The sequence below is a fragment of the Citrobacter sp. Cpo126 genome, assembly GCF_030332445.1.
GTDB classification, from domain to species: domain Bacteria; phylum Pseudomonadota; class Gammaproteobacteria; order Enterobacterales; family Enterobacteriaceae; genus Citrobacter; species Citrobacter portucalensis.
The window spans coordinates 81,137-196,479 of sequence record NZ_JAOWHT010000042.1 but is presented as its reverse complement, the minus strand read 5'-3'; the positions used below and the strand labels follow the sequence as shown (position 1 = coordinate 196,479).

Annotated in this window: 103 protein-coding genes (1 of these 103 cut by a window edge); 47 read left to right on the top strand and 56 right to left on the bottom strand. The window is 50.5% G+C overall.

The genetic code is table 11. The annotated features are described in order from the left end of the window. The 12 genes from OGY17_RS20220 to OGY17_RS20165 form a co-directional block, all read right to left on the bottom strand. Positions 1-19, bottom strand: partial view of a phage holin gene (locus OGY17_RS20220; protein ID WP_001568784.1) — the 5' end (the start) only. The gene continues 260 nt to the left of window position 1, outside the view; only the first 19 of its 279 coding nucleotides appear in the window; its start codon is at positions 17-19; the stop codon falls past the left edge of the window. Between the two features lie 146 nt (positions 20-165). After that, on the bottom strand, positions 166-1,218 hold the full coding sequence (locus OGY17_RS20215; RefSeq protein WP_286608180.1) for a DNA-methyltransferase: 1,053 nt from the start codon (positions 1,216-1,218) through the stop codon (positions 166-168). Between the two features lie 174 nt (positions 1,219-1,392). Beyond that, entirely contained in the window at positions 1,393-1,998 is a 606-nt protein-coding gene (locus OGY17_RS20210) for a hypothetical protein (protein WP_191225932.1), read from the bottom strand. Positions 1,999-2,145: 147 nt separating this feature from the next. Then, on the bottom strand, positions 2,146-2,835 hold the full coding sequence (locus tag OGY17_RS20205) for a bacteriophage antitermination protein Q (RefSeq protein ID WP_286608178.1): 690 nt from the start codon (positions 2,833-2,835) through the stop codon (positions 2,146-2,148). Positions 2,836-2,856: 21 nt separating this feature from the next. Then, entirely contained in the window at positions 2,857-3,852 is a 996-nt protein-coding gene (locus OGY17_RS20200; RefSeq protein ID WP_286608174.1) for a DUF968 domain-containing protein, read from the bottom strand. After that, positions 3,849-4,535, bottom strand: a complete 687-nt coding sequence (locus tag OGY17_RS20195) for a phage antirepressor KilAC domain-containing protein (protein WP_286608172.1) — start codon at positions 4,533-4,535, stop codon at positions 3,849-3,851. The genes OGY17_RS20200 and OGY17_RS20195 overlap by 4 nt, the downstream gene beginning before the upstream one ends. Positions 4,536-4,548: 13 nt before the next feature. Next, entirely contained in the window at positions 4,549-4,935 is a 387-nt protein-coding gene (locus OGY17_RS20190; RefSeq protein ID WP_286608170.1) for a RusA family crossover junction endodeoxyribonuclease, read from the bottom strand. Beyond that, the gene (locus OGY17_RS20185) at positions 4,932-6,143 is read right to left on the bottom strand and encodes a phage N-6-adenine-methyltransferase (RefSeq protein ID WP_286608168.1); all 1,212 of its coding nucleotides are present in this window, start codon (positions 6,141-6,143) and stop codon (positions 4,932-4,934) included. The genes OGY17_RS20190 and OGY17_RS20185 overlap by 4 nt, the downstream gene beginning before the upstream one ends. Next, positions 6,140-7,162: a phage replication protein O gene (locus OGY17_RS20180; protein WP_286608165.1), complete on the bottom strand. Its 1,023-nt coding sequence runs from the start codon at positions 7,160-7,162 to the stop codon at positions 6,140-6,142. Before OGY17_RS20180 ends, OGY17_RS20185 begins: the two co-directional genes overlap by 4 nt. Next, positions 7,146-7,331, bottom strand: a complete 186-nt coding sequence (locus tag OGY17_RS20175; protein WP_071828988.1) for a DUF4222 domain-containing protein — start codon at positions 7,329-7,331, stop codon at positions 7,146-7,148. Before OGY17_RS20175 ends, OGY17_RS20180 begins: the two co-directional genes overlap by 17 nt. Before the next feature lie 172 nt (positions 7,332-7,503). Continuing rightward, positions 7,504-8,055, bottom strand: a complete 552-nt coding sequence (locus tag OGY17_RS20170; RefSeq protein ID WP_286608163.1) for a YmfL family putative regulatory protein — start codon at positions 8,053-8,055, stop codon at positions 7,504-7,506. Positions 8,056-8,083: 28 nt separating this feature from the next. Continuing rightward, positions 8,084-8,335 carry a hypothetical protein gene (locus OGY17_RS20165; protein WP_045445265.1) on the bottom strand — a complete coding sequence of 84 codons (252 nt, stop codon included), beginning with the start codon at positions 8,333-8,335 and terminating at the stop codon, positions 8,084-8,086. Positions 8,336-8,402: 67 nt separating this feature from the next. Between OGY17_RS20165 and OGY17_RS20160 the strand changes: the two genes are divergently transcribed. The 6 genes from OGY17_RS20160 to OGY17_RS20135 all read left to right on the top strand — a co-directional run bounded on the left by OGY17_RS20160 (position 8,403) and on the right by OGY17_RS20135 (position 17,141). Then, entirely contained in the window at positions 8,403-9,125 is a 723-nt protein-coding gene (locus OGY17_RS20160; protein ID WP_286608161.1) for an XRE family transcriptional regulator, read from the top strand. Between the two features lie 801 nt (positions 9,126-9,926). Further along, positions 9,927-10,889, top strand: a complete 963-nt coding sequence (locus tag OGY17_RS20155; RefSeq protein WP_286608159.1) for a hypothetical protein — start codon at positions 9,927-9,929, stop codon at positions 10,887-10,889. Between the two features lie 36 nt (positions 10,890-10,925). Beyond that, positions 10,926-11,132, top strand: coding sequence for a hypothetical protein (locus OGY17_RS20150; protein ID WP_024135505.1), 207 nt, complete (start codon positions 10,926-10,928; stop codon positions 11,130-11,132). Then, on the top strand, positions 11,093-12,265 hold the full coding sequence (locus OGY17_RS20145) for a site-specific integrase (RefSeq protein ID WP_286608157.1): 1,173 nt from the start codon (positions 11,093-11,095) through the stop codon (positions 12,263-12,265). Before OGY17_RS20150 ends, OGY17_RS20145 begins: the two co-directional genes overlap by 40 nt. A 42-nt stretch (positions 12,266-12,307) precedes the next feature. Then, a complete protein-coding gene (locus tag OGY17_RS20140; RefSeq protein WP_286608155.1) occupies positions 12,308-13,144 on the top strand; it encodes a hypothetical protein in 837 nt (278 codons plus the stop codon). A gap of 454 nt (positions 13,145-13,598) precedes the next feature. After that, on the top strand, positions 13,599-17,141 hold the full coding sequence (locus OGY17_RS20135; RefSeq protein ID WP_286608153.1) for an inverse autotransporter beta domain-containing protein: 3,543 nt from the start codon (positions 13,599-13,601) through the stop codon (positions 17,139-17,141). 217 nt (positions 17,142-17,358) lie between these two features. On the opposite strand, the gene iolB is transcribed toward OGY17_RS20135, so the two are convergent. The 10 genes from iolB to OGY17_RS20085 all read right to left on the bottom strand — a co-directional run bounded on the left by iolB (position 17,359) and on the right by OGY17_RS20085 (position 30,532). Beyond that, positions 17,359-18,177 carry a 5-deoxy-glucuronate isomerase gene (gene iolB / locus OGY17_RS20130; RefSeq protein WP_286608150.1) on the bottom strand — a complete coding sequence of 273 codons (819 nt, stop codon included), beginning with the start codon at positions 18,175-18,177 and terminating at the stop codon, positions 17,359-17,361. 9 nt (positions 18,178-18,186) lie between these two features. Next, a complete protein-coding gene (gene iolE, locus OGY17_RS20125; protein ID WP_286608254.1) occupies positions 18,187-19,077 on the bottom strand; it encodes a myo-inosose-2 dehydratase in 891 nt (296 codons plus the stop codon). Positions 19,078-19,091: 14 nt separating this feature from the next. After that, positions 19,092-20,996 (bottom strand): bifunctional 5-dehydro-2-deoxygluconokinase/5-dehydro-2-deoxyphosphogluconate aldolase, encoded by a 1,905-nt coding sequence (locus OGY17_RS20120; RefSeq protein WP_286608147.1) that lies wholly within the window; start codon positions 20,994-20,996, stop codon positions 19,092-19,094. A gap of 12 nt (positions 20,997-21,008) precedes the next feature. Further along, on the bottom strand, positions 21,009-22,142 hold the full coding sequence (locus OGY17_RS20115; RefSeq protein ID WP_032944642.1) for a Gfo/Idh/MocA family protein: 1,134 nt from the start codon (positions 22,140-22,142) through the stop codon (positions 21,009-21,011). A gap of 8 nt (positions 22,143-22,150) precedes the next feature. Then, on the bottom strand, positions 22,151-23,179 hold the full coding sequence (locus OGY17_RS20110) for an ABC transporter permease (protein ID WP_003826102.1): 1,029 nt from the start codon (positions 23,177-23,179) through the stop codon (positions 22,151-22,153). An 11-nt stretch (positions 23,180-23,190) separates the two neighbouring features. After that, positions 23,191-24,738 (bottom strand): sugar ABC transporter ATP-binding protein, encoded by a 1,548-nt coding sequence (locus OGY17_RS20105; RefSeq protein WP_286608145.1) that lies wholly within the window; start codon positions 24,736-24,738, stop codon positions 23,191-23,193. Positions 24,739-24,791: 53 nt separating this feature from the next. Then, entirely contained in the window at positions 24,792-25,721 is a 930-nt protein-coding gene (locus tag OGY17_RS20100; RefSeq protein WP_003839787.1) for a sugar ABC transporter substrate-binding protein, read from the bottom strand. Between the two features lie 38 nt (positions 25,722-25,759). Next, the gene (iolG, locus tag OGY17_RS20095; protein WP_284884430.1) at positions 25,760-26,746 is read right to left on the bottom strand and encodes an inositol 2-dehydrogenase; all 987 of its coding nucleotides are present in this window, start codon (positions 26,744-26,746) and stop codon (positions 25,760-25,762) included. A 343-nt stretch (positions 26,747-27,089) separates the two neighbouring features. Next, on the bottom strand, positions 27,090-29,015 hold the full coding sequence (iolD, locus tag OGY17_RS20090; RefSeq protein WP_286608143.1) for a 3D-(3,5/4)-trihydroxycyclohexane-1,2-dione acylhydrolase (decyclizing): 1,926 nt from the start codon (positions 29,013-29,015) through the stop codon (positions 27,090-27,092). 11 nt (positions 29,016-29,026) lie between these two features. Next, the gene (locus OGY17_RS20085; protein ID WP_071444945.1) at positions 29,027-30,532 is read right to left on the bottom strand and encodes a CoA-acylating methylmalonate-semialdehyde dehydrogenase; all 1,506 of its coding nucleotides are present in this window, start codon (positions 30,530-30,532) and stop codon (positions 29,027-29,029) included. Positions 30,533-30,825: 293 nt separating this feature from the next. Here OGY17_RS20085 and OGY17_RS20080 point away from each other — a divergent pair, with 293 nt between their 5' ends. From OGY17_RS20080 to OGY17_RS20065, 4 genes are all read left to right on the top strand, one after another. Next, positions 30,826-31,680, top strand: a complete 855-nt coding sequence (locus OGY17_RS20080) for a MurR/RpiR family transcriptional regulator (RefSeq protein WP_137377542.1) — start codon at positions 30,826-30,828, stop codon at positions 31,678-31,680. A 244-nt stretch (positions 31,681-31,924) separates the two neighbouring features. Continuing rightward, on the top strand, positions 31,925-32,491 hold the full coding sequence (locus OGY17_RS20075) for a Slp family lipoprotein (RefSeq protein ID WP_003826090.1): 567 nt from the start codon (positions 31,925-31,927) through the stop codon (positions 32,489-32,491). A gap of 280 nt (positions 32,492-32,771) precedes the next feature. Beyond that, a complete protein-coding gene (locus OGY17_RS20070; RefSeq protein ID WP_032944652.1) occupies positions 32,772-33,926 on the top strand; it encodes an efflux RND transporter periplasmic adaptor subunit in 1,155 nt (384 codons plus the stop codon). Positions 33,927-33,954: 28 nt separating this feature from the next. Continuing rightward, positions 33,955-37,071 carry an efflux RND transporter permease subunit gene (locus OGY17_RS20065; protein WP_048236596.1) on the top strand — a complete coding sequence of 1,039 codons (3,117 nt, stop codon included), beginning with the start codon at positions 33,955-33,957 and terminating at the stop codon, positions 37,069-37,071. 206 nt (positions 37,072-37,277) lie between these two features. On the opposite strand, the gene OGY17_RS20060 is transcribed toward OGY17_RS20065, so the two are convergent. Beyond that, positions 37,278-37,625 carry an HdeA/HdeB family chaperone gene (locus tag OGY17_RS20060; protein ID WP_048236597.1) on the bottom strand — a complete coding sequence of 116 codons (348 nt, stop codon included), beginning with the start codon at positions 37,623-37,625 and terminating at the stop codon, positions 37,278-37,280. Next, positions 37,625-38,221: a DUF308 domain-containing protein gene (locus OGY17_RS20055; protein ID WP_003826082.1), complete on the bottom strand. Its 597-nt coding sequence runs from the start codon at positions 38,219-38,221 to the stop codon at positions 37,625-37,627. Before OGY17_RS20055 ends, OGY17_RS20060 begins: the two co-directional genes overlap by 1 nt. Before the next feature lie 281 nt (positions 38,222-38,502). Here OGY17_RS20055 and OGY17_RS20050 point away from each other — a divergent pair, with 281 nt between their 5' ends. Next, positions 38,503-39,135, top strand: a complete 633-nt coding sequence (locus OGY17_RS20050; protein ID WP_003826081.1) for a YfdX family protein — start codon at positions 38,503-38,505, stop codon at positions 39,133-39,135. Positions 39,136-39,209: 74 nt separating this feature from the next. Here the strand turns inward: OGY17_RS20050 and OGY17_RS20045 are convergent, their stop codons facing one another. Both OGY17_RS20045 and evgA read right to left on the bottom strand, forming a co-directional pair. After that, a complete protein-coding gene (locus OGY17_RS20045) occupies positions 39,210-42,452 on the bottom strand; it encodes an ATP-binding protein (protein ID WP_286608139.1) in 3,243 nt (1,080 codons plus the stop codon). 4 nt (positions 42,453-42,456) lie between these two features. Continuing rightward, positions 42,457-43,071, bottom strand: a complete 615-nt coding sequence (gene evgA, locus OGY17_RS20040; protein WP_208743818.1) for an acid-sensing system DNA-binding response regulator EvgA — start codon at positions 43,069-43,071, stop codon at positions 42,457-42,459. 840 nt (positions 43,072-43,911) lie between these two features. Here evgA and OGY17_RS20035 point away from each other — a divergent pair. Continuing rightward, positions 43,912-45,084 (top strand): hypothetical protein, encoded by a 1,173-nt coding sequence (locus tag OGY17_RS20035; protein ID WP_208743817.1) that lies wholly within the window; start codon positions 43,912-43,914, stop codon positions 45,082-45,084. Positions 45,085-45,172: 88 nt separating this feature from the next. Here the strand turns inward: OGY17_RS20035 and OGY17_RS20030 are convergent, their stop codons facing one another. The 4 genes from OGY17_RS20030 to dpaL form a co-directional block, all read right to left on the bottom strand. Beyond that, on the bottom strand, positions 45,173-46,459 hold the full coding sequence (locus OGY17_RS20030) for an MFS transporter (protein ID WP_003826074.1): 1,287 nt from the start codon (positions 46,457-46,459) through the stop codon (positions 45,173-45,175). Between the two features lie 78 nt (positions 46,460-46,537). Further along, positions 46,538-48,130, bottom strand: a complete 1,593-nt coding sequence (locus tag OGY17_RS20025; RefSeq protein WP_286608136.1) for an N-acyl-D-amino-acid deacylase family protein — start codon at positions 48,128-48,130, stop codon at positions 46,538-46,540. A 67-nt stretch (positions 48,131-48,197) separates the two neighbouring features. Then, entirely contained in the window at positions 48,198-49,382 is a 1,185-nt protein-coding gene (locus OGY17_RS20020) for a YgeY family selenium metabolism-linked hydrolase (RefSeq protein WP_008785574.1), read from the bottom strand. 32 nt (positions 49,383-49,414) lie between these two features. Continuing rightward, on the bottom strand, positions 49,415-50,629 hold the full coding sequence (dpaL, locus tag OGY17_RS20015; RefSeq protein ID WP_020996285.1) for a diaminopropionate ammonia-lyase: 1,215 nt from the start codon (positions 50,627-50,629) through the stop codon (positions 49,415-49,417). A 381-nt stretch (positions 50,630-51,010) separates the two neighbouring features. Between dpaL and OGY17_RS20010 the strand changes: the two genes are divergently transcribed. Then, positions 51,011-52,759 (top strand): sigma-54 interaction domain-containing protein, encoded by a 1,749-nt coding sequence (locus OGY17_RS20010; protein ID WP_213752831.1) that lies wholly within the window; start codon positions 51,011-51,013, stop codon positions 52,757-52,759. A gap of 56 nt (positions 52,760-52,815) precedes the next feature. On the opposite strand, the gene OGY17_RS20005 is transcribed toward OGY17_RS20010, so the two are convergent. Both OGY17_RS20005 and OGY17_RS20000 read right to left on the bottom strand, forming a co-directional pair. Then, positions 52,816-54,228, bottom strand: a complete 1,413-nt coding sequence (locus OGY17_RS20005) for a tetratricopeptide repeat protein (RefSeq protein ID WP_286608134.1) — start codon at positions 54,226-54,228, stop codon at positions 52,816-52,818. Between the two features lie 220 nt (positions 54,229-54,448). Continuing rightward, a complete protein-coding gene (locus OGY17_RS20000) occupies positions 54,449-54,949 on the bottom strand; it encodes an anti-virulence regulator CigR family protein (RefSeq protein ID WP_048215725.1) in 501 nt (166 codons plus the stop codon). A 309-nt stretch (positions 54,950-55,258) separates the two neighbouring features. Here OGY17_RS20000 and melR point away from each other — a divergent pair, with 309 nt between their 5' ends. From melR to galE, 6 genes are all read left to right on the top strand, one after another. Next, on the top strand, positions 55,259-56,197 hold the full coding sequence (gene melR, locus OGY17_RS19995; protein WP_079934245.1) for a transcriptional regulator MelR: 939 nt from the start codon (positions 55,259-55,261) through the stop codon (positions 56,195-56,197). 193 nt (positions 56,198-56,390) lie between these two features. Continuing rightward, positions 56,391-57,851: a Na+/H+ antiporter NhaC gene (nhaC, locus tag OGY17_RS19990; RefSeq protein ID WP_149608158.1), complete on the top strand. Its 1,461-nt coding sequence runs from the start codon at positions 56,391-56,393 to the stop codon at positions 57,849-57,851. 123 nt (positions 57,852-57,974) lie between these two features. Continuing rightward, on the top strand, positions 57,975-59,147 hold the full coding sequence (locus tag OGY17_RS19985) for a MalY/PatB family protein (RefSeq protein WP_286608130.1): 1,173 nt from the start codon (positions 57,975-57,977) through the stop codon (positions 59,145-59,147). A gap of 154 nt (positions 59,148-59,301) precedes the next feature. Then, complete coding sequence (locus OGY17_RS19980; protein ID WP_003826059.1) at positions 59,302-59,937, top strand: carbonic anhydrase; 636 nt, start codon at positions 59,302-59,304, stop codon at positions 59,935-59,937. Between the two features lie 207 nt (positions 59,938-60,144). Continuing rightward, the gene (locus OGY17_RS19975) at positions 60,145-61,083 is read left to right on the top strand and encodes a glucosamine inositolphosphorylceramide transferase family protein (protein ID WP_234103149.1); all 939 of its coding nucleotides are present in this window, start codon (positions 60,145-60,147) and stop codon (positions 61,081-61,083) included. A gap of 67 nt (positions 61,084-61,150) precedes the next feature. Then, positions 61,151-62,167 carry a UDP-glucose 4-epimerase GalE gene (gene galE / locus OGY17_RS19970; RefSeq protein ID WP_003826055.1) on the top strand — a complete coding sequence of 339 codons (1,017 nt, stop codon included), beginning with the start codon at positions 61,151-61,153 and terminating at the stop codon, positions 62,165-62,167. Positions 62,168-62,213: 46 nt separating this feature from the next. Here galE and OGY17_RS19965 read toward each other — a convergent pair whose 3' ends face one another. The 13 genes from OGY17_RS19965 to tctD all read right to left on the bottom strand — a co-directional run bounded on the left by OGY17_RS19965 (position 62,214) and on the right by tctD (position 77,866). Next, entirely contained in the window at positions 62,214-63,605 is a 1,392-nt protein-coding gene (locus OGY17_RS19965) for a DUF4832 domain-containing protein (protein WP_118262792.1), read from the bottom strand. Between the two features lie 31 nt (positions 63,606-63,636). Continuing rightward, positions 63,637-64,044 carry a hypothetical protein gene (locus tag OGY17_RS19960; RefSeq protein WP_003826052.1) on the bottom strand — a complete coding sequence of 136 codons (408 nt, stop codon included), beginning with the start codon at positions 64,042-64,044 and terminating at the stop codon, positions 63,637-63,639. A gap of 2 nt (positions 64,045-64,046) precedes the next feature. Further along, positions 64,047-65,159 (bottom strand): glycosyltransferase family 4 protein, encoded by a 1,113-nt coding sequence (locus tag OGY17_RS19955; protein WP_286608128.1) that lies wholly within the window; start codon positions 65,157-65,159, stop codon positions 64,047-64,049. A gap of 1 nt (position 65,160) precedes the next feature. Continuing rightward, positions 65,161-66,372 carry a glycosyltransferase family 4 protein gene (locus OGY17_RS19950; protein WP_286608126.1) on the bottom strand — a complete coding sequence of 404 codons (1,212 nt, stop codon included), beginning with the start codon at positions 66,370-66,372 and terminating at the stop codon, positions 65,161-65,163. Between the two features lie 14 nt (positions 66,373-66,386). Then, on the bottom strand, positions 66,387-67,376 hold the full coding sequence (locus tag OGY17_RS19945) for a glycosyltransferase family 2 protein (RefSeq protein ID WP_286608123.1): 990 nt from the start codon (positions 67,374-67,376) through the stop codon (positions 66,387-66,389). Between the two features lie 4 nt (positions 67,377-67,380). Then, a complete protein-coding gene (locus OGY17_RS19940) occupies positions 67,381-68,751 on the bottom strand; it encodes a hypothetical protein (protein ID WP_060683350.1) in 1,371 nt (456 codons plus the stop codon). Further along, a complete protein-coding gene (locus OGY17_RS19935; RefSeq protein ID WP_100271991.1) occupies positions 68,748-69,959 on the bottom strand; it encodes a lipopolysaccharide biosynthesis protein in 1,212 nt (403 codons plus the stop codon). The genes OGY17_RS19940 and OGY17_RS19935 overlap by 4 nt, the downstream gene beginning before the upstream one ends. Then, on the bottom strand, positions 69,956-72,085 hold the full coding sequence (locus tag OGY17_RS19930; RefSeq protein ID WP_234103158.1) for a GumC family protein: 2,130 nt from the start codon (positions 72,083-72,085) through the stop codon (positions 69,956-69,958). Before OGY17_RS19930 ends, OGY17_RS19935 begins: the two co-directional genes overlap by 4 nt. A gap of 2 nt (positions 72,086-72,087) precedes the next feature. After that, positions 72,088-72,645 (bottom strand): polysaccharide biosynthesis/export family protein, encoded by a 558-nt coding sequence (locus tag OGY17_RS19925; RefSeq protein ID WP_003826038.1) that lies wholly within the window; start codon positions 72,643-72,645, stop codon positions 72,088-72,090. A 1-nt stretch (position 72,646) separates the two neighbouring features. Next, complete coding sequence (locus tag OGY17_RS19920) at positions 72,647-73,933, bottom strand: outer membrane beta-barrel protein (protein ID WP_008785589.1); 1,287 nt, start codon at positions 73,931-73,933, stop codon at positions 72,647-72,649. Beyond that, the gene (locus OGY17_RS19915; RefSeq protein WP_008785590.1) at positions 73,923-75,338 is read right to left on the bottom strand and encodes an undecaprenyl-phosphate glucose phosphotransferase; all 1,416 of its coding nucleotides are present in this window, start codon (positions 75,336-75,338) and stop codon (positions 73,923-73,925) included. Before OGY17_RS19915 ends, OGY17_RS19920 begins: the two co-directional genes overlap by 11 nt. A 454-nt stretch (positions 75,339-75,792) precedes the next feature. Then, positions 75,793-77,205: a sensor histidine kinase gene (locus OGY17_RS19910; protein WP_167820592.1), complete on the bottom strand. Its 1,413-nt coding sequence runs from the start codon at positions 77,203-77,205 to the stop codon at positions 75,793-75,795. After that, the gene (gene tctD / locus OGY17_RS19905; protein WP_003826032.1) at positions 77,192-77,866 is read right to left on the bottom strand and encodes a transcriptional regulator TctD; all 675 of its coding nucleotides are present in this window, start codon (positions 77,864-77,866) and stop codon (positions 77,192-77,194) included. The genes OGY17_RS19910 and tctD overlap by 14 nt, the downstream gene beginning before the upstream one ends. Before the next feature lie 153 nt (positions 77,867-78,019). Here tctD and OGY17_RS19900 point away from each other — a divergent pair, with 153 nt between their 5' ends. Genes OGY17_RS19900 through OGY17_RS19890 form a run of 3 tightly spaced genes read left to right on the top strand, consistent with a single transcriptional unit; the run spans position 78,020 to position 80,971 of the window. Then, positions 78,020-78,997, top strand: coding sequence for a Bug family tripartite tricarboxylate transporter substrate binding protein (locus OGY17_RS19900; protein WP_008785593.1), 978 nt, complete (start codon positions 78,020-78,022; stop codon positions 78,995-78,997). A 14-nt stretch (positions 78,998-79,011) separates the two neighbouring features. Then, positions 79,012-79,446 carry a tripartite tricarboxylate transporter TctB family protein gene (locus OGY17_RS19895; RefSeq protein WP_095533105.1) on the top strand — a complete coding sequence of 145 codons (435 nt, stop codon included), beginning with the start codon at positions 79,012-79,014 and terminating at the stop codon, positions 79,444-79,446. A gap of 10 nt (positions 79,447-79,456) precedes the next feature. Next, a complete protein-coding gene (locus OGY17_RS19890; protein WP_003826025.1) occupies positions 79,457-80,971 on the top strand; it encodes a tripartite tricarboxylate transporter permease in 1,515 nt (504 codons plus the stop codon). 91 nt (positions 80,972-81,062) lie between these two features. Here OGY17_RS19890 and OGY17_RS19885 read toward each other — a convergent pair whose 3' ends face one another. After that, on the bottom strand, positions 81,063-81,959 hold the full coding sequence (locus OGY17_RS19885; RefSeq protein WP_032944682.1) for a LysR substrate-binding domain-containing protein: 897 nt from the start codon (positions 81,957-81,959) through the stop codon (positions 81,063-81,065). Between the two features lie 98 nt (positions 81,960-82,057). Here OGY17_RS19885 and OGY17_RS19880 point away from each other — a divergent pair, with 98 nt between their 5' ends. The 7 genes from OGY17_RS19880 to csiR all read left to right on the top strand — a co-directional run bounded on the left by OGY17_RS19880 (position 82,058) and on the right by csiR (position 90,233). Then, entirely contained in the window at positions 82,058-82,660 is a 603-nt protein-coding gene (locus tag OGY17_RS19880) for a short chain dehydrogenase (protein WP_008785596.1), read from the top strand. 248 nt (positions 82,661-82,908) lie between these two features. Then, positions 82,909-83,886, top strand: a complete 978-nt coding sequence (gene glaH, locus OGY17_RS19875; RefSeq protein WP_003037221.1) for a glutarate dioxygenase GlaH — start codon at positions 82,909-82,911, stop codon at positions 83,884-83,886. Between the two features lie 17 nt (positions 83,887-83,903). Further along, positions 83,904-85,172, top strand: coding sequence for an L-2-hydroxyglutarate dehydrogenase (gene lhgD / locus OGY17_RS19870; protein ID WP_204558447.1), 1,269 nt, complete (start codon positions 83,904-83,906; stop codon positions 85,170-85,172). 23 nt (positions 85,173-85,195) lie between these two features. After that, positions 85,196-86,644 carry an NADP-dependent succinate-semialdehyde dehydrogenase gene (gene gabD / locus OGY17_RS19865; protein ID WP_032944689.1) on the top strand — a complete coding sequence of 483 codons (1,449 nt, stop codon included), beginning with the start codon at positions 85,196-85,198 and terminating at the stop codon, positions 86,642-86,644. 25 nt (positions 86,645-86,669) lie between these two features. Next, positions 86,670-87,953: a 4-aminobutyrate--2-oxoglutarate transaminase gene (gabT, locus tag OGY17_RS19860; RefSeq protein ID WP_008785600.1), complete on the top strand. Its 1,284-nt coding sequence runs from the start codon at positions 86,670-86,672 to the stop codon at positions 87,951-87,953. Between the two features lie 147 nt (positions 87,954-88,100). Continuing rightward, positions 88,101-89,501: a GABA permease gene (gene gabP, locus OGY17_RS19855; RefSeq protein WP_003839698.1), complete on the top strand. Its 1,401-nt coding sequence runs from the start codon at positions 88,101-88,103 to the stop codon at positions 89,499-89,501. 45 nt (positions 89,502-89,546) lie between these two features. Continuing rightward, complete coding sequence (gene csiR / locus OGY17_RS19850) at positions 89,547-90,233, top strand: DNA-binding transcriptional regulator CsiR (RefSeq protein WP_032944692.1); 687 nt, start codon at positions 89,547-89,549, stop codon at positions 90,231-90,233. Positions 90,234-90,245: 12 nt separating this feature from the next. On the opposite strand, the gene lysM is transcribed toward csiR, so the two are convergent. Both lysM and OGY17_RS19840 read right to left on the bottom strand, forming a co-directional pair. After that, positions 90,246-90,695: a peptidoglycan-binding protein LysM gene (gene lysM / locus OGY17_RS19845; protein ID WP_003037241.1), complete on the bottom strand. Its 450-nt coding sequence runs from the start codon at positions 90,693-90,695 to the stop codon at positions 90,246-90,248. A gap of 95 nt (positions 90,696-90,790) precedes the next feature. Next, positions 90,791-90,949 carry a YqaE/Pmp3 family membrane protein gene (locus OGY17_RS19840; protein ID WP_003037242.1) on the bottom strand — a complete coding sequence of 53 codons (159 nt, stop codon included), beginning with the start codon at positions 90,947-90,949 and terminating at the stop codon, positions 90,791-90,793. A 183-nt stretch (positions 90,950-91,132) separates the two neighbouring features. On the opposite strand from OGY17_RS19840, the gene OGY17_RS19835 reads away from it, so the two are divergent. The 3 genes from OGY17_RS19835 (at position 91,133) to OGY17_RS19825 (ending at position 92,239) form a co-directional block, all read left to right on the top strand. Then, positions 91,133-91,432 (top strand): ArsR/SmtB family transcription factor, encoded by a 300-nt coding sequence (locus OGY17_RS19835; RefSeq protein WP_003037247.1) that lies wholly within the window; start codon positions 91,133-91,135, stop codon positions 91,430-91,432. Positions 91,433-91,441: 9 nt separating this feature from the next. Beyond that, positions 91,442-91,969, top strand: a complete 528-nt coding sequence (locus tag OGY17_RS19830; RefSeq protein ID WP_032944694.1) for a rhodanese family protein — start codon at positions 91,442-91,444, stop codon at positions 91,967-91,969. A gap of 90 nt (positions 91,970-92,059) precedes the next feature. Then, entirely contained in the window at positions 92,060-92,239 is a 180-nt protein-coding gene (locus OGY17_RS19825) for a GDFGVC terminal motif YodC-like protein (protein ID WP_003825999.1), read from the top strand. Positions 92,240-92,275: 36 nt separating this feature from the next. On the opposite strand, the gene stpA is transcribed toward OGY17_RS19825, so the two are convergent. Beyond that, positions 92,276-92,677, bottom strand: a complete 402-nt coding sequence (gene stpA / locus OGY17_RS19820; protein WP_008785604.1) for a DNA-binding protein StpA — start codon at positions 92,675-92,677, stop codon at positions 92,276-92,278. Between the two features lie 557 nt (positions 92,678-93,234). On the opposite strand from stpA, the gene alaE reads away from it, so the two are divergent. Further along, positions 93,235-93,684 carry an L-alanine exporter AlaE gene (alaE, locus tag OGY17_RS19815; RefSeq protein ID WP_003037259.1) on the top strand — a complete coding sequence of 150 codons (450 nt, stop codon included), beginning with the start codon at positions 93,235-93,237 and terminating at the stop codon, positions 93,682-93,684. A gap of 36 nt (positions 93,685-93,720) precedes the next feature. On the opposite strand, the gene OGY17_RS19810 is transcribed toward alaE, so the two are convergent. After that, positions 93,721-94,071: a DUF2002 family protein gene (locus tag OGY17_RS19810; protein WP_003037262.1), complete on the bottom strand. Its 351-nt coding sequence runs from the start codon at positions 94,069-94,071 to the stop codon at positions 93,721-93,723. 123 nt (positions 94,072-94,194) lie between these two features. Next, entirely contained in the window at positions 94,195-95,529 is a 1,335-nt protein-coding gene (gene pdxR, locus OGY17_RS19805; protein ID WP_286608113.1) for a MocR-like pyridoxine biosynthesis transcription factor PdxR, read from the bottom strand. 90 nt (positions 95,530-95,619) lie between these two features. Between pdxR and OGY17_RS19800 the strand changes: the two genes are divergently transcribed. From OGY17_RS19800 to emrB, 14 genes are all read left to right on the top strand, one after another. Beyond that, positions 95,620-96,051 (top strand): carboxymuconolactone decarboxylase family protein, encoded by a 432-nt coding sequence (locus OGY17_RS19800; RefSeq protein ID WP_149608172.1) that lies wholly within the window; start codon positions 95,620-95,622, stop codon positions 96,049-96,051. A gap of 281 nt (positions 96,052-96,332) precedes the next feature. Next, positions 96,333-96,578 (top strand): glutaredoxin-like protein NrdH, encoded by a 246-nt coding sequence (gene nrdH / locus OGY17_RS19795; protein ID WP_071445448.1) that lies wholly within the window; start codon positions 96,333-96,335, stop codon positions 96,576-96,578. Next, positions 96,575-96,985, top strand: a complete 411-nt coding sequence (nrdI, locus tag OGY17_RS19790; protein WP_003825987.1) for a class Ib ribonucleoside-diphosphate reductase assembly flavoprotein NrdI — start codon at positions 96,575-96,577, stop codon at positions 96,983-96,985. Before nrdH ends, nrdI begins: the two co-directional genes overlap by 4 nt. Further along, positions 96,958-99,102: a class 1b ribonucleoside-diphosphate reductase subunit alpha gene (gene nrdE / locus OGY17_RS19785; protein WP_286608110.1), complete on the top strand. Its 2,145-nt coding sequence runs from the start codon at positions 96,958-96,960 to the stop codon at positions 99,100-99,102. Before nrdI ends, nrdE begins: the two co-directional genes overlap by 28 nt. Before the next feature lie 10 nt (positions 99,103-99,112). Further along, a complete protein-coding gene (gene nrdF / locus OGY17_RS19780; protein WP_286608108.1) occupies positions 99,113-100,072 on the top strand; it encodes a class 1b ribonucleoside-diphosphate reductase subunit beta in 960 nt (319 codons plus the stop codon). Positions 100,073-100,426: 354 nt separating this feature from the next. Further along, positions 100,427-101,629, top strand: coding sequence for a glycine betaine/L-proline ABC transporter ATP-binding protein ProV (proV, locus tag OGY17_RS19775; protein ID WP_003825980.1), 1,203 nt, complete (start codon positions 100,427-100,429; stop codon positions 101,627-101,629). Then, positions 101,622-102,686 carry a glycine betaine/L-proline ABC transporter permease ProW gene (proW, locus tag OGY17_RS19770; RefSeq protein ID WP_008785611.1) on the top strand — a complete coding sequence of 355 codons (1,065 nt, stop codon included), beginning with the start codon at positions 101,622-101,624 and terminating at the stop codon, positions 102,684-102,686. The genes proV and proW overlap by 8 nt, the downstream gene beginning before the upstream one ends. Before the next feature lie 189 nt (positions 102,687-102,875). Then, positions 102,876-103,871 (top strand): glycine betaine/L-proline ABC transporter substrate-binding protein ProX, encoded by a 996-nt coding sequence (proX, locus tag OGY17_RS19765; RefSeq protein ID WP_003825976.1) that lies wholly within the window; start codon positions 102,876-102,878, stop codon positions 103,869-103,871. A 190-nt stretch (positions 103,872-104,061) separates the two neighbouring features. Then, positions 104,062-105,246 (top strand): MFS transporter, encoded by a 1,185-nt coding sequence (locus OGY17_RS19760; RefSeq protein ID WP_008785612.1) that lies wholly within the window; start codon positions 104,062-104,064, stop codon positions 105,244-105,246. Between the two features lie 122 nt (positions 105,247-105,368). Beyond that, positions 105,369-106,106 carry an AzlC family ABC transporter permease gene (locus tag OGY17_RS19755; protein WP_003825971.1) on the top strand — a complete coding sequence of 246 codons (738 nt, stop codon included), beginning with the start codon at positions 105,369-105,371 and terminating at the stop codon, positions 106,104-106,106. Next, positions 106,096-106,431: an L-valine transporter subunit YgaH gene (ygaH, locus tag OGY17_RS19750; protein ID WP_003825969.1), complete on the top strand. Its 336-nt coding sequence runs from the start codon at positions 106,096-106,098 to the stop codon at positions 106,429-106,431. The genes OGY17_RS19755 and ygaH overlap by 11 nt, the downstream gene beginning before the upstream one ends. Positions 106,432-106,521: 90 nt before the next feature. Beyond that, entirely contained in the window at positions 106,522-107,052 is a 531-nt protein-coding gene (gene emrR, locus OGY17_RS19745) for a multidrug efflux transporter EmrAB transcriptional repressor EmrR (protein ID WP_003037300.1), read from the top strand. Between the two features lie 129 nt (positions 107,053-107,181). After that, positions 107,182-108,354, top strand: coding sequence for a multidrug efflux MFS transporter periplasmic adaptor subunit EmrA (gene emrA / locus OGY17_RS19740; protein WP_003825968.1), 1,173 nt, complete (start codon positions 107,182-107,184; stop codon positions 108,352-108,354). 16 nt (positions 108,355-108,370) lie between these two features. Next, positions 108,371-109,909, top strand: coding sequence for a multidrug efflux MFS transporter permease subunit EmrB (gene emrB / locus OGY17_RS19735; RefSeq protein ID WP_003825966.1), 1,539 nt, complete (start codon positions 108,371-108,373; stop codon positions 109,907-109,909). A 48-nt stretch (positions 109,910-109,957) separates the two neighbouring features. Here the strand turns inward: emrB and OGY17_RS19730 are convergent, their stop codons facing one another. From OGY17_RS19730 to yqaB, 5 genes are all read right to left on the bottom strand, one after another. After that, entirely contained in the window at positions 109,958-111,328 is a 1,371-nt protein-coding gene (locus OGY17_RS19730; RefSeq protein ID WP_008785614.1) for a carbohydrate porin, read from the bottom strand. Between the two features lie 345 nt (positions 111,329-111,673). Further along, the gene (luxS, locus tag OGY17_RS19725; RefSeq protein WP_003037312.1) at positions 111,674-112,189 is read right to left on the bottom strand and encodes an S-ribosylhomocysteine lyase; all 516 of its coding nucleotides are present in this window, start codon (positions 112,187-112,189) and stop codon (positions 111,674-111,676) included. 149 nt (positions 112,190-112,338) lie between these two features. Next, entirely contained in the window at positions 112,339-113,895 is a 1,557-nt protein-coding gene (gene gshA, locus OGY17_RS19720; protein WP_267458443.1) for a glutamate--cysteine ligase, read from the bottom strand. A gap of 77 nt (positions 113,896-113,972) precedes the next feature. Further along, positions 113,973-114,401, bottom strand: a complete 429-nt coding sequence (locus OGY17_RS19715; RefSeq protein ID WP_003825961.1) for a YqaA family protein — start codon at positions 114,399-114,401, stop codon at positions 113,973-113,975. Next, positions 114,398-114,964, bottom strand: coding sequence for a fructose-1-phosphate/6-phosphogluconate phosphatase (gene yqaB, locus OGY17_RS19710; RefSeq protein ID WP_204558455.1), 567 nt, complete (start codon positions 114,962-114,964; stop codon positions 114,398-114,400). Before yqaB ends, OGY17_RS19715 begins: the two co-directional genes overlap by 4 nt. Between the last annotated feature and the right edge of the window lie 379 nt (positions 114,965-115,343).

Sequence of the window (115,343 nt, the reverse complement as noted above, 5' to 3'; positions counted from 1 at the left end):
TGGTGCTCATTCTGGTCATAGCCCTACCTCCGATTTATTCGGATGGCGCTGTGTGTGATTGAAGGGAATCAGGCAACCGGGCTCTTATGTTCAAGTAAAAATTAAGGATGATTCCCGGTGCCTGAAGATGGTGATCACCACAGCAACGGGGAAGCGTGGTGATCGTTATGATTTTTTCAGTTTTTCCACCTCTTCGGTGGTCTGTATAAACCTGTCTTCCTCCAGTTCTACGCCGATCGCCCGACGGCCAAGTTCTATTGCTGCTTTCACAGTTGAACCAGAGCCCATAAAGAAATCGGCAACGATATCCCCTGGTCTGCTGCTGGCGCTAATGATCTGCTTCAGCATGTCGGCAGGTTTTTCGCATGGATGTTTGCCCGGATAAAACTGAACAGGCTTATGCGTCCATACGTCGGTATACGGAACAAAAGCGGAAACAGAGAAGCAGCGCCGGAGGGTTTTGTATTCCTCCAGCAATTCTGAATACTTGCGGTTTAATGACTGATAGGTAGCCACCAGCTGGTGGTGAGGATGTTCAAGCTTCTGCTGAATGTGCTTATCGATAGCGATCCGCGTGAACAGTTCCTGCAATTTTCTATAGTCCACTTCATTTGGTAGTTGCCATTGGCTTGCACCAAACCAGTGTGACGCCATGTTTTTCTTTCCGGTTGCCTCAGCTATTTCTTTCGAGCTGACACCCAGTGATTCACGGGCATTACGGAAGTAGTCAATCAGCGGCGTCATAATGTGCTGCTTTAGCTCTGTGCTTTTCCTTTCGTAAACATCCTCTTTACCTGTGTACGGCCCAAGATAGTGCTCAGCAAACAAAATCCGTTCCGTAGATGGAAAGTACGCACGCAGGCTTTCTTTGTTACATCCATTCCAGCGGCCCGATGGTTTTGCCCAAATTATGTGATTCAAAACGTTGAACCGGGCACGCATCATAATCTCTATGTCTGAGGCCAGTCGGTGACCGCAAAACAGGTAGATGCTGCCAGCAGGTTTAAGAACGCGAGCATACTCAGCCAGACAGCTATCAAGCCAGCGTAAGTAGTCCTCGTCCCCCTTCCATTGGTTGTCCCAGCCGTTGGGCTTCACTTTGAAGTACGGCGGATCCGTAACTATCAGATCAATAGAGTTATTCGGGAGGGTGGCAACGTAATGCAGACTATCAGCGTTGATTAACTCAGCACTGTTTATTTTTACAGTATTTTTCATAGATCGGTAAGCGTAACTCTGATAGGCTCACGTTGCTTTTGCGCTAAAGCAGTGGGCCTTGGTTAGCTTGTGACCTGAAAGCATGAGCTGATGGCTGGCTGGGTGCGCTAACACCCACCAGCCGCCCATTTCCACAGCAGGAAAGCCCCCACTGATGGAGACTGTTCGAAGAAGTTAACTCAAAGTGTTAATAACTGATTCCCACTCTTCATCAATACATTTAACTGTCTCTTGCTTCAGCAGGCTCGCGTGATAATCAATCTTATATCGCATTTTTTTATCCAATAATCCTGCTGCACCTGAGGCTATGGCATTTATTAATTCTATGATTTTCTTAAACCGTGGATTATTAGCAACCATAAGCTCAATGTAATTTGAAGACATATCCAACCTATGGGACAGCGCAAGCAAAATTTCCTGTTGCTCCCTGGGTATAAGCAAAAAACTCTTATTTGTAGATGTAATTTCCCTATTGATTACCACAATCATGTTTTCTGCATCAGCAAGGAAAGTGGAAATTCTAAGGCGCAACTCATCAATGAATGCCTGCCTGTTTATTATCATCTGCTGGTGAAGCATTTGTTCTTTATTTGCACGAATAGCTTTTATTGCAACGTAAGCAGGTATGGCTCCTCCAAACATTGCGCCTAAAACCGAAAGAACAGGACCAAGCCAGTCAGGTGAAGTATCAACTACTATGTGAGGAATTTTACTAATAACAACATTGGTAGAGTCTAAAAGGTCATTACTCAACCATTTAAACGGTATGCCTTGCCACATATACCCTCCTTTTCAGGCGGATATAGTAGCAAAAAACCCGCTCAAAGGCGGGTTTATAAAATCTTGACAACATATCAAATTAGCTTCAAATATCGCTTATTTTGTTGCATTTTGCAAGCTCGTTTGAAGGAGATAGTGAAATTTACTTCACATTTCTACCACTTTGATGGTTTCTTCGTCCTCGTAGTACTCCAGAGCCATAGCCAACGCACGCTCGTCCAGATCCGAAAATGCGGCCTTTAACCCGGCCCAGTGCCCTGAATAGACACGCAACCATGTCGAACGGTCAACGCTAACCATACGGGCCAGCGCCGCGCCAGCATAATCTTTATAGGTTTCATTATTTCTGGTTGCGGCAATTTCCTGCCCTGCAAGCCATACCAGTCCTATCAGTTTCTTTACTACGCGCTCCTGAAGCGAGTTTTCACCCAGGCATTTCTGATAAGTCTTCCAGACGTATTCACACATCATCACCTGGTGCTTATAGCTAAGGTCAAAACCGTAGCAGTACCGCAACCAGGCCTGCTGGTATCCACTAAGCGCAGACACTGCCCTACGCCACGGCGCGGACTCAAATTCCGCATCTTTTATCGGCGGCATTGGCCTGCGGCGGCTGCGTGTTTCCAGCACATACAGTGGCGCGGAAAGCGAGTTAACAAAGCGTGGCCCCTTCTCTCCTTCGAGTTCTACGAGATGAATTCCACGGCGCGGGGTGGAATTTTTGTCTGCTGGTGGGTGTTCACTGAAAGCCTCAAGCTGCCCTTTTGTTCCCCCAGAGAGGTCAGGTAGCGCGCGGCGTAATTCTATTCTTACAAAATTCAGGTCTTGTTCATTCATGCTTCTTTGCGCTCCATACACTTAAGCTTTCGCAATTACGCCGATCGCCAGCGCCCGATCCATAAAACGCAATAGCAGCTCAAGCTGCGTACCATGCTTTTGCTCGAATGCCGGTACATCGGCGTGTAACTCGTCGTGGCACTCTCTGCACAGAGGGATCACGAAGAGGTCATGGGCTTTTGTTGCTGTACCACCCATACCGTGCCCTACGATATGGTGCGGATCATCTGCTGGCCTTCGGCAACACTCACAGGGTTGTGTTTTAACCCAGCGGGTGTACGTCTCATTTATCCAGCGGCGACGTTTTGGCCTGAGCATGAAAGATTCTGGAGACTCCGGATCTACAGAGAGCGTGAGGATCTTCTTCGCCTTCTCCTGCACGAGGCTGGTTGCAGACGCTGAAGGCACAATGTCGCTTTCCCTCATGACAGAGCGGATGTTCTCATCCGGAAGGCGCAGCCCTTTGTGCGCAACGCTTTCCGGAATAACATCAGCCAGGTCGTTTCTGACCATCCACCAGCACAGTTCCGGAAGCGTCAGGATATGCGACTCGGGAAAACCAGAATCACGCCGAATGACTTCCAGAATCCAGGATACCAGGTTTCCTGCCGCTATACCTGCAAGCTGTTCGGTATGCTGCCCCGACAAAGTGTGATCGCAATGCCAGCACAGGCGAATGCTTCCTGGTGGGTGCCACATTGTTGTGAAGTTCTTGTCGTGCCATGATGAATGTGGCCACTGGCATTCAAAACGATTACTCAACCATTGCTCAAGGGAAGGAAGCCCACCGGCACGCTGAATAACCCGCTCATTCCCGAAGACCTGCCGCATTACCGGATCATCAGCCAGCGGCTGAATGGCTGCGGGAACAGCCCCTGTACTGAATGACGCCATTTCTTCTGGTTCAGGTTCGATAAGAACGCGACCACGCATGAAGAGGGGCATTAATTCCGCGCCGGGACGAAACAACACAATCCCCATGCGATGGGCGACTTCAGGAGTTAACAAAGCCCTCACGCCGCCTGCCCCCCTGCAATATGTTCAGCCCACAAACCACCAATCCAGCGTACTCCCTTGGCAGTGAAACGCGTCTGGCTAAATGCGTGATTGGATGTGCTCGATGTACCCGTCTTAACTTCAAATCTTCCCGCGGAAATGTGCTGTGCCATAGGGGTAAGTGTGCCGCCGAGGCGATACAGGATATTGCGTTCAATAAGGAACAGACGAAACTCAGCTTCTTTTGCGTTAAGCAATTTGGCTACCTGCCGGAATGACATGGAGCCTTTTGCAGAGCAATAACGATCAACAAACTCCACTTTTGGCGCCGCGGCTGCCAGTTGGATGGTCAGTTGCTCTTTCTGCTCGGCTAAATCAGCAGCCAGGCGAAGCGCTTCCGGCAATGAGCGTGGAACACTGACACTCTGCCCTTCTTCCAGTTCCTGCCAGCGATCGACAACCGCGGCGGTAAATTCAGGTGACAGTCTGGCAACAATCACCAGAGAGTCGCGTTTGTTAAAACGATACTCCTGGTAAACATTACCGTTATGCTCAAAATCGAACTGCGCCAACGGCGCGGTTAAAATTCCCGCAGCAACAAGACGCTCAGCCGAGCGTTTCACGTCACTGTGTTTACTCTGAACCAGATCCGCAATATCACGGCTGGACATTGTTACTACACCATTCACGATTAACTGGCTCATACTTTTCTCCATATCAGGCGGCTGCACCCGCCGGTTCATATCTGCTGATCGTTATCTCTACCCGACCTTTCGGCACAACGGGTCCCCATTCCACCAGCATGCGCTTAATCTGGCTGTCGTCTTCCCAGACACCCGCATGCGTCAGCGCGTCAAACAGGGCTTTGTTGTAGTTATCCAGATCCCGACGGCGCGCATCCGGCGGGTACAGGGTGATTTCGACCGCAGCTGGCGCCGAAGATGGTTTAGGCAGTCTGCGTAACTGCTCAATGATCGCGGCGCAGGCAGCACTCTGATATTTGCGACCATCGGCGCTGATGAGGTGGCGACCGACCAGCGGCCCTTTGTTAGGGGCTCGCCAGTAGGTGTTCACGCTTGGCGGGAAAGGCAGGGTCAGTTTCACGCAGCCACCTCCCCGTTAGCCTTTTTCTCTTCAGCCAGGATGCGGAACCGCGCCCGTAAGGAACGAATGTTATGCCAGCAGGCAGGGGGAATTATTTCCATGGTGGCCAGCACGTCATCAACGCTGAAGCCATGATCGGCGAGCATTTCCGGCGCCAGAGTGAACAGGCGTGACTGCATGTCAGCGCGAATGCCGTCGTGGTCGAAATGTTGTTGTGCCAACCAGTCAGTGATTTTCTGCTGATAGGTATGCTGTGCGATCAGGGTAACCGCTTTAGCAATGGTTTCTGGTGGAACGACGATGATCTCCGGGCACTCCACCGAGTCAGATGCCCAGGTGTGCGCAAACCGGGATTCGCTGAATGTGTACTCGTCTTTGTCGCCGAACGCGGCGCAGGCACATGCCCAGAACCGGAATCCACTTTTCTCAATGATGCTGGATTTGGTCAGTGGGAGCTCTGACTCCACGGTGGGTTGCGGTTTCGCTTCCGCCAGCGCTTCGGGCTTTGCTTCCTGTGCAACTGTTTCAGTTGTCTGAGGCAAATCCGGAATAGTTTGCTGTGGCAGCTGCTGCACCAACCGAGCCGCCTCCCTGCGGATCTGCGCCAGAAATGAATCGCCATGCGCTTCCAGATCCTTACGGCTGATATAACTCATCGCAGGGCCACGCCAGTTTTTGTCGAACACCGCAATAGCACCGGCAAAGAATGCGCCGGAAGGGATCTGTTTTTCATCGGCTGGCACGAACCAAGACGGCAGATCAAAGCCAATGCGCCCACGAATGAAAGCAACGTGATCAGCATCCTCCGGCCACCACACTTCACTAGTTGCCGCTTTAATAAGGAAGACGTAGCGTCCACCCTTTTCACGCATGGCACTGGCATGCTGCATGATGTAGCGCATCCCGGTGATGTACTTATCTTCATGCTGCGTAGCGCGACTGTAGGGCGGGTTGGCAAACGCGGCCCCGTTCAGCCCGGTAAGGCGAGCTGACCAGTCTTGCGCTAATGCGTTATCTTTTGCCGTGTAATAGTCGGCACATTTTGAGTTTTCACCGTCTGAAAACAGATCCAGCACCAGCGGACCGAACATGGCGTTAATACCCCAGAAGATGTTGTCCGGCGTACACCACTGATCACCGACTTCATTCAGTTTGTGGGCTGATTTACTGCGCAGCTCTGCCAGCGCCTGGCAATATTGACTGGTCATGAGCGAAACCCCTCTGGTACCTGAGAGTAATCAGTGTTCTGGTAGCTGGTTTTGAAGCCGTGGTCATCACCACGCGATGTGCGTCCACCAGCCGGTGAAAGTTTCAAGGACAGCTCATCCCATTTTTCACGCAGTTTTGCCGGACTGAGGATATTGCGGCACCAGAACGGATCACGACTCACCCGGTCGAACATGGTGCAAATCTGGTTGTGGGTACGACCATCCTGAGTGCGCATCAACCGGACCTCGTTAGCCCAGGCGGTCCAGTTCGGGGCTTTCGGTAAAACCACTTCCCCGTCGGATTCAGCCGCGGTCTCATAAAGTTTGCGGATACGCTTGTGAATCCACTCGGCGCAGGTCAGGTCTTCCTGAGTACCCCACTGACGCTTCGGTACATTCCAGGTCACTGCTTCAGGATGTTTAGCAAGAAACTGTTCAACAGGAGATGAATTTTCAGCGTCCGGTTGCGAAGCTTCCGGACAAGAAGGGTTACTAATCTGTTTGTGGTGATCTGAGTAATGATCTGTATAGAGAATAGGTTCCGCGACTTCGCGGTTAGGGTTCCGCGGTTCTACGTTTTCGGTTCCGTGATTCTGCGGAATGGGTTCCGCGACTTCACGTTTCCCGTTCCGCGATTCTGCGGAATCCAGCGTTGCCGGGAATAAAACGTTGATTAGCGCTTCTCCATTGATACGGTAATGCGTCTTTTTAGTGCCGTTTACCTGTCGCTGGGCCTTCTCAACAACCCCTGGTAACCATCGGGTACAAATCTTGTTTACCAGACGCTGCACCTGATCTTCACTCACGCCGCGAATCTCTGCCGCCAGCTCACTGTGTTCTTTGTAAAACCACCCATCATTCAGGTCTGATTTACCGGACCAGAACACAAGCTGGTTTAGCACAGCACCCAAAGCATGCGCCTGCTGATCGCCGGAGAAATAATCTAGGTACGGGACCGGAATAGTGATGCAATTCCTTTGCCCCGACAGCGATTGAACGATTTCAAATATCTGGCTCATGGTCGTCCGTTATCTCCCTGAACTTTTGCCTGAAATGCTCAAGTGGGCTGAAGCATTCATGTGGATAGCCATCGCGCAGGTAGATAACGCGCTGTGTTTCTGGCTCCCAGCGGATAACACGGACTGGCACTCCGCGGTGGTCTTTGAACCTTCGGTTAAGTTCGCGCACAGGCGTTTTGCCCTCCGGTTGTAGACCCCCACAATTGAAACCGCCCTACTGTGGTTACACGGAACCCAGCGGTTTGATAATCTGCGTTCATACCGAAACAACGGAGTACCCGAAACCGGGATCATCCTGAGTTGCGGTAGACGGTTAAAAGCCGTTAAACTGCTCATGCGGATTATTTCTCCATACTCGAAGAGTTGTTCGCCAAGGCGCCCGGAGCTGCACACTCGCGGGCGTCACTCTTTTCTGGAAGGCAATAAACTCGTGAAATCAGATTCAGAAACGTCATAAGCGTTACTCGGAACTGGTACGCTATTTCGTTCAGGCTGTCCCATTCCCCTTTATCAACTACACCATCATCGATGTATCGACGATATGCGTTAACCAGGTCACCAAGCCTGCCCACCAGCTCAGCCAGCTTTAAGCCAATCTCTTCGTTCTCTGTTTCTGGTGCCGCGCCTGGAATGTGGATTCCGTTATCTGTTTGCCGAGAAAACGCGTCAGCTATGTAGCTAACACCAGCGGCCTTCTGTAGCACCATCGCCCAACCCATAGGGAAGATCTGATCCCCACCAACACGGAGGCGGTTAAACAGCGCGTTCTCTGTTACTCCCAACCATTCCGCCGCTTCGGCGTAGCCACCAGGCAGGTCGGTAATCGTTTTTTTAATTGCGACCACCAGCCAAGCTGGCTGACGTTCGACTTTCCAATTCGGTTCGTTGCCCACGGCTTGCCCCTTATTTCTGTGGTTTTCGTTAAGCAGCAGACTGGTTAATCTTTTGCGGACGGCTAATTTTTTTAATCAGCTCCGCTGAATATTTCCCGGAAGAAGCGACAGCGATCTGCTCTGCGTAATGGGTTTCTCCGGTGAAATCAGTGCGCGGGAGACAACCTTTTTCAATCCACTTATAGATCGCCCGTGGGCTGCATCCACATGCGGTTGATATAGATTGCACCCCTATTGCTTTGATTACTTCAGAGAGGCTGGGTAGCTTTTCTGTTTGCATAAACACCTCATTAAGTGAACTTAAAGTACATAATATGACGGAACTGATAGTTCATGCAAGTATGTCTATGATTGAACCTATGGTTCAAGAAGAAGAAGCGCGTAAACAGTTCTCCAAAAGGCTTGCGCAAGCCTGCGATAAAGCGGGGTTTCACTCTCATGGTCGTCAAGCTGAGATCGCGAAAAGAATGGGCCTCACACCAAAAGCCATAAGCAAATGGTTTAATGGAGAATCGATTCCCCGCAGGGGGCGACTGCAAGAGCTAGCTGCTCTTGTAGGGACTAGTTCCGCCTATTTACTTGGCGACACACAGGAAGACGGGATCAAGGAAGGATGCTTGAAGAACCGTAGCGACGTTTTTCGAATCGACGTTCTTGATATTTGTGTCAGCGCTGGGCCAGGTATTATTAATAGTGAATTTGTTGAGGTTTTGCGCTCAGTCGAGTACTCAATGGACGATGCACGCCGCATGTTTAATGGCAGAAATCCAGAGCAAATTAGAATTATCAACGTTCGAGGAGATAGCATGTCTGGAACGATTGAGCCTGGAGATCTTCTCTTCGTTGACATTAGTGTTCAACACTTCGACGGTGACGGAATCTATGCCTTCATTTACGACGATACCTCCCACGTTAAGCGTCTGCAAAAAATGAAAGATAAGCTGCTTGTCATATCCGATAACAAGACTTACCGCCCTTGGGAGCCGATCGAGAAAGACGAAATGAATAAAATTTTTGTTTTCGGAAAGATCATCGGCAGCATGCCCCAGACCTATCGAAAACACGGATAACCCCCAACTCCGTCAAATCCCTCCAAACAGCCATTGGTTTGAACATAAATCCCAATGGCTAAAATTAAATTACCTTTAAGTTCATAACGTTGCTTCAGCGTGAACTTTTCACATAAAGACAATGAACTAAAAGTACTTTACTAAATTGAACTCATGGTACATATTAGTCCCATAAACAGCGAACAGGCAGGACGCCCACGAAGTAGCCGCCGGTGGCATATGAATAACCGGATGATTCGCTCAATAAAGTTAGGTAGGGGAATTTCACGATGAATGCAGCACAACGCCGCAAGGCTTATCGCAAACACCCGAAAGCTGGGGACACTGTAATTTTACGAGGCATCCCTCGCCTAGTATTGGGTCCGTGTACGTTCAACAGCCTTACTGGCGAAGAGCGCAGTAAACCTTCGGTAAGCCGTGTCAGGGTTCAAATGACTGGCGGCTCAACAGCTGCACCACTCGTACGTAATTTAAAGTTTTAGCGATAAACAGGTGTCTTCGGGAGGGGTTACGGGCTGGAGTGACTACCAGCATCGACAGCTCTATCCGACGAAACGGAACCGTCTAACCCGCGGTTGTCGGTGAAAAGTACCGTAGGGATGCCAGCTAGCCACTGGCCCCCTACCTACCACCGCGCCTGATGTGGATAAAAACAGACCAACGCAATAACAAGTGTATCCCAGATCTGGTGGTCCTCCGTTTTTACGTTTGTCCAGTCACCGCCAGTTTTTCAAGGCCACAAATTGTAATTGCATGATGTATAATGCTTGCAATAATTATCTTATAAAGGAAAATCTTCACATGGAATATATATTGATTGACACTATAAAATCTATTCTTCCTTTTGCGCTAATAATATTATTTGCCATAACTCCCCTTGGGCGAAAAATAACATCTTCATTCATAAATACCTTTCTAGACAAGGGAATAAAAGAACCAGAAAAAAATACGATTAATGACGATGTAACTGCACCACCAAAAAACAGCGAGATTATTGAATTAATTAGAGAGGAAATAGTTAAGATCAGCGAAGATCAAAACGAGAATATAAAAATAGCAAAAGAAAAAATAAATCACGAAGTAAACAACCAAATATCATCTTATCTTGATGATAAAAATGAAAACATTAATTGCATTGTATCAGAGAGAATCAAAAGAGAAGTATCTGCCATTGCAGATAAATACCTAGAAAACTCAGAAACATTTGCTAAAATCAATGACCAATATAGGCTAAATCAAAAGAAACGTAATAATGAAAATTTAATGCGGCATCTTGACTCTGAATACTACTCATCTCAACGTACTAAACAACTGATGAGTAACTTATTTATCATGATAAATTTCATTTATTTCACTGGGCTTCTATTCTTTTTTATGAAAACAATGATTCTGACCTCTACGGAAATTACTGATAGTCAGATCCCAACGAAATTAGCAATATCAATTTCACTGGCCTATCTTGGATTTGGAGCATTTATTATTTACATGATAAAATTTTGCAATGCAAGAACATTAACAATTCTTAGTCTTAAAGAAGACATGTCAAAGAAAGATGATGTAATTGATATAGTAAAAGACATGATTTCCAAAGATATATCTGAGAATCATGTGGCAATTTTAAAACTAACAAATTCAAATTATTCTATGAGGGAACAAGCTACAAAACATCCATATGAATTGTTGCTTAATGGTATAAAGGATTCAAATATTGTACTGAAAAATGGTAAATTTGAACTATCAAAAAACAGTTCAAAGAATAATTAACCTCCCGAGTGCAGTCGGGATTGTATGGAGAAATATATGCTGAGCCTCGATTGTGTTCCCATCTCAACTTATTGCAAAGAGACTGGCGAAACCCCGGATGCCATCAACAAACGAGTGCAACGTGGAGTATGGCGTGAAGGGGTTCAGGTGCTAAAGGTCGACGGCGTTAAGGAAAGATGGATTGATCTTAGTGAGGTTGCAAAATGGGCACGACAGAATCGCCTAAGCTCCCGCGCGGCGTAACCATCAGGAAACACCGCAACGGCGAAACCATCAATATTACATTCACTTATAAAGGGGTTAAATGCCGTGAGCCCCTTTCTAATCTGGACGTAACCCCTAAAAACATCAAATATGCCGAGCGCACCCTCGGCGAAATTCATAACAAGATCGAAAGGGGAACTTTTGTTTATGCGGAATACTTTCCCCGTTCGACCCGGTTAAAAATTTTCGGTAACGCTGCCGCAGGCAAAACTGTGAAGATGTACCTGGACGAGTATCTGGTGATATGCGAAACGAGGAAACTATCCCCTTCAACAATTGGTGGATATAAGAAATGTCGAAACGCGCTGTCATCACTTCATATTTTTCCCGCAAGTGAGTTGACGCCGGCCGCATTGAAGACATGGATCCAGAGCCAGAAAACAACATTGAAGACTATCCGAAACCAACTTTCCTTCCTACGTTCAGCTTTGGATGAGGCGGTGACAGATGGTGTACTTCAGATTAACCCTGTATCACTGGTAACAGCCTCACGATACCAAAGTGATAAATCAGAGGCGGAAAGTAGTTATGTGGTTGATCCGCTATCACCAGCAGAAGTAGACGCTTTGCTCTCTGCTGCTGGCAATAAGCAGTGGGAGAATCTTTTCCGGTTCGCGATACAAACCGGGCTGCGTAGTTCTGAACTGTGTGCTCTTCGTTGGCATGATATCGACTTTGTAGGGAAAACTGCCCACGTCCAGAGCGCGAGTGTTGTCGGTGTGATCAAAGGGACCAAGACAAAAGCAGGTACCCGGAAAGTTGAACTGACAGATGAAGCAATGTCAGCTCTGATAAATCAGAAAACGTTCACGTTCATGAAAGACGCTACTGTCTTTGAAGATCCAAAAACCAATAAACCCTGGGCAGGTGCTGATGCGATCAGGAAAAAAGCATGGGCGCCAACTCTACGAAAAGCAGGCATCAGGTATCGTAACCCTTACCAGACAAGACACACATTCGCCACCAGCCATATTAGCCGTGGAGCCAACCTGTTTTGGCTGGCAACTCAGATGGGCCACAAGGGTCCTGAAATGCTCTTTAGACACTATGGTAGGTATTTGAAAGAATACGATAACAATACATCGCTGAATCCATTGAAAAAAACACCTTAATGACAAATAATCTCTACTCAATTAATAAGTAGGGATATTGAAGTGGCTGAACCTAGTTGGATAAGCGTAGGAGGTCTGGTAGCCAGTGTTTTTTCTGCTCTGGCCGCCTACCTTGCAATCCGTCAAACAATCATACAAAGAAAAATAGCTAACAAAGTTCAAATAATGACATCTACCTCACATGTCATTATTCGTCAAAAAGAGGGATTAAAAAAAATCGCCCTTAGTAAGCTACTCACAACTCAAAATACTAAATTGGAAATTCTCAATGTGGGACTTGGGCCTGCACTAAAATTCAATTACCAATGGGTTTTTGATTTTGATAAATATTTTTCATTATATGGAATTAAAAAGCTTAATAGTCAATTTAATTATGCAACTGAAGAATACAAATCAGCAAAAACCGCTGACGAATACAGCTATCTATACCATACTCACGAAAATGAAATAACAGCAGTTTCTATACTTGGCCACCATGAAGTTTCAATCTATGGCTACACAGAAAAAAACGATGAAATAAAATATATATTACCATGGAGTGTAAAAAAAGAAGGGGAGTACATAACTATTCCATCCTTGATGGTTAGCTTACTATCTAGTTACATGCTTTCTCAAGCACGCTCAGACCATAACAGCCCTCTTTTTGTTGAAGGTCCACGCCTTATAATTAGTTACGAAGATTTAAACGGAATAAAAAACAAAACAGAATATGAGTCAACGTATCGAATCAACTCTTTGAGTTTCAAAGATGCAGATATTGAAGCCGCTTTCACTTTATCGCTCTCACAAGGTCCAAGCCGGACTGCATCAGCACTCCAAAAGATACGCAAAAGCTACGCAGATTTTATGAATGAACATGATTTCAATAAAAACAGATAGTTAGAATATTTCGGACGCGGATTCAACTCCCGCCAGCCCACCAAACACCGATGAAAGCCCTCAGCGCAAGCTGAGGGCTTTTTTGTGTCTATTGACCCGTCCTGAAAGTGTTGACACGTTCCAGACTTAGATCCGGAGAACGTGATGATAGCTGAATACGAACAGGCAGATTAATTTCCTGATAACTCTTTTTATTTAACAGTGAACGACCATGGTTAAATAATATCCCTACAAGCTTAAAATCGTCACGATAAAAATAAACGTATTTTTTAAATACATTCGTCATTTAAACGTTCGACATCGTTAGCCAGCCCACAATGCCGCATAGTGTAAAAATATCCAGTTAACTTCTCCATGAACAACTCTTGAATTTTCCTACTAAATACATATATTACGCATCCCGTTCAGTACATGGAATAACCTTTGATTTTTTTAATTGATATTGGAGTTACAAATGTCAAATAAGAAAATTTCGCGGAGCAATGGGGCAACAGGCCCCGTTAATAAGGTTGTCGCATGGTCAACAATCGCTTTGCAGGCTCTGTATCCTGCCCTTCTTAGCTTCACGCCAACCATCAGCCATGCGTCAGCCGTTAAGGCATCGCAGGCCGCCGCAGAACAGCAAGAACTGCGCGGCCTGTCTTCTCTCGCCGCGCAGGCTGGCAGAAGTATTGAAAACGGCCATGCGGGCAGTTTTGCTGCCAATACCGTCTCAGCACAGGCAACGAAGGAGGTGGTAGAGTGGCTACAGAAGTACGGTAATGCGCGTATTCAACTCAACGTCGATGACGCTTTCTCGTTGAAAGATTCGGCGTTCGATTTCCTTTATCCGTGGATTGATACAAAGCAGCATGTTTTATTTAGCCAGACATCGCTTCACCGTACCGATGACAGAACCCAAACTAATATCGGTATGGGTTATCGCTACTTCACGGCGGATAATTCAATGCTGGGCGCAAACTTATTTTATGACTACGATTTAAGTCGTCATCACGCACGTATGGGTGCAGGCGTTGAGTATTGGCGAGATTATTTAAGCGCAGGCGCAAATGCTTATTTAAGATTATCAAAATGGAAGGATTCTCACGATCTGGATGATTATCAGGAACGTCCGGCGGATGGCTGGGATATCTATACCCAAGGTTGGTTGCCATCGTATCCGCAACTGGGCGCATCGCTTAAATATGAAAAGTATTACGGCAAGAATGTCGGCCTCTTTGGCAGCGATCATCTTCAGGAAAATCCGTACGCCTTTACAGGCGGGATCAGCTATACGCCGGTTCCGCTAGTTACGCTTTCCGCTGAACACAAGCAGGGGCAGAGCAATACTCATGATTCACGCTTCGGCATAGAGATTAACTATCGCCCCGGCATCCCGCTGGCGAAGCAGTTGGACAGCGACAATGTTGCGTTAATGCGCGAAGTTCAGCACGGACGCTACGATTTTGTCGAACGAAATAACAATATTGTTCTGGAATACCGCAAAAAATCGGTTCTGAAAATCCGCCTGCCTGAAAGCGTACAGGGGGAAGGTGGCGCCGTTATTCCGGTGACTATTTCGCTGGATAAATCCCACTGGGGCATTCAGTCGGTAGAGTGGAACGATAGCGCATTTACCGCCGCTGGCGGACGCATTTCCGGTAGCGGCACATCATGGCAACTGACGTTACCCGCTTATACACCAGGCGGCACTAATCATTGGCAAATCGGTGCAACGGCGCGAGATGTTAAAGGAAATGTCTCTAACTATGCGGTGATGAACGTGACGGTGACGGGGAGTTCAGCCTCTGTCGGCACAATGGATTTTACATTGAACGGCGAGCAGCAACCGATCATCGCGGCTGACGGGAAGTCACAGCATCCGGTTACGTTGGTGCTTAAAGATACCAATGGTAATCCGTTAACAGGGCTTGCACATGACATTGAGTTGTCTTTAGCGTTTACGCCTGACGCACAGAGAAATCGTGAGCGTTCAGCACAGGCTCCAAAACTTGGTGAAGTGCAGGAAACCCGCTCCGGGGTGTATACCGCCACGCTGACGCCGGGTTTAACGGCGGGGACGGCACGCATCACCGCTAAAGTCCTGGGTAAAACAGAAACCCTGACGGTGAAACTAAAAGCGGTTTCCGCAGAGGCGGCAAAATCGACATTCACAGTAATGCCCATGGAGCAGGTCGTTGGACACCCGATTAGCCTGGCGTTAGAAGCAAAAGATAAAGACGGGAATGCCATCACCGGCGACGACAGCTTACGTTTTTATGCAGTTTCAGCCAGCGGCGAGGTCCGTTTTACTGCAGTAGAAGAGAAAGACGGCGTGTACAGCGCTAAGGCAACGTCTGAACTGGCTCAGGCGACACGCATTGGTGTGAAGTCACAAAAACATGATTTCTCTGGGCTGGAAAAACAAGCCAACTGGATTGCCGACAAAACGCAACCGGTGGTGCAGGCTTTTAACCTGACCAAGGACAATGCACTGGCGGATGGCAAACAGAGTAATATCGCGGTCGTTACCCTGACCGACCGTTATGGGAACCCGCTGTCCGGATACACGGTCACTCTGGCGTTACCGCCACAGGTTAAGATCGCGAATGGGGAGAACGTTGTGAAGACCGATGCCAAAGGTGAAGCAAGATTCTCACTGACCAGTTCAACGCCGGGAACTTATGATATTACGCTAAGCGTGGGGAACATCAGCTCATCGCTAAGCGTAACATTTGCCTCTGCAATGGAGGGGGCAACATTGTCTCTGACGGCCAAAGACAATGGCGCAATCACCAATATTGCAGCAAACGGTCGCGATGGTGCCACGCTTGAGATCATGCTCAACAATACCGCCGCGTCGGTTGAAGGACAGAAAGTGGAGCTTATCGTAACGCCACAAGGGCTCGTGTACCCGGAGAAAATCACCACCAATAAAGACGGTTACGCGACGGTAACGTTAACTACGGTTAAGGCAGGTCATTACACCGTTAATGCCAGGGTTACAGATGGGCAGCACAGCGTTGAGTCCTCAAGCGTTGACCTGGAATTCGTACCTGATATTAACAGCGCAGTGCTGAATTTGACCGCACCGTCTGAGAGCATTGTGGCAAACGCATCAGCGGCACATGAAATTCAGGTACAGGTTGTCGACGGTGAAAACAACCCATTTAGTGGTGACGTGCACCTGACCAGTTCCCCTGCCAGTGGATTAAAACTGGGCCAGTCCGAACTCACATTGGATGAGAAAGGAATGGCATCAACAACCTTTATTGCCGCAGAAGCTGGGCACTATCAATTGCAGGCAACCTTCATCAAAGAGGGTAAACGCGTTACGGCGAGTAAGGCGATTGAGGTGGTATCGGATCTGCAAAATGCCGCGTTGACGATCGAACCGTCAACTACATCCGCCGTAGTCAGTGATGTGGATAACGTGGCGTTTACCCTGCATCTGACCGATACATCAGGGAACGGCGTCAGCAACCGTAAGCTGAAAATTACGGCTACAGGCCCATCGCCACGCGATCCTCTGGTGATTGACAATACGCTTGTCACCACCAATGGTTCCGGTACTGCGACTGTAAATGTCCACGGTAATAAGGCGGGTCGTTACACGCTGACCGCCACATTGGCTGAACACGGTAGCAATGTCTCGGCAAATGCTTCGATAATGCTGAATGCCGATGCCCAGAATCCAGTACTCACTCTGGAGCAGGATCCTGGCTATGCCGTTGCCAACCTTGAGCCGGTAGGCTTTATGGCCCGGTTGCAGGATAAATTCGGTAACCCGTTAAACGGCAGTGTCGAATTTAGCGCAGGCAGCAAAGCCAAACCCGGCAGCGGAACCTTTACGATGACGCCGGATAAAACCAACTTTAAGTTAGGGAATGCTTACTCTGAACTGAGAACGGATACGGCCGGTGTAAGTTGGGTAAGAGCGAAGGCAACGATGGGAGATAAAACATTGGAAAAAGTACTCACCGTCTGGGTAGTTGAGAACCATCAACCAAATTCCTGATCGGGATATAAACAAAAGATAGCCGGGGTGTTTTCGAGAGCACCCCGGCTACTGCCATAACCTCAAATATATCGACGCTTGGATTATTCTCATGGCCAGGCGAGCTATGAGAATAATGAGCACTTAAATAGCGCCAACCGTCATCCCATTCTTCCCCCTTTTACTCATCAAAAGGAGGGAAAAAAACGACTCGCAGTTAAAAAAGCCATTCATGACCTTACTTATCAACCGGATAATCCCTGTTAATCCACACATGTTCATCTTCCCAGGTAAACATCCATTTGCGAACCGGGCCGGCCATCACGTTAAGGTAGTAACTGTCATATCCCGCCAGGGTTGCCACCGGGTGATACCCTTTCGGCACCATCACCACGTCGCGGTTATAGACTGCCATACACTCGTCAAGCGACCGGTCATCGGTGTAGACCCGTTGCATACAGAATCCCTGCGGCGGGTTGAGGCGATGGTAGTAAGTCTCCTCCAGATAGGTTTCCTGCGGGGGATTATCGGTGTCATGCTTATGGCTTGGGTAAGAACTGGTACAACCTTCGTTGGTCCACACCTCCACCACCAGCAGGCTATCAGCGGGTTTATCTTCCGGTAAGATGTTGTGCACGTAGCGCTGGTTGTGACCTTTGCCGCGGGCTTCCCCGTCGATATCCTTAGGTGCGATCAGCCGTGTTGGGTGCGTGCCTTTCCCCGGCGCAGCGCAGACTGCCAGCTCCAGTCTGGTCACCGCCTGAACCTGTATGGTTTCACCAGCAGTGACATAAACCGCCCACGGTTTGATGCGTTCGAACGGGCTCATCCGCTCACCGATATCCGTAAAAGTTGCGCCCGGCGTGGTAATGGTCGCGCGTCCGGCGACCAGTACCAGGCAGCGTTCTTCGCTGACGGCGGGCAGCGTAAGCTGCTGCCCTTCCTCCAGTTCATACGCTCTAAAGCCAACATATCCCCAACCGGCGCTTTCCGGTGTCACTGACTGCGTACACCCTTGCGCGTCCGGCTGCTGCCAGCGTGATAATAAACGTGACATATCACCTCCTCAGATAAGCCCGGCATCCCGCGCCAGACGGCTAAGGTTGTTATAGCCCAGACGCGCATACGTCAGCGGATGCGCGATGGCTGGATCCTGCTCCGCCTCCACCACCAGCCACCCCTGATACTGGTTCGCCTTCAGCAATGCCATGATTGGCGGATAGTCAACGCAGCCATCTCCCGGCACGGTAAAGACGCCGCTCAGCACCGCATCAAGGAAGCTGGTTTTGCGGTTTTTGACATCCGCCAGCACGTCGGCACGTACGTCTTTGCAGTGAACATGGTTGATACGTGATGCCCAGCGCTGCGCCACAGCCAACGGATCGGCACCCGCAAAGGTCAAATGCCCGGTGTCGAGCAACAAGCCGACTTCATCACCGGTATTCGTCATCAGATTATCCACATCTTCAGCAGATTCAATCACCGTTCCCATGTGGTGGTGATAGGCAATCTGTACTCCCTGCTGCTGGGTGTAGCGCGCAAACTCGGTGAGCTTTTCACCGTACTCTTGCCAGCGCTCTTGCGGGAAGCGCGGACGCAGATGTACCGGCGTCTGCTGCTCGCCGTGAATGCAGCCACTGACTTCGGCAAAGACCAGCACCTTCGCTCCCAGTTCGCGCAGTAACGTCAGGTGCGATTGCACAGCGGCAATCTCCTCCTCCACGCTGCGTTCCAGCAGACGTCCGGAGTACCAGCCGGAAACCAGTAGCAGGTCGTAGCGCTGCAAAATGGGGCCGAGCAGTCGCGCCTCGCGCGGGAATTTATTACCCAGTTCGAAACCAGCAAATCCAGCCTCTTTGCCCTCGCTCAGACACGTATCAAGCGACGTCTCAGCGCCCAGTGAAGGAAGATCGTCATTCGTCCATGTCAGTGGATTAATACCTAATTGTACCGTCATCATCTTCTCCTGAATTATGCTTGTCCGCGCTCGCGCCACCAGGCGATAAGCTGCAGGTAGTTATCTTTAATGCGCGCCACCAGCTGCGCATCGTCAATATCGTGTTTCAACCACGCGCGGGAAGCGTCGCCGAACAGCGTGCGTCCCACGGCAAATCCTTTCACCACCCCATGACCCGCAGCCGCTTTAAAATCAGCACGCAGTTGCTCTGCCGGAGCGTCCAGGCCCAGGATCACCACGCCACGGCAGTGCGGATCGCGCCGTTCGATAATGTCACTCAACGCTGTCCAACCAGCAGAAGCCAGCGGTGGGAGTTTCCACCAGTCGGGGTAGATCCCTAAGTTGTAGAAACGGGAAATGGCGCGCAAATACAGTTCATCACTGCGCGGCATACTGGCCGGTAAAATCACCTCCAGCAGCAGCTCATGACCGGACTGGCAACAGGCGCGGTACACCTCAGCGATTTTCTGTTCTTGTTCCAGACGCAACGCGTGGGCATCTTCCGGATGGAAAAAGACCAGACACTTCACCACATGTTCCTGCGGCCAACTAATGAGCTGCGAGCCTATATTGCCGTGTTCCATCTCCAGCGGGCGCGACCCCGGCAGTTCGATAGGGCGACCTATCCACCAGCCCTCTCCGGTTATCGCATTCAGCGCATCCTGACCAAACGTACCATCGCACAGCAGCCCGGCCTTGCCCTCCAGCCCGGCGCTGTTGGCCGCTTCACGGCTGGCCTGCAAAATAAGCTGTTTCAATGCAGGAATACGCTTCAAAGACGCGCCGCACTGCAACGCCATCTCTTCCAGTTGGCTACGGTGATCGAAGGCCATCACGCACAGTTCCGGCCATGTGCGGCGGCGAGTCGTCACGCGATGTAAATGGTTGAGATGCGGATCGAGATCCGGACGCGGAACCTCTGCAGCGCGGGAAAGATAATCATCAAGCTCAACTTTGCTCGGCATCGCCGGCGCACAGCCGTGACGTGATACCACCAGTGCGCCGCAGGCATTTGCATAGCGGCACGCCTGCTCCCACCCCTCATCGTTAAGATAGCCGCGCAGCAGGCCAGACATAAACGCATCCCCCGCCCCCAGCACGTTCAGCACCTCTACGCGCACGCCGGTGACCGTCAGACCATCGTCCAGCCGGGCCGGGATCGCGTCGGTATACACCGAACTGCCAAGCGCACCGCGCTTGCAGACCAGCGTCGCGTTACTCACGCCGCGAACCTGCGACAGCGCCTGCAGCGTATCGGTACTGCCGCCCGCAATATGAAACTCCTCCTCGGTGCCGACAATTACATCAAAAAGATGCAGCACCTCCTGCAACTGGCGGGTGACCTGATCGGCGGCGATAAAGCGTGTTTCGCCGTCGCCTAAGGAAGTAAGTCCCCACAGCACCGGGCGATAATCGATATCCAGCGCCGTACGCACGCCGTGACGCCGGGCGTAAGCGAGCGCCGTCAACACCGCCTCGCGGGTTTGCGGATGAGAAAGATGCGTCCCGGTGATGGCAAGACAACGAGCAGAAGCGATGTACTGTTCATCAACATCGCTGGCGGTAATCGCCATATCCGCGCAGTTATCACGGTAAAAAATCAGTGGGAAGGTGTCCCGGTCTTTAATGCCGAGTAGCACCAGCGCCGTCAGGCGGTCTTTATCAGTGATCAGATGGCTGGTATCGCAGCCTACCTGGTTTAATTCTTCACGCAGGAAACGCCCCATATGTTCGTCGCCAACCCGCGCCAGCATTGAAGAACGCAGTCCCTGGCGTGCCGTGCCGTAAGCCACGTTTCCAGACGAACCACCAAGATATTTGGCAAAGCTCGACACATCTTCCAGGCGCGCGCCAATTTGCTGACTGTAGAGGTCAACCGCCACGCGGCCCATGCATATCACATCAAACTGCTTTTCCACGTTGATACCTCTTCAGACAATGTCGTTCACGTTCAGCCAGCGGCCTTCCTGGTGCGAGAGTGCGATAGCGTCAAGCACGCGCGACACCTTCCAGCCCTCTTCAAAGTCCGGCCACATCGGTGCATCAGCGGCAATGCCGTCCACCAGGTCGCGTACTTCCACAGTTTTCTGGTCGTTAAAGCCGATACCATGCCCGGCTCCCATGCAAAACGCGCCGTAGTCCGGGTGCGCCGGGCCAACCAGTAAAGTGCGAAACCCCTGGCGGTTGACCGGATCGTCATGCAGATAGAGCTTCAGCTCAGCCATACGCTCCTGAGTAAAACTGATGGTTCCTTTGGTCCCGGTAATCACATACGACAACCCCATCTTGCGGCCACAGGCAACGCGCGAGGTTTCAATCACCCCTTGCGCACCGCCTGCAAAGCGCACCATCGCGTGGGCCTGATCTTCGTTCTCTACCGTCACCATTTGCGAGGAACCGACTTTCGCCGGACGCTGTGGCACCACGATCTTCAGGTCGCCGCAGACCTGCTGAATATCCCCAACCAGGTACTGCGCCATATTGACGATATGCGCCGCCAGATCGCCAAGCGCACCAAGTCCGGCGGTCTCTTTAAAACAATGCCAGTGGATCGGCGCAAGCGGATCGGCCATGTAGTCTTCGTTGTGGGTGCCGTAGAAATGGATCACCTCACCAATTTCTCCGCGCTCAATGATCTCTTTCGCAAGCTGCGCCGTTGGGTTCTTCATATAGTTGAACCCCACCAGCGTTTTCACTCCTGCCCGCTGTGCAGCCTCAACCATTTCACGCGCGTCGTGGGCGTTCAGCGCCAACGGCTTTTCCGAGTACACATGCTTGCCATGGCGAATCGCTTCCAGCGCCATCTCTTTGTGTAGATGATTAGGAGAACAGATATCCACGACATCAATGGCCGGGTCAGCCACCAGCGCACGCCAGTCTCCGGTTGAGCGATTGAAGCCAAACGCCTGCGCCCGCTCGGCGGCAAGCTCTGGAGAGACTTCCGCCACCATTTCGCGCACCAGCTTGCCGCGCAGGTTAAACACCGTCGGGGCCTGGGCATAGGCGATGGCATGCGCCTTCCCGATATACCCGGTGCCAATCAATCCAATACGAACTTCTTTCATCATGACCCTCACAATGCGCCGCGACGGCTCTTGGCGTAGGTATCGAACGCCACCGCCAGAACGATAATTAAGCCGGTAATAATTTGTTGGTAGTAAGCCGAGACGTTCATCAGCACCAGACCGTTAATCAGGATGCCCATGATGATCGAGCCGATAATGGTGCCGCCAATACGCCCGTAGCCGCCCATCAGTGAGGTACCGCCAATGACCACCGAGGCGATAACGCGTAGCTCAAACGAGATCCCGGCGACCGCTTCTGCACTGCCCAACCGTGCGCTGAGAATGAAGCCCGCCAGTCCTGCCAGACAGCCAATTAACACGTAGACGCTCACCAGCACGCGCTTCACGTTAACCCCTGCCAGACGCGCCGCCTCCGGGTTGCCGCCGATGGCGTACACGAAGCGCCCCCAGCGGGTTTTATGCAGCGCCAGATAACCGCCTACCGCCACCAGCGCGAATATCCAGATTGGAATGGAGATACCGAGCAGTTCGCCACGTCCCCACCAGCGGTATCCCGCGTCGAAACCGGCAATTGGCGCGCCGTCGTTAATCACCAGCGTCAGGCCGCGCCAGATCGTCATCCCGCCGAGGGTGACGATAAACGGCGGCAGACGCAGGCGGGTCACGCCGAGGCCATGCAGAAAACCAATCGCGGTGCCCATCGCCATACAGATACCAAGGCCAATCAGCCAGCTCATGCCGCCCCAGGCGTTCGGGTCGACGGTGGTGAAGTTGTCCCCTTTAATCACATACGCCGCGGTCATGGCGCACACTGCCAGAATAGAACCTACGGAGAGGTCGATCCCGGCGGTCAGAATGACAAACGTCATACCGACGGCCATGATCCCGTAGATGGAGACTTCGGTCAGAATGTTGAAAATATTGCGTTCAGAAAGAAAATTGCTGTTCTGTAACTGAAAGAAAATCAGCAGCAGGATCATGAAAATCAGTACCCCAAAGCGCTCAAAAAAGGCAATGGGATCAAGACGTCCGCCGCGTTTGGCTGGAACCTGCGTTTTAGAAATAATCTGCGTCATGAATCACTCCGTTATGCCGCATTCAGGGCGTTGTGGTTGATGGCCATCATCGTCATTAGCCGCTCTTCGTTGGCGTCGTCGCCGTGGATCTCGCCGGTCACCCGGCCTTCACTTAGCGTGATGATCCGATCGGAAACTGCCATGACTTCCGGCAGATCGGAGGAGATCACGATCACCGCTACGCCCTTTTTCGCCATATCAAACAGCACCTGATGGACTTCTGATTTGGTGCCAACATCGATGCCGCGCGTTGGTTCATCCACGATCAACACTCGCGGATTAAGCGCCATGCAGCGCGCGAGGATCACTTTTTGCTGGTTCCCACCGGAGAGCTTGCGCACCTCTTGCGCGCTGTTGACCATTTTGATCTGCAGCGCCTGGCGGTATGACTCGATCAGGGCATCCTCTTTGCGGGTATTCACGAACCAGCGCCAGTGCAGTAGTGACGAGAGGCTGGAGAGCGACAGGTTGTCGCGGATCGACAGCCCAAGCACCGCGCCCTCTTTTTTACGATCTTCCGGTACCAGCGCCAGCCCCTGATCCAGCGCAAACAGCGGATCGCGCGGCTGATATGGCACGCCATCAAGTTCAAAGCTGCCGGAAGTAAAACTGTCGGCGCCAAACAGGCAGCGGGCCACTTCGGTGCGCCCGGCACCCACCAGTCCGGCAATGCCTAACACTTCGCCAGCATGCACGTGGAAGTTAATGTCGTGCAGCGCGATACCATGCGGATCCAGCGGCGGTTTTTCGCGGCTAAGCCCCTTCACCGCCAGACGCACAGGTTTATCTTCATGGTGAGTTTCGCTGGCCGGACGGCGATTAAAGGCCACATCGCGCCCCACCATCAGGCGGATCAGCTGTTCTACGGTGGTCTGTGCAACTGCGCCATTCCCGGTGAATCGTCCATCCTGGAAAACAGTGAACTGGTCGCAGAGTTGAAAAACTTCATGCAGGCGATGGGTGACGTAGATAATGCTCACGCCACGCCCTTTAAGTTCCCGCACCACACGGTGTAGGCTTTCTACTTCGCTGTCGCTCAGCGCGGCGGAAGGTTCATCCATAATGATCAGCTTTGCGTTCAGCGTCAGCGCCCGCGCAATTTCCACCATTTGCTGCTGCGCCACGCTCAGTCGGGCCACGGCCGTGGTTGGCGCAACGTTCAGTTGCAGGTAATCCAGAATCACCTGCGCTTCCTGATTTACCGCCTTTTCGTCAACAATCAGATTGCGTTTACGCGGTTCGCGACCGAGGAACATATTCTCGGCGACGGTCATATTGGGCAGCAGATTAAATTCCTGATAAATCGTGATAATGCCCTTGTTCTGCCGCTCAACCGGAGAGTCTTCTACCGGCAATGTTTCGCCGTTGAACCAAATATCCCCGCGTGTTTGCGGCTGCGCGCCCGCCAGCGCTTTCAGCAGGGTCGATTTTCCGGCACCGTTCTCACCTAACAGCGCATGAATTTCGCCTGCTCCGACGGTCAGCTGTGCGCTGCTCAGCGCCCAAACGCCGGAAAAGCTTTTCGCCAGGTCGGTCACTTTCAGTAAGGGTTGCGACATCGGTCTGCTCCTCCTCATAGAGAGCCGCCACTTGCGCGGCGGCTGCGGACATATCAGTTACCGGCCTCACTAATACGCTCGGCCTGCTGCAGGTTCTCTTTGGTGATAAGCGTTGGCGGGTAGTCAGCCCCGGTGATCGCAGTCTTCTCACGGACGTTATTCACCAACTGGCTCATAGCCGTTTTCACCGCAAAGCCAGGACGCTGATCCGCCGTCACTGCCAGCCAGCCATCGCGCACACGCGCCAGTGCTTCCGGCACGGCATCGAAGCCCGTGACCAGAACTTCACCCGGTTTCAGTCCTTGTCCCTGTAACGCTTCAATCGCGCCCAACGCCATATCGTCGTTAGCGGAGAGGATCACCTGTGGACGCTTCGGCAACGAAGGCAGAACGCTTTCGACAATGCGCATCCCTTCAGAACGCATCCAGTTACCGGTCTGATCGGCAACGATCTTGTACTTTTCACCACCCGCCTTCAGGCTGTCGCGAATGCCTTTAGTACGTTCAATGTTGGAGGAGGAGCCTGGCTGGCCGGTCAGCAGAATAATGTCTGCCCCGTCAGGGAATTTGGTTTTGACAAAGTCGCCAATCGCCTGACCGCCCTTGTAGTTGTTCGCGCCGAAGTGCGGCACTTTTTTCTGGCTGTCAACAGAGCGGTCAAGGGTAACAACGGGCAGTTTCGCATCCTGAATTTCATCTACCGCGCTGGACACCGCGTTGACATCGTTCGGTGAAACAATAAAGCCCTGTGCGCCACGAGTTATGGCGTTTTCCAGGTCAGCGACCTGTTTTGGCGAGCTACCCTGCCCGTCCAGGACCTGTAAATTCACGCCCATCTCTTTTGCGGCTTTCACCGCCGTGCGCTGCATGTGAACTTCAAATGGCATCGCCAGGTTTGGCGTACTGAAAACAATTTGCTCATTTTCAGCAATGGCTGCCCCGGATGTCATGGCGATGAGGACAGCTAAGATCAGTTTTTTCATTATTATGTCTCTCTGTGTAGGGTAGGTTGTGGTGACAATCAGAGGAGAACTTCACGTTGGCTATGCAGTGACTCCAGCGCTTTATCCGCCAGATACAGCGCACGCTCGCCATCATCCCCGCTGCAATCAGGGGCCGCTTCGCCGCGCAGTACCGCAACAAAGTGTTCCCATTCCGCGGCATAGGCCGATTTATAACGCTGCAGGAAGAAATGTTCAGGTAACGCGCTGGTGCAGCCGGTCTTCGCGTAGTGCTGCACCTGATTTTCGAGAATGTTGCCCGCGCACAGCAGCCCTTCAGAGCCGTGCAGCTCAAGGCGCTGATCGTATCCGTAAGAAGAACGGCGGCTGTTGACGATGGTCGCCATCGCGCCGGAGGCATATTTCAGTACGATGAACGCGGTATCGATATCGCCCGCTTCGCCAATCGCCGGATCCACCAGATTGCTGCCCTGGGCATACACCGAAACCGGCTCCTCGCCCATGATAAAGCGCGCCATATCAAAATCGTGGATGGTCATATCACGGAACATGCCGCCGGACACACGCACGTATTCCGCAGGTGGCGGCGACGGGTCGCGGGAGATGATCAGCAGCGATTCCGGCTTTCCGATACGCCCGGCCAGTGCGTCAGTTTTCACACGGCGAAACTGTGGATCGAAGCGGCGGTTGAAACCGATAAACAACGGTACGTCGTACTCTTTGACCACTTTCAGGCAGTCGCGTACACGGGCCAGATCCAGGTGGACCGGCTTTTCACAGAAGATGGCTTTGCCGTGGCGGGCGGCCATTTCAATCAAATCCGCATGGGTATCGGTCGCGGAGGCAATCAGCACGGCGTGAACGTTAGGGTCCGTCATCGCCTCATCCAGGCTTTGCAAACGAGCCTGGTACTGTGTGGCAAGACGGGTGGCAAATTCCTGATTCGGGTCGACGACGGACCAGAGGGTAGTTGCACTGTGACTGGCAATGTTAGCTGCATGTACCTGGCCAATTCGGCCAGCGCCCAGTAAAGCAATGTTAAACATAACGGCTCCCGGTGTTGGTGAATGCGATGAACTAACGACCCCTTAAATAAAACATTTATTTCATTTTTATAAATAGTGAAAATTATGTTTTTGGGTGCAAGTTAACACTTTTGAGATGAGTGAGATAAAATCTGTTATCAATATCACAACATAACAACAGGGAAGATGCAGGAATTGGCCCCCTTCCGTTCAGGAAGGAGGCGATGGATGAAGAGAAAGGAAAAATGAAATGAAAATTTCGTTGTCGCAGGTTGCCGGATGACGGCGCTAACGACTTATCCGGACTGGGGGTGGAATCCGCTGCAGGCCGGATAAGCGCAGCGCCATCCGGCATTAATCGCTTTTAGTACTGACGTGCGTTTTTCACCTGCTCAAACGTCTGCTCAGCCGCTTTTCGCACCGACGGAGATTCTGCCACCTGCGCATCGCCAGTGCGCCACCAGGAGGCATAGTCGTGGGTCATGGTTTTCGGCAGGACTTTGATATCCAGCAGCACAGGTCCCGAATGCGCACGCGAGGCTTCCAGCGCCGCCAGCAGGCTTTGCTCGTCATGTACACGCCATGCCCGACAGCCGTAGCTTTCCGCGTTTTTAGCAAAATCGACCTTCACCAACGGCCCATCCAACCGTCCGGTTTGCGGATTACGGTGACGGTTTTCCGTACCGAAGCTCCCCATCCCATGCCCCATCTGCAGGTTGTTAATACACCCGAAGCTGGCGTTATCAAACAGCAGGATAGTGACTTTTATCCCCTCCTGGACGGCGGTTTGTAGTTCGGAATGCAGCATCATGTACGAGCCATCCCCCACCATGGCATATACCGGCTGCTGCGGCTTCGCCAGCCTGGCTCCAATAGCAGCCGCAATCTCATAGCCCATACAGGAGTAACCGTATTCCAGGTGATAGCTGTCCGGGGTTTTGACCTGCCAGATACGCTGTAAATCGCCAGGTAGCGATCCGGCGGCCCCTACGACGATAGCGTTATCTTCAATGTGCTGATTGATAAGCCCCAGCACCTTCGTCTGGGTCAACCGGGTGTTTAGCGTGTTGCCATATTCCGCCAGCTGAGCGTCAAGATGCCCAGCCACTTCGGGTTCGTCGTCGGGACGCCAGTCGCGCTCCCATAAACGTTGGCACTCATCGCGCCAGGCCTCTTGCGCCTTAGCGACCTCCTTCCCCCAATCGCTGCGGTAGTCTTTCAGTGTTTCGGTTAATGCCTTAAGCCCGGTACGGGCGTCGGCGATAAGCGCAGTGGCATCAAGCTTCAGTGCGTCAAACTCCGCCACGTTCAGCAGCAGGAACTCAACCTCCGGATGAGAAAACAGCGCTTTCGAACCGGTGGTAAAGTCTGTGAGGCGCGTACCAATGCCGATCACCAGATCGGCTTGCGGTGCGAGCTGATTCGCTGCCATCCCTCCAGTTACCCCAATGCCTCCGAGGTTAAGTGGGTGGTCACTAACCAGTGCTCCCTTTCCGGCCTGAGTTTCGGCAAACGGCAGTTGCAGCGTTTCAACAAACGTACGAAACGCCTCATGCGCGCCGGAATATCGTACCCCGCCGCCGCATACCACCAGCGGACGGCGTTTGCGGGCAATCAGCGCCCGCGCCATCGCCAGACGCTGCGGGTCGGGTGGTCGACGTTCGATCAAATGAACGCGGCGCGCAAAGAAGCTCTGCGGATAGTCCCAGGCTTCCCCCTGCACATCCTGTGGCAGGCAAATAGTTACGGCACCAGTATCTGCGGGGTCAGTAAGCGTTCGCATCGCGTTTAGCATCGCGCTCATTAACTGCTCCGGGCGGTTAATCCGGTCCCAGTAACGCGAGACCGGGCGGAAGCAGTCGTTGGTACTGATGCCAAGGTCATGGTATTGCTCAATTTGCTGCAATACCGGGTCCGGCTGACGACTGGCGTAGACATCGCCAGGCAACAGCAGCAGCGGAATACGGTTCGCCGTCGCGGTTGCCGCGGCGGTCACCATGTTTGCCGCTCCCGGCCCAACCGATGACGTCACGGCAAAAATACGCTGGCGCCGATGCTGTTTGGCGAATCCGGTCGCCATGTGCGCAATTCCCTGCTCATTACATCCCTGCATCACCTGCAAATGACCGGGTGCCTGCTCCAGCGCCTGGCCAATGCCAAGCACGTTACCGTGACCAAAGATGGTGGCGACGCCCTCGACAAAGGGCGTTTCCGCGCCATCGACACAGATATATTGTTGATTAAGGAATTTGACCAGCGCCTGAGCCATGGTCATACGTTCGGTTTGCATAAACCCTCCTGTCAGCCCAGCGTTGGCATGGAGAACGCGGCACCTGTGTCCTGCAGCATCTCCGGCCAGCGTGCGGTGACGGTTTTCATCCGGGTGTAGAAGCGCACGCCATCGTTACCATGAACGTTCAGCGCACCAAAAATAGACCGCTTCCAGCCGCCAAAACTGTGGAACGCCATCGGCACCGGAATTGGCACGTTTACGCCCACCATGCCCGCCTGCACTTCTTCGCAGAAGCGACGTGCACAGCCGCCGTCACGTGTGAAAATTGCCGTGCCATTACCATATTCATGACGGTTAATCAGTTCCACCGCGCTGCTGTAATCTGCTACGCGCACCACAGAAAGCACCGGTCCAAAAATCTCTTCTTTATAAATGGTCATCTCCGGCGTGACGTTATCAAACAGGGTCGGCCCGACAAAATAACCCTGCTCATGGCCTTTAACGCTAAAACGTCGACCATCCACGCGCAGGCTGGCCCCCTGCGATTCCCCACTGTCGATATAACCGAGCACTTTATTACGGTGTACCGAGGAGATAAGCGGCCCCATTTCATTTTCCGGTGTCTGATCAAGCCCCGGCCCGACACGCAGCGCCGCAATCTGTTTTTCCAGTCTCGAGCACAGCTCATCTGCCGTTTTATTCCCTACCGCCAGCACGACCGAAAGCGCCATGCAGCGTTCACCCGCCGCGCCGTAAGCGGCCCCCATAATGGCGTTGGTTGCCATATCCATGTCGGCATCCGGCATTAAAATGCAGTGATTTTTAGCGCCACCTAACGCCTGGCAACGCTTACCGTGGGCGGATGCCGTCTGATAAATGTATTCCGCAATCGGCGTAGAGCCGACAAAACTCACGGCCTGCACGCGCGGGTCAGTTAACAGCACGTCAACGGACTCTTTGTCCCCCTGCACGACGTTGAACACGCCGTCAGGCAATCCGGCTTCTTGCAGCAGTTTCGCCAGTGCCAGGGCGAGAGAAGGGTCTTTTTCTGAGGGTTTCAGCACGAAAGTATTCCCGGTTGCCAGCGCGATGGGGAACATCCACATCGGTACCATTGCCGGAAAGTTAAACGGCGTGATCCCGACGCAAACCCCGAGCGGTTGCATCAGCGAATGGCTATCGACGCCGGTCCCTACGTTGGCTGAGTGTTCGCCCTTTTGCAGATGTGGGATGCCACAGGCAAACTCCACCACTTCCAGGCCGCGGGTCAGCTCACCAACTGCGTCAGAGAATACCTTGCCATGCTCTTCGCTGATGATGCGAGCCAGCCTCTCCATGTTTTCTTCCAACAGCGCCTTAAAGCGGAACATCACTCGCGCACGTTTTAACGGAGAATGGCGCGCCCACCCGGGGAATGCGTCGTGCGCTGCCGCAATGGCCTGCTCGGTTTCCTGTGTAGTACTCATCACCACCTGGCGGATCTGTTCGCCGGTGGCCGGGTTGAAGATTGCCTGAACGCGCTGGCCTGAACCGGTGACACATTCGCCGTGGATAAAATTCGCTACTGTCTCCATCCTTAACCTCTCGCTGTTGATACGTGACTGTTACCTGAACACTGTTATCTGTGTACTATATATGAAACAAACATTCCATTTTAAGTTGAAATAAAATAAATAATGATTAATGTGATCAAGGATGGGTTTTTATGTTAACAAGCGGAATCGCATGATTAGCGTGCACTGGCATAACGTTTCAGCGGACGACAAGCCTGAAGCTTTTGTTTCGTTTTTACAGCCAGATGAATGAGTGACATTTCAAAGACGCGGTTTTGCGTTTAGAATCATAAAACTATGTACCAGGAGGTAAAATGACAACAGCAACCAGCCTGAACGAGCTGCAGCAGCAAATCCGCGATCGCTACGATAGCCTGAGTAAGAGGCTGCAGCAGGTGTCCCGCTATGTGCTGGATAATACCAATAGCGTGGCCTTTGATACGGTTGCCGTCATTGCTGAACGTGCCGGAGTGCCCCCCTCTACGCTGATCCGCTTCGCCAACGCCTTTGACTTCACCGGCTTCAACGAAATGAAACAGCTGTTTCGTATGAACCTGGTAGAGGAAACCGCCAGCTACAGCGACCGCGCGCGCATGTTCCGTGAGATGGAAAGCGAAGCCGTACCGGAAACCCCGCTCGATATCCTGCAGGAGTTCGCCCGTTCGAATACCCAGGCGCTCCAGCAGCTGGCAGCCCGTGCCGAACCTGAAATGCTGGAACGCGCCGTACAATTGCTGGCAGAAGCCGACACCATTTACATTGCAGGTCTGCGTCGTTCGTTTAGCGTAGCGGCCTATCTCACCTACGCCCTGAGCCATCTTGAGTGTCGTCCTATTTTGCTCGACGGAATGGGCGGAATGCTGCGCGAGCAGATTAACCGCATCAAAGCGCAGGATATCGTGGTGTCGATTAGCTTCTCGCCTTATGCGGAAGAAACGCTGATGGTCAGCGAAACTGCGGCCAATGCCGGCGCGCGCCAGATCGTGATTACCGACAGCCAGATAAGCCCGCTGGCCACGTTCAGCGATCTCTGCTTTGTGGTGAAAGAGGCGCAGGTTGACGCGTTTCGATCCCAGTCTGCGACGCTGTGCCTGGTGCAGTCGCTAGTGGTGGCGCTGGCTTACCGTCTGGGTGACGGGAGTAATGAAAACGGTCATTCTGTCGGGTGATGAGCACCTCAAAAATTGACGATCCGCTTTATTACATTCCCGCCAGCGTTACGTGAAACCGTGATGCCAGCCGTTACTTTTATGGTCGTTGAAAATATCGCCCTCATTCAGCGACCAGATAAAATACAATCCGTTATTACCATAAGCTACAATTATATTAATATTAGATAATCAACAATGCGCATGCTGACAATAATACGCAAAGGTTTACTATAGACCTGTCTTTTTTAAGCAGGAAAGTAAAATGAAAAATACAAAAGGGTTGATGATTATTGCCCTTGCTTTCACCCTGGCATCATGTGCTTCCATTCCTGAGAATATCAAAGGTAATAATCAACCCGATATCCAAAAAAACTTTATCTCCGTGCATAACCAGCCCGGTTTATATACCGGTCAACAGGCTCGCTTTGGTGGTAAAGTCATCAATGTGATTAACACCAAAAATGATACGTTGCTGGAAATCGCCGTTTTGCCACTGAACGACTCTGCTAAGCCACAAATAGACGCGAGCTATCAGGGACGTATTCTTGCCCAGCAGAAAGGTTTCCTCGATCCGGTAAACTACAGAAACCATTTCGTGACCATTTTGGGAACAATTCAAGGAGATGAGTCAGGATTCATCAACAAAGTCCCGTACAACTTTGTTAAAGTTGATTTACAAGGAATCCAGGTTTGGCATTTAACTGAGTCTGTCAACACCACCTATAACATGTGGGATTATGGTTACGGCGCATTCTGGCCTGAGCCGATGTGGGGAGCGCCTTACTACGCCAATACAGTCACTCAGGTAACTCCGGAGCTAGTGAAATAATCCCAGAGGTAAGATGGCGTGACTATATTCCGGAGTCAGGTGTTGGCAAACACCCCTTCTCATCACCCCGCGTTTATCTTATTGCGCCATCCTGCTTCATGAGATCCTTCGCTTAACATGCATTCTTCCTGTTACATATAATTTTTAACCGCTAATTCTTTAGCGAAGAAATGGGCTTTACCCTTCTCATGCCTGACCATCTTTTGTTATTTACCGACAACTCCCCCACCCTGCATGCAATAAAAGAACATTTGTGTTTATACATTATTCAGGGATTACTATGAACAGAAAATGCTTACTGTTGATACCATTATTCTTTAGTAGCGTCATCATCACCGCCTGCGATAATAAACCTGCAGTAAAAACCGCCATGGAGCCCGAGGTCGGCGTTGTTACCTTAGCGCCCTCCTCAGTAAATATTAAAAGTGAACTTCCGGGTCGAGCGCTTGCGTTCGAGATCGCCGAAATCCGCCCTCAGGTTGGTGGGATCATCATAAAACGCAACTTTGTTGAAGGCGATAAAGTCAGCAAAGGAGAATCACTGTATCAAATTGATCCTGCCCCGCTGCAGGCACGACTGGACTCAGCCAAAGGCGCGTTGGCAAAGGCACAAGCTACCGCCAATAATGTTCGTCTGACACTCAATCGGCAGTCAGCGTTAATAAAATCTAATTACGTCAGCCGCCAGGACTATGACACGACGCGTTCACAGCTTAATGAAGCGCAAGCCAATGTTGCCGTCGCTAAAGCGGATCTTGAACAAGCCACCATCAATCTTCGATACGCCAATGTTACCTCGCCCATTGATGGCATTAGCGGCAAATCTTCCGTGACCGTGGGTGCCCTGGTTACTGCCAATCAGGAAAACGCGCTGGTCACCGTTCAGAGATTAGATCCGATTTATGTTGATTTAACCCAATCAGTACAGGACTTCTTACGCCTGAAAGAAGAGAAAGCCAACGGCCAAATCGCCCAGCAACAAGGCAAAATTCCGGTTGAACTGATGCTGGAAAACGGCAAGCCCTATCGCCATACCGGTACGCTTGAGTTTTCCGATCCCGCTGTTGATGAGACCACCGGTTCGGTAACCCTGCGCGCCGTATTTCCCAATCCTGAAGGTGAAATTTTACCCGGTATGTATGTCACGGCGTTGCTGGACGAAGGCAGTCAACAAAACGTGTTGATGGTCCCCCAGCAAGGAATTACGCATAACGAGCAAGGAAAAGCCACCGCGCTGATCCTTGACCAGGAAAACGTAGTGCAACTGCGTGAAATAAACGCAGTGAAGGCCGTTGGTAATCAATGGTTAGTGACCGCGGGATTACATCCTGGCGATCGGGTCATTGTGTCCGGATTACAAAGAATTCATCCGGGAATCAAAGCCCGGGTCCTCCCTTCAAAACTGAACACACCTGACACGGTAGCTGAACAGTAATATTTCAGGCATTAAGGACACTTTCTTCATGGCCAACTTTTTTATTGAGCGCCCGGTTTTCGCCTGGGTGCTCGCTATTATCATGATGTTTACGGGCGGTATCGCGATAATGAACCTGCCTGTCGCCCAATATCCACAAATTGCGCCCCCAACCATTACCATCAGCGCTGCCTACCCAGGGGCTGACGCAAAGACCGTTGAAGACTCCGTCACCCAGGTGATTGAACAGAATATGAATGGTCTTGATGGCCTGATGTATATGTCATCCACCAGCGATGCGGCAGGTAATGCCTCGATTATCCTGACCTTCAAAACGGGTACGTCACCCGATATTGCGCAGGTTCAGGTACAGAATAAACTACAGCTGGCGATGCCTTCCTTGCCACAGGAAGTACAACAGCAAGGGATCAGCGTTGATAAATCCAGCAGCAATATATTAATGGTCGCCGGTTTTATCTCTGATAATAACAGCCTGAGCCAATATGATATTGCCGACTATGTGGCCTCGAACATTAAAGATCCGCTAAGCCGCACTGCCGGGGTGGGGAGCGTGCAGTTATTCGGTTCGCAATACGCCATGCGCATCTGGTTGGATCCACAAAAGCTCGACAAGTATAACCTCACTCCCGAGGACGTCATTACCCAGCTCAAAGTGCAGAATAATCAGATATCTGGCGGGCAGTTGGGGGGCATGCCTCAGTCAGCCGATCAGCAGTTAAATGCGTCGATAATCGTCCAGACGCGTCTGCAAACGACCGATGAATTTGGCAAGATCTTCCTTAAAGTTCAGCAAGATGGTTCTCAGGTTCTGCTGCGCGATGTCGCGCGCATTGAGCTGGGTGCAGAAAATTATGCAACGGTTGCACGTTACAACGGCAAACCCGCCGCCGGGATTGCGATTAAACTTGCCGCTGGTGCCAATGCCCTGGCAACGTCCCAGGCGGTCAAACAAGAGCTGAACAGATTATCGGCCTGGTTTCCGGCCAGTATGAAAACCGTTTATCCCTATGACACCACGCCGTTTATCGAGATTTCGATTCAGGGTGTTTTTCATACTTTGATCGAGGCAATCATTCTGGTATTCCTCGTCATGTATCTGTTTTTGCAGAGTTTCCGTGCGACGCTTATCCCCACTATCGCCGTTCCGGTGGTTATCCTCGGAACCTTTGCAATACTCGACGTCGCCGGTTTTTCGATTAACACGCTCACGATGTTTGGCATGGTGCTGGCGATAGGGCTGTTAGTCGATGATGCCATCGTGGTGGTTGAGAACGTAGAACGTATTATTGCCGAAGAGCACTTGTCACCAAAAGCGGCGACGCATAAAGCGATGGGTCAGCTCCAGAGAGCACTGGTCGGTATTGCCGTCGTCTTATCCGCCGTGTTTATGCCAATGGCATTTATGAGCGGGGCAACGGGTGAAATTTTCCGTCAGTTTTCCATCACCTTGATCTCCTCCATGCTGCTGTCGGTATTTGTGGCAATGAGCCTGACGCCTGCACTTTGCGCTATGTTGTTGAAATCCCACGAAGGAGAAAAGGAAAACACACATTTTCTGTTTACCCGTTTCAATCACTTCATGGAGAAATGCACTCAGCACTACACGGACAGCACCCGTAGACTGCTACGTCGCACAGGCCGTTATATGGTCGTCTATTTAGTCATTGGCGCGGGCATGATTGTGCTGTTTTTACGCACTCCGACCTCGTTTCTGCCTGAAGAAGATCAGGGGGTATTCATGACCACGGCACAATTGCCTTCGGGTTCAACGATGGTGAACACCAGTAAAGTGCTCGGGGAAATAACCGACTACTACCTGACGAAAGAGCAGAAAAACGTTGCTTCCGTTTTCACCGTCGGCGGATTTGGTTTCAGCGGCCAGGGACAAAACAACGGTCTGGCGTTTATCAGCCTGAAGCCCTGGTCAGAACGCGTTGGCGAAGAAAACTCGGTTACCGCCATTATTCGACGGGCCATGATGGCCTTAAGCACCATCAATAATGCCGTCGTTTATCCGTTCAATTTACCGGCGGTCGCAGAATTGGGCACCGCATCAGGGTTTGATATGGAGCTGCTGGATAACGGTAATCTTGGGCATGAAAAAATGATGCAGGCGCGGAACCAGCTTCTGGCTTTGGCCAACCAGTCATCCGGTGAGGTCGACGGGGTGCGTCCGAACGGTCTGGAAGATACACCGATGTTCCGCATTCACGTCAACGCCAAAAAGGCTGAAGCTATGGGCGTTGCGTTATCGGATATTAATCAGACCATCTCCACCGCGTTTGGTAGTCGCTATGTCAATGATTTCCTGAACCAGGGGCGCGTAAAAAAAGTGTATGTCCAGGCCGATACGCCGTTCCGTATGTTGCCGGACAATATCAACCACTGGTACGTACGTAACGCCTCCGGTTCCATGACCCCGCTTTCCGCCTACTCATCCACCGAGTGGACCTACGGTTCTCCTCGCCTTGAACGCTACAACGGTCAACCAGCAATGGAAATTCTGGGCCAGCCGGTTGAAGGGAAAAGCAGCGGTGATGCGATGAAATTTATGGCATCGCTGATTAATAAACTGCCCGCAGGCGTCGGCTATGCCTGGACCGGTCTGTCTTATCAGGAGGCGCTATCCACAAACCAGGCACCAATGCTGTACGGCATTTCGCTGATCGTCGTGTTTCTGGCGCTGGCGGCTCTGTATGAAAGCTGGTCGATCCCGTTCTCGGTGATGCTGGTTGTGCCAATCGGGGTGGTCGGCGCTTTGCTGGCTACCGATCTGCGCGGCCTGAGCAATGATGTTTATTTCCAGGTCGGCCTGCTCACCACCATGGGGCTGTCGGCTAAAAACGCCATTCTGATCGTCGAGTTTGCCGTCGAGATTATGCAGAAAGAAGGGAAAACGCCGCTTGAAGCCGCAGTGGAAGCCGCGCAAATGCGCTTACGTCCAATTCTGATGACCTCACTGGCCTTCATCCTGGGGGTTATTCCACTGGCAATAAGCAACGGCGCGGGCTCTGGTGCGCAAAATGCCGTCGGTACGGGGGTTATCGGTGGGATGCTGGCCGCGACGGTACTGGCAATCTATTTTGTTCCAGTGTTCTTTGTCCTCGTTGAAAATACGTTAGCGCGATTTAAAGCTCGACGCTGATCCCCTGCCCTATCCCTGGGTTTAGATTATTAAATTCCCAGGGATGGGGCTTCGTTTGTCAGGTCTACGGTTATTAGCGGGCACGGCTATCCAGCGAGTTTCTCGTGGATAGCAGGGTAAATTACGCGGATTTTTTATAAGGAACGACTGAGGGTAGGAACAGAGGTTGTCAATTCTAACAAAAGCCAGGCTATCAAAACGGTTAATCAATAGTGCAGACCGGAACCTTTCAGATTTACAGCCAGTTCACCCAGTTTTGTATTCGGATGCTGATGGCACATTTTAACCATTTTCGGTACAGCTTCCGTTTCCACCTCATGCAGGGGAACATAATCATCGCCTTTAAAGTCAGAATTTTTATTAACAATCACAAAGGCAATTGCCGTCTTGTATTGCTGACTCATATCAACAAATTCTTTACAGGTCATATCTTGTGGCGCAGCTTCCGTTGCCTGAGTAGCCAAAGCACGGGTTATTGGCGCCATAACAGAGGTCACAAGAATAGCTGCAGAAACCATCATCTTAATATTCACTATGCGCTCCAGAGTTAGCATTAATTTTTATCGGCGAGCTTATCAGTTTTAACCAGCGTCGCATTTCTACGCAGACTGATAAAAGCTAAAGAACTAAAGATCATCTCGACACCAATAAAAATTGAGGTAAATACATACGATCTGTCGGGATCCATATTCAGCCATACGCCGGCAATAAGCAGGTCAAAAATACCAATAAAAATGTTCCATCCATAACCCGGGCTACGGAACAGTTTGACCCCAGAGGCGATACGAAAAATCCCCCCCAGAATAAACAGGCAGCAAAATACCATTGCCAGTGAATTCATGCCTATCACAGGATTCACGAGGAAACAGTAACCCAGCAGTAACCACGCGATAGCAAAAAAGGCATAGGTAAATTTGGCTTTCAATTGCTTTTTACCTGAGCTAAACAGGCTATAAATAGAATAGAAACCACATACCAGGAACATAAAGCCGGTTGCATAGCTTAAATAAACACCTGCAGCAATCGGATAAATCAAGCAGCAGATGCCACAAATCAACATCAACACCGCCATAATCGTCGCGTGCTTTTTATAATGAACGAGTGTTTTTTCATTAAACGCTCTCAGGCTACGCTGATTAAAAACAAACATACATCCTCCGTTATACATAAACGCAATGTAACCTGTTGACACAAGAATTATTACTCACTCAACATATGTTACTTACAATGGAATGATAAGACTTCCACTAAGGAAGCGTATATAAGAACAAGAGAATGTCGATATGCGTATATTCCTACACATGTCAGACATCTGACACTTGTAGGATTAAACGGTCATTATTCTATCTTGGCTCTGATTCCTCTCTTTAACATTATTTAATATGCTTATTGCGTTTGGTGACATATACCAAATTTATTCAGGAGAAAGTAATGAAAAAGATTATTCTTGCGGGTGTGCTTGCAACCATGATGGGTTCAGCACCAGTGATGGCTGCTACTGCTACCACAACCACTCCGGCGCAAGCTGCTACCGCAAATGTACAAAAAGAAGCTGCCGATGTTATGCAGGTCGCAGTGCAAGGCGCAAATGCGATGCGTGATATTCAGCTTGCTCGTCTGGCCCTGTTTCATGGACAGCCTGACAGCGCTAAAAAATTAACCGATGACGCGGCTTCCCTGCTGGCAGGCGACAGCAAAGATTGGGCGAAATTTGTAAAAGCTGCGCCTAAAGCCAAGATGATTGACGATCAGTACGTGGTTATTAACGCTACGGTCGCGCTGTCAGAAGACTATATTGCGACTCCGGCCAAAGAATCCGCTATCAAAACAGCGAATGGCAAAATGGCCAAAGGCGACTGGAAAGGTGCAGTGGATACTCTGCAACTGGCTGGTATCAGCGTGCTTCAGACCCAATACCTGATGCCTCTGAATCAGACTCGTAAAGCCGTTGCCAGCGCGCAAAAACTGCTGACTTCCGGTAAATACTATGAAGCAAACCTTGTGTTAAAAGGTGCTGAAGATGGCATTGTGGTCGATAGCGAGATGATCGGCGCAGGCCAGTAGTACTCAGCACTACGGAGTGTTGAACCAGGACTTTCTCTCCTGATCGGGCAGCTACAGCTACCCGATCAGGGGGATTAATGGCTAATCAGACTGTCTATCTCAATCTCAATTTCCCGCATAACAGCAATAATCTTCTGCAATGCCTCCTCGCGTTCTGACAGAGAAAGATCGTCATGTCGTCTGGATTCGAAAGGTTCGCACAGGTTCTGTAGCGCAGTGATACCCAGAATTTGCGCCGAGCCATGCAACCGGTGAAGGGCTCGCAAAAACAGCTGAGGTTCATCTTGCAGAACGGCTTTCTCAGCCGCTTGTATATCATTCAGCGTTGCCTCGCGAAATGTCTCGAGAATCTCGTTCATCAGTGCGCGATCGCCGCCGGTATTTTCCGTCAACACATTGAATTTCAAATGCCGGATTGTACAAGGAGACGCATAACCGGTTTCGATTTTACTCAATTCATGGGTCAGTGTCTGAATCGACACAGGCTTGAACAGGCACAAGTTCATACCATTTTGCAGGCATCGATCGCGTGACTGTGGAAGTGCGCTGGCCGTCAGTCCCCATATTTGTAAATTCGGCTGTTGACGACGTAGCGAAGCCGCGAGATCAAACCCGTCTTTTTTCGGCATATTTACATCGGTTATCAGCAGATCGTACGATTTCTTCGCCAGTTTGGCTTCTGCTTCCTCCCCATCACACGCTTCATCCACGCTGTAGCCAATGGCATTCAACTGTCGCTTGAGCAGCAGGCGATTGGTTGGATTATCGTCAGCTATCAAAATAGACAGACACGGAAGCGGTAACAGAGTACCGGGCGCATCGCCATCCGATACAATCGACTGTCGAGCTGTTTCAACCGGCAGCGTTATGGTAAACGTGGTTCCTTGCAACGGGACGCTCATCAACTCCAGCGTCCCACCCATCAACGTCACCAGTTCTTTGCAGATAAATAACCCCAGTCCAGAACCGGTTTGTTGACGCCCGCAGCGTCCCTGGGCGTAACGCTGAAACAGCCCCGCCTGCTCCTCTTCACTAATACCGCAACCGGTGTCGCTAATGGCAATAGTCAGGGTACCGTGATTCTCCCCCTCAGGCGTCAAACGGGCCGTTACATGAATGCTGCCCTGCTCGGTAAACTTCAACGCATTACCCACCAGGTTGGTGAGAATTTGCCGCAAAGCCTGCTGATCGACAAATACCCGCTCGTTCGCCGGCAACTGGCTAACGCAGGCAAGCGTAATGCCTTTCTGTCTGGCTAAGGCATCGAAAGAGTGACACTGCAATTCAATGAGCTGCGAGAGATCCGTCCATTGAGGAACAACCTGGTATTTACCAGACTCAATCTTATCCACATCCAGAATCTTACCGATCAGTCCAAGCAATGACTGGGCCGTCGCCCCGGTAAGGGCAATCGCCTCTTTTCGCTGTGCCGGGCTGAGTTCTGAACTCGACAGTAATTCCACAAAGCCAACAATCGAACTTACCGGAGTACGTAATTCATGGCTCATACTCGCCAGAAAGCGACTTTTGGCCTTGGTTGCTTCAATCGCTTTATTCTTTTCGTTTTCCAGTTCTTGAGATAATGCTTCTTTGAGATGAAGCTGCTCTTCCAGTAGCCGCTGCGATTGTTTCCTTTTATTTACCTCACGGGAGAGTGAGATCCCCCAGATCAGGCTAATTGCTATCAGCAGCAGCGCGAATATCCCCAGTTGATAGAACTGTTTGCTATATCGACTCCAGAAATCGACCTGCGTATTGGAAATTTTCGACCACCTCTCCGTCATCTGCAAAATTTCACGTGGCGGTATGGCCTGTAGCGCTTTATCCATAACAGACTTCAACATCGGCTCGCGGGGAGAGATTGCAAAACTTACCGACGCACCAGGCATATCTGGAAGCCTAAAAAAGTGCATATTTTTCTGGTAGTAATGATCGACCATAAATCTTGCCGACAATTCGGTAGCGATTGCCGCATCAACGCTGCCCTCCTTGACCATGGCCATCGCAACACTGCCAGTATCCGCATTCACCCAGGTGGCCTGCGGATAGCGTTGCTTCAGCTCGCTTTCCAGCACATGCCCGGCAGGCAAAGCAATACGTATCGGCTTCTCCAGTAGCGATTCGGCGGTTTCCTCACGGGAAGTGATCATCACAAATGCCACATTCATCAGCGGATCGCTAAAGGCCGAATTGCTTGGGTTTTGATGAGTTAGCGTGATAGTGGGATACATATCCCACTGTTCGCCGCTTATTTGCTTTGTCTGCTCACTTTTGGAGCTAGCTAAAATGGGTTCAAAATCGAGCCCCGTTTGCAGATGTATAATATTCAGCAAATCACCAATAATACCGCGTAACTCACCACTGCGATCGACCAGCGTATAGGGCGAGTAATCTGGGTTGATTAAAATGCGGATAACATGCTTTTTCTTCAACCACGCTTTTTCCTGATCGGTGAAAGGAATAGGCGCATTCAGATAGGCAAGGTTGCCGCGGTTCAACCAGTTCTGCATGACTTGCATATGAATTTCATTACTGATTGACGTAATGAAACCATCAAGAATATTTCTTAATACAGGCTGATCTTCGTTAACGACAAAATAATTATATTGTTCTTGCTTATCAAAGTAGTGCGTAATAACCAGTGATTGTGAGAAGTATCGAGAGATACAATGACTGCTGGTGATATTGTTACCAATATAATATTGATTATCGCCATTCACTACCGACGCCATAGCCTGATACTCATCGTCATAAAATGAGACTTTAGCCTCAGGAAAAGCCCCCTGGATAACATCGAGAAAAGGGCAATCCCGCACACACGCGACGCTAACCTGATGGTTCGAGGTCAGCGGCAGCATAGTGTTTTTTAGCGATGTTACAAGCGTCGGCCACGTGGTCAGCAATGCCGAAGTACGCAACAAATTCCCGCCAACATCCTGGCGTCGGGACAGTTGGGTTATCAGCGTATCAACATCGTTATTGGCGAGCGCGGCCAGCGCCTCTTGCTCATTATCATACTGCTTTATAATGATTTTTAGATTGAGGTTCTTTTGCATTAACGCAAGGTAATCCGCGTTGACGCCCCGATAATATTCACCGCTATTTTGATAAACAATGGGGGAGACTTCCGGTAACCAGGTGCCAACAACCAAGGTTTTTTTATGCGCTAACCAGTTTGTTTCTTCCCTGTTCAAGCCGATATTTTGCACTGAGGTATTATAGTTACTTTTTAGCTCAACTTGCCGAGCTGAGCTTACACCCGTAGACAACCCGATGGTAAAGATGACCATCAAAAAAATAAAAAAGCGTTCCAGCATTACTCTATCCTATTTTATTTCTCTGCGCATAATCATAAATTTCCATTAATGATGAACAATCTAATTTTTCCATCAACCGGCTTTTATAGGTGCTTACCGTTTTATTACTGATATTCATTTTGCTGGCAATTGTGCTGTAATCCATGCCATTAAGGATATAACGCAATACTCTCATTTCCTGGTTCGACAACGTATCAAGCTTATCCTGCTCGCTGACGGATGAACCAGTAAAGTGCTCAAGGGAAAAGGGAAAATAGCTATATCCATTTTTTGCTGCTTCAATTGCGGCAAGAATATTATTCATACCTTCTTTTTTACTCACAAATCCGTTAGCACCGTATTCGGCGCTACGTTTGCCGTAAAAAAATTCATTTTTGGCTGAAATGATAATGATTACACCAGCATAGTGCCGCTTTCTCAGCTGCTCCAGCACTTCGATGCCACTGATACCCGGAATATCCACATCGATAATCAACAGCTCCGGTTTAGTTTTTTCAACGGTTTGAACCACTTGATCCCCACAGTCGAGTTCGGTGGTCACAGCGATACCATTGGTATCGAGTAAGTTGCGGATGGCAATGCGAGCCAATGGGTGATCGTCAACGATTATCGCGTTCATTGCGTATAAGAATCCCGATAAATAAAGAGAGGCGATGGCTATAGAGCAGATGAGTCTTCAATATTATGTTTTATAAACGCAAGACTTTAAGAGGAAAATTCTAGCATAGCCACGCGTATATTTTATTATTTTTTCATAATTCGAATGAATAAATCATAAAAATAACATTTTGATTTACAAAAATTAAACTTTGAGCCTTTGTAAACATCAAATCATTAACACAACGTAAAGGAAAATTCCTACATATGTAGGACAGGTCTTTCATTTATTAGGGTTCATTCTTAACAAAGTTATTAATATCAATAGCGTAGTAAGCATTAGAACCGTAAAAATACGGAAAATGCCCCTCATCTGACGAACCTCCCGTTAGGATGGCATGGTGGAAAGCCGCCATCAAATAGCCGTTTACGTTGGACATTCCTATGCACATTTCTATGCCAGCAACTTTACATTAAAAACAAATATTATTTTCAATACGTTGCCTACGACAGTTCTTTGTTAATTTTATTTCTATATGAAATTATCCTACACTTGTCTTTATGCTTAAATAAAGCAGAAACAGCGTATTTTCAAATTTCCAGGTTACATCGATGCGCTGATAAAAAATAAGATAGAGCATTTTTTCATACTTTCGGGTGATAACAATTTTACTAACCTGAATTTTGGAGAAACTGTAAATCCAGAAGGATCGTACACTGGCACAACCTGGCGGGAAGAAAAACCGGCCAACGTTAAAAGCACCACTTTCACATTCTAAGGAGAAAAATAGGTTACCAGAACAGCAAGTTACGCTTCTCTTCTGGTAGTAAGCAAAGCAATTGATTGATGGCGTATAGCAAAATGAATCAAATACGAGAATCATTAAACAATGTTGTATTCCCTGACACAATGCCTGACGCATGGCCTTATCAATCCTGGTGTTCACCTGAAAATATTGATACCGATATTACATGGTACTCATTTACTGAGCTGGATTTGATGATCGAAGCCTGGTTGGGTAAAGACTCTCTCATCCCGGTGAACAAAACCGTATGGGGTTTTGTGAACGAAAATGAACCATTAATCCAGATAGTTATCCACGAAGATATTGCATATATTGCAATTAATCACAGATTCTATTCATGGGTAATTATTGTTGCAGGAACATACAACTTAAACATCAGTCTCGATCTTGCCTCCATATTTAAACACACAGCCTTAGCCGATACAGCGCTATGTATTATAGCCAATCGCGTTGACATACATTCAGTAGAGGTATCTCTTAACACCGCCCGCTCTTTTATGAACTTCGTTTTCTTTCATGAATTGGTTCATTTGATGTGTTGCCAGCATCAATACATCAAGATGAATGGCAACCAACTTCCGTATATCAGGACCATGGAGTTTATTGCCGACTTTCTAGCGTACGAACATTCACTCATGCCTGTAACTTACGAATATACCGTACAAAAAGACAGCTGGGATCTGCAGATGAGTACCGCTCGATGCCTTGGCTTTGTCATCGCGTCCTATTTCATCATTAAGACGAAACAGAACAACAATTTAAATCTATATCCATCCATAAATGAAAGAACCACCTTATTGCTGAGTTATATATTATCGCCATCTTTAACGCGGAGTGAACGGGAGGGATTACTGCTAAAATATGAAGCCAGTGGAATAATGGATGCTTATATCCGGCGAGGAAAGCTAGGATTTAACATTGGCAATAATGATTCCCTCATCTCGACTGACTATTCTGCATGTCGTTGTAATTGCAGCAAATGCAGCGCATTCGCCAACGAGATATGTAACAAGGCCAAACCATTGAACAGCGAAGTATTAAACCATATGAGCATTTATACAGAATGCTTCCCTAAAAATAAGGTTTTTTACCCCTTTCCTGTTATAGATAAAAGAGATAACAAAACATCTCATTTTTGTAGTTTACAAAATCCTATACTGTTTTCCTTAGAGAAAACGATTAAAAGATCCTCTGCATTTCTTTCAAACCGATTCCTGAGTTTCCACTAAGAGCCTAATGGGATAGGCTCTTAATCACTTATTTCCGTCATCCTTAATGTGGCTCTGGAACAGCAGAGCCACAAGAGAGAGACATTAATCAGGCTTTACTGGGCAACGCTCCCACTGCGTGCGAGCTTTTGACTGTCAGCGTAACGACAGCTGAGCACAACAGTGCAGCAATCATAAAGATAAAGGCGCTGTTATAGCTTCCGCCACTACTTTGGATAAGCCAGCCGATGATCGGCGCTGATACAACCCCTGCCATCTGGCCGCCAAAGTTAACAATACCGGATGCCCGCCCCATGATGTTGCTCGGGATCGTATCCATCAGAATGCCCCAGAACGTCGCCATGGCAAAGAACATGAACAGGGCTGAGACACACTGATAAACCACCGCCATATCTGCACTGCTCACGCTGAAAGTCAGATACAGGAATCCCGCGGCAATAACAGAGGTTACGACATACAGCGTTTTACGCTGGGGTTTGAATTTGTCTGAGCAATAACCGCCTAATAATGTTCCGCCTGCCCCGAACAGGAAGGGAATGGCCGCCATGACACCGGTCTTTGCCAGAGAAAACTCTCGTACGGTAATCAGGTAGCTTGGTAGCCAGGTTGAAAAACCCCAGAAGGTAATATCAAACAAAAACCAGATACTGGCCATTTGCCAGAGCACTGGCATTTTGAGTACGTCTTTAAACGCGATAGCGCTGGTGTTTTGCAGGCTCCCCTGATCGTCAGCAGCCAGCTCCGCCAGGTCTTGCTGCGTAATGGCAGGGTGATCTTTCGGGTTGTCACGCGTAAATAAGTAGATACCTGCCGCGATAAACAGACCGGGAATACCCAGCACGATAAAAACCATGTGCCAGCCAAATGCCCCGATGATGCTTGCCGCCACAACTACCGCCAGCGCTGGGCCTAAGGTGTTAACCGTTGACTGAATCGCCGTGGCGCGACCACGCTCTTTCGACGGGAAATAGGTTGATATCATCTTCCATGAGGCCGACGGGAAACATCCCTCACCGATACCAAAGAAGAATCGTACTGCTAACATCAGCGGCAGCGTCAGCACAGCGCCGGTTAAGCTGGTGAACACAGACCACCATGCAATACCAATGGCCATGATTTTGCGCGAGCCAAATTTATCCGCCAGTAATCCACCGGGAATTTGAAACGCAGCATAACCAATAAAAAAGGCGCTAATAATTAAACCTTGTTGAGTCGTATCAAGATTTAAATCTTTGCCAATATAAGGGAGCGAAACGCTCATCACCATTCTGTCGAGAAAAGAGAGCAGCCACGCCAGCCAGATCAGGGTCAGGACGGTATATCTTGCTTTCCAGGTCTTGGGTTTACCTGAAGGTAAAGACGTTTGTAGGTTCATTGTGATGTCCTTAGGGTGTAGTGATCTACCGCGGCCATAAATAGTCGCGATAGATCCATGCGTGTTTAGCGTTATTTATTAATATTGTTTTCTAATAACCGTACCGCTACAGGCATAACTTTCCGCGCCATTGATTAAGGCAATGCGCCCATTAACCATGACAATTTCAATCCCTTCCGGGTACTGATTGGGTTCCACAAAAGTGCCTTTATCCGTAATTGTGTTCGGATCGAACATCACAATATCCGCAGCATAACCCACCTTCAGCAGTCCGCGATCCTGCAAACCCAATACTTCAGCAGGTTTCCCCGTCATCTTGCGGATTGCCGCTTCCCAGCTCAGACATCCCTCTTCACGGACATATTTACCGAGTACGCGAGGGAATGCGCCAAACACGCGCGGGTGCGGTTTGCCAGCCCCCATTAAGCCGTCGGTACAGACGTTTTGCTCAGGTCGACAGAGAAACTTAATCACGTGCTCTTCGGTACCGTAGAAGTCGACCATCCCCACGGCGTTTTCCTCTTCAAAGAGCAGATCGAAGGTGGCGTTGTACGGATCTTTTCCGCGCAGCTCGCCCAACTGGACGAGGTTCAAACCGACAGCATCCTGATTTTTTGCCGTTTTCACGCTGGTGACAAAAATCTGGTCCAAGCCGGCAAAATCGATAAAGTTATCCCAGCCAGGAATACCCTGCTGAATATCATCAATCATTTTGGCGCGCAGTTCGGGCGAGGCGAGACGCTCAAGTAATTTGTCCGTACCACCGGAGTGAACCCATGGCGGCAGGATCACGCCAAGCATCGTACTGCCCGCCACATAAGGATACTGGTCGAAAGAGATACGAATTCCCTCTTCCTGCGCCTGTTCCAGCATGCCCAGCATCTGGTCGATCAGCCCCCAGTTTTTCTTGCCGCAAACCTTCATATGCGAAATATGTAGCCAGACGCCAGTGGCTTTGGCGATATCAATCAGTTCCTGGGTTGAGTTGATAATATCGTCAGCTTCACTGCGCTGATGCACCACAAAGATCCCGTCATATTTCGCCGTGACCTTACATAGTTCAATCATTTCGGCAGTATCACCAAAGGCGCAAGGCATATAGATAAGTCCAGTGGAAAGTCCAAATGCCCCAGCCTTTAGCTCCCGCTCAAGGACTTCACACATCTTCGCCACGTCTTCACGGGTTGAAGGACGCCCATCCAGACCCATCGCTTCCATGCGCACGTTGCCATGAGGAACTAAATACGCGAGGTTTGTCGCCGGATGACGCGATGCCAGCAGATTGAGATAACCGTCTGTATTTTTATATTTCCAGTCAATTTTGTCGGTGTCACCGTCCAGCCCGGCGATATTTTTACGCCAGGCTGGAATATATTCTTCAGGTAGCGGTGCTAAGGCGACGCCATCCTGGCCCAACAGTTCGGTGGTGATACCCTGACGAATTTTTGCCGACAGCGCGGGGTTAATAATGGCCGACAGGTCAGAGTGCGTATGGGTATCAATAAAGCCAGGGCAAATAATTTTTCCTGTTGCATCAATTACCTGTTCATTGATGCCAACCTCAATTTGACCGATTTCGACAATACGTCCTTCATCAACCATCACATCGGCAATCCTGCCTTCACTGCCCGTCCCATCGATTACATTTCCGTTTTTGAAAATGGTTTTCATCGTTATTCTCCATGGCGGTGCTGCTGAGCGACACCGCCTGTAAGGTAAGAGGTGGTTATCTTTATTTTTATTGGCGATAGAGTGTCTGGATGATGCTGTAATAGCCGCTGGCTGAGCCGGTTAACTGATCGATCTCGATATACTCATCAATGGTGTGTGCCAGGTTTTCTCGTGAAGGACCGAAGCCGATGGTTTTGATTCCCGCTTCGCCCGCATAGTGGCTACCGTTGGTACAAAATGAGTACTGCGTAATGGTTGGATTAAAGCCAGCCTCACGAATGCCCACTAACGCTGCCTGCACAAATTCGTCGGACTCGTCGTACACCCAGCCTGGGAAGAAACGCTCTCCCTCAATCGTGGCGCCGGTATAGCAAGACTCCTGACCCACCGCGTAGGACACTCGGGCCTTAAACTGCGGATCCTGAGCAATAAGTTCGGCAAGCGCATTTTCCAGCGGAGCAATCACGCTTTCTTTGGTTTCACCCACCAGCAAACGGCGATCGTAGGTTGCGCGACAGTAATCCGGTACCACCGAGGCTCCCGGGTACGGCGAAGATTTAATGTCGGTCAGTTCCAGAATGCCAGGCCCCAGAACCGGATGCGTCGGCGGCGTGATCGTGCGAATTTTGTCGATCAATTGCGCCATTTTGTACACCGCGTTAATCCCCGCCTGTGGGTTAGCGGAGTGCGCGGGCTTACCAAAGGTTTCGACCACAATCTCAGCGCGGCCACGCTGACCAATTTTCAGGTTTAACTCGGAAGCTTCACCGATGATCACGTAGTCTGGCTTATAGCGCTCGCTGACCAGGCGGGCAGCAATACCTTCAAAACACTCTTCATGCACGATGCACGCAACGTAGATTTTCCCGGCAAAATTTCGCTGATTGTCCTGACCGAAAAAGCCCACGGCGGAGATCATCGCCGCCACGGCACCTTTCATGTCAGTTGTGCCGCGACCATAAATTTTGCCATCTTCAATATCGCCGCCGTATGGGTTGCGGGACCACTTCTCTTCATTCACCGGCACGGTATCGATATGTCCATCGAGAACCAGCGTTTTCCCCGGCTGGTTGCCGACAATGCCGCCAACAATGTTGCCGTACTTATCAACGTGAATGTCATCGAATTGGTAATGCTGCATCATTGTTTTTATGGCATTAACCACTTCCCCTTCCTGACCGGAATAACTTTTTTGTTGGATCAGCGCCTGACAGTTTTTAATGACTTCTTCAATGCGGTTTGCAGATAACATGGGTTTCTCCGTTATATCTCTCAATCAGGGAATTATTTGTTGATGCCCGGGTACTGACCGCCCCAGACAATATCCAGATATTGTTGCGGGTCGGTATCCCCTTCGGTGCTGACTAACAGCACACGAGAGTGCGCATCCAGCCCCAGTTGCTCACGCGTTTGCGCCAGTTCAGGCGAGGTCATCAGCAGCGCCAGCAGACCGGTAGTAACCGCACCTGACTCACCCGAAATAATCTGTGGATCGCCTGCCAGCGGGTTGCCCAACATGCGCATGCCCAACGCTGCAACTTCATCAGGACAGGAGGCAAATGCATTGGCATAATCGCGCAGCAGTTTCCAGCCGATACTGTTCGCCTCACCGCAGGCGAGACCGGCCATCACGGTTTGTAAATCACCGCCCACCGCAATGGCATCCCCCTCTTTCGAACGGGCTGAGCGGTAGAGGCAATCGGCAATTAACGCTTCAGCGACGATCACTTTCGGGCGATTCTCCCCCCAGGCTGCCGTCACCATTCCCTGAACCATTCCGGCAAACGAGCCGACGCCTGCCTGCACAAAAATGTGAGTCGGCGCAACCTGATGCAGCTGATCTATCGCCTCCAGCATCAGCGTGCCGTAGCCCTGCATAATCCACTGCGGGATCTTTTCGTATCCTTCCCACGCGGTATCCTGCACCACAATCCAGCCATACTTTTCGGCCTGTTCTGCGGTCATACGAACCGCATCGTCATAGTTCATATCGACGATCTCAGCGGTAGCGCCTTCGTTACGGATAGAGGTCAGACGTTGCTGCGAAGAGCCCTTCGGCATATACACCACGGCGTTTTGCTTCAGTTGGCGCGCCATCCATGCCACGCCGCGACCGTGGTTGCCATCAGTAGTGGTGGCAAATGTGACGGTTTGCAGATCGTGGCGTACCTCTTCGCTGGTCATCACGTCAAACGGCAGTTCGCTGATATCCTTACCAACTAATTCAGCGATATGGCACGCCATCGCATAGGAGCCACCCAGCGCTTTAAAGGCTTTCAGGCCAAAACGCTGAGATTCATCTTTGAGGTAGATATTTTTTACGCCCAGTTTTTGTGAAAGCGCCGGTAGCGTATACAGCGGCGTCGGCGCGTAACCCGGAATAGACCGATGAAAATTCAACGCTTTTACCAGTTCCTGGCGGCTAAACGGTGCCAACGGCGCGTTCGGATGTTCGGTAAACGGTGTCTGGTTAATAAAAAATGATAAGTTTTCCTGCATCATAAAACCTCATTGTCCTGGTATTTCATTCCCTGTAATCGGTGCAATACAGAGATATTTCCGTTATCGGTATTGGTAATAGAGCAAAATGCTTACCAGCTTTTTATTAACCGAGTAAATTCTTATGAATATTTTAATAAAGGCTTTAATTTCAATAAATTAAATAGAAATAAAAATTGACACCAAAAAATATCACTGCGTCAGTTTATCGCCTCATTTTGATAAATTCTCATTATTGATAAATAGTGTGATCGCTGAAGATAAAATAAGAAAAACATCCAAAAACAGCGTGATAGATTGATTTTTCGCAAATCATTTTTGCATTGCTTCGCCTATTTATCATTTTCCTTGAGAAATGCGACACACTGCCGGAGAAGTACCATGATTTCAGTACTCAGCAATATTCAGGATGATATATGCAATTATGCCGACGCTATTTCTGGCATAACGGGCACGGACGTTGAAATCATTGATGAATCTTTAATACGCATCGCGGGTACCGGGAAATACCGGCATATGCTCAATGAGAACGTGGCCAAAAATGGCTACATCTATCGTCACGTATTGCAGGTGCGAGAAACGGTACTGATCAAAAATCCCGGCGAGCATCCGCTGTGTCAGTTATGTGAAAAACACCACTACTGTTCTGAAATGCTGGATTTGAACGCACCCATTTTTCTTAATAATCGCGTGATTGGCGTGATCGGGATTATTTGCTCAACCCAGGCACAGCGTGACACGTTACTGAGCCAGATTGATAAATTTGTCACCTTTATTGAGCAAATCGCCGTAATGATCTCCAGTAAGGTCTTTGAATGCCTGGAGCGTTTACGCGCGCAGGAAACGCTTGGCGCATTTCGGCTTCTGATCGATGCTATGGACCGCGGCGTGGTGGCGATTGATGGCAAGGGTCTTATCTGGCATGCCAATCATTCAGCCGACCGCATCCTCAACCGTGAGGTTCAGGGATTACCACTGACCATTGAAACAACCGGAGACAGCCTGTATGGCGATGAAGAAGCGTGGCTGACACTTGAAGGTCAGAAACATCATGTACTGTGCAAACAAATTTCGCTCTCCTCACAGGATAACGATCGCTTAACCATGGTTATCTTTCGTGATGCACACGACTACCTGAGTAACCTTACTCCATCCCCTTATGAGTCTGACATGCAGGTGCGACTGATTGGTCACTCTCCCTCAATGGAGCAACTCAGAAGCACCATCGGTAAAATCGCCAACAGTTACGCCAGCGTGCTCATCACCGGGGAAAGTGGCTCGGGGAAAGAGGTCGTGGCTTTTGCCATTCACCAAAGCAGTCCACGTAAAGCCGCGCCTTTCGTGACAATCAACTGCGCGGCTATCCCCGAACAACTGCTGGAAAGCGAACTGTTTGGTTATGTTCGTGGCGCATTCAGCGGGGCCGATCCCAAAGGACGAATGGGAAAATTTGAACTGGCCAACGGCGGCAGCCTGTTTCTGGATGAAATTGGCGATATGCCGTTGCATCTGCAGGCTAAGCTGCTCAGGGTCTTGCAGGAAAAGGCGATCACCCGCGTTGGCTCTAATAACACCATCAATATTGATGTGCGCATTATTGCCGCGACCAACAAAAACATTAATGCGATGGTGGAGAATAATCAGTTTCGCGAAGATCTTTTCTATCGCCTGAATGTGGTCCCTCTGGTACTTCCATCCCTGCGTGAACGCCGTGCTGATATTGCGGTCCTCGCACAGTATTTTGCCGATGAGTTCTCGGTCAGTTACCAGCGACCACCGCAAAAACTGCCTGATGACGTTATTAACCGCCTTTATGCCTGGCACTGGCCGGGCAACATTCGTGAATTACGCAACGTGATCGAATACATTTTTGTGATGCGCGGAGAAGCCGCCGGGATCAACGCCAGCCATCTTCCCCCCTACCTGCTCAGCGCCGCTGACGGTAGAAAAACGACGATGACCGCGCAACCCCGTCAGCTTGCCAGCAAAGGAAAACAGGCGGAAAGGGAAGCTATCGAAAACGTCATCCAGCGATTCGGCTCAAGCGTTGAGGGGAAAAAACAAGCCGCGACAGAACTGGGGATCAGCATTGCCACGCTCTATAGAAAAATAAAACTGTACGGTTTGTGAGCCTCCCCCTCTTAACGAAGAGGCTCACGTAAAACCATACTGTGCAACCGAGCGCGTTACAGGGCCGATTGATTTCGATGCTGCTCGAAATAGCGTCTGGCCTTGTCGTCAGCTTCTTTCAGGGCTGTCGGATTCAGGTTCTTCTGCGCGATATCCAGTCCATTTTGTGCATCAGAATTCCCATTAGCAAAGGCCACCGCACTCCAGATATACGCCTGAGCATAATCCTGAGTTACCCCTTTGCCTTCAAGGTACATGGTTCCCAGCATCCCCTGAGCTTCCGCATTTCCCTTTCTTGCGGCCTGTTCAAACCACTCAGCGGCTTTTTTATCATCCTGAGCGACGTCATTACCTTCTAAATACATCAAGCCAAGATCTTTCTGCGAGCCTGCATCTCCCTGGGCCGCGGCTTTCTCCAGCCACTCCACCGCTTTTTTATTGTCCTGGGCCGTTCCCTCTCCTTTTGCGTACATCATGCCAAGCATGCCCTGGGCCAGCATATCCCCTTGAAGAGCTGCCTGATTAAACAGCTCAAACGCTTTTTTGTGGTCCTGAGCCACACCAACCCCCTCGCCAAGGTAATACATCGCGCCGAGCATGCTCTGGCCCAGCGCGTCCCCTTTACTGGCGGACTGTTTAAACAGCGCGAAAGCTTTGTCAGTATCCAGACCGACACCATCACCTTCAAAGTACTTTCTGCCCAGTAATCCCTGCGCTTTGGCATCCCCTCGTTCAGCCGCTTTACTCAATGACTTAACGGTGTTGTAGCCCTCTAATAGCGACGCCTTACTTTCAAGGAAACGCTTTGCGTCAGAATTGCCCTTCTCAACCGCACGATGGAGCCACTCAATGGCATGATAGTTTCCGCGCTCGGCAGCAATGCTTAACCACTCGACGGCCTGCTTATTGCCTTTTCCGACTTCGTTGTCAAACCACTCAATGACCTTACCGTCATACCAGCGCGCGCCCTCACCATCAAAGTAGACTAAGGCGAGCAGATAACGCGCATCGAGATTGCCCTGCTCAGCCGCACGGGTCAGCCATTCAACAGCGTTCTTGTCATTCTGCTGCACGCCCTTACCTTCGAAATACAGCACACCGAGATAGTATTGGGCATCGACATTCCCCTGGGCCGCCGCTTTGCTAAACCATTCGGCCGCTTTCTTGTCATCTTTCAGGCCGCCTTTGCCCTCGTAGTACATCAGTGCAAGCAGATGCTGAGCACTCGCATTACCCTGCTCAGCCGATTTGGTCAGCCACTCGCTGCCTTTACTGAAATTCTGCTCTACCTCTTTCCCTTTTAAGTACACGGTTGCAAGCACAAACTGCGCCTGCGCATCCCCCGCCTCAGCACCCTGCTGTAAAACAGCCACAGGTTCTTTATTCCACTCTTTTGCTTGTCCCTGTGAAGATCCCGCACCCCACAATATTCCGATAAAAGTGAAGGCGAGGAGAGGCCGAATGTTCATAAAACGTAATCCTTGTTAAGAAAAGGCACATAATGGAGATGCTCCAACTGCAAGCCAACTCATTTAACTGCGATTGTGATCCATGTCAGAACTATCAGATATTAACTGGGAAATGTGTAAAATATAATTCTTTGATTATGCAGGTGATCCTTAGTGAATAATGCACAACAAAAAGGCCATGTTAATAACATGGCCTTTCGTCTGGACATGGCGTTGAACCTTAATCAAACACACCATTAATAACAGCAGTGACAATCGCCGTGCTCAGTGCAATCAGCACCAGATTATCGCCAATAACCTGCCATTCATAGCCCGGGTAATACGGAAGTTGATTCAACATTGATGGCGGAACGCTCTTCCTGGCGATCCCCGGAGGAAGCGGTTTTCCTCGCGCCAGATTTTTGGCAATACCTGGAGGCAGTGACTTATAGCCCGTTAGACCGTATCTGACGGCATACTGCCTGGCCACGTTATAGCTGATGTCACTATCAACATGGTCCGGCTTACCATAATTTTTACGCTGTTCTGATTGTGCGTTATTTTTTTGGTCCGCGTGTCCTTTCTGGCTATGACCACTATTCCCCTTGTTCCCGCTATTACCATGATTGCCACTGTTACCATTTCCGTTGCCATTACCGGGGTTAGCCAACACAGGAGTGGCACACATCGTCATCGCAGCAACGGCAACTACCGCCGCGGCCAAAGTTCGAAGCCTGGACATGATGATTCCTTAAGCTGTGGATACAAATAAAAATGTACGGTATTCGCTGAATACTGGCTATCGCTTCAACTCCGATTTATGGGCAAATAAACGATGTTGCTTTGCCATGGGCTCCCCAGATTGAGCGTTTTTAAGATTACAGCTCGCCATTCCCGCTATCTCAGATCGGCAAGCGACAGGCACAGGATCTGAGTTTTTGGGAATAACTTCGCGAAAATGGAGAGAAAACGACGTTTTTTTTCGGTTAAGCTATGTTCATGCTTTGGCGTTACCCCATGGCCGGAATCACTATCCAGGAACCCAACCATAATGGCAAAAAGTACCCCGCAGCTGCCGCTCGACCCCCATATGTGTCGCAGCTATGAGAAAAAGTCGCGAAGTCCGCTGGCGCTCTATTCCGAGTATCAGCGTATGGATGTCGAACTGCGGGCGCCGCTGGCTATGACCTACAGCCACTGGCATGGCCAGGTTGAGGTGAACGTGCCATTTGATGGTGATGTGGAGTATCTTTTTAATGACGAAGTGGTGAAGAGCAAACAGGGTTTTATCACCTTGTTCTGGGCCTGTACTCCCCATCAACTCACGGATGCCGGACACTGTAAACAGATGGCCATCTTCAACTTACCGATGCATCTGTTTTTATCCTGGCCGCTGGACAGGGAGCTGATTAATCACGTAACCCACGGGATGGTGATTACTTCGTTGGCTTCACAGCAGCTGAGCGCGTTTGAAGTACGGCGTTGGCAGAATGAACTCAATAGCGATAACGAACAAATTCGCCAGTTAGCCATTGATGAAATCGCGCTGATGCTCAAGCGCTTTAGCCTCGCTGGCTGGCGGCCGGTACTGGGTAACAAAACGTCGCGCACCCAGAAAAACAGTATTTCACGGCATTCACAGTTTTACGTCAGCCAGATGCTGGAGTTTATTGCCGCCAACTGCGACAAACAGCTTACGGTTGATGCTATTGCCGAACACGTTAAGCTCAATCCCAATTATGCGATGGGTATTTTTCATCGGGTGATGCAACTGACGATGAAACAGTATATTACCGCGATGCGCATCAACCATGTGCGGGCTTTACTCAGTGATACGGATAAAACAATTCTGGATATCGCTACAATTGCAGGTTTTCGCTCCAGCAGTCGATTTTACAGCTCGTTCCATAAATACGTCGGCATGCCGCCACAGCAGTATCGCAAATTGAGTCAACAACGCCGACATCATTCACCTTATGCCGAGGGGTAATTTATTCACCAAACTTTCTCTTACCTTACTACAAAAATATAAGCACCAGAATAGCAGGTCAAAAAAGATAATCTGCAACAGTTAATAAAATAGGGTTCAGCCATGAACTCTGGCAACTATGTTACTCAGACATGAGTGACCTATAGCAGGTATTTATTTGACGTGTTCAACCATTAATGATTGGGATGAAATTATGGAATTAAATAACTGTACCCCCAACAACAGAAAGCCATTGTCTTTCTTTTGGTCAGTTTTACCCATGGTAGTTATGCTGGGCGGGATTAGCATCGGATATTTTATCTTCAATATTCGTGCTGAACCCATGATCCTGATGGGAACGGCAGCCGCCTCGTTTATCGCCATCGCTCACGGCTACACGTGGGATGACATTCTACAATCTATTTGCAATAAAATATCTGAAGCGCTGCCGGTCATATTAATCGTCGCCAGTATCGGTTTCTTAATTGGCGCATGGATGGTGTCAGGTACTATTCCAATGATGATTTATTATGGTCTGAAGTGGATTAACCCTCAATATTTCTATATTTCGGCATTTATGCTGGGAGCACTGATCTCAGTATGCACCGGTACCTCCTGGGGTTCTATCGGGACCGTTGGTATTGCCATGATTGGCGTAGCGATTGGTCTGAATGTCTCGCTGCCCATTGCCGCTGGTGCTATTGTTTCAGGCTGCTGGTTTGGTGATAAGCTCTCACCGGTTTCTGATTCAACCAACATGGCTGCACTGGCTGCCGGGGTAAACCTGTACTCGCATATCGGCCACCTGCTGTGGACTACCGGCCCGGGTTTTATTATTTGCTGCGTCGTTTACAGCTATATGGGTATGGGCATTGATGCCTCGTCCAGCGCGCCAGAAAATATCACCAACTTAATGAATTCTATTGGTCAGATTTATCACTTTAATATTTTGCTGCTACTCCCGCCGATCATCGTTTTATATGGCTCACTGTCAAAAAGACCGCCCATTCCGATGCTCTTTTTATCTACGATAGTCTCAATGATTTTGGCGTTAGTCTTTCAGCAATTCACGGCATCCTCTGTCGGCGAATCCGTGGTCAGTGGCTTTAAGCTCGCAATGCTTACCGGAGATAATCTGCCGACACTGTCTTCCGATGTTTCCCGCTTACTGGAGCGAGGCGGCGCTATTTCAATGTTTAGCAGCTTCGTTACCGTTTTCAGCGCCTTCAGCTTTGCCGGGGCAATGAGTGCGACAGGCTCTCTGCACACCGTGATAAACGCGCTGACAAAAAGCGTTAAATCCACATTCCGCCTGGTGGCTACCACGATTGTGACGACATTTACCATCTGTGCCTGCACGGCAAATGGGACCTTACCGTTGCTGCTGTGCGGTGATGCCTTTAAAGAGGAGTACAAAAAACGAGGTCTTGCGGCAAAAAACCTCTCGCGAACCACTGAAGATGCCGGAACCGTTGTCGAACCGATTATCCCCTGGTCTGCCTCAGGCGTTTATTGCGCCACTATGCTGGGCGTTGCCACGCTTGATTACTTGCCCTGGGCAATCCTCTGTTACAGCGGCGTCATCTTTGCCCTACTGTGGGCGGCAACCGGTATTGGCATTGCTAAATATGAGCCCAATGAAGCCACTGAGAATATGGTTGAGCAAAAATCATAGACTACTAAATAGCTAAATATTAGCTATCACCAGGGTAAATTAAATATATCCATTAGATATACATAAACATTCTTCGCTTTTGCGTTGCTTACACTATTTTCAGAGACTTTCCAGGAGTCAACAATGTCTTTGTTTGATGATATTGTCACAAGGGATGTTAATTGTCGTAAATACGGGCAATTACAACAGATGTACGGTACCACCGATGTATTACCGCTGTGGATTGCAGATATGGATTTTGCGACACCAGAGCCAATCATGAGCACGCTGCGTTCGGTGGTGTCACAGCCTGTGCAAGGCTATAACCTGGATTATCCACAATGGAAAGAATCTGTTATTCATTGGTATGCACAACAGTATGATGCCGATATCAAGGCACACTGGTTACATTTTATTCCCGGTGTTATAAAAACTATCGTACTCTCTTTAATGGCGCTTACCCGTCCAGGCGATAATATTTTAACCTGTACGCCAATCTATGATCCCTATCCTAATCTGGTAAACACCAGCGGTAGGAATTTGATTCAGACGCGCCTCATTGAGAAAAACGGGCACTATGAATTTGACTGGCATGATTTCAGCGAGAAACTCAAGCAGTGCAAAATGTTTTTGTTCCCTTCACCGCATAATCCAGGTGGAATGGTGTGGTCGCGGGAAACGTTGGAAAAAATAAGCCACTATTGCCAGCAGGCAGGCGTCATCATTCTGTCTGATGAAGTGCATAGTGATTTAACCCTGCCAGGAAAGCGCCATTTGCCGTTTTTTACTGTTGATGAAGCGCCAGATAGTCGGTCAATCGTGCTTACTTCCATCAGCAAGACCTTCAATACGGCGGCGATCCAGGGCGGAATCGCCATTATTAAGAATGATGAATTACGCCATCAGTTCTACCACTTTCTGGATAACTGCTACCTTGCCGAGACGCATTCATTACAGCAGGCGGCCATTTATAGCGCTTTTACCCATTGCGCCGACTGGCACCAGAAATTATTGGCCTATCTGGCCGACAATGTAGCGTTTGTGAAAAGTGAAATTGAAAAGTACTGTCCTTTGATCTCAATAGTGTATGGCGGCGCGTCGTATCTGTTATTTCTGAATGCGGAAAAAATGGATCTCAGCGATGAGCAGCTAAGCGCTTTTTTTGTGCATGACGCCAGGCTTGGCCTGTCACCTGGGGCGCAATACGGTCCCGGTGGAGAGGCGCACATGAGACTCAACGTTGGCTGCCCGCGCCCGGTGCTGGTAGACGCGATGAACAGGCTAAAAGCGGCATACCAGAAATGGCAGAACGCATAGCGTACATCACACGATTTGCCCTGCCACGGTGGGGCAAAATTATCCAAAGATGTTGCTGAACTGCTATAAAGTCTTTCCCTTCTGTCGGCTGGTGTTAAACTGGAAAGTGTGATCTTCATCATAACCTGCTTAAACAGAGACAAGAGACACTGCTATGCAACATATCATCGAGGGCTTCCTCAACTTCCAAAAAGAGATTTTCCCTCAACGCAAGGAACTCTTCCGCAGCCTGGCATCCAGCCAGAATCCTAAGGCACTTTTCATCTCCTGTTCCGATAGCCGCCTGGTACCAGAACTCGTTACTCAGCAAGATCCAGGACAGCTTTTCGTTATCCGCAACGCCGGTAATATCGTACCGTCATTTGGTCCGGAACCGGGTGGTGTATCCGCAACCATCGAATACGCGGTTGTCGCACTTGGCGTAACGGATATCGTCATCTGCGGTCACTCTAATTGTGGCGCAATGAAAGCCATTGCCGATAGCCAGCCCCTGGATCCAATGCCCGCTGTCGCTCACTGGCTGCACTATGCCGATGCCGCGAAAGCCGTGGTCGATAAAAAAACCTGGGATAACCCAATCGATAAAGTTAACGCCATGGTGGAAGAAAACGTTATCGCACAGCTTAACAACATTAAAACGCATCCTTGTGTCGCGGTTGGGCTGCGCAATAATGCGCTTCGTCTGCACGGTTGGGTGTATGACATCGAAAGCGGTGAAATCCGTACCCTGGATAAAAACAGCAAAACCTACGTTTCCCTTGCAGATAACCCGCAGGTGCATTTCGAGTAATTCCCCCACTGGAGCAAGGATGCTCTGGACATCTCCTCTCCCTATTTCTGTTAGTGGACAAAAAACGGGCTCGCGACTAGTTTTAAAGTAGCCACTGGTGTTCCACATCGGTTTTCGCACATTTATACAACATTGCGGCAGGCTCATTCACTGAGTCGCAAACAGCTGTTCATACATGGTGCAGGCGATAAAAAGGAGCAGGTGCAGATGCAAAAAAAAATAAAAAGAATAATGGATAAGTTATTTTATCATGAGTCGTGGGACATCATGCTTATTAAGGATAATGGTACACACTCATTCCCCGACAACACTCTGGAGATATTAAGCAAATCCACTGCGCAGCAGTTAAAAAAGAAATATACATTTCAGGCCGATCCTTTTCTGATTGAAAAAGACGATAAACTGTATGTTTTCTATGAAGCTCTTAGCTTTCGCAACTCAAAAGGCACGCTACGATGTCGCGTTCTAGACCGTGAACTGGTTGAACTTGAAGATATTAGGCTTGAAGGCTTTGACGACTTAAAGTGTCATTTGTCATTCCCTTATCTGATACATATCAACGATCAACTCTTCATGATCCCCGAGTCTTCAGAAAGAAAAGAGGTAATACTGTTTCAGTCAATTGAGTTCCCTGCACGCTGGAAGCAAGTTAAAGTTTTAATCTCTGATACCGAATTAACTGACAACGTATTTATCTCAGTTAATGAAACCTGTTATCTGTTGTCCACCACGATGGATAACGAAATAATTATTCATTCCGCAGATCATATTTATGGACAATGGCAGCGGATTACCCCCTCATTGAAGGTGAGCAATCCTCATCATCGAGGTGCAGGTGCCTCCTATCAGGTCGAAAATAAAATGTACTTCCTTACTCAGGAGTGCACACCTGAAACTTATGGAAAATCAATCTATATCAAAGAATTAGTGACACTGAACGGCGCTAATTTTGCTGAAACTCTGATCGAACAAATCAATTCGTCGATCAACCACAGTGACGGCGTCCACACGCTGAACTTCTCAAATAACTATATTGTTTATGATACAAAAGTTAATAAGTTCAGTCTGTTGGCAATCTTTAAAAAAATAGCATATAAATGTATGATAAAATACAGAAACACTTACCTTACCCGGCAAAATAACTGATTCACTGGATCCTCGGGTGGCATTGGTAGAAAATCGTTCGGGTTTATAGCATTTTTCTGGAGTCTGTATGGCAATTCTTGTCACTGGTGGTGCAGGTTATATTGGTTCACATACTGTGTTAACGCTACTGGAAAGAGGCGATGATGTCGTAGTCATCGATAATCTGGCGAACGCCAGCAGAATCTCGCTGGACAGGGTCGCGGAACTCACCGGAAGAGAGCCCATTGTCTATATCGCCGATGTTCTCGACAGGCAGGCATTAAAAAACATTTTCGCCGACCATAACATCACCGATGTCATTCATTTTGCGGGACTCAAATCGGTTTCAGAGTCGATAAAAGAGCCCCTCGCCTACTATGAAAACAACGTTACCGGAACGCTGGTTTTACTGGATGAGATGCTGGCCGCTGGCGTTAATCGTTTCATTTTTAGCTCATCTGCCACGGTATATGGTAATCCAGAAAGCGTACCGCTGAGCGAGCAATCGCGCACGGGTGGTACCACTAATCCGTACGGCACGTCTAAGTTGATGGTCGAACAAATTCTGGCCGATTTCTCACGTGCACAGCCGGATTTTCGCATTACCTGCCTGCGCTATTTCAACCCGGTTGGCGCCCATCCATCGGGTCGGATTGGTGAAGATCCTAACGGTATCCCTAATAACCTGGTTCCGTATATCTCCCAGGTCGCGATTGGTAAGCTGGAAACCGTGTCGGTGTACGGTAATGATTATCCAACCCCTGATGGTACCGGTGTGCGTGATTATATTCACGTCATGGATCTGGCGACCGGTCATTTAGCCGCGCTGGATTGCCAGAACAAAGGCGCGGCTTACAAAGTGATTAATCTCGGTACCGGTGTCGGTTATTCCGTAATTAATCTGATTGAGGCGTTTGAAAAAGCAGCGCAGACAAAAATTAACTATCAGTTTGTCGCCAGAAGACCCGGAGATATTGCCGAATGTTGGTCTGACCCATCGCTGGCATACAAAGAGCTAGGTTGGAAGGCCATCTATAACCTTGATGAAATGATGCGTGACACCTGGAACTGGCAAAAAAATAACCCGAATGGGTATCAAATTTAATGTTCTCAGCAGCGAGCCTGACCGTCAGGCTCGCTGCTGTGTCTGACTAGCGTACCGTTATTGTTGACACCCGGTACCAGCCGCTGCTCTGTTTCCCTTCATTGGCAAAGTTAATTCTCGCCGCACCCGACTTATCCAGCATCGCAACCTCAATCGCGTATTGCCCTTCCGCCAGTCGGCCAGGCATAGATAACGCATAACTGACCTGATACTTACCGGGGAGCCAGCGGCGAATATCCTCCGCGGAATTCCCCTGTGCCACCACCTTATTGGCGCTGTCTACGACCCGGAATGCCAGTATGTAAGGCAGATAAATCGGTGCGACACCCTCATTGTACCAGGTACTGTTTAATGTCAGCGTTTGTCCGCTGTCCCACACGGACTCATGGCTCAGGGACGCAAGGCGAAATCGATAGCCCAATTTGGTCAGCGCATCGTCGACAATCGGTCGATAGTCGCTGGGTATCGTTCTCGATTTCAGGTTAATGGCACTGGCGTGCTGCTTGACCGCCCAGTCAAAAATCCCCTGCACTTCAGCACGTGTATAGTGAAAGGTGTTCTTCCAGTCCTGCATATACGAGCAGATCTCCAGACTCACCGGCGCACGTTTCCAGGCGTCGTTGAACCCTGAATAACTCTGCTGCGCAGCCAGCAATCGCTGCGGGTAATCATCAGCCATATGGTTCCAGGTGTCCGAAAATACGCGCAGGTCCCCCCAACAGTCCGCACGCCACCCTGCCCCACGAGCCACCGCATTCGCCAGACTTTGTCCGCTGCTTATCAACATGATTTTTGGCGTCACCGGAAAAGCAGAAAAGTGCATCGCGACGTAGCGATCCAGTTGCGCCGTGGTGTATCGCTCCAGTAATGGCTTCAGGTTCGGGAAGTTGCTGTTATGCCATTCTCCCCACGATCCCACCATACCAATATCAACAAACGCGAGATTCTCATTACCATCGTAGCGTTTACCAAATGCGTTCAACAGACGCTGACTGTATTGAATAAACAGAGGATCGTCTAAATCCGGGGCAAATGTCTTTTTATCCGGCGTCCAGGTTCCTTTCACGCCTTTTTTAATTAGCCAGTCAGGAATTTGCGAACCGCTTTCCGGCTCTGCCAGAGCCATAAATCGTAGCCCGACATTCATCGCAGGGCGATGTGCCGCCGCGTATTTGAAGGCATCATCCACCAACGCAAAATTGTACTGGCCTTCGACTGGCTCCAGATCCCGCCAGTAAAAACGCTCGTATTCAAATCCGGTATTGGGATAGTCCGCCAGCCCCAGCGTTTCACCGTATCCCTGATGAAAACTTGCCACGCCAATCCCCGGATTGGTTAGCGGGCCCGTCAATGCTTTGGGGGTGACGGTCGTCAATGCGGCCATAACCGTCAGCGGGAAAAACATGCTCAACAACGCACAAACCCATTTACGCTTCATCGCAATGACGTCCTCCACCAATTTGTTAACGCTAGCGGTCTTTCAGGCTTAACCACCAGTCCCAGATACCTACGTGAAAATTTTGGAACACATCAATACCTAACGCGGATTTGATCATATACAGCGTCAGCAATATGCAGCAGGTGACGAATAGCACGGCAATCAGCAGCAAAAAAGTGAGTAACATTCTCGACAGGGTTGATTCCTGGCGATGCTGGCGGCGTAAATCTCTGCCAAACAAAAAAACCAGATAATAACGCTTACTGAAAAAAGGAAAGCTTCTGCGAATATCGATCTGATGCCGCGAAGTCAGGGTTGTAGCAAGGAGCGCTTTTTCCACCCCTTCTTTTTGTTCAGGGGTCAATTCCTCCGCTATCCGCTCATCGAGGTGAGCGTAAAACCGTTCGATGGCAGGAGGACGATTTTGAGGACTGGTCAAAATTAACCTATATCTTTATCAATGGAGTGGTAGACGTTAACCGTCTTTTTGGCGATTTCATGCCAATTGTAGTTTTGCAAATATACACCATAGTCCACGCTATTTGCTGTTGCCCCTTGGCCTAATTTTTCAGCCAGACCGGTTACATCTCCCACCTTAAAATAGGCCTCGGCGGGCAGTTGAACTTCAAGGTTAGCCGGAATATCACTGACGACGGCCGGAAGAGAAAATGACATTGCCTCCAGCAGCGCAATAGGCAATCCTTCATGGTATGAGGGCATCACAAACAATTTAGCCTGCGAAAACACCGCCTGAAGTTCGTCACCACGTAAAAAACCAGTCATCACAACACCTGGCGTGTCGGCGGCAAGCTTTTTGAGGCGCACGCTGTATTCGGTCGGATGATCCGCATCGCCAATTAACACTAACGGTATGGTCAAACCGCTGTGTTGATAAGCGGCGATGGCATCATGCATCCCTTTTTCTTCCACAAACCGCCCAACCACCACGAGGTAGTTTTTCGGCTGCAGCCCAAAGCGGGAGAGCGTATTGTCGATGGTGAGCTGTGATAACAATCGCGGCTCGTTCACGCCATTGTGAATTAAATGCGCATCATAGCGACCGTGTTTTTTCTGAATCAGTTGATTAATAACGTCAGAAATCACAATCACCTCGTTGGCATATCTCACCGCCCAACGCTCACCCAGCAACAATATTTTTTTGGCTACAAATCCCCATTTCTGGCGATCGTAATCGGGCCCGTGGTGGGTAAAAACCACCTTTTTACCCATCACGCGTAAGAGTGGGATCACAAGGCCAGGGCCGATAGCATGGACATGCACAATATCCGAATGGTCGATACGTGTCCTAAACGCCGCTAAAACGGAATGGACAATCGCTTCCAGCGAGCGCTTTTTGGGTGCCCACAGCGCGTAGGTTTCGACTTTTTTATATACCGATCGTTTGTAATTTACATATGGCGAGCGAGCGATCACGCAAATATCCACGTCGAACTGCTGTTTAATGGCAGGAAAAAGATTCTGACAGTGTGTCTCCACACCGCCCAATACATCGGGAATACCACGCGTTCCAAAAACCGTTATTTTTTTACTCATACTATGGCCTGCTCAGCAGTTCTTTATACAGCGCCTGTAGGGTATCCATATGTTTACTCAGCGCATATTTTTCACTCAACCGTGCACGTCCATGTAAACCCATATTCCTCGCCTTCTCAGGCGAGTCGGCCAGAGCGTCCATCGCATTGGCTAACTCCTGCGCATTGCCCGGTTCGAATAAAATCCCTTCGACACCGTCACGAATTTGTTCCGGTATACCGCCGATGCGCGACCCGATAACCGGTTTGCCTAAGGACATCGCCTCTAATATCGCCATAGAACAGTTTTCATAGCATTCTGAAGGCAGGATCACCGCTCGCGCATGCTTAATAAGGTTGTCGAGGGCTTCCCCTTGTTGCACATAACCTAAAAACTCAACATCAGGGTATTTGGCGGCTAATTCATCATGCAACGGACCGTGCCCTACAACTTTCAGCGGCGCTTTGTTCTGCATTTTTTTATGCGCTGCCAACAACGTTGCCACGCCCTTTTCACGGCTCAGACGGCCAAAGTACAGCATATAGCCCTCATCGCTCACTTCAGCCAGGGGACGGCTGTCATCAACGCCATTGACGATGACATCAATGCGCGAATTTGGCAGCGTGCGCAGCAAGACACCGCGTAAAAAAACGCTTGGTGAAACAATCACATCCAGTGCCTGATAGTTTTGTGCAATGTACTGCCAGGTTGCCTCCAGGGAGAGCAGTAAACTTTTTGAGGCTGAACCTTCCTGACAACGATACCTGAAGGCATTGAAAACCGTTCCGGTGATACAGGAATCACACACCTTGCCGTCGCGCAGCATGGAATAGGCGGGACAGACTATCTTATAGTCATGCGCAGTCAGCACCGTTTTGCAGCCAAAATTGCGCGCAACTTTAATCAACGCCGGTGTTAACTGATGGTAGATGTTGTGAAAATGGACGATATCCGGGCGCTCTATTTCTAATAGCGCCAGCATTTTTTTGCAGGCCTGCGAATTATGAATAAAGTTAACCGCCGTTTTGATACCACCCAGCAGATTGCTCGCTTTGTGGTAGTCCACATTACTGACGAAATAATCCGCATAGTCCGAGGGGAAATTATTCTCATGCTGCATAGAGAAATCAATAACCTGCACTCCGGCCTGTTTCAGCATATCGCGCTCTTGAAAATAAACCGTTTCCGCGCCGCCTTTGATGAAAAAAAACTTGTTAACCAATAATACTTTCATGGCGCCTGCCCCGGTTATTCATGAATGATTTTACTGTTAGGCGGGGTCAGCGGATCGCGTACCGGATAAAAAATACCTTTGATCAGCCCCGCTGAGCGTACGATTAAATTAATAACGCTTTGCAGCCCATCTGTTAACGAGCGGTTTTGCACAATCTTCAACAAAGCAAACGCCAGTAATGGTAGAAGCGCAACGGCAAACACATTGATATTTAAACTGAGCATCGCCACAAATAAGAGAATAAGGTAGAGCGCAAATACCGCCTCATTCTTCACGATGTTGAATGACTGGGAAAACCAGGGTTTCCCCCAACTACAACGCAAAAGCTCACCCGGTGCCTGGTAATAACCGCTGGTCCAGCGCCGCACCAGCATCTTAAACGTCGGCAGCGTATGTGATGTATGGCTGAAGTAAGGAATATCCAGACGCCGCAGTTTATAGCCTGCTTCGATTAAACGCAGGCCCAGTTCAGCCTCTTCATACGCGTGCAAATTACGGTTAGTCAGATAACCAATTTTTTCAATTGCCGACCGACGATACAGCCCACCGCCACCCAGATGATCGCTATCCCCGAGTGGATAGATTTTATTAATGCGTTGCTTACGCGATTTAAATTCATAGTTTACGGCATCATCCATTTCAACGGTTCCCGCAACGCCTGCATATTCTGGTTCGGCCTGCAAAAACGCGACGGCCTGATCCACAAAGCCCTCCTCCAGCTCCATATCGCCGTCCATCAACAACAGATATTCCCCTTCACTATACAGATAACCTAACTGGTGCCCGACGCCACAGCAGCGATCGCCAGGGTCAGTTAAGGACACTACGGTCACCCCTTTATCGATCGCAAGCTGTTGGGTGTTATCCGTTGACAGACTATCTGCCACAATAATTTTGTGTGGATAATCAATAAGCTGCTTACGGATACTGTCAATCGTCTTCTCAATACATTTAGATTCATTGAGTGTTTTAATACTCACTGAAATAAACGGTTTTTGGTCCATACAATTACCCTACGCAGCGAAGGACGGTTCGACGAATCACTAAACTTGATCCTAGTGATAAATAGAACAGGAATTGTAACATCGGTGTAATCATCAGTATCTGGCTATAAGGTAAGCTAATTAAGCAACCAATCGCAAAAGCGTTAAACGCCGGTGCAAAGCTCAATAACTGGAGATCCTGCTGGTCCAGTTGTTCAAGCGTCAGTAATGGCTTTGGCTGACAAACTTTCAGGATATAAATGAATAAGCTAATAAAGAGCAACGTACCGATCACCCCCACTTCCCACAGCAACATACTTAGGGAAGTCGAGTCGAGAATTAAGTTGTAGATAATATTCAAAAAGCCCGGCGACACCGTACTACCACTGTTAGTGGCATTGAGTCCGTAGCCAAATAACGTTCCTGAAAGCCCCCACAGATCGTTATTTTTCAACCAGAACAGGAACGTCGTAAAGCGCCCTAACTCACCGGTAGACATAATGTAGTTCGGATCAAAGATATAGCTTAAGGAGTCGATAAAAATACTTAACGAGCTTTTGGACGGATCGCCGCCGAACGCCGTAGAATAATAGTATGCGAGGATCACAATCGACAGGCTAATAAGCAACAGCATTCCCGCCACAATAACCAACAACGTCTTCAGATTGACCTTACTAACGTCTTTGACGTAGCTCGGTGAAAGCCACACCCACGCCAGGAATATAGGCGATAGCAGGATGACAAACTTCACTTCACCAATGATGCATAACCCGATACCGAGAACAATATGCAGCGCCATGGACTTGAACGTGGTGAGCCCATGCTTATATTCGGAGACTTTTAACAACATAATTAACAGGCAAAACAAGCCCATTGCGGCAGTATTCCCGCCCCCCATTGGGTCACCGCCAAACGTGCCAACCACGGAGTCCCATTTCTCATCTTCGCCGCGCACCGCAACGCGCTGGGGAACAACCAGTAAAACCTGATAAATCATTACCGGAATCTGCGCGTAAAACACCCAATACAGATAGCGCGTTGCGCGGTAAATCTGTGATTCCCTGCAAAAGCCCAGCAGCAAACAGATCATCACCAGCGACAGCGCAATTTCGTTTTTAAATGCCACAATCGCGACGGTGATCCCGCCCTGAATCAGCGTCGATGCTCCAGCCAGCACCAGAAACGAAAAGTACAACGCCAGGACAATCGTCTCCTGGGCATCCAGATGTAAGGAGCCATCACGCGTCTGCATCACCAATAATCCCACCATCAATAAGGTGAGGAAAAAAGGTATCCACAGCACTGACTGCATGCCGGTAAAGTATTGCACCAGGCCACACAGGATCAGCGTGACAAAGGTATAAACCTGTAAATAGTATCCGGTATTCAGCGTCATAGTATCACCGGCTTGTCTTTCAGGAGATTGGCCCGCTTATTCATTTTCAGATAAATGAAGGCGTAGCGAATAAATGTCAGTGAAGAAAACAAGATGACCGACGTTGCATAATCTTTATAAAAATAGGGCGTCACAACAAAAGCGAAGAGTACAATCGCCAGCTGTTCCAGTTGGATACGCAGAAAATAGCGATGGGAACCAAAAATAAGCTCTATCACCGTCAGAGGGCTTATCGCCAGCGCCGGGAATAAATAGGGCAACATGTAGCGTGACGTCTCAATGGAGTTTATCCAGTCTTCGCTAAAGCCGAGGCGCATCACAATCGGATAGAAAATAAAAACCCCAAGGGTACAGATAACCCCTAGTACCAGCAATAGCATACGTACCCTGGTATACTCCTGATAGTTGAAGGTATTATTTCTGAAGTCGATAGACCATTTAGAAAAAATAGTATTGCGCACCGCATTCCCGATGATCACCACCGGCGCCAGGCAAAAGCGGCTAACCACGGAAAAATAACCCGCCGTCAGCGCCGAGAACCAAAAGTTAATCAGCATAATAGGCAAATTGCTGCTGGCCATCGCCAGCACTTCCGCGCTGCCCACTTTGGTAATGTGATGAATATTCTGTTTGAAAAAATGCCAATTACTGGCGGGTCGCAGATGTCTGGCCGCCACCGAACGAATATCAAACGAATGCAAAATACAGCTTATGGTCAGCACCATCGTCGTACAGGCCCACGACCAATAAAACAGCTGCACATGATGCGTAACCAGAACCGAAAGTAATACCACCACAGAGACAGAAATACGCTGGAAGATCAGAAAACGAAAGTTGGCCGTGCGTAGCGACAGGTTTTCCGAGATTAAAACCCACGCCGTTGCCAGCGTCAGTAAATAGAGGAACAGAATGTTCTGGTGAAACAGCCACGCGGTCAGCACTGCGTACGGTAAGGCAATGATCGTGCTTTGTATTAAGCAAAACACGACATTCTGCACCAGTTCGTCATCCTGCTGTTTAGGAATTAACAGCTGTGATGCAAAGGTACACACCTGAGCGCCCACCACGGCGATGCTGTAGTTGAGCGCATAAAGCCCCACTTCAGCCATATCGTACTTGTGTGAAATCAACCAAATAGACAGTGCACCAATCAACTGCGAGATGACTGATGAACCGGCTATTGTGGAAGCGCTCTTCAGTAGACTCATACGCGGCCTGGCGTTGCCATCAGTTGATCGGTACTGAAGTTCAGTGAACGCAGACCCTCTTGCGTCTCAAGATCCTTTTCTTCAACAGCATTGAGCACCGCACCAATCACCACGCCGTTATTTTCCTCGATCTTATCCAGCGCGTTGGCGATTTGTCCCGCGGACCCCGCCCCGGCTTTCACAATGAAAACAACGCCATCGACGGCACGTTTGATCAGTTGAACATCCTGGCTCTGGTTCACGGCAGCAACATCAATAATGATGCGCTGATAATGCGATTTCAACTCGCGCATTAAGAGTTCAACATGCTCCGAAGACAGCATCAGTAAAGATGAGATGGTGTTCTTGCCGTGTGGAATAAAGTCGAGATTATCACTGAGTTTGATCCTCGCCTGTTCAAGCTCTGTCTCCCCGCGCAGCAGTTCCGCTAAGCCTGCGGATGTAGCTGACGCCAGCTCGGATGTGAGCCCACCAGTGTTAAAGAAATCTGCATCAATAAGCAGTGTTTTCTGGTCGAAACTAAAAGAGTTCGCTAACAGATTCGCCAACAAAGAACGCCCATCGCCGTGCTCCGTCGACGCCACGGCGAGCGTCTGTAAAGGTCGATTATCCAGCATAATCCGGGTACGGATACCGTGCACAATATCGGCATTAAGCGGGTTCTTCATGATCATGTCCCGCACCTGTGCGCGCCCTGAGGTTCCGCTAAAACGACGAATTTCACCCAGCGGAACAACATTGAGCCGTTTTTTCATGCGACTAAGGGTACCGATTGAGTTATCCATTGCCGCTTTGACAATGAAATACATGATGCTGAACACCACCACCAGCATGACCACCATCAGCAACAATAAAGATTTATTCGGTTTCGCCGGTTTTAACGCGGGTACCGCAGGGTCGTATAACACCGCATCGGCATTCACGCCGGACAGCGACAGCTCCTGAGTACGTTGATAAAGCGATTTATACAGGTCTTCCATTTTATCTAACGACAGCTTTTGACTGTTCCAGGCATCCCGTTTTGACGCCATTTTCTGGAAGATCTTTTTCTGCTCAATCACTTGCTGTTGATAGTTTTTTTCGTCCGCCAGCGCCGCCAGATATTGCTGACGTAAACCGACTTTCAGCTCGCCCAACACTCGTCCGGTCTGGCTTTGGATCGACTGAACATCGGCCTCGGCTTTTAAAATAGCGGGATTTTTTGGCCCATAGACTTTACGCTGTTCGGACAACGTTCGTTGCGCCTGAATCAACGCAATGCGCAAATCCTGGATCTGAGCGTGGTTAGAGACCGAAGGCAGCGAGATAACGCTCTCAAGGGACTTACCTCCCCCGTTCACCTCGTTATAGACGGATTCAGCGGCAACCCGACGCTGGGTCGCATCGGCCAGGCGATTAGTTACGATACTTAACTGCTCGGTTTCAAAACCATCGATACCACGGAAGGTCAGCAGACCGGCATTTTTCAGATAGCTGTCCATCTCGTCTTTTTGCTTAGCTATCGACTTCTGAATCTCTTCCATTTTTTCAAAATTCAGTTCGCGAGCTTTCTCCACCTTCAGACGTTTCTGCTCCACCGTATAGTTGATGAAAGCCTGCGCGACGCCGTTGGCAATGTCAGCCGCTACCTGAGGCGAAGTTGATTCATAGGTAATAGACGCCAGGTTCGTCGTACGAATACCAATGACATTCAGATTTTTCGCCAGCGTTTTCAGCGCTTGCTCCATTCTCAGTTGCCGACTTTCATTGCTATCAGCCCCCTGAGCACCGGCTTTTTCCCCGGTAAACTCCGGGTTTTCATCCAGCTTCATATCACGTACGGCTTGCTCCAGCACAATACGTGAATGCATCAACGCATATTGTGTTTCGTAGTAACCACTGCGTGTTGAATCGAAACCATCAACCTGTGGAAACGGAGAAACGTTATCAGCCTGCGCCTTAATCAGCACCGTCGCCGTTGAAACATACTTTGAAGACATCATGCTGATTAACGGATACGCGACGACCCCGGCAACGATACCGGCCAGCGCGATTTTCCAGGCGTTCTTTTTCAGCTCTTTGGCAAAGCGGGAGAATTCGACACTGCTTTCTCGTTTTTTGCCGTTTTCCACTATTGATAGTTTCATCGTCAGAAGAACCCCATGCCAATAATCACGACATCCCCAGGATGAACAGAGTGCGTTAAATCGACATTCTCAAGCAGCTGATTGCTCCCTGACAGGCGAATGTTGATATCTTTTCGGTCAGCACGATCTGTAAATCCACCCGCCTGCGCAATAGATTTCTCGACGGTAAGCCCTGGCTCATAAGCGAAGCCATTTGGACTTTTTACCTCACCTGAAACATAGTATTTGCGGAACTCGGCAATACTCACCGTCACCATTGGAGATGTAAAATAATCTCCGGTCAGGCGTTGAGTTAATTCTTTAGTCACTTGATCAACGGTTTTATCTTGTAATTTAAGAGCACCAACAAACGGGAAATTAATTTCCCCGCTCTTATCCAAAATAAACCGCATCGTCATATCGGGTTGACCATGAACAGCGATATTGACCGTATCCCCCGCCCCAAGTCGGTAATCCTGCTGAACAGTAGCAGGATCGTCCATTAATCGCGGGCTGGACGCTGTGCATCCGACCAACAGGATACTGAATAGCAAAACCGCGCACAGTTCTATTATTTTCATTTTAGATCTGAACCTTAGCTTTAAGCATAATCATAGAATTATCATAACCCAACGTTCTAATGACTTCCTGATTGTCGTTGGGACCGATATAAAACGAGTCAGTATCCTTATTCGAATTTAATGTATCTATCTGATATTTAATCTCAAAATTAACCGACGGTGTGTAGTCATAGCTCATGGTGACGCTAAACACGCCATCTTTATCATGTCGATCCTTGTTCTGTTTTTTATAGTCTTCCGAAGTGAATGAGTAGTCCAATAAAGTAGAAAAACGAGTGCCTAACCAGAAATGCTGGTAAGAAAGGCCATACTGGGTCACTAAAATATATCCCCCAACTTCCGATGGGTCTTTAATGCTTTGCGCAGAGTGGGCCGTGAAAACAGACTGTTGTAACGGCTTCCACTCCGCTTTTATGTCCCAGTTTAGACCATTAAAATCATGCGAGTTTGCGTTGTTTTCAAATGTTTTATACAACCATGAAATATTCATGTCGACATTGGTTTTCCCCGTCAACTGCGACTTCAGGCCATACAGTAAATAATACTCATTAGTGTCTTTTTCTGAGTTGTTATCATAGCGACGCTGGTTAGTAATAAAGCTATAGCGAAAGCGCGTTCTGGATGAGTATTGGTCAAAAACTTCCGCTATCAGGCTATTTTCATGCCATTCCTGTTCCTGAATATAATTGTAGAAGTCCTCACTGCTGTCCCGAACATCAGAGGTGTTACCGAAAGTCAGTTTTTTGTATAACAACGCCAGTTCCGCTTTGCCGCGACCATCAGGCGCACCGTAGCTGTAGCGCAATTCACTATTGATAAAATTCGTCGTCAGCGGAGATTTAATCCCATACTGCTCAAACTGACTCGGTAGAAACCCCTCGGTGATGTCACGACCGCGGGATTCATGCCCAAGCGAATCCTCCAGATTGAGGGTTAAGCCATGCTTGAGTCCATAACGCCAGGCACCGTTAAAACGGAAAAAATGATCGTTGTAGTTATCAGCAGAATCGCTTGAGTAATTACGATAATCCCCAGAGTACATCAGCAAATACTTATCCTGACCACGCTCTCCAATCATGCTCAGAACGGGCGCCGCACTCTGAAACGATGAACCGATAGCATCGCTGCTATGTGGCTGATAAGACACGTTATCATTATAACCATAGTCCACAGCGACCTTGCCCTGGAAGTCTATCCCCGCAAAGCCAATGTGTGATTTCGGTGTTAAATCAGCCCATGCGGACTGCGATATCACGATTCCGGTAATAACGAGTAATTTAGTATGCATTCTTACCGACAAATCCTTTGAAAATAGTTTTAATAATAATTTTTATATCCAGCCATAACGACCAGTTTTGAATGTACTCAATATCGTACTGAACCCTTTTTTCCATCTTATAAAGCGCATCGATCTCCCCGCGGAACCCGTTGATCTGCGCAAGCCCAGTGATCCCTGGCTTAACTTTATGGCGAATCATGTAATTTTCGACCTGTTTTCGGTACTGCTCATTATGCGTAACCGCATGAGGCCTGGGACCGACAATCGACATACTTCCCTGCAAAACATTAATAAATTGAGGGAGTTCATCCAGCGAAGTGCGGCGCAAAAAGCTCCCGAATTTGGTTACCCGCGGATCGTTTTTAGTGGCCTGAATAACCGTATCGGAATTCTCCATGACGCGCATAGAACGAAATTTCCAGACCTTAATTTTTTGCCCACTCAAGCCATAGCGGTCCTGTTTGAAAAAAACCGGCCCACGGGACGTGAGTTTGATACCAATGGCAATCGCCAGCATCAGGGAGGAAATCATCACCATAATGATGCTGCCAAGAACCAAATCTTCCGCCCGCTTAATAAACGAGCCCGCCCCCTCAAAAGGTGAACTAAAGATACCGATAGTTTGCAGATTGTGGATGGAGCGTAACTTGGACATGTTGTTACTGTAGGTATAAAAGTCAGGGACAATATAGGTATCTACGGTGGTGTCTGACATCATGGCCAAAAAGTGACGAATACGATGTAAAGCAACCATCGGTAAAGCAATATAGATTTCGTCTATGTTTCCCTTCTTGGCTTCCTCGACCAGATTGATCACCGGACCACGAAAGGGGCTTTTAACCTTATCAACGACATCGCCACAGCGAGATAAGGCGCGCTCATCATAAAAGGCCAGATCTAATGTGATATTGGCGTATTCATTCATTAGAGCGGTTTCTGCGGCCAGACCATTGTCGGTCAGACCAATAATCGCCACACGGATACTCTTTTTCGTTGAATACTTAAAAATAAAAAAACGAATGTAGTAAAGAAAAGGTAATGGAATGAAGTACCAGTAAATAATAGCTGAATAAAAAGGGGAAGGCAGTCTGTCTAAGTAGCCCAGTGACTCAGGTTCAGCCACCGTCATACTGACCAGTTCGTTAAAAAAAATCGCCAGCAGCGTACAAAAAACCAAGCGCTTTTGATTACGTAAACCGATCGTCTTAATCTTTTGCTGGTACATTTTAATGTATTCAGCAAACAGCAAGAAAAAGATTGAGAAGAGAAGACTCAAAATGGCAATGGTGTTAAAGGGCACCAAACCCAGCAGATGGGCGCTAAAAATTAACGTCACATTGATAACAATGAAATCGACCAGTTTTAAAAAGACTGGATATCCTTGGCTGCTAATCTTTAGCGATTTTTTAAGCATATCTCAGCCCATTATTTATTGATCTTTAATTGTTTTTTTCTCATTTCATGTTGCTAATTATATCACAAGTCTAAAAAACGCAATGGTACATTGTCAGTAAATGTAAAAAATAATACTCATTACTGTGACAACACTCCCCAGTGAAATCGTATCTATATGATTTTAATGCAGATGACATCAATAGAAGTTTTATCTACCTCAGCAAAAAAGATAACCTTTAACAACATTTTCGCTATTGACAGATAACATCTCATGGTCTATGAAAAAGTGTTTTATGTATGATAAATTGCACAAAAGTATTGTTTCAGTGACGTTGAATCACCTTAGAGTTGCTGTTTAATACCGTAATTAAAATAAAAACAGCTGCCTTACGACAACATTTCAAATGATATTAATAATACAATTAATTACTTTTTATTATAATTAAACAACAAATATCATCATCATGAATACATCATACGGTAACGCTTAAAAAGCGTACCCGAACCCTCAGCCCACCTAATGTCTCACTACGCGTTAGCTGAGGATGCGTGCGATGCAGACGAGCAATATCATTGACCAGCGCCAGACCAATCCCGGCGCCTGGGAGATTGCCTACGTTATCAAGACGATGAAACGGTAGCAGGGCCTGATGAACCATCTGCTCATCTATGCCCGGCCCGCTATCTTCGACCACCAGCACCACGGCCTCTCCTTCTCGTTGCAGCCGGGCGGTCACCATCCCCTGCGACGGCGTGTATTTCAGTGCGTTATCCAGCAGATTCCCACACAGTTCACCGAGCAGCACTTCATCTCCCTCAACCCACACCGCGTCCTGTTCCCCTTCATAACCCAGATCGATCCCTTTACTACGCGACTGCGCCAGTCGGGTAAAACAGCTGGTTTGCACCACCTCATACAGATTAACCGGCGAGAAATGCCTTTCCCCCTGCTCCTTGCGCTTCACCGCAGACAGCTGCAACAGCCTCTCCGTCAGTTGAATGGTATTATCGAGCGTGCTACTCATGGCTTGTAAACTCTCATACCATTGCCGCGGTTCGACGCTGGCGAGAGCCACCGATGCCTGAGTTTTCAGTACCGCCAACGGCGTTTTGAGCTGATGGGAAGCATCCGCGCTGAAGCGCTCCTGGCGAGAGATCAGACCGCGAAGTCGGTCCAGATAACGGTTGAATGCCACAATCAGCAGACGGGTTTCCGACCACGGCAGCAGCTCCGGCAGCGGCGTCAGCAGGCCTGGCTCACGACGCACCATCAGCGATGACAGCTGGCGCATCGGGCGTAGCACCCGGCGCAGCAGCCAGCCAACCAGCACCAGAGTCAGTAGCACCAGCAGCCCTTGCGAAACCCACGAGGAAAACAGCAGCTGTCGCGCCAGATAACGCCGCGATTGCAGCGTTTCGGCAACATAAATCTCCGCCATGCCGACAATGCCGCCTTCGTTGACGGGCTGCAGCAGACGTGCCACGCGGATTGCCTCACCGCGATATTCGGTGTGATAAAACCATGCCAGCGCCGGGTAAAGACGCGTGCGCGAGGTGGCAGGCGGCATCGCCGGTAAATCGTCATAACCCGAGATAACCTTCCCCGCCGGATCAACCACTTTGTAATACAGTCGGTCGTTCATATTCAGTTCAAAGCTGTCCAGCACCACCCATGGCACGTTCACTTCCAGCTGTTTATTGCGCACCACCAGCCGCTCGGAGACGGTCCTGGCGGATGAGAGTAGTGTCCGGTCATACGCCTGGGTCGCCGCCTGTAGCGCACTGACATAGCTGTTAAATGCCGACAGGCCCCACAGCAACATTAGCGGCAGGCCCAGAAACATCAGCAGTTGCAGGTACAACGATTGGGGTTTAACCCACTTCATCGCTACGCTCCAGCACATAGCCCAGACCACGCAGCGTAGCAATACGCACATCGCTTCCCTGTAGCTTTTTACGTAAGCGATGGATATACAGCTCAATGCTTTCGGGACTAACCTCATCACTCAGGCTGAAGACCTGCTCAAACAACTGCTGACGTGAAACCGGCCGCAACCGACGGTACATCAGCACCGTCAACAGCGCCTGTTCACGTGGCGTGAGCGCCAACGGCTGCCCCTGCAACAGAAAATAGCCTTCATCGTGAAACGCCAGCTCCCCCAGTTGCTGTATGCCTTGCACCTGTCCCGCACTGCGACGCAGCAAGGCCCGCAGCCGGGCATCCAGTTCCTCGATTTCAAACGGCTTTGCCAGATAATCATCGGCTCCGACGTTCAACCCTTTCACCCTATCGGCCACCGCGCTACGCGCCGTCAGCAGCAAGACAGGAAGCGTCTGCCCGCGTTTGCGCAGCCGCTGAACGACTTCCAGGCCATCCAGACCGGGCATATTGATGTCCAGCACCGCCAGCGCATACGTTTCGCTATGTAAAAGATGGTCGGCTGCCAGGCCATCAAACACACAGTCAACGGCAAAACCGTTTTGCACCAGCGCTTTCTCCAGCCAGTGAGCTAACTCACGGTTATCTTCCGCTAATAAGAGACGCATATCACATCCTGTAAAGTTTCTGCCGCATTGAAAGGGAATTGAAAGGTTAATGTTTTAACAATCACGCAACCGAACTGCTACACATCGGCTCACATAATCACAAAAATCTTCTTCCGTACCTGAAAATCCGGTTTTCCGGTGTGAGGATAAACAATGAAAAAACAGTTATTTCGTACCCTTACTGCAAGCATTTTACTGATGAGTACCTCTGTACTGGCGGAACAAGCGCCGTCGCGCACTGAATGTATCGCCCCTGCTAAACCCGGCGGTGGTTTCGATCTCACCTGTAAGCTGATTCAGGTGAGTTTGATGGAAACCGGCGCTATCGAAAAACCGATGCGCGTGACCTACATGCCCGGCGGCGTTGGCGCTGTGGCCTATAACGCGATTGTTGCCCAACGCCCGGCTGAAGCAGGCACCGTGGTGGCCTTCTCCGGCGGCTCCTTGCTGAATCTGTCACAGGGCAAGTTTGGTCGCTACGGCGTGGATGATGTCCGCTGGCTGGCCAGTGTGGGTACCGATTACGGCATGATTGCCGTACGTCAGGACGCGCCATGGAAGACGCTGAAAGATCTGCTGACAGCCATGGAAAAAGATCCCAACAGCGTGGTCATTGGTGCTGGCGCCTCTATCGGTAGCCAGGACTGGATGAAGTCGGCGTTGCTGGCGCAAAAAGCCAATGTCGATCCGCACAAGATGCGCTACGTGGCCTTTGAAGGCGGTGGCGAACCGGTTACCGCATTGATGGGAAATCACGTACAGGTGGTTTCCGGCGATCTCAGTGAGATGGTGCCTTACCTCAGCGGCGACAAAATCCGCGTGCTCGCAGTGTTCTCTGATGAACGCCTGCCGGGCCAGTTAGCCAACGTACCAACCGCTAAAGAGCAGGGTTATGACCTCGTGTGGCCTATCATTCGTGGCTTCTACGTTGGGCCAAAAGTCAGCGACGCCGAGTATCAGTGGTGGGTTGATGCCTTTAACAAACTCCAGCAGACCGATGAGTTTAAAAAGCAGCGCGATCTGCGCGGTCTGTTTGAGTTCAACATGAGCGGCAAACAGCTCGACGACTACGTGAAAAAGCAGGTCACGGATTATCGTGAGCAGGCGAAAGCCTTCGGTCTGGCGAAGTAAACGCAGAGGCAAAGATGATGAGCGATCGTATTTTCGCAGGTATCTGGCTGTTGCTCTGCATAGCCGGGCTGTTCGTAGCCTGGCAAATCAGCAGCGAATACAGCTATGAGCCGGTTGGCCCGCGTCCCTTCCCGCTTGGCATTATCAGTCTGATGCTGGTCTGCGCCGTGGCGCTGCTGTTGCGCCATCCGGACACCATCAGTTGGCCCCGTCGCCACGTGCTGCAAAAGCTGCTGACGATGGTCATTGTTCTGTTGATGTACGCCTGGGGTTTTGAGTGGCTCGGTTTTCCCATCGCCACCGCCATTCTCACCGTGGTGATTGGCATGCTGTTCGGCGCAACCATCCCGGCTGCGGGTATTTCCGGCGCGGTGCTCGGCATTCTGCTGTGGTTTGCCTTCGACCGACTGCTTGACGTCACCTTACCACTCGGCGCCTGGCTGGGTTAACGGAGAAACGATGGATACCTGGATTTATCTTTCTCAGGGTTTCGCGGTGGCAATGACGCCGGAAAACCTGGTCATCGCCTTGATAGGCTGTTTTGTCGGCACCATTGTGGGTTTGTTGCCTGGCCTTGGGCCGATCAACGGCGTGGCGATTCTGCTGCCGTTGGCCTTTGCGCTGCATCTGCCCGCAGAATCCGCGCTGATCCTGCTGGCTACAGTCTACATAGGCTGTGAATATGGCGGGCGCATCTCCTCCATTCTGCTGAATGTTCCTGGCGATGCGGCGGCGATTATGACCGCGCTGGATGGTTACCCGATGGCGCAGCAAGGGCGCGGTGGCGTGGCGCTCTCTATCTCGGCGGTCAGCTCTTTCTTTGGTTCGCTTATCGCCATCGGCGGCATCATTCTGTTTGCCCCAGCGCTAGCCCAATGGTCGCTGGCCTTCGGTCCGGCGGAATACTTTGCCTTAATGGTTTTCGCCATTGCCTGTCTCGGCAGCATGATGGCGCAAAATCCGCTGAAATCATTTCTGGCAGCGCTTATCGGTCTCGGACTTGCGACCGTCGGCGTAGACGCCAACACCGGGGTTTATCGCTTTACTTTTGACAGTGTCCATCTCTCCGACGGTGTGCAGTTTATCGTGGTGGTGATTGGGCTGTTCTCTGTCTCTGAAATATTGTTAATGCTGGAACATACCAGCAGTGGCCAGACGCTGGTGCGTAAAACGGGCCGCATGTTGTTCAACGCCAAAGAAGGCGCACAGTGCGTAGGGGCCACCCTGCGTTCATCAGTGATTGGCTTTTTCGTCGGCGTTCTGCCTGGCGCTGGCGCCACCATTGCCAGTGCCATCACCTACATGACCGAGAAAAAGCTCAGCGGCAACAGCGACAGCTTTGGCAAGGGGGATATTCGTGGCGTAGCGGCGCCAGAAGCCGCCAATAACGCCTCGGCCTGCGGCTCTTTTATTCCGATGCTGACGCTCGGCGTTCCAGGTTCCGGCACCACGGCGGTAATGATGGGGGCGCTGACCCTGTACAACATCACCCCCGGTCCGGCGATGTTCACCGAACAGCCGGATATCGTTTGGGGACTGATTGCGGCGCTGCTGATTGCCAACGTGATGCTACTGGTGATGAACATCCCGCTGATCGGTCTGTTTACCCGTATGCTGACTATTCCACTGTGGTTTTTGGTGCCCGCTATCGCCGCAGTCTCAGCGGTAGGCGTGTACGCCGTTCACAGCACCACCTTCGATTTGGTATTGATGGTCGCCCTCGGCGTGCTGGGCTACATCCTGCGTAAAATGCACTTCCCAATGTCGCCATTGATTCTGGGCTTCGTTCTCGGGGAAATGCTGGAGCAGAACCTGCGCCGGGCGTTGTCTATCAGTAACGGCAGTATGGATATTCTGTGGGCCAGCGGCGTGGCGAAAGTGCTGCTGGTGATGGCGGTACTGGTTATCGTGGTCCCGCCGGTGCTGCGCATGATCCGTAAACGCAACAGCAAACCGCAGGTGGATATCGGTTAATAATATGCCGGATGGCGGCGCTATTGCGCCCTATCCGGCCTACAATTTGGCTCGGTTGTAGGCCGGATAAGTGCAACGCCATCCGGCATTTTTATTTTCCGCGCAGCCCCTGCGTTCCTTCCAGCACATGTTCAACAAACCGTGTCAGCTTAGGCAACGGACGCAGATCCTGTCGCCACAGCAAATGAATTGGCCGCGGCTGCGGCGTAAACCCTTCCAGGATCCGAATCAATTTCCCCGTAGCCAGTTCTTGCGCCAGCAGCACCTCAGGTTGCAATAACAGCCCAGCCCCCGCTACTGCCGCCATACGCAGGCCATGACCATCGTTACAGCGCAGGATCGCATCGCGCTTCCATCTGACCTCCCCCGTCACGCCAGGCAGTATCCACTCGTTTCGAGCCGTCCACACGGTATGGGACAGGCACAGATGATCCACCAGATCCGCGGGCGTCCGGGGGGTGCCATGGCGAGCAAGATAATCTGGCGAAGCACAAATTGCCATACGGTAGGGACACAGGTATTTCGCCACCACGTCAGTCTGATGGATATCGCCAATGCGGATCGCCAGATCGACACCTTCATTCACCAGATCAACCATCCGGTTGGTGAGATCCAGTTCAATACGCACCTCTGGCCAGGTCTGTAAAAACGCAGCGGCCAGCGGCGAGATCACGCAAGCGCCAAAAGAAGTGGGCGCGCTAATGCGCAGCGTCCCCGCAGGTGCCAGCCGCAGACGCTCTACCGAACGTTCGGCTATCGATACCTGCTCCAGCACGCGACGGGCTTCTTCAAAATAGACGCGTCCGGCATCGGTCAGACTCTGGCGGCGCGTATTGCGCTCCAGCAAACGCGTGCCGAGCTGCGCTTCCAGTTGGGTGATATATTTTCCCACCATCACCGCAGACATCTCGAGCCTCGTCGCCGCAGAAGTAAAGCTCCCACTCTCCACCACGGCGACAAACGTTTCCATGCCGCGCAGTTTATCCATATTACAAACCCCTGGTTAGTAATCATCTAACTTTTAGCCAGTTTATCTGATTTCATTTTCATTAAAGAATAGCGGCTCACACTATTGCGGAGGTGGTTATGAAAATCGTCATTATTGGTGCCAGTGGTACAGTGGGTCGCGCAGTTACGCAAGCATTGAGCCGTAAACATGAGGTAGTCCGCGTGGGTCGCACTCAGGGTGATTACCAGGTCGATATCACCTCGCAGGAGAGTGTCGAGGCCTTGTTTGAAAAAGTCGGTCGGGTAGATGCGATCGTTTCCGCCACCGGTAATCTGTTCTTTGGGCCGCTGTCGACAATGACCGACCAGGACTTTAATCAGGGGCTTCAGGATAAACTATTAGGCCAGATACGCCTGGCATTAACCGGGCAGCATTTCCTGAATGATGGCGGATCGATAACGTTAATTAGCGGCATTATCGCCCACGAGCCCATCGCCCAGGGGACAAACGCCGCAACGATCAATGCCGGGCTGGAAGGGTTTGTTCGCGCCGCGGCCTGTGAACTAGGCCATGGTCAACGCATTAACCTGATAAGTCCGACCGTGCTGAGTGAGTCCGCCGAAGCTTACGACAGTTTCTTCCCGGGCTTTGAAAGCGTGCCCGCCACCACCGTCGCCAACGCCTACCGCCGCAGTGTGGAAGGCATCCAAACCGGGCGTATTTATAAAGTCGGTTACTGACTTTGCCGCTGCCGTTGACACATCACCAACGGCAGCGTGATTAACCCACTGTTTTAAAATACTTTATCTTTTCCCTCGCATTAACCCACACCCTTCATAATGTTAAATATTTGTTGTTTTTGATCACAAATAATAAACAAACAAGCTCATTCTGTGCGCGTTTTTCAAAAATGTAGATATTTTTAATTTATGGCTACGAAACGAGCTGCGCCATATCTCCCTGACAATCTACTGAGAGGAACGATTTGATGAACGCACTGACTGCCGTAAAACCGAACGCTGAAGATCCAGCCCAGCACTACAGCGGTTTCACGCTGAAACCGTCAGCCCAATCCCCACGCCTGCTGGAGCTGACTTTTTCTGCTGAGACCACTGAGCAATTTCTGCAGGCCGTCGCGCAGTGGCCGGTTCAGGCGCTGGAATACAAATCCTTCTTGCGCTTCAAAGTGGGCAAGATCCTCGACGACCTGTGCGGCAATCAGTTACAGCCCCTGCTGCTGAAAACCCTGCTCGATCGTGCCGAAGGCGCACTGCTAATCAATGCCGTTGGCGTAGACGACGTGGCGCAGGCGGAAGAGATGGTCAAGCTGGCAACGGCGGTAGCGCACCTCATCGGACGCTCTAATTTTGATGCGATGAGCGGTCAATATTACGCACGTTTTGTGGTGAAAAACGTCGATAACTCAGACAGCTATCTGCGCCAGCCTCACCGAGTAATGGAATTGCACAACGACGGAACCTACCTCGAAGAAATCACCGATTACGTGCTGATGATGAAGATCGACGAGCAGAACATGACCGGCGGTAACTCGCTGCTGCTGCACCTCGACGACTGGGAGCATCTGGATCAGTACTTTACCCATCCTCTGGCACGTCGCGCCATGCGCTTTGCCGCACCGCCAAGCAAAAACGTCAGTCAGGAAGTGTTCCATCCGGTATTTGACGTTGACCAGCAGGGCCGCCCGGTAATGCGCTACATCGACCAGTTCGTCCAGCCAAAAGACTATGAAGAAGGCGTCTGGCTGAGCGACCTGTCCGATGCGCTGGAAACCAGCAAGAGCATTATTTCCGTTCCGGTTTCAGTAGGTAAATTCCTGCTGATCAACAACCTGTTCTGGCTGCACGGCCGCGATCGTTTCACTTCGCATCCGGACTTGCGCCGCGAACTGATGCGCCAGCGTGGTTATTTTGCGTACGCGACCAACCACTACCAGACCCATCAGTAAGCGCGAAGGAAAAGCGGATGTATGATTTTGTGATTATTGGCGGCGGCATTATCGGCATGTCGACCGCCATGCAACTGATTGATGTCTATCCGGACGCCAGAATCGCGCTACTGGAAAAAGAGTCCGGCCCGGCCTGCCACCAGACGGGCCACAACAGCGGCGTCATTCATGCCGGGGTCTATTACACCCCCGGCAGCCTGAAGGCACAGTTTTGCCTGGCCGGAAATCGCGCCACAAAAGCCTTTTGCGACCAAAACAGCATCCGCTACGACGTCTGCGGAAAAATGCTGGTTGCCACCTCCGCTCTGGAAATGGAGCGCATGCGCGCGCTTTGGGATCGCACCGCCGCTAACGGTCTGGAGCGCGAATGGCTAAATGCGCAGGAACTTCGCGAGCGTGAACCCAATATCACCGGACTGGGCGGCATTTTTGTCCCGTCGAGCGGGATTGTCAGCTACCGCGAAGTCACCGCCGCGATGGCGAAGATTTTCCAGGCCAAAGGCGGTGAGATTATTTACAACGCCGAGGTCAGCGCGCTGAAAGAGCATGCTGCGGGCGTAATTGTCCGTACCCGTCAGGGCCAGGAATATGAAGGCGCGACGCTGATTAGCTGTTCTGGCCTGATGGCGGACCGACTGGTAAAAATGCTCGGCGTTGAACCTGGCTTTATCATCTGTCCGTTCCGGGGCGAATATTTCCGCCTGGCGCCAGAACATAATCAGATAGTTAACCATTTGATCTACCCCATCCCCGACCCGGCGATGCCGTTTCTCGGCGTTCATCTGACCCGGATGATTGACGGCAGCGTCACCGTCGGCCCCAACGCGGTACTGGCATTTAAACGTGAAGGCTACCGTAAACGTGACTTCTCGCTCAGCGATACGCTGGAGATCCTCGGCTCTTCTGGTATTCGCCGCGTGCTGCAAAACAACCTGCGCTCAGGGCTTGGCGAAATGAAGAATTCGCTGTGCAAAAGCGGTTATCTGCGGCTGGTACAAAAGTACTGCCCGAGCCTGACGCTTAAGGATCTGCAGCCGTGGCCTGCGGGCGTACGGGCACAGGCGGTATCACCTGATGGCAAGCTTATCGACGATTTTCTGTTTGTCACCACGCCACGCTCAATTCACACCTGTAACGCCCCTTCTCCGGCAGCAACGTCGGCAATCCCTATCGGCGCACATATTGTCAGCAAAGTTCATGCGCTGCTGGAGAACCAGAGTAACCCCGGACGCACGCTGCGTGCGGCACGTAGCGTGGAGACATTACACGCCGCATTTACCCGTTAAACCGATTAAGACAGGAAGCAATCATGCAACTTAACGATCCAACCTTATTTCGCCAGCAGGCACTGATCGACGGCAACTGGCGTGACGCCAACAGCGGCGAGACCATCGCGGTGACCAATCCCGCCAACGGTCAGCAATTGGGTAGCGTACCTAAAATGGGGGCAGATGAAACCCGCGAAGCGATTAACGCCGCTAACCGCGCCCTGCCAGCCTGGCGTGCGCTGACCGCCAAAGAGCGAGCCAATATCCTGCGCCGCTGGTTCAACCTGATGATTGAGCATCAGGACGATCTCGCCCGCCTGATGACCCTGGAACAGGGTAAACCGCTGGCGGAGGCCAAAGGCGAAATCACCTATGCAGCCTCATTTATTGAGTGGTTTGCCGAAGAGGGCAAACGCATCTATGGCGATACGATCCCTGGCCATCAGGCTGATAAACGCCTGATCGTCATTAAGCAGCCGATCGGCGTTACCGCCGCGATTACGCCGTGGAACTTCCCCTCAGCGATGATCACCCGTAAAGCCGGTCCGGCGCTGGCAGCAGGCTGTACGATGGTGCTTAAACCCGCCAGTCAAACCCCCTACTCCGCACTGGCGCTGGCAGAACTGGCTAATCGCGCCGGGATCCCGGCTGGCGTTTTCAGCGTGGTGACTGGTTCTGCGAGCGCGGTCGGCAACGAGCTAACAGGCAACCCGCTGGTACGCAAGCTGTCATTTACCGGCTCGACCGAAATCGGCCGTCAGTTAATGCAGCAGTGTGCCAAAGACATCAAAAAGGTATCGCTGGAGCTGGGCGGCAATGCGCCGTTTATCGTCTTTGACGATGCCGATCTCGATAAAGCCGTGGAAGGTGCGCTGGCATCGAAGTTCCGTAACGCCGGGCAAACCTGCGTCTGCGCCAATCGCCTGTACGTGCAGGACGGCGTGTATGAGCGTTTTGCCGAAAAACTCCAGCAGGCGGTGAGCAAGCTGCATCTCGGCGATGGTCTGCAACCTGACGTCACCACCGGACCGCTGATCGACGAGAAAGCGGTTGCCAAAGTGCAGGAACACATCGCCGACGCTCTGGATAAAGGCGCACGCATTATCGCGGGCGGTAAACCTCATGCACTCGGCGGTAACTTCTTCCAGCCCACCATTCTGGTAGATGTGCCTGATAACGCGAAGGTCGCCAAAGAAGAAACCTTCGGCCCGCTGGCTCCGCTGTTTCGTTTTAAAGACGAAGCTGACGTCATCGCTCAGGCCAACGACACCGAGTTTGGTCTGGCCGCCTATTTCTACGCCCGTGATTTAAGCCGCGTCTTCCGCGTTGGCGAAGCGCTGGAGTACGGCATCGTCGGGATTAACACCGGCATTATCTCCAACGAAGTCGCCCCGTTTGGGGGGATAAAAGCCTCCGGTCTTGGCCGTGAAGGATCGAAATACGGCATCGAAGACTACTTAGAAATCAAATACATGTGCATCGGCCTTTAATAAAACAAATACTGGAGAACACCTGATGAGCACCAACAAAGAACTCATGCAACGTCGCAGCAACGCCGTTCCCCGTGGCGTAGGCCAGATCCACCCTATTTTTGCCGAGCGGGCAGAAAACTGTCGGGTCTGGGACGTTGAAGGCCGGGAATTCCTCGACTTTGCTGGCGGTATTGCGGTACTGAACACCGGTCACCTGCATCCGCAGATCGTCTCTGCGGTAGAAGCGCAGTTGAAAAAGCTGTCCCATACCTGTTTCCAGGTGCTGGCCTATGAGCCGTACCTGGAGCTGTGCGAAATCATGAACAAGAAAGTGCCGGGTGATTTCGCCAAGAAAACCCTGCTGGTGACCACCGGTTCTGAAGCGGTAGAAAACGCGGTGAAAATCGCCCGCGCCGCCACCAAGCGTACGGGGACTATCGCATTTAGCGGCGCTTACCACGGTCGTACCCACTACACCCTGTCACTGACCGGGAAAGTCAATCCGTACTCCGCCGGAATGGGGCTGATGCCGGGCCACGTGTATCGCGCGCTTTATCCTTGCCCGCTGCACGGCATCAGTGAAGATGATGCTATCGCCAGCATTCACCGCATTTTCAAAAACGATGCCGCGCCAGAAGACGTCGCCGCCATCGTGATTGAACCCGTTCAGGGTGAAGGCGGCTTTTACGCAGCCTCTCCTTCCTTTATGCAACGGCTGCGCGCCATTTGTGACGAACACGGGATCATGCTGATTGCCGATGAAGTACAGAGCGGTGCGGGCCGTACCGGTACGCTGTTTGCCATGGAGCAGATGGGCGTAGCGCCCGATCTCACCACCTTCGCCAAATCCATCGCCGGAGGCTTCCCGCTGGCGGGCGTGACCGGACGCGCCGAAGTCATGGACGCAATCCCACCGGGCGGTCTGGGCGGTACCTATGCCGGTAACCCAATTGCCTGCGCCGCCGCGCTGGCGGTACTGAACATTTTTGAACAGGAAAATCTGCTGCAAAAAGCCAACGAGCTGGGGCAAACCCTGCGCGAAGGCCTGCTGGCTATCGCGGAAACCCATCGCGAGATTGGCGACGTACGCGGGCTGGGCGCGATGATTGCTATCGAACTGTTCGAAAACGGCGACCACACGAAACCAGACGCCAAACTGACTGCGGAAGTGGTGGCGCGTGCACGCGAGAAAGGACTGATCCTGCTTTCCTGCGGACCTTACTACAACGTGCTGCGCATTCTTGTCCCGCTGACTATTGAAGATGCGCAAATCCGCCAGGGGCTGGACATTATCGCCCAATGTTTTGCCGAGGCAAAGCAAGGTTAAACCCCCGAATAAAAACGGGAAATTGTAGGCCGGATAAAGCGCAAGCGCTGCCATCCGGCAATGTTGTGATGCCCGGTGGCGCTACGCTTACCGGGCCTACGGGTAAGGTGCAGGAAGCGACGTCAATAACAATAACGAGGTTTAAAGATGGGGCAAGTGTCACAATCACATGATTTAGGGGGCGGGCTGAAATCACGCCACGTCACCATGCTGTCTATTGCCGGGGTAATCGGCGCAAGTCTGTTCGTCGGTTCAAGTGTGGCGATTGCAGAAGCCGGTCCCGCAGTATTATTAGCCTATCTGTTCGCCGGATTGCTGGTGGTGATGATTATGCGCATGCTGGCCGAAATGGCCGTTGCCACCCCGGATACCGGTTCTTTTTCCACTTACGCCGATAAGGCCATTGGCCCGTGGGCGGGTTACACCATCGGCTGGTTGTACTGGTGGTTCTGGGTGTTAGTTATCCCTCTGGAAGCGAATATTGCCGCCATCATTCTGCACTCCTGGGTACCGGGCATTCCTATCTGGCTGTTTTCTCTGGTTATCACGCTGGCGTTAACCGGCAGTAACTTACTGAGCGTTAAAAATTACGGTGAATTCGAGTTCTGGCTGGCGCTGTGCAAAGTGATTGCCATTCTGGCGTTTATTACCCTCGGTGCGGCGGCGATTAGCGGTTTCTACCCTTATGCCGATGTTAGCGGAGTTTCACGCCTGTGGGATCAGGGCGGCTTTATGCCCAACGGTTTTGGCGCCGTGATCAGCGCGATGTTGATCACCATGTTCTCCTTTATGGGCGCAGAGATAGTTACCATCGCCGCCGCCGAATCCGATACCCCGGATAAACATATCGTTCGCGCCACCAACTCGGTTATCTGGCGTATCTCTATCTTCTATCTGTGCTCTATTTTTGTGGTGGTGGCGCTGATCCCGTGGAACATGCCGGGCCTGAAAGAAGTCGGTTCTTATCGCTCGGTGCTGGAGCTACTGCATATCCCGCACGCGAAATTGATCATGGACTGCGTCATTTTACTGTCGGTGACCAGCTGTCTTAACTCCGCACTGTATACGTCATCGCGTATGCTCTACTCCCTTAGCCGCCGTGGCGATGCCCCCGCCTTTATGGGTAAAACGAACCGCAGCAAAACGCCTTATGTGGCGGTATTACTGTCGACAGGTGCTGCGTTCCTCACCGTCATCGTCAACTATTACGCCCCGGCCAAGGTATTTAAATTCCTGATCGACAGCTCCGGTGCCATCGCGCTGCTGGTGTATCTGGTCATTGCCGTTTCTCAACTGCGGATGCGCAAAATCCTGCTGGCGCGAGGCGGTGAAATTAAACTGAAAATGTGGCTCTATCCGTGGCTTACCTGGCTGGTCATCGCGTTTATTATCTTTGTGTTGGTGGTCATGCTGTTTCGCCCGGCCCAACAGCTGGAAGTTATCTCTACCGGGTTGTTAGCCATAGGAATTATTTGCACCGTGCCCATTATGTCACGCTGGAAAAAACTGCTATCGTGGCAAAAAGCACCATTGCAAAATACGCATTAAACCTGTTCCCGGCGCAGGCCGGGAAATCCTTTCAGGAGTATGACCATGACCGCCATTCCCCAACCGACGGCCATTGATGGATACCGCTGGCTGAAGAACGACATCATCCGCGGTGTGTATCAGCCTGATGAAAAACTGCGTATGAGTCTGCTAACCTCCCGCTATGAGCTAGGCGTGGGACCGCTGCGCGAAGCGCTTTCGCAGTTAGTTGCCGAGCGGTTAGTGACAGTGGTTAATCAGAAAGGGTATCGTGTCGCCCCGATGTCAGAGCAGGAGTTGCTCGATATTTTCGATGCCCGCGCCAATATGGAAGCCATGCTGGTCGCGCTGGCCATTGAACGCGGCGACGACGCCTGGGAAGCTGAAATTCTGGCGCGCGCGCATATGCTCAGTAAGCTTGAAGCCATTGACGCCAGCGAACAGATGCTCGACGAGTGGGATCAGCGCCATCAGGCATTTCACTCGGCGATTGTCGCTGGCTGTGGTTCACAATATCTGCTGCAAATGCGCGAACGGCTGTTCTCTCTGGCGGCGCGCTACCGGTTTATCTGGCTACGTAAAACGGTGCTGTCGGTTGAAATGCTGGAAGACAAACACGATCAGCACAAGACGCTGACCGAAGCGATTCTGGCACGTGATGCCACGTGCGCCAGCGAATTAATGCGCCAGCACTTGCTGACGCCGATTCCGATTATTCAACAGGCTATGTCCGGTAAATTACTGACGCAATAAGCCTGAATAACATTACTGTTCCGGAATACGTAAAACCTGCCCAGGATAGATTTTATCCGGGCTTTTTAGCATTGGTTTATTCGCTTCAAATATCTGGTTATATAGGTTGGCATTACCGTAAACCTGTTTGGCAATAGCGCTCAGGGTATCCCCAGATTTCACGGTATAAAACTGGCTTTCGCTCGCGGGTGCAGAGGTTTTAACCTGATCATCTACGCTGGCGATACCAGAGATATTACCAATCGCGATCAGAATTTTTTCTTTTGCTTCCTGACTTAATCCATCACCAGAAACCGTGGCTTTGCCTTCGTTAATTTGCACGTCCACTTTATCCGCATCAGGGATGCCGGTTTTGTTCAGGTGTTCCTGCACTTTTTTTGCCAGATCGGCTGTGTCATGGTTTCCAGTGACCGCATCCCACAGTTTTTCACCTGCATCTTTTACAAAATTGAAGAGTCCCATATCCACCTCGGTAATTAACAATCAACACCCAAAAGTGTAGCAGAGGAGAAAGGGGCACAAAGAAAACGGCGCCAAAGCGCCGTAGTTGAAAGGAATTAATTACGCGTCTGTATCCAGAAGGCATGGATCAAACCAGGAATGTAGCCCAGCAGCGTCAGAACGATATTGAGGATAAATGCCCAGCCGAATCCCTTCCCCAGCAGCACGCCAAGCGGGGGCAGAATAATAGTAAAAACGATTCTCCAGAAACCCATGCACACTCCCTACAAGCAAAAATTAATCATTGTTTAAAAAGAGATTTTATCTCTAAGAGTAGCCATTCTACCCAACTCTGCCAGTATTCCGCGGCTGTTTTACCCTCCTTTACGCTCTTTACGCTGGCGTACGTTGGTTACTTATTTTAGAATACGCTTAATTTAGATAATGCTTAAATACATATGACTGAACTTGAACAACTCCAGGCCAGCGCTGAACAGGCTGCCGCCCTGCTAAAAGCGATGAGTAACCCGAAACGGTTGCTGATTTTGTGCATGCTCTGTGGTTCACCCGGTACCAGCGCGGGTGAGTTAGCCCGTGTTACCGGCCTTAGTCCTTCCGCCACTTCCCAGCATCTGGCGCGTATGCGTGAAGAAGGTCTGATAGAAAGCCAGCGCGATGCCCAGCGCATCCTCTACTCCATTAAAAATGCGGCCGTGAATTCGCTGATCGCCACATTAAAAACACTGTATTGCCCATAAGGAGCCATCATGACTATTGGGACGATTTCCCCACGCGAGGCGCAGACACTGGTCGCGCAGGGTGCAAAACTGATTGATATCCGCGATGCTGACGAGTATCTGCACGAGCATATTCCTGAGGCACATCTGGCGCCATTACCCGCGCTTGAGCAGGGATCGCTGCCAGCGAATTTACGCGCCGAGCAGGTGATTTTTCACTGCCAGTCAGGCAAACGTACACAAAATGCGGCAACAAAACTGAGCGCCATCGCCGCACCCGCGCAGGTCTGGTTGCTGGAAGGTGGAATTGACGGCTGGAAAGCCGCAGGTTTGCCGGTGGCGAAAGACAGTTCACAACCGTTACCGCTGATGCGTCAGGTGCAGATAGCCGCAGGCAGCCTTGCCCTACTCGGCGTTATTCTGGGCTATAGCGTTAGCAGCGCCTTCTTCCTGCTGAGCGGTTTTGTGGGCGCCGGGCTGATACTCGCTGGCGTAACCGGCTTTTGCGGTATGGCGCGATTACTGGACATCATGCCCTGGAACCGACGTACTCATTAAGCGGTAATCATTGAAACAGCACTGTACCCGCCGGTTGACGTGATCTATGGTGAGTTCTGCGATAAATGATAAATAAAGGAGCGCAACAATATGTTTAAACCTGGCGATCTGGTTCAACCGCGTATGGGCGGTCCAAAACTGAAGGTTGTTGAAGTCAATGACGATCAAATTGTGGCGGTACAAGCCAGTAATGAAAGCGGTGATAAATTCACGCTGAAAGCAGCTGATGTCACGCGATATACCGAAGAGGGTGATTTCGGCGTTTGCTGAAAATAAGCGGTGAGGATCTCCTCACCGCCTTCGCAATTAGATCAAAAAGTCATCAAGAGATTTACCGGCAGCCAGCGCCTGGGCAATTGGCTTCGGTGTGCGACCTTGTCCGGTCCATGTTTTCGTTTCACCATTGAGATCGATAAAACGATATTTCGCCGGGCGCGGTTGGCGTTTTTTAACTGAACGTGCCGTCGCAGGTGTTATGCTCAGCAGCTCCTCCGGGCTGATCCCGTCTGCCTGCATCTGCGCCAGCAAGGCATTAATTTTTGCCTGCTGTTCCGCACGTTGGCGCTGTAGCTGTTCTTCTTCATCGCGCCGTTCTTTGGTCACTACTCTGAATTTTTCAAGCATATCTTCCAGTACATCAACGGAAAATTCACGAGCCATTGCACGCAGCGAGCGGATATTATTTAAGTTTTTTAACATTGAACTCATATTAACAAAACCTCTTTAACGTAAAACATAAAAACGGTATTACGCTAAATATTGTATGCAACCAATTATTATATTTCCAGTCTAATTTATTCGTTTATCATTAAACAAATAGCCAACTCTGATATTTATAGCATCCATTCTGCTATCGCCCAGACAATATATTCTATTACCCTGATTGCAGCTTTGAATATACCTGCAAGGTATCTCAGCGCGTCACTTAAGAAACAAGCCACGGCATCTCGTGGAACCAACGAGTATACCTATTGCACATCAGTCAACATTCAGAAAAGGAGCGCAAAAAATTCAGAAAAACAAGCAACAATAACTCTTTGATCTAAAAAGACTTTAATTAACACAGCAACGAAAACACCAAAACGAACAAAAAACAAACCATTACAGAGCATTTTATCGACAAAAAGACAATAAATAAAAATTTTCAGCTAGTTGCTAGTTATTATCCAGGCAGATATCCTATTAAAACGCGAAAGCAGCAAGACAAATCACTAGCAGTTAAGGTATTCAAAACCTTTTTTCCCCTTTTTACAAGGAGCATTAACATGTTCTCTCCGCAGTCACGCTTGCGTCATGCAGTAGCAGACACGTTCGCGATGGTTGTTTATTGTTCTGTCGTGAACATGTTGATCGAAATATTCCTTTCTGGAATGAGCTTCGAACAGTCGCTGTATTCCAGATTAGTCGCTATCCCTGTCAACATACTGATCGCGTGGCCATACGGCATGTATCGTGATTTGTTCATGCGCGCGGCCCGTAAAGCCACGCAGGCAGGATGGGCAAAAAATCTGGCGGATGTGCTGGCTTATGTCACCTTCCAGTCGCCGGTGTATGTGATTATTCTGCTGACGGTTGGCGCAGACTGGCATCAGATTACGGCTGCAGTAAGTTCGAACATCGTGGTGTCAATGCTGATGGGCGCTGTCTATGGCTACTTTCTTGATTATTGCCGCCGCTTGTTTAAGGTCAGCAGCTATCATCAGGCTAAAGCCTGACACGCTTCTTCGCGACTGGCACTGCCAGTCGCGTTATTAGTTAGAATTAACGTCGCCAAACAGCCCGCTCAGATAACGTTCAAGCGCAATACGCGAGCTAAAGCCGTGCGGAATACCATAATGCTCATGAGTCTCTCCGGCTAAATACAGCGGGAATTGCTGGTAATGATCGCAAGTTTTAATATCCGTTGCCGGTTCCGCCAGCGAAGAGCTACGCTCTTTCAACGTGGGATGGATAATTAATGCGGTACGTCCCATGCGAGCTTCACGATTAACATACACATAATTTTCGCCACGCCGATAGCCGTACGTTTTCTGCGTCACTACATCAACGGTAAAGCCCACTTTTTCAAGTACGCGCGCCACCTCATCAGGTCGTAAATACATATTATTTTCCTCGTTATCTTTTACTGCGGGCTTACCTTACCTGATTCAGCATTAGCAACGCTTTCAGAAAAGTCCATAAACGAGTGAACACGATGAGACGAATATCTTAAGAACCGTACAGATTTATGTCAGCGCCAACCGCAGTTGGTAGGCCGCCTGTTGCGCCATTTCCGCCGAGCTGATATTGGTAAATGACAGCAATATTCCCCCCTTTCCTTCTGACGTTATTCGCCAGCGGCTTAGCGCCTGAACCGCTAACCCGGCCTGATTCGCTTTGCGCACCAGCGCAATATCATCTCCGTCTACACTCATCACCAGTTGAATCCCACCTTCCTGAGGAATGACGCTAAATCCTTGTTCGGTCAGGGCGTTTTCCATCCATTGTCGTCGTTCGGCATAATGCTGTCGCATACGTTTTAAGTGTCGCCAGAAGTGGCCGTCTCGCATGAAATCCGCCAGCGTTTGCTGCCATAGAACCGGGACGCTACAGGCCGTTAGCGCCGCTTGTTGGCGAAAGCGTTCAACCTGGGTCAGAGGCACCACCAGCCATGCCGTACGCAAAGCCGGAAACATCGATTTGCTGAACGTTCCGGCATAAATCACCCGCTGAGGCGCATCCAGACTTTTTAGCGGCGGCAACGGCTTACCGTGGTAACGAAATTCACTGTCATAGTCATCTTCGATTACCCACGCCTGCGCACGAGTCGCCCACTCCAGCAACTGGTGGCGACGGTCCAAAGACAGTGCTACCCCCAGAGGGCTTTGATGAGCGGGAGTGAGCAGTACAAAACGCGCCTGCGGGTAGTCGCGGATCCCGGCGCTGACATCCAGACCATCGGCATCCACCACTACCGGCATCAACTCAATGCGTTCCTGAGCCACCACGGGCCGGATCAGCGGAAAACCGGGATCTTCGACCCACATTCCCTCACCGGGATGCGCCAGAGCGCGCAGGATTAACGTCATTGATGCCGCATAGCCTGAAGTGATAAAAATCTGCTCTGGCTGGCATTCAATGCTGCGTGAAACGCGCAGATAATCAACAATTGCCTGGCGTAACACCCGTTCACCACATACATCGCCCACCGCCAGATCAAAACGCGTTTGGGTGCGTAAACGCCGTCCCATCACCCGTGCCCAGACTTCACGCGGAAAAAGATCGAGTGCGGGTAATCCCATCTGAAAAGGTTGCGGTCTGGGATTTTCTCCGGCGAAGATGGCAGGCGATGCAGGCGCCCTTTCTGGTCGCAGTTGCTCACTGACAAACGTCCCTGCCTGTCCACGCCGCGCGAGCCAGCCCTGCGCCACCAGCTCTGCATAGGCATTTTCCACCGTCGAGCGTGATACTCCCAGCTCCTGGGCCCAGGTCCGGCTGGAGGGCAATCTGGTACCGGGCTTGAGTTCACCTTTCTCAATTGCGTTTTTTAACTGACGGGCGATTTGCTGATAACGTGGCATTTATGGTCTGCTTTTTTGGTAACAATATGGCTCTCTGTTGCAGTCCATTATAGTGCTACATTGCGGGTCATCCAAACGAGGAGAAATACCATGACAATGTTACGCCAGCCCTATTACGAACTCAGTCCTGAAATCTATAACGCTCTGGTTCAGGCAAGCCAAGCGCTGGAAAACTGCGCGCTGGAACCTACGTTGACGGAGCTGATTTACCTGCGGGTCTCGCAAATCAACGGCTGCGCCTTTTGTCTGGAAATGCACAGTAAAGCACTGCGCAAATCCGGTGTTGCGCAGGCCAAACTGGACGCACTGGCAGGCTGGCGGGTGAGTCACCACTTCAGCGAACGGGAACGTGCGGCGCTGGCGTGGGCCGAATCGGTCACCCAGATTGCCACTACTCACGCCGAAGATGACGTTTATCTGCCGCTGCTAGACCATTTCAGCGCGAAAGAAATTAGCGACCTGACATTTGCCATTAGCCTGATGAACTGCTTTAACCGTCTGGCGGTGGGGATGCGCATGTGATTTTGCGCTGCCGGATGGCGGCATAGATGCCTTATCCGGCCTACGTTGTGCTCTCCTGTTGCCCGTAGGCCCGATAAGCTTAGCGCCATCGGGCAATTTATAACCACCCGTTAGCCTTCCCCCGCCACGCTCATCACCCCGCTCATCATCAATCTAAAATTCCCATATCTTGTATGGTTGAATCTTTTTAAAACTACATCTAGTATCTTTCCTATCAGGACACACACAACCCGACGCCCTCTATCGCGCCGATCCTTTATTTTTAAATGGAAATACGAATCATGAGTATTATTATTTACACTCGCAATAACTGTGTTCAGTGCCACGCCACCAAACGGGCAATGGAAAGCCGTGGTTTTGACTTTGAGATGGTAAACGTCGATTCACAACCCGATTTGGCTGATAGCCTGCGCGATCAAGGGTTTCGCCAGCTACCGGTCGTGGTCGCGGGTGAAACCAGTTGGTCAGGGTTTCGCCCGGACATGATCAACCGTCTGCATCCGGAACACCGTGTGGCCAGCGCATGAGTCAGCTCGTCTACTTCTCCAGCAGCTCCGAAAATACGCACCGCTTTATGCAGCGTCTGGGGCTGCCAGCCATCCGCATTCCGCTTAACGAACGCGAGCGGATCCGGGTAGACGAACCTTACATATTAATCGTGCCGTCCTACGGCGGCGGTGGCACTGCTGGCGCGGTCCCAAGACAGGTGATCCGCTTTTTAAACGATACGCACAACCGGGCGTTAATCCGTGGAGTGATCGCTTCCGGCAATCGTAATTTCGGTGACGCCTACGGTCGCGCGGGTGATGTCATCTCACAAAAATGCGGCGTGCCGTGGCTCTATCGCTTTGAGCTGATGGGCACCCAAAGCGATATCGACAACGTTCGAAAAGGAGTGAGCGAATTTTGGCAACGACAACCGCAGAACGTGTAATGCAGCCAACGCTGGATTATCACGCCCTGAACGCCATGCTGAATCTGTACGATAAAGCCGGGCGCATTCAGTTCGACAAAGACCATCAGGCCGTGGAGGCCTTCTTTGCCGCCCACGTCCGCCCAAACTCGGTGGCGTTTGCCAGCCAGCAGGAGCGCCTGGAAACGTTGGTGGATGAAGGCTATTACGATGCCAGCGTGTTAGCCCGCTACGATCGCGCGTTCGTGCTGAAGCTATTCGATCACGCCCACGCCAGCGGATTCCGTTTCCAGACGTTCCTCGGCGCATGGAAGTTCTACACCAGCTATACGCTGAAAACGTTCGACGGTAAGCGCTATCTCGAAGACTTTGAGGATCGGGTCACGATGGTGGCGCTCACGCTGGCGCAGGGCGATGAAGCGCTCGCGATGCAGCTGACCGATGAAATGCTCTCCGGGCGCTTTCAGCCCGCCACACCAACCTTTTTAAACTGCGGCAAACAGCAACGCGGTGAGCTGGTCTCCTGCTTCCTGTTGCGTATTGAAGACAACATGGAGTCTATTGGTCGGGCGGTCAACTCCGCACTTCAGCTCTCCAAACGCGGCGGCGGCGTGGCATTTTTACTCTCCAACCTGCGCGAGGCAGGTGCGCCCATTAAGCGTATTGAGAACCAGTCATCTGGGGTGATACCGGTAATGAAAATGCTGGAAGATGCGTTTTCTTATGCGAATCAACTCGGGGCACGTCAGGGTGCGGGGGCGGTGTATCTGCACGCACACCATCCGGATATTTTACGTTTTCTCGATACCAAGCGCGAAAACGCCGACGAGAAAATCCGCATCAAAACGCTCTCGCTTGGCGTGGTGATCCCGGATGTTACCTTTCAACTGGCGAAAGAAAATGCCCGAATGGCGCTGTTCTCACCGTATGACGTGGAACGGATTTACGGCAAACCGTTCGGTGATATCGCCGTGAGTGAGCGGTATGACGAACTGGTTGCCGACGAACGTGTGCGCAAAAAATTCATTAACGCCCGCGATGTCTTCCAGCGGCTGGCCGAGATCCAGTTTGAGTCTGGCTATCCTTACATCATGTTTGAAGATACGGTGAATCGCGCCAATCCGATTGCAGGTCGGATCAATATGAGCAACCTGTGCTCGGAGATTTTGCAGGTTAACAGTGCCTCCACCTACGATGAAAATCTCAATTACGCGCAGACCGGGCACGATATTTCCTGCAATCTCGGCTCGTTAAACATTGCCCATACCATGGATTCACCCGACTTTGGTCGTACCGTGGAAACGGCGATTCGTGGCTTAACCGCCGTTTCGGACATGAGCCATATCCGCAGCGTGCCCTCGATTGAGGCCGGAAACAGCGCGTCGCACGCGATTGGTCTTGGGCAGATGAATCTGCACGGGTATCTGGCGCGGGAAGAGATCGCCTACGGTTCGCCGGAAGGGCTGGATTTTACCAATCTCTATTTCTACACCATCACATGGCATGCGCTGAATACGTCAATGAAGATCGCCCGCGAGCGCGGTCAAACCTTTGCCGGATTCAAACAGTCGCGCTACGCCAGCGGCGAATATTTTAACCAGTATCTGCAGGGCGACTGGCAGCCAAAAACCGCCAAGGTTCGCACGCTGTTTGCCGCCAGCGGCATTACGCTGCCGACGCGCGAGATGTGGTCACAGCTGCGTGAAGATGTGATGCGCTACGGCATTTATAACCAGAATTTACAGGCGGTTCCCCCCACCGGTTCTATCTCCTACATCAATCATGCCACGTCAAGCATTCACCCGATCGTGTCGAAAGTGGAGATTCGCAAAGAGGGCAAAACCGGGCGCGTTTACTACCCTGCCCCGTTTATGACCAATGAGAATCTGGCCTTGTATCAGGATGCCTATGAGATCGGTCCACAAAAAATCATTGATACCTACGCAGAAGCAACGCGCCATGTCGATCAGGGGCTTTCACTGACGCTCTTTTTCCCCGATACCGCCACCACGCGCGATATCAATAAAGCGCAGATTTACGCCTGGCGTAAGGGCATCAAATCCCTGTACTACATCCGACTACGCCAGCTGGCGCTGGAAGGCACCGAAATCGAAGGCTGCGTGTCATGCGCGCTGTAAGGAGGAGAAAATGACATTATCCCGCGTGAGCGCCATCAACTGGAACAAGATTGAGGATGATAAAGATCTTGAGGTATGGAACCGTCTGACCAGTAACTTCTGGCTCCCGGAAAAGGTCCCGCTCTCCAATGACATTCCGGCCTGGCAAACGTTGAACGCCGCCGAACAGCAGTTAACAATCCGCGTTTTTACCGGGCTGACGCTGCTCGACACCATTCAGAATGTTGCCGGAGCGCCAGCGTTAATGGCTGATTCGTTAACGCCGCATGAAGAGGCGGTGCTGTCGAATATCAGCTTTATGGAGGCGGTGCACGCCCGTTCATACAGCTCTATATTCTCTACCCTTTGCCAGACCAAAGACGTGGATGCTGCCTACGCCTGGAGTGAGGAAAATACCCCACTTCAGCGCAAAGCGCAGATCGTTTTGACACATTACGCCAGCGACGAACCGTTGAAGAAAAAAATAGCCAGCGTGTTTCTGGAATCCTTCCTGTTCTATTCTGGCTTCTGGTTGCCAATGTATTTTTCCAGCCGCGGCAAATTGACCAATACCGCCGATCTCATTCGTCTGATCATTCGTGATGAAGCGGTTCATGGGTATTACATTGGTTATAAATATCAAAAAGGTCTGGAGCATATTTGCGAATCCGCACGCGAGGAGTTAAAGAATTTTGCCTTTGACCTGCTGATGGAATTGTATGATAACGAAGCGCGTTATACTGAAGAGTTGTATGCAGAAACCGGCTGGGTGGATGACGTCAAAGCCTTCCTTTGTTACAACGCCAATAAGGCATTAATGAATTTGGGATATGAGGCGCTATTTCCGCCTGAAATGGCGGAGGTTAACCCGACAATCCTTGCCGCGCTGTCGCCCAACGCTGATGAAAACCACGATTTCTTCTCGGGTTCCGGTTCATCTTATGTGATGGGAAAAGCGGTCGAAACCGAAGATGACGACTGGAATTTCTAGCGCTCATTTTCGCGGGAAATACCGTACATTTTTCGCGGAAATATTTTAACAGGATCACACTTTTGTCGTGCAAATATAATTGTGTGATCTACACTCAATATCAGCCGCATTATTCGCCTGCATTCCAGCAATTCAGGCGATTTTTCATTGCCATTTACAAAAAATATTAACCCGTTCACATTCGCGCTCAGCCCTTATATCACGGGAAGTCCCGCCACTTGGCCTTTGGCAATATTCATGCCACAACCAAATTCAGGGTTGTCTCAGATTCTCAGTATGTTAGGGTAGAAAAAGGTCACTATTTCCATCAGGTAATATATCGATATAAACAAATAACAGGAATCATTCTATTGCATGGCAATTAAATTAGAAGTTAAAAATCTCTATAAGATATTTGGAGAGCATCCCCAGAGAGCCTTCAAATATATTGAAAAAGGACTTTCAAAAGAGCAGATTCTGGATAAAACAGGGCTATCGCTTGGCGTAAAGAACGCCAGTCTGGCCATTGAAGAAGGCGAGATATTTGTCATCATGGGATTATCCGGTTCGGGTAAATCCACAATGGTACGCCTTCTCAATCGCCTGATTGAACCCACCCGCGGACAGGTATTGATTGACGGCGTAGACATCGCCCGCATATCCGATGCCGAGCTTCGCGAGGTGCGCAGAAAAAAGATTGCGATGGTGTTCCAGTCCTTTGCCCTGATGCCGCACATGACGGTGCTGGACAATACGGCATTCGGCATGGAATTAGCCGGCGTAGGTGCGGATGAACGTCGTGAAAAAGCGTTAGATGCGCTACGTCAGGTTGGTCTGGAGAATTATGCTCACGGCTACCCGGATGAACTTTCCGGGGGGATGCGCCAGCGTGTAGGCCTCGCCCGCGCATTAGCCATTAACCCTGACATCTTATTAATGGATGAGGCCTTCTCAGCCCTCGATCCATTAATTCGTACTGAGATGCAGGATGAACTGGTAAAACTACAGGCGAAGCATCAACGTACCGTGGTCTTTATATCGCATGACCTCGACGAAGCCATGCGCATTGGCGACAGAATTGCCATTATGCAAAACGGTGAAGTGGTCCAGGTCGGCACGCCAGATGAAATCCTAAATAATCCGGCCAATGATTATGTGCGCACCTTCTTCCGTGGCGTCGATATTAGCCAGGTCTTTAGCGCGAAAGATATTTCACGCCGTAGTCCCGAAGGTTTGATTCGTAAAAACCCCGGGGTGGGTCCACGTTCTGCGCTGCAATTATTGCAGGACAAAGATCGCGAATATGGTTACGTGATCGAACGCGGCAATAAATTCGTTGGCGTTGTCTCTATCGACTCATTAAAAACAGCGTTAAGTCAGGCGCAAGGTATTGAAGCGGCATTGATCGATGAGCCGTTAGCCGTAGATGCACAAACCCCTCTCAGCGAGTTGCTTTCTCATGTCGGTCAGGCCCCGTGCGCGGTGCCGGTTGTAGATGAGGAACAGCAGTATGTGGGCGTCATTTCAAAACGCATGCTGTTACAGGCTTTAGATCGTGAGGGGGTAAACAATGGCTGATCAAACTAATCCGTGGGACACCACACCAGCGGCCGACAGTGCCGCACAAAATGCTGATGCCTGGAGTACGCCATCAGGAGCACCCACTGACGGTGGTGGTGCGGACTGGCTGACCAGCGCACCCGCGCCGGCACCAGAGCATTTCAATATTATGGATCCGTTCCATAAAACGCTGATCCCGCTGGACAGTTGGGTCACAGAGGGGATCGACTGGGTCGTTACCCATTTCCGTCCGGTCTTCCAGGGCATTCGTGTCCCGGTGGATTACATTCTCAACGGCTTTCAACAGCTGCTGTTAGGTATGCCAGCCCCGGTAGCGATTATCCTGTTCGCGCTGATTGCCTGGCAGATTTCCGGCGTGGGGATGGGCGTTGCTACGCTGATTTCCTTAATTGCCATCGGTGCCATCGGCGCGTGGTCGCAGGCCATGATAACCCTGGCGCTGGTGTTGACCGCGCTGCTGTTCTGCGTGGTTATCGGTCTGCCGATGGGGATCTGGTTGGCGCGCAGTCCACGGGCAGCAAAAATTGTTCGCCCGCTGCTGGACGCCATGCAAACCACACCCGCGTTTGTCTATCTGGTGCCGATTGTCATGCTGTTTGGTATTGGTAACGTCCCGGGCGTAGTGGTGACGATTATCTTCGCCCTGCCGCCAATCGTGCGTCTGACTATTCTGGGGATTAACCAGGTGCCAGCCGATCTGATTGAAGCCTCGCGCTCGTTTGGCGCCAGCCCGCGTCAGATGCTGTTTAAAGTGCAGCTCCCGCTGGCAATGCCCACCATTATGGCTGGGGTTAACCAGACGCTGATGCTGGCGCTCTCAATGGTCGTCATCGCGTCGATGATTGCCGTCGGCGGACTGGGCCAGATGGTTCTACGCGGAATCGGTCGTCTGGATATGGGGCTTGCCACCGTCGGCGGGGTTGGGATTGTGATCCTCGCTATCATTCTCGACCGCCTGACGCAGGCCGTCGGTCGCGACTCGCGTAGTCGTGGCAACCGTCGCTGGTACACCACCGGTCCCATTGGGCTTATCACTCGCCCTTTCACGAAGTAATACACCCGTTGCCCGGTGGCGCATTGCTTACCGGGCATACAATTCATTAACTTACACAAAATCATTCAAGTTGCATCGCGGCGGCAAACGAATGTATCCCCAAGAGCGTACAAGTAGTACGTGACTGGGGTGCATGAGTGCAGCCAACAAAGAGGCAGCTTGAAGGATGAAGTGTAATAAGGAACAACGATGCGACAGAAAGTAATTATTGCCACAGCGTTTGCCACCCTTGTCTCCACCAGCACTTTCGCTGCCGACCTGCCGGGCAAAGGCATCACCGTACAGCCAATCCAGAGCACTATCTCTGAAGAATCCTTCCAGACGCAGTTAGTCGCCCGTGCGCTGGAGAAACTGGGTTACACCGTTAACAAAACCAGCGAAGTTGACTACAACGTCGGCTATACCTCCATTGCCTCTGGCGATGCAACTTTTACCGCCGTGAACTGGCAGCCGCTGCATGATGATATGTACGCCGCTGCGGGCGGAGACAAAAAGTTTTATCGCGAGGGGGTATTCGTTACGGGTGCCGCACAGGGTTATCTGATCGACAAGAAAACCGCTGAGCAATATAAAATCACCAATATCGCCCAGTTAAAAGATCCGAAGATCGCCAAAATCTTTGACACCAACGGTGACGGAAAAGCCGATATGATGGGCTGTTCACCGGGCTGGGGCTGTGAAGCAGTAATCAACCACCAGAACAAAGCTTTCGATCTGGAAAAAACCGTCGAGGTCAGCCACGGTAACTATGCGGCGATGATGGCCGACACCATTACCCGCTTCAAAGAAGGTAAACCCATTCTTTACTACACCTGGACACCGTACTGGGTGAGCGACGTAATGAAACCTGGTAAAGATGTGGTCTGGCTGCAGGTGCCGTTCTCTTCCCTGCCAGGCGAGCAGAAAGATATTGATACCAAACTGCCAAACGGCGCCAACTACGGCTTCCCGGTGAACACTATGCATATTGTCGCCAATAAAGCCTGGGCGGAGAAAAACCCGGCTGCGGCGAAACTGTTTGCCATTATGAAGCTGCCGCTGGCGGATATCAACGCGCAGAACGCAATGATGCACGACGGGAAAGCGTCTGAAGCCGACGTACAGGGTCACGTTGACGGCTGGATCAAAGCCCACCAGCAACAGTTTGACGGCTGGGTGAACGAAGCGCTGGCCGCGCAGAAATAACCCACTCGCAGGCCTGATGAGTGTAGCGCCATCAGGCCTGTAACCGCATAAATGCCGGATGGTGGCGCGATGCACCTAATCCGGCCTATCCTCCTTCCCCCAATCGCACAATCCATCACTCAACAAATCAGCAACATTTAATCACTTCCGTTATGATTGTTTTCTGCAACCCATTACTCAGTTGAAAACAATGACGAAAACTACTCAGGGACTTAGCCCTTCGCTGATCCTGTTAATGTCTATTGCCACCGGCCTCGCCGTCGCCAGTAACTATTATGCGCAGCCGCTGCTCGACACCATCGCGCGCAACTTTTCGCTATCTGCCAGTACTGCAGGGTTTATCGTCACTGCGGCCCAGCTCGGCTACGCCGCCGGCCTGCTGTTCTTAGTGCCGCTCGGCGATATGTTTGAACGTCGGATGCTGATTGTCTCCATGACGTTGCTCGCGGCTGGCGGCATGCTGATCACCGCCAGCAGCCAGTCGCTGGGTATGCTGATTCTCGGCACCGCTCTGACCGGACTGTTCTCGGTAGTGGCACAGATTTTGGTTCCGCTGGCGGCAACGCTTGCCACACCGGACAAGCGCGGGAAGGTTGTCGGCACGATTATGAGCGGCCTGCTGCTGGGTATTCTGCTGGCGCGCACCGTGGCGGGATTACTGGCGAATCTTGGCGGCTGGCGCACCGTATTTTGGGTCGCATCAGTATTAATGGCGCTGATGGCGGTTGCTCTGTGGCGCGGCCTGCCGAAGATGAAATCCGATACTCATCTTAACTATCCTCAGCTGTTAGGCTCGGTATTCAGCCTGTTTATTCACGATAAATTGCTGCGTACCCGCGCGATGCTGGGCTGCCTGACTTTTGCCAATTTCAGTATCCTGTGGACCTCGATGGCGTTTTTGCTCGCCGCGCCGCCGTTTAACTATTCGGAAGGAATGATTGGTCTGTTCGGTCTGGCGGGTGCCGCAGGGGCGTTAGGCGCACGTCCTGCGGGCGGTTTTGCCGATAAAGGTAAATCCCACCTGACCACAACCATAGGACTGCTATTACTGCTGCTCTCCTGGCTTGCTATTTGGTTTGGGCACACTTCAGTCCCCATGCTGATTATCGGTATTCTGGTGTTGGACCTCACCGTTCAGGGAGTACACATCACCAACCAGACGGTTATCTATCGCATTCATCCGGATGCGCGTAATCGCCTGACCGCCGGATACATGACCAGCTATTTTATTGGCGGAGCGGCAGGTTCGCTAATTTCAGCCTCTGCCTGGCAGCATGCCGGGTGGGCTGGCGTTTGTCTGGCGGGTACGACCGTTGCCGTACTCAACCTGGTGGTCTGGTGGCGAGGTTTTCACCGTCAGGAAGCCGTAAATTAAGCGTATAGCGCATGTTTACCGCTGATTGGGCTCCACAGGGTGTTAAGGAGCCCATCAGTCTGCTAAGGTTATAACTCATTGAACCAAGTTATATTAATTTCGGTAATGAAACCTATAACCCTATGGAAAGCCCTGTACCCCAGTCTGAATCCTGTTCGGCAACGTTAACGGAAGGATTCAAAGACAGCCTACCAATAGTCATCAGCTATATTCCGGTCGCTTTTGCATTTGGTCTCAATGCCACTCGCCTTGGCTTTACGCCGGTTGAAAGCGTCTTTTTCTCCTGCATTATCTATGCGGGAGCCAGCCAGTTTGTCATTACCACCATGCTCGCTGCGGGCAGTTCGCTGTGGGTCGCCGCCCTTACCGTCATGGCCATGGATGTCCGCCATGTTTTGTATGGCCCTTCCCTGCGCAGCCGAATAGCCCAGCGACTGAGTAAACCCAAAAGTGCACTCTGGGCTTTTGGCCTTACCGATGAAGTCTTTGCCGCCGCAACGGCAAAACTGGTCCGGGATAATCGGCGCTGGAGTGAAAACTGGATGATCGGCATCGCACTGTGCTCCTGGGCCTCCTGGGTGTTTGGTACGGTGATCGGCGCGTTTTCCGGCAGTGGTTTACTCAAGGATTACCCGGCGGTTGAAGCGGCACTGGGATTCATGCTCCCGGCGCTGTTTATGAGCTTCCTGCTCGCGTCATTCCAACGTAAACAAGCGCTCTGCGTGACTGCCTCCCTGGCCGGGGCGCTGGCTGGCGTCATGCTGTTTTCCATACCTGCCGCTATCCTTGCAGGTATTGTCTGCGGATGCCTGACGGCGCTCATCCAGTCATTTTGGCAGGGAGGTCCTGATGAGCTATGAGGTTCTGCTACTTGGCCTGTTGGTCGGCTGCGTTAATTACTGTTTTCGCTATTTGCCACTCCGTCTTGGGGTAGGCAATGTTCGCCCGACGAAGCGCGGCGCGACGGGCATACTACTCGACACTATTGGCATTGCATCTATTTGCGCCCTGCTGGTGGTGTCTACCGCACCAGAAGTTATGCACGACGCTCGTCGGTTCGTGCCTACGCTGGTGGGGTTTGTCATACTGGGCGCAAGCTTCTATAAGACCCGCAGCATCATCATTCCAACGTTACTGAGTGCTCTGGGCTATGGATTAGCCTGGAAAATGCTTGTTGGCTTATAGATAAAAACAATCATTTTAAAGAAATAATACATTTACTTTATTTGTCACTGTCGTTACTATATCGGCTGAAATTAATGAGGTTATACCCAAATGGATAGTTCGTTTACGCCCATTGAACAAATGCTAAAATTTCGCGCCAGCCGCTACGAAGAGTTCCCTTATCAGGAAGTGCTTCTGACTCGCCTCTGTATGCACATGCAGGGTAAGTTGCTGGAAAACCGCAATAAGATGCTGAAAGCTCAAGGGATTAACGAGACATTGTTTATGGCGTTGATTACGCTGGAGTCTCAGGAAAACCACAGTATTCAGCCTTCTGAACTGAGTTGCGCGCTTGGCTCGTCACGCACTAACGCTACCCGCATTGCGGATGAGTTAGAAAAACGTGGCTGGATCGAACGTCGCGAAAGTGATAACGATCGCCGCTGTCTGCATCTGCAATTGACCGAGAAAGGCCATGCATTTTTGCAAGAGGTGTTACCGCCTCAGCATAACTGCCTGCATCAGCTCTGGTCGTCTCTTAGCACCACCGAAAAAGATCAGCTTGAGCAAATTACCCGTAAACTTCTGACCCGTCTTGATCAGATGGAGCAGGATGGCGCGGTGTTAGAAGCGCTGCGCTAACGCGCTGACTCGCTCAGAAATCCAGATTTATAAATGAAAAAACCGACAGGCCAGCACGCATACTGCTGGCCTGTCTGATAAACAGGTCGGCTCAGCCGATGTGAAAAAAATAAGATCGTGGAGAACAACATGAGCGCAAATGCGGAGACTCAAACCCCGCAGCAACCGGTCAAGAAGAATGGCAAACGTAAAAGTATGCTGCTCCTTCTGACCTTGCTCTTTATTATCATTGCCGTGGCATATGGGATTTATTGGTTTTTAGTACTTCGTCATGTCGAAGAGACAGACGATGCGTACGTGGCAGGGAACCAGGTTCAAATCATGGCTCAGGTATCAGGCAGCGTGACGAAAGTCTGGGCTGATAACACTGACTTTGTAAAACAAGGCGATGTGCTGGTCACCCTCGACCAGACAGACGCAAAGCAGGCATTTGAAAAAGCCAAAACTGCGCTGGCTTCCAGCGTGCGTCAGACGCACCAGTTGATGATCAACAGCAAGCAGTTACAGGCAAGCATTGAAGTGCAAAAAACCGCACTGGCGCAGGCACAAAGCGACTTTAATCGCCGAGTTCCGCTGGGCAATGCCAACCTGATTGGCCGTGAAGAGCTGCAACACGCTCGTGATGCCGTCGCCAGCGCTCAGGCCCAGCTTGATGTCGCGATCCAACAATATAATGCTAACCAGGCGATGATTCTGGGTAGCAAGCTGGAAGATCAACCCGCTGTGCAACAGGCTGCCACCGAAGTGCGCAATGCCTGGCTGGCGCTGGAACGTACCAGAATTGTCAGCCCAATGACCGGTTATGTATCCCGTCGCGCCGTACAGCCTGGTGCACAAATTAGCCCAACCACGCCGCTGATGGCGGTTGTTCCGGCCACTAACCTGTGGGTAGATGCCAACTTCAAAGAAACACAGCTCGCGCACATGCGTATCGGCCAACCGGCGACCGTTATCAGCGATATTTACGGCGATGACGTAAAATATACCGGTAAAGTTGTCGGTCTCGATATGGGTACGGGCAGCGCTTTCTCCCTGCTGCCAGCGCAGAACGCAACCGGCAACTGGATCAAAGTCGTCCAGCGTCTGCCGGTACGTATCGAACTGGATGCGCAGCAACTGGCACAGCATCCATTACGTATTGGTTTGTCTACGCTGGTTACGGTAGATACCTCAAATCGTGACGGACAAATTCTGGCAAGCCAGGTTCGTACCACGCCGGTATCAGAAAGTAATGCACGTGAAATCAACCTTGCTCCGGTCAATAAGATGATCGAAGAGATCGTGCGGGCCAACGCGGGCTAATTCAAAGGTGCGTGTGATGCAACAGCAAAAACCGCTGGAAGGCGCGCAGCTCGTCATTATGACGATCGCGCTGTCCCTGGCGACATTCATGCAGGTGCTGGACTCCACCATTGCTAACGTGGCGATCCCCACTATCGCCGGGAACCTCGGCTCTTCACTGAGCCAGGGAACCTGGGTGATCACCTCATTCGGGGTGGCGAACGCTATCTCTATTCCGATCACCGGCTGGCTGGCAAAACGCTTTGGCGAAGTAAGACTCTTTATGTGGTCAACTATCGCCTTCGTCATTGCGTCATGGGCATGCGGGATGTCCACCAGCCTGAACATGCTGATTTTCTTCCGCGTAATCCAGGGTATTGTCGCCGGTCCATTAATTCCGCTGTCACAGAGCCTGTTGCTGAATAACTATCCACCCGCTAAGCGTTCCATCGCCCTCGCGCTATGGTCGATGACGGTGATTGTTGCCCCGATATGTGGTCCTATTCTTGGGGGCTATATCAGCGACAACTATCACTGGGGGTGGATATTTTTTATCAACGTGCCAATCGGGGCTGTGGTGGTATTGATGACCCTGCAAACCCTGCGCGGTCGGGAAACCAAAACCGAGCAGCGGCGCATTGACGCCATTGGTCTGGCACTGCTGGTCATCGGTATCGGCAGTTTGCAGATTATGCTCGACCGCGGCAAAGAGCTGGACTGGTTCGCCTCGCAGGAGATTATCATCCTGACGGTGGTCGCCGTTGTCGCTATCAGCTTCCTGATCGTCTGGGAGCTTACCGACGAGCACCCCATTGTCGATCTCTCGCTGTTTAAGTCGCGCAACTTTACCATCGGCTGTCTGTGTATCAGTCTGGCCTATATGCTCTACTTCGGCGCAATCGTACTGTTGCCGCAGCTGTTGCAGGAGGTATACGGCTATACGGCAACCTGGGCTGGTCTGGCGTCAGCGCCGGTTGGGGTGATTCCGGTGATCCTGTCTCCGATTATCGGCCGCTTCGCGCACAAGCTGGATATGCGTCGGCTGGTAACATTCAGTTTTATTATGTACGCCGTCTGTTTCTACTGGCGTGCGTGGACGTTCGAGCCGGGTATGGACTTTGGCGCATCGGCCTGGCCGCAGTTTATTCAGGGGTTCGCGGTAGCCTGCTTCTTTATGCCGTTAACCACCATTACGTTGTCCGGCTTACCGCCAGAGCGTCTGGCGGCGGCATCCAGCTTGTCGAACTTTACGCGAACGCTGGCAGGTTCCATCGGTACATCGATTACGACGACAATGTGGACAAACCGCGAGTCGCTGCACCATGCTCAGCTAACGGAATCTGTTAACCCCTACAACCCAAATGCACAGGCTATGTACGATAAGCTGCAGGATTTAGGGATGACGCACCAGCAGGCTTCAGGTTGGATAGCTCAGCAGATCACCAATCAGGGGCTGATTATTTCCGCTAACGAAATCTTCTGGATGTCGGCGGGGATCTTCCTGGTCCTGCTTGGCCTGGTGTGGTTCGCCAAACCGCCCTTCGGTGCGGGCGGCGGCGGCGGTGGCGCACACTAACTATCTGATAAAAGGGATCTGCGGATCCCTTTTTTATTAGACCTACAATCAGAAGTAATATTTGAATCTCAGACGCCCGCCGTAACGCGCATCTTCGCTGTTATCACCATTATTCGGATTGGCCTCTACCCATGAAGCATAGGCACCGAGGTAGATGTTAAAGTTTTTCATATCCATCACATTGGGGAATAAATATGAGGCATGAATAGTGTGAATGTCATAATTGCCGGGATCGGTGATCCAGCAATCGTCCTCACAAACGGCATCGATATTGGTAGCATTGAAGGCTTCGATTTTGTTATGCGCATAGATATAACCCAGTTCAAATCGATGCCACAACGCATTCACCCCTGCAGTAAAATCTGTCTCATCGGTCGCATCCATATAGGCGGTATTCAGGTTAATCACCGCGCCATCTTCCGGGTCCGTTTTTTGACCATTCCAGGTCATGGTAAAACCATAGCCCGTACGATCTGACTGATCGATCCACGTCCCATTTTGGTAATAACCGTAGGCGTTGTTAACGACGTTACTTTCCATCGCTATCGCCGTTGAAAAACGCCCATTTTGCCAGGCGATAACCGGACGGACGTAAGCCACGTTTTTATCGTTGGTTAAATCCATTCCGTGGTACTGCTTCTCGGTATATAACGTACTGCCATTTTCCAGCAATGTGTTAACTTCGAAATACCAGTTGTCGATGGTTTTGCTCAGCAGAAAGTTACCCCCACTGTCGCTACGTCCCCGTCCTTCTTTCATCATATAGATATAGCCGTAACCGTCACTGTAGAGATCGTTCGCTGTATTCCCCGAATATTCAACAAACGTATCCTGATTCAGCGGGAACATATCGTAGGCTTCAAAACGACCAACCTTAATTTTCCAGTCATTCTCACGACCAAAGAAGAAAACGGCATCATCGAGGTTCATTTTTCCGGTCAGGTCCGCCAGAGGCTGTACCGAGAACCCTGCAAAATTACCGTTGTCCCGCCGCTGGTAGCCATCAAAACCCAGCAACAGGCGTCCGTTAATATCCCAGCGTTCATTGGTTCCTGGTGCCCAATCTTTATTCGCTGACGTTCTCGTCGATGTCAGGCTACCGGAACGGCTTGCCGCATCCATATTAAATTCGACATCGCCATAGAACTTAATATCGCTGAAGCCGGATAATGTCAGCTTAGGCGGAGTTTCACCTGCTGCAATCGGCTCGGCAGACTGGACATTCACCGTCGGCGTAGCGGCGACCTGCTGCTGCTTCAGCGAGCGAATTTGCGCCTCAGCATCGGATGCCCGTTTTTCGGCATTAACAACACGTTGCTCCAGTTCAGCCAGACGCTGCTCAATAGTGATATTATTTGCTGCCCAAAGGTTATGAGAAAAGCAAGCACCGATCATCAGCGCCAAATATTTAGCCTTCATTTTCATCCCTAAAGTTTAATGTATACCAGATAAGATTTGATAAAAACCCTATCTACCGGCTATTAAAAGAGTCTTGTTATTACCCGGATATCTGGCGCATTCCATTATGTTTTTCTATTAATTATTTATGTTTTTTAGTTTATGTGATCAATACACCCTGGCATCGTTAATTATCCACCGCTTTCTGCTTGCCAGATCACATTTTATTATTTAACAGGTCAGGCATCATTTAAATTAAAATATATTCTCGCCGCAAATATAATAAACACACATTATATTAAGCAATAAAAAACCCCGGACATAAACCGGGGTTAATTTAAATACTGGAACAGCTAATCAATAAGACTAAATATGCAGTTCCTGCAGTTTCTCTTTCGGTAGCGCCAGCTCTTCATTGCTGTTCACGCGTACATCACGCTCCAGAATATGACGCGCGATATCCTGTGCTTCGCTAAGAGAGTGCATCTGATACGTACCGCACTGGTAAACGTTCAGCTCCGGGATCTGGTTCTGATCCTGTACTTTCAGCACGTCCGCCATTGCCGCTTTCCACGCGTCGGCTACACGCTGTTCGTCCGGCGTACCAATCAGGCTCATGTAGAAGCCGGTACGGCATCCCATCGGAGAGATATCAATAATCTCAACGCCGTTACCGTTAAGGTGGTTACGCATAAAACCTGCAAACAGGTGTTCCAGCGTATGGATACCTTTCTCAGGCATCACTTCTTTGTTCGGAATGCAGAAACGCAGATCAAACACGGTGATTGCGTCGCCATGCGGGGTGTTCATCGTTTTTGCAACCCGGACCGCGGGAGCTTCCATCCGGGTGTGATCGACAGTAAAACTATCTAACAACGGCATTTAGCCACCTCCGATAAATTTTTTAAAAATAATCTGAACTCTTTGTTCCGGGGCGAGTCTGAGTATATGAAAGACGCGCATTTGTTATCATCATCCCTGTTTTCAGAGATGAAATTTTGGCCACTCCCGAGTGGCCTTTTTCTTTTGTATCAAGCGTGCTTTTCCAGCCACACGCTAAACGGCTCAGTATCAGCCGCTTCGATCTCCTGCTGACGACGCTTTGAAGCCTCGGTTTCAGCAATAAATTCAGCTTCCTGCACTATTTCTAACGGCTCTTCACGCAGCAGATTTCGGTAAGCCTCACCCAACGCTTTGCCCGTGCCGCCAATGCCTTCATCAATCATAGACCGTAGGATCCGGGCAGAGAAAGTCAGTTCAGGATTGTCAAAACAGGCAACCAGTTCATCACAGACCTTCTGATACTCCTCTCCCCCATCGATGCTGTCCAGCGTTTGTGCCACGCGTTTCAGATCGCGGAACAAATCTTTCCCAACCTTCGGCAGCGGGAACTGGGCTGTTTCACAGCCAATACCTAACGTCAGCCCAGGCTTACGCCCTTCGAGAATCACGCGATTCCAGTTTTTACGCGTACACAGCAATTCATCGCTGCTCATTTCCGGGGCATCAGCCAGCGCACACCAGACCATAAACAGATCGAGGAAGCGCACCTGCTGCTCGTCCACGCCGATAGGCGAGAACGGGTTGATATCCAGCGAGCGTACTTCGATGTACTCGATACCGCCACGCAGAAGCGCATCTGATGGCGTTTCTCCACGACGAGTGACGCGTTTCGGGCGAATAGGCGCATACAGCTCATTTTCAATCTGCAGAACATTGCTGTTAATTTGCAGACGCTTACCGTCTTTCTCCAGACCGATCGCCGCGTACTCCTCGGAAGGCGTCTTAATCGCGCGCTTTAATCCTGCCACATACTCATGCAAATCGTTAAACGTAATTCCGAGATTGCTTTGCGACTTATTGGTATAGCCCAAATCACTCAGACGCAGCGACGTTGCGTACGGCAGGTAATACATCCCACAGTCGGTTTTTTCAAACGGCAGAGTTGTCGGTTTTCCTTGCAGGAATGAGGAACAAATGGCCGGGGAGGCACCAAACAAATACGGGATCACCCAACCAAAACGGTAGTAGTTGCGGATCAGACGGAAGTAGCCCGCGGAGATCTTCTCTTTAGCATCCCCACCTTCGGTTACACCGCATTTCGCCTGCCAGAAAGCCATAGGCAGCGAGAAGTTGTAGTGTACGCCCGAGATTGTCTGCATCAACGCGCCATAGCGGTTTTTGAGGCCTTCACGGTACAGCGTCTTCAGGCGACCGGTATTCGACGTACCATACTGCGCCAGTTCGATATCCTGACCTTCGGCAATATAGCAAGGCATGCTCAACGGCCACATACGCTCGTCGCCAAGGTTTCTGGCGGTATAACGATGTAAGTCACGCATGAACGTGAGCATTTTCTCAATGTCGTCACCGGGTGGAGTAATGAACTCCAGCAATGCTTCGGCAAAGTCAGTGGTTATCCACTTATGCGTTAGCGCTGAGCCTAACACCTCAGGATGGCCTGTTGTTGCTAATGACCCATCTGCATTAACACGCAGCGTTTCGCGCTCCAGACCACGTTGAATCCCCTTTAACGCCTGAGGATGGTTTTCCAGCCAGGCCAGCGCCTGTGATACGTCCGGGATCAAATTGACCTCCCGCCTGTCAAAATCGTTTTAATTAGCATAATGGTATTGGTTACCCTGAAGGCTATCCCACAACACAATTAGTGCCACCACATAATGCCTTGTGTCGTAACCGCTGCGACAACAACATAGCGCAGCGCCTTGCCAAGGCATAAGAAAAAGAGAACTGGGCCCCACGAGATGCGCATCCACCCGGCTAACAGGCACAGCAAATCCCCCACAACCGGCATCCAGCTTAATAATAGTGTGACAGCGCCATAGCGCCGCAGCCAGCCAGTGGCTTTTTCTTGCCAGCGCGATGTTTTACGCAATGGAAAGAAACGCCCAAGGATAACGTTAGTTAACCCTCCAAGGCTATTACCCATTGTTGCTGTTAAGACTAAGACCCAGGGATGACTGACCCCGGAAACCAACAAAGCAACCAGAACAACTTCAGAATTGCCGGGTAATAGCGTGGCACTGAGAAAACTGCTGGCAAACAGTGACAGGAGCGACAGTCCATCACTCACAATAACCGGACATCCACGGCATCCATTCCCGCGGCATGCGCCGCCTGTATTCCAAAATCGGCATCTTCAAATACGACGCAACGAGCCGGAACAACCCCCATACGTTCGGCACAAAGCAAAAACGTATCAGGAGCCGGTTTATGGTGTTGTACGTGATCGGCTGCGACTACAGCATCAAAATAGCGACGCAGACCAAGGTGAGCGAGCAGCGCTTCTGCAATTGCGCTTTCACTACCCGTACCTACCGACATAGGACGACGACCATGCCAGGCTTTCACAACATCAACCAACGGCAAAGGCTGGACGCTATCCAGCAGCATGCTTCTCACCTTGTCGGTTTTTTCACGTGCCAGCGCATGAGGATCAAGATCGGCATGATTCAACTCAATTACCGACTGGGCAATACGCCACGTTGGGGAGCCATTGAGGGCGACCATGGCTTGTTCATCAAAACGTAGCCCATAATGCCCCAATACCTCATGCCACGCCTTACGGTGCGTAGGCTCGGTATCCAGGATGGTGCCATCCATATCAAAAATCAAACCCGCATAACGTTCGTACATCGTCTTCTCACAAGCCGATTGACCAGACGTTATTTTATCGTAATTGATTGATTTTGTCGCTGACAGCGAATTAAGGGGGGTTCAGAGAGTATGTGGAAATGATTTGAGGGGGAGATGGTGCTGCCGATTATCTCGCAGACCATGAAAAAACAGTTTCGCTGTTATCTCGGAGAAGATGGTGCATCCGGGAGGATGACTCACTAGTGTTCGCCCTGCGGGCCGTTGCTGAAGCAACGTTATCCTCCCTGGTGCTGGCGATTATCTCGCAGACCGTGAAACAACAGTTTCGCTATTATTCAGGAGAAGATGGTGCATCCGGGAGGATTCGAACCTCCGACCGCTCGGTTCGTAGCCGAGTACTCTATCCAGCTGAGCTACG

Bases quoted from the DNA above. Each gene is read 5' to 3' on its own strand.
- OGY17_RS19940 (WP_060683350.1), bottom strand. From the start codon at position 68,751: ATGACGCTGAATACCGGATACTATTTACAGGTTTATACCTTTGTCACG.
- OGY17_RS19930 (WP_234103158.1), bottom strand. From the start codon at position 72,085: ATGAAACTATCAATAGTGGAAAACGGCAAAAAACGAGAAAGCAGTGTC.
- OGY17_RS19900 (WP_008785593.1), top strand. From the start codon at position 78,020: ATGAAAAAACAGTTATTTCGTACCCTTACTGCAAGCATTTTACTGATG.
- OGY17_RS19890 (WP_003826025.1), top strand. From the start codon at position 79,457: ATGGATACCTGGATTTATCTTTCTCAGGGTTTCGCGGTGGCAATGACG.
- iolG (WP_284884430.1), bottom strand. From the start codon at position 26,746: ATGTTTAACATTGCTTTACTGGGCGCTGGCCGAATTGGCCAGGTACAT.
- OGY17_RS20135 (WP_286608153.1), top strand. From the start codon at position 13,599: ATGTCAAATAAGAAAATTTCGCGGAGCAATGGGGCAACAGGCCCCGTT.
- yqaB (WP_204558455.1), bottom strand. From the start codon at position 114,964: ATGTACGAACGTTATGCGGGTTTGATTTTTGATATGGATGGCACCATC.
- OGY17_RS19950 (WP_286608126.1), bottom strand. From the start codon at position 66,372: ATGAAAGTATTATTGGTTAACAAGTTTTTTTTCATCAAAGGCGGCGCG.
- lhgD (WP_204558447.1), top strand. From the start codon at position 83,904: ATGTATGATTTTGTGATTATTGGCGGCGGCATTATCGGCATGTCGACC.
- nrdF (WP_286608108.1), top strand. From the start codon at position 99,113: ATGACATTATCCCGCGTGAGCGCCATCAACTGGAACAAGATTGAGGAT.
- OGY17_RS20010 (WP_213752831.1), top strand. From the start codon at position 51,011: ATGATTTCAGTACTCAGCAATATTCAGGATGATATATGCAATTATGCC.
- glaH (WP_003037221.1), top strand. From the start codon at position 82,909: ATGAACGCACTGACTGCCGTAAAACCGAACGCTGAAGATCCAGCCCAG.
- OGY17_RS20165 (WP_045445265.1), bottom strand. From the start codon at position 8,335: ATGCAAACAGAAAAGCTACCCAGCCTCTCTGAAGTAATCAAAGCAATA.
- OGY17_RS20060 (WP_048236597.1), bottom strand. From the start codon at position 37,625: ATGCTAACTCTGGAGCGCATAGTGAATATTAAGATGATGGTTTCTGCA.
- gabD (WP_032944689.1), top strand. From the start codon at position 85,196: ATGCAACTTAACGATCCAACCTTATTTCGCCAGCAGGCACTGATCGAC.
- OGY17_RS20030 (WP_003826074.1), bottom strand. From the start codon at position 46,459: ATGAACCTACAAACGTCTTTACCTTCAGGTAAACCCAAGACCTGGAAA.
- OGY17_RS20105 (WP_286608145.1), bottom strand. From the start codon at position 24,738: ATGTCGCAACCCTTACTGAAAGTGACCGACCTGGCGAAAAGCTTTTCC.
- emrB (WP_003825966.1), top strand. From the start codon at position 108,371: ATGCAACAGCAAAAACCGCTGGAAGGCGCGCAGCTCGTCATTATGACG.
- proW (WP_008785611.1), top strand. From the start codon at position 101,622: ATGGCTGATCAAACTAATCCGTGGGACACCACACCAGCGGCCGACAGT.
- OGY17_RS20065 (WP_048236596.1), top strand. From the start codon at position 33,955: ATGGCCAACTTTTTTATTGAGCGCCCGGTTTTCGCCTGGGTGCTCGCT.
- stpA (WP_008785604.1), bottom strand. From the start codon at position 92,677: ATGAGTTCAATGTTAAAAAACTTAAATAATATCCGCTCGCTGCGTGCA.
- OGY17_RS20055 (WP_003826082.1), bottom strand. From the start codon at position 38,221: ATGTTTGTTTTTAATCAGCGTAGCCTGAGAGCGTTTAATGAAAAAACA.
- OGY17_RS19760 (WP_008785612.1), top strand. From the start codon at position 104,062: ATGACGAAAACTACTCAGGGACTTAGCCCTTCGCTGATCCTGTTAATG.
- gabP (WP_003839698.1), top strand. From the start codon at position 88,101: ATGGGGCAAGTGTCACAATCACATGATTTAGGGGGCGGGCTGAAATCA.
- melR (WP_079934245.1), top strand. From the start codon at position 55,259: ATGGCAAAAAGTACCCCGCAGCTGCCGCTCGACCCCCATATGTGTCGC.
- evgA (WP_208743818.1), bottom strand. From the start codon at position 43,071: ATGAACGCGATAATCGTTGACGATCACCCATTGGCTCGCATTGCCATC.
- iolB (WP_286608150.1), bottom strand. From the start codon at position 18,177: ATGTCACGTTTATTATCACGCTGGCAGCAGCCGGACGCGCAAGGGTGT.
- OGY17_RS20070 (WP_032944652.1), top strand. From the start codon at position 32,772: ATGAACAGAAAATGCTTACTGTTGATACCATTATTCTTTAGTAGCGTC.
- OGY17_RS19980 (WP_003826059.1), top strand. From the start codon at position 59,302: ATGCAACATATCATCGAGGGCTTCCTCAACTTCCAAAAAGAGATTTTC.
- OGY17_RS20210 (WP_191225932.1), bottom strand. From the start codon at position 1,998: ATGTGGCAAGGCATACCGTTTAAATGGTTGAGTAATGACCTTTTAGAC.
- OGY17_RS20045 (WP_286608139.1), bottom strand. From the start codon at position 42,452: ATGCTGGAACGCTTTTTTATTTTTTTGATGGTCATCTTTACCATCGGG.
- OGY17_RS20000 (WP_048215725.1), bottom strand. From the start codon at position 54,949: ATGTCCAGGCTTCGAACTTTGGCCGCGGCGGTAGTTGCCGTTGCTGCG.
- OGY17_RS20205 (WP_286608178.1), bottom strand. From the start codon at position 2,835: ATGAATGAACAAGACCTGAATTTTGTAAGAATAGAATTACGCCGCGCG.
- nrdH (WP_071445448.1), top strand. From the start codon at position 96,333: ATGAGTATTATTATTTACACTCGCAATAACTGTGTTCAGTGCCACGCC.
- proV (WP_003825980.1), top strand. From the start codon at position 100,427: ATGGCAATTAAATTAGAAGTTAAAAATCTCTATAAGATATTTGGAGAG.
- nrdI (WP_003825987.1), top strand. From the start codon at position 96,575: ATGAGTCAGCTCGTCTACTTCTCCAGCAGCTCCGAAAATACGCACCGC.
- tctD (WP_003826032.1), bottom strand. From the start codon at position 77,866: ATGCGTCTCTTATTAGCGGAAGATAACCGTGAGTTAGCTCACTGGCTG.
- iolD (WP_286608143.1), bottom strand. From the start codon at position 29,015: ATGCAAACCGAACGTATGACCATGGCTCAGGCGCTGGTCAAATTCCTT.
- dpaL (WP_020996285.1), bottom strand. From the start codon at position 50,629: ATGCAGGAAAACTTATCATTTTTTATTAACCAGACACCGTTTACCGAA.
- OGY17_RS20160 (WP_286608161.1), top strand. From the start codon at position 8,403: ATGATTGAACCTATGGTTCAAGAAGAAGAAGCGCGTAAACAGTTCTCC.
- pdxR (WP_286608113.1), bottom strand. From the start codon at position 95,529: ATGCCACGTTATCAGCAAATCGCCCGTCAGTTAAAAAACGCAATTGAG.
- nhaC (WP_149608158.1), top strand. From the start codon at position 56,391: ATGGAATTAAATAACTGTACCCCCAACAACAGAAAGCCATTGTCTTTC.
- OGY17_RS20185 (WP_286608168.1), bottom strand. From the start codon at position 6,143: ATGACCAGTCAATATTGCCAGGCGCTGGCAGAGCTGCGCAGTAAATCA.
- ygaH (WP_003825969.1), top strand. From the start codon at position 106,096: ATGAGCTATGAGGTTCTGCTACTTGGCCTGTTGGTCGGCTGCGTTAAT.
- OGY17_RS19755 (WP_003825971.1), top strand. From the start codon at position 105,369: ATGGAAAGCCCTGTACCCCAGTCTGAATCCTGTTCGGCAACGTTAACG.
- OGY17_RS20050 (WP_003826081.1), top strand. From the start codon at position 38,503: ATGAAAAAGATTATTCTTGCGGGTGTGCTTGCAACCATGATGGGTTCA.
- OGY17_RS19835 (WP_003037247.1), top strand. From the start codon at position 91,133: ATGACTGAACTTGAACAACTCCAGGCCAGCGCTGAACAGGCTGCCGCC.
- OGY17_RS19810 (WP_003037262.1), bottom strand. From the start codon at position 94,071: ATGTATTTACGACCTGATGAGGTGGCGCGCGTACTTGAAAAAGTGGGC.
- OGY17_RS20100 (WP_003839787.1), bottom strand. From the start codon at position 25,721: ATGAAAAAACTGATCTTAGCTGTCCTCATCGCCATGACATCCGGGGCA.
- OGY17_RS19915 (WP_008785590.1), bottom strand. From the start codon at position 75,338: ATGCTTAAAAAATCGCTAAAGATTAGCAGCCAAGGATATCCAGTCTTT.
- csiR (WP_032944692.1), top strand. From the start codon at position 89,547: ATGACCGCCATTCCCCAACCGACGGCCATTGATGGATACCGCTGGCTG.
- proX (WP_003825976.1), top strand. From the start codon at position 102,876: ATGCGACAGAAAGTAATTATTGCCACAGCGTTTGCCACCCTTGTCTCC.
- OGY17_RS20215 (WP_286608180.1), bottom strand. From the start codon at position 1,218: ATGAAAAATACTGTAAAAATAAACAGTGCTGAGTTAATCAACGCTGAT.
- OGY17_RS20035 (WP_208743817.1), top strand. From the start codon at position 43,912: ATGAATCAAATACGAGAATCATTAAACAATGTTGTATTCCCTGACACA.
- OGY17_RS19975 (WP_234103149.1), top strand. From the start codon at position 60,145: ATGCAAAAAAAAATAAAAAGAATAATGGATAAGTTATTTTATCATGAG.
- OGY17_RS19945 (WP_286608123.1), bottom strand. From the start codon at position 67,376: ATGGACCAAAAACCGTTTATTTCAGTGAGTATTAAAACACTCAATGAA.
- OGY17_RS19885 (WP_032944682.1), bottom strand. From the start codon at position 81,959: ATGGATAAACTGCGCGGCATGGAAACGTTTGTCGCCGTGGTGGAGAGT.
- OGY17_RS20180 (WP_286608165.1), bottom strand. From the start codon at position 7,162: ATGAGCCAGATATTTGAAATCGTTCAATCGCTGTCGGGGCAAAGGAAT.
- OGY17_RS19955 (WP_286608128.1), bottom strand. From the start codon at position 65,159: ATGAGTAAAAAAATAACGGTTTTTGGAACGCGTGGTATTCCCGATGTA.
- OGY17_RS19925 (WP_003826038.1), bottom strand. From the start codon at position 72,645: ATGAAAATAATAGAACTGTGCGCGGTTTTGCTATTCAGTATCCTGTTG.
- OGY17_RS19730 (WP_008785614.1), bottom strand. From the start codon at position 111,328: ATGAAGGCTAAATATTTGGCGCTGATGATCGGTGCTTGCTTTTCTCAT.
- iolE (WP_286608254.1), bottom strand. From the start codon at position 19,077: ATGACGGTACAATTAGGTATTAATCCACTGACATGGACGAATGACGAT.
- OGY17_RS20080 (WP_137377542.1), top strand. From the start codon at position 30,826: ATGACAACAGCAACCAGCCTGAACGAGCTGCAGCAGCAAATCCGCGAT.
- OGY17_RS19985 (WP_286608130.1), top strand. From the start codon at position 57,975: ATGTCTTTGTTTGATGATATTGTCACAAGGGATGTTAATTGTCGTAAA.
- luxS (WP_003037312.1), bottom strand. From the start codon at position 112,189: ATGCCGTTGTTAGATAGTTTTACTGTCGATCACACCCGGATGGAAGCT.
- OGY17_RS19895 (WP_095533105.1), top strand. From the start codon at position 79,012: ATGATGAGCGATCGTATTTTCGCAGGTATCTGGCTGTTGCTCTGCATA.
- OGY17_RS19920 (WP_008785589.1), bottom strand. From the start codon at position 73,933: ATGCATACTAAATTACTCGTTATTACCGGAATCGTGATATCGCAGTCC.
- OGY17_RS19800 (WP_149608172.1), top strand. From the start codon at position 95,620: ATGACAATGTTACGCCAGCCCTATTACGAACTCAGTCCTGAAATCTAT.
- OGY17_RS19840 (WP_003037242.1), bottom strand. From the start codon at position 90,949: ATGGGTTTCTGGAGAATCGTTTTTACTATTATTCTGCCCCCGCTTGGC.
- OGY17_RS19880 (WP_008785596.1), top strand. From the start codon at position 82,058: ATGAAAATCGTCATTATTGGTGCCAGTGGTACAGTGGGTCGCGCAGTT.
- OGY17_RS19965 (WP_118262792.1), bottom strand. From the start codon at position 63,605: ATGAAGCGTAAATGGGTTTGTGCGTTGTTGAGCATGTTTTTCCCGCTG.
- OGY17_RS20115 (WP_032944642.1), bottom strand. From the start codon at position 22,142: ATGAAAGAAGTTCGTATTGGATTGATTGGCACCGGGTATATCGGGAAG.
- galE (WP_003826055.1), top strand. From the start codon at position 61,151: ATGGCAATTCTTGTCACTGGTGGTGCAGGTTATATTGGTTCACATACT.
- alaE (WP_003037259.1), top strand. From the start codon at position 93,235: ATGTTCTCTCCGCAGTCACGCTTGCGTCATGCAGTAGCAGACACGTTC.
- OGY17_RS20110 (WP_003826102.1), bottom strand. From the start codon at position 23,179: ATGACGCAGATTATTTCTAAAACGCAGGTTCCAGCCAAACGCGGCGGA.
- OGY17_RS20195 (WP_286608172.1), bottom strand. From the start codon at position 4,535: ATGAGCCAGTTAATCGTGAATGGTGTAGTAACAATGTCCAGCCGTGAT.
- lysM (WP_003037241.1), bottom strand. From the start codon at position 90,695: ATGGGACTCTTCAATTTTGTAAAAGATGCAGGTGAAAAACTGTGGGAT.
- OGY17_RS20085 (WP_071444945.1), bottom strand. From the start codon at position 30,532: ATGGAGACAGTAGCGAATTTTATCCACGGCGAATGTGTCACCGGTTCA.
- OGY17_RS20155 (WP_286608159.1), top strand. From the start codon at position 9,927: ATGGAATATATATTGATTGACACTATAAAATCTATTCTTCCTTTTGCG.
- OGY17_RS19910 (WP_167820592.1), bottom strand. From the start codon at position 77,205: ATGAAGTGGGTTAAACCCCAATCGTTGTACCTGCAACTGCTGATGTTT.
- OGY17_RS19935 (WP_100271991.1), bottom strand. From the start codon at position 69,959: ATGAGTCTACTGAAGAGCGCTTCCACAATAGCCGGTTCATCAGTCATC.
- OGY17_RS19830 (WP_032944694.1), top strand. From the start codon at position 91,442: ATGACTATTGGGACGATTTCCCCACGCGAGGCGCAGACACTGGTCGCG.
- gabT (WP_008785600.1), top strand. From the start codon at position 86,670: ATGAGCACCAACAAAGAACTCATGCAACGTCGCAGCAACGCCGTTCCC.
- OGY17_RS19825 (WP_003825999.1), top strand. From the start codon at position 92,060: ATGTTTAAACCTGGCGATCTGGTTCAACCGCGTATGGGCGGTCCAAAA.
- OGY17_RS20020 (WP_008785574.1), bottom strand. From the start codon at position 49,382: ATGTTATCTGCAAACCGCATTGAAGAAGTCATTAAAAACTGTCAGGCG.
- OGY17_RS20005 (WP_286608134.1), bottom strand. From the start codon at position 54,228: ATGAACATTCGGCCTCTCCTCGCCTTCACTTTTATCGGAATATTGTGG.
- OGY17_RS20075 (WP_003826090.1), top strand. From the start codon at position 31,925: ATGAAAAATACAAAAGGGTTGATGATTATTGCCCTTGCTTTCACCCTG.
- OGY17_RS20145 (WP_286608157.1), top strand. From the start codon at position 11,093: ATGGGCACGACAGAATCGCCTAAGCTCCCGCGCGGCGTAACCATCAGG.
- OGY17_RS20150 (WP_024135505.1), top strand. From the start codon at position 10,926: ATGCTGAGCCTCGATTGTGTTCCCATCTCAACTTATTGCAAAGAGACT.
- emrR (WP_003037300.1), top strand. From the start codon at position 106,522: ATGGATAGTTCGTTTACGCCCATTGAACAAATGCTAAAATTTCGCGCC.
- emrA (WP_003825968.1), top strand. From the start codon at position 107,182: ATGAGCGCAAATGCGGAGACTCAAACCCCGCAGCAACCGGTCAAGAAG.
- OGY17_RS20025 (WP_286608136.1), bottom strand. From the start codon at position 48,130: ATGAAAACCATTTTCAAAAACGGAAATGTAATCGATGGGACGGGCAGT.